The organism is Acidovorax sp. GW835-FHT14B10 (genome assembly GCF_058793725.1).
In genome coordinates this window covers 1-109,238 of record NZ_JBXAGC010000016.1, presented here as the reverse complement: position 1 = coordinate 109,238, position 109,238 = coordinate 1, and the positions used below count along the sequence as shown (strand labels likewise).

Below are 109,238 nucleotides of genomic sequence, written 5' to 3'. Positions count from 1 at the left end.
TTCGTCATACGAGCCGCGCTGATCGCAGTTGAAGCCATGGTCGGCTTCGTACACATGCACCTGCACTTCGGGATGCGCGCCTGCAAAGGCCTGCACGCTGTCCACCGAAATCCAGTGGTCGCGCTGGCCAAAATGCGCCAGCACCGGCACCAGGGGCTGGCGCGCCACTTCGTCGGGCGTGGTCATGCCGCCGCCGTAGTAGCACACCGCCGCGGTCAGGCCCTGGAGGCTGCAGGCCGCGCGCCAGGTCAGCAGGCCGCCCCAGCAAAAGCCCACGATGCCCACCTTGCCGCCACCGTGCTGGGCGGCGTAGTCGATGGCGGCTTGGATGTCAGGCATGACACCGTCGCCAGGCAGCGCATCCACCGCCGTCTTGTAGCCAAAGCCCACGCCCATGTCGGCTTCGCTGTAGCCCAGGTCCACCTGCGGCTGCACGCGCGCAAAGGTGGCGGGTGCCACCGCCAGATAGCCGCGCGCAGCCAGGCGGTCGGTCACTGCCCGGATGTGCGAATTGACCCCGAAGATCTCCTGCAACACCACGATGGCGCCGCGCGGTGCCCCGTCGGGCTGCGCCACCCAGGCGGGCACCACAAAACCATCCTGCGACGTCAGATTGACAAACTGGCCCATGCAATTGCTCCTTGAGAAGAAAAAGGGCTGTGGCACAAAGGCACCACCGCCGCCCACCAAAGCATTCCGGCCCCGTGCCGGGATGCTGTAATGCACTGCATTCTTGCAGGAGACCGGTTTTGGACCAAGTGCAAACCACCGCCTGCACCGACCGCACCACCACCGCTTTGTGCCTTTCAGGAAACCGCCGATGGATCTGAAACCCCTCATCACCTTGCTGGCCATCGTGAACCCACTGGCCATCGTGCCATTTTTCATCCACTACACGCAGGGGTTTTCGAGCGAACAGCGCCGGCGCACCATCCGCACGGCGGCCCTGGCGTCGTTTTGCGTGATTGCCGCCTGCGCCCTGCTGGGCCTGCAGATCCTGGAGTTCTTCAATATCTCGCTGCAGAGCTTTCAGGTGGGCGGCGGCATGCTGCTGCTGATCAGCGCCATGAACATGCTCAACGCCCAGCCGGCAGAGGCCAAGCCCCACACGCATGAACTGGAGGAAGGCGCCGAGAAGGCGGCGGCGGGCAGCAGCATTGCCGTGGTGCCCCTCACCATTCCCCTGCTCACCGGACCTGCCAGCATGTCCACCGTGGTGATCTATGCCGACCGTGCGCAGACCTTCTGGCAGCACGCGGCGCTGGTGGGCTACGGCGTGGTGATCGGGCTGGCCACGGCCCTGTGCTTTTCGCTGGCCGATCCGATTGCCCGCGTGCTGGGCAAGACCGGCATCAACGTGATGACGCGGCTGATGGGCCTGATCCTGGCGGCCCTGGCCGTGGAAGTGATGGCCGACGGCCTGGGCAAGCTGTTCCCCATTCTCGGGGCGCGGTAGCTCAACCAAGCACCGCCCAGGTGTGGCACGCGGTGCCCGCCGCAACGAAGCCATGCCATACCGCATGGGCGTAGCGGATGCGGGCGTCCAGCACAAAAAAGACCACGCCCAGGGTATAGGAGCAGCCCCCGGCCACCAGCCATTGCGCCCCGGCCGCCGACGCACGCTCCAGGATGGGCACTGCCGCCAGCAGCACCAGCCACCCCATGGCGAGATACCCGCCCGTGGACAACCAGGGCGATGACAGCCGGCCCATGGCCTTGAGCGCCGTGCCTGCAGCAGCTACCAGCCACACCAGGGCCAGAATGAAGCGACCCCCAGGTTCCCCCAGATGCCCCGCCGCAAAAGCCGTGTAGCTGCCCGCAATGAACAGGAACACCGCACCGTGGTCCAGCCTCAGGAAAACACGCTTGGCCCGGCCATCCGGCAAGGCGTGGTACACGGTGGACGCCAGGTACAGCCACACCATCGTTGCCACAAAAACGCAGATGCCGGCAAAGCCCTCGGCGCTCAGGCTGCGCCCCCACGACACCAGCCAGCCACCGGCGCCCAGGGCGGCGATCAACGCCACGGCGTGGCTGGCCGCATTGGCGGTTTCCTCGTCCCGGCTTTGCGCACGCCCGGCGCTGCCCGTGAGGAGAGACCGGCCCATCGCCGCGCACCTAGTGCGGCAGCGCGGTCTGCTGGCGATCGCGCCAGGCGTGGTAGCGCGCCCGCTGCAGGGCAAAAAGCTCCACCACGCCCCACGCCATGCCGCAGCCCACCAGGCCGCACAGCATCAGCCAGCGCAAGGCGTCAATCCTGTGCGGGCGATGGGGTGGTGAATTCTTCATAAGAGAAGCAGTCGTTGCCCGGCAAATCCAGCCAACGCCAGCGTTCGTCGAACAGGTCGTCGAAGAGTCTCTGCAATCCGAGCAGTTTCCACAGCATGCGAGGCCTTTGAAAGAGGTGGTTGGCTGTTGCAAGTTACCTGCGCTGTGTGACAGTTTGGCGTCCGTCGGCACATTTGCCACACCCACCCCCTGGATTCACACGGCAGGCCAAGCGAGCGGTATGCTGCGGCGTCTTCCCCCCTGCCACACCGCCCTCCACCACCGTGCCCGAAAACGTTCTGCCCGAACTGCTGGCCCTGGAAAAGATCATCGAGCAGGGCGGCCCCGACCTGCAGGTGCGCGTGGTGCGCGAGGTCAGCGTGGCATCGGGCCAGCGCTTTCCCATCTATTCGATCGGCATTGGCAACACCAGCCCGCACATCCCTGCCGTGGGATTTTTTGGGGGAGTGCATGGCCTGGAACGCATCGGCGCCGAGGTGGTGCTGGCCTATCTGCAGAACATCGCCATGCGGCTGCGCTGGGACACCACGCTGCACCAGCAGCTCGAACAGGTGCGCCTGGTGTTCATGCCCATCGTCAACCCCGGCGGCATGTGGGCGGCCACCCGCGCCAACCCGAACGGGGTGGATCTGATGCGCAATGCGCCGGTGCAGGCCCTGGACCGCGTGCCTTTTCTGATGGGTGGACAGCGGCTGAGCGCCGGCCTGCCCTGGTACCGGGGCCACCCGGGCGCACCCATGGAAGTCGAAAGCCAGGCCTTGTGCGAGGTGGTGGGCGCCGAGCTGCTGCCCCGCCCCTTCAGCCTTGCGCTGGACTGCCATTCGGGCTTCGGGGTGCGCGACCGCCTGTGGTTTCCGTTTGCCCACACCCGCAAGCCCATTGCGCACCTGAACGAACTGCATGCACTGAAGGACATCTTCCTGCAGGCCCACAGCAACCACCAGTACATCATCGAACCCCAGAGCGCGCAGTACCTGGCCCATGGTGACCTGTGGGACTACCTGTACCTGCAGTCCTGCGAGCAAGCGGGGCGCATCTTCCTGCCGCTGACGCTGGAGATGGGCTCGTGGATCTGGATCAAGAAGAACCCGCGCCAGCTGTTCTCCCGCCTGGGCATCTTCAATCCGCTGATCGACCACCGCCAGCAGCGGGTGCTGCGCCGGCATCTGGCGCTGCTCGATTTTCTGTCGCGTGCAGCCTGCAGCCACCAGCGGTGGGTGCCCGGCGCCGAACATTACGCGCAACGCCGCGTCAACGCGCTGGCCGAGTGGTATTGAACATGGACACCTGGGTTCTGCTGCGCGGCCTGACCCGCGAGACCGCCCACTGGGGCCGCTTTGCTGGTGATTTCCAGAGCGCATGGCCCGGGACCCGTGTCGTGTCGATTGACCTGCCGGGCAACGGCCTGTTCCATGCACGGCAAAGCCCGGCCACCGTGCAGGGCATGGTGGCGGCCTGCCGCGCCGAGCTGGCAAGGCAAGGGGTGCACCCGCCGTTGCATCTGTTTGCGATGTCGCTGGGCGCCATGGTGGCCACCGAATGGGCCCGCACGGCGCCGCAAGAAATCAGCGGCTGCGTGCTGGTGAACACCAGCTTTCGCCCGTTCAGCCCCTTTTTTCACCGGCTGCGCCCCCGCAACTATGCGGCGTTGCTGGGACTGGCGCTGCTTCCCCGCTCGGCCGCAGCCATCGAACGCACGGTGTGGCGGCTCACGAGCAACGCGCCCTATCCGCGCAGCGCCGTCATCGGTGACTGGGTGGCCGCCCGCACCCTGCGCCCGGTGTCGGCCGCCAACGCCCTGCGCCAGCTGGTGGCGGCGGCCCGCTACCGTGCGCCCGCCTTGGCGCCCACCCCCCGCATCCTGCTGCTGGCCAGCCAGAACGACCAGCTGGTGGACAGCCGCTGCTCGCAAGCCATTGCCCATGGCTGGCACTGCGCCCTGGCCCTGCATGCCGATGCGGGGCACGATCTGCCGCTGGATGCGCCCCAGTGGGTGATAGAACAGGTGCAGCAATGGCGGGCGGCCACGGCCCCATGACCCGGGCAGGTCGAACGGGAATCGAGACAAAAAGCACGGAGAGCGCCCCTCCATAAAGCGCCAGTAGCCATCAAAACAGCGCAAACCTCAGAAGTACCCGGCCGCACAGCCCAGGCACCCTGCCGCCGCCGTTCAGGCCACGGCTGCGGCCACAGCGGCAGGCGCGGTGCCCTCGTCCGAGCAGCTGGCGCCGCCGCAGCCATGGAGCAAACCATCTGGCAGCGCATCGGGCGCATGCACCACCCCCGTGGTCGCATCAAAGCCCACCCGGCGCAGATGCAGGGCGAGAGCGGCGTCCATGCTCTGCGCATGCTGGGGAAACCACAGCGCCAGCTCGGCCGCCATGGCACGCACCACATGCAGCTCGCCCTTGTCCACCGCACGCGCGGCACCGTCGCGCATGACCTGCAACACCACCTTGTGCTGCATGGCATGGCAGTTGCCCGCGGCAAAGCCGGTGGAAGCCATCCAGGCATCCTCCTGGCCAAAATGCTGCTCGGTGTGCTCCACCAGTGCCTGCCACCTGGCTACCAGGGTGGCGTTGTCGGCGGCTTCCACCGCCGCCAGCAGATCGACAAACTCGCGGTGGGTGTCATCCATGGGCGGCAGGTCCAGCGCCAGCGCCTCCGACCATTGCAGTGCAGCCATCTTTGCTTCCTTGCGTTCAAAAAAGGTGCCAGCTTAGGGGGGCAGGTTGACCGGAGTATTGACGCAAGTCATGTGCGCGGCGCATGGCCGCCCGCATGCAAAAACCCCGCGCAGGGCGGGGCTCGTGGGCATCGCCAGCAGGGGCATCCGCCAGGATGTTCCCTGCTGCCGTTCATTGGCCGTACATGCGCTTGGCCTCGTCCACGCATTTGGACTTCACATCGCCCTGCAGGGTGTCGCAGCGCTCTTTGGCGGCCTTGTAGTTGGCCTCGTTCTTCTCGGCGGCGGCGTCCTTGCGCGCCTCGGCCACGGCAGCACCCTTGGCGGCGGGTGTGTCGGCGGGCTGGGCCCGCGCTTCGCTCACCTTGGCGTTTTCCTTGGCGGTCACATGGGCGGCCTTGGCGTCCTTCATGCAGACGTCCTTGGCGTTGCCGCTGAGGTCGTCGCATTTTTCCTTGGCGACGGCGTAGTCGGCGTCGGCACGGGCCACGCGGGCCTTGTACTCCGCCTTGGCGCTGGGCTTGTACCTGGCATCCAGTTCGGCCATGGCAACGTCTTCGTGGCCCTTGGCTTCCTTGGCACAAATGTCCTTGGCATTGCCCGTCAGGGCATTGCACTTGTCTTTGCTGGCCTTGTATTCGGCCGAGATGGTGTCCTTCGCCGCCTTGTACTCCGGCTGGGTCATTGCGAAGGCGCTCGTGGCCAGCAGGCCGGCGGTGATGGTGGCAATCAGGGTGCGTGCGATTTTCATGGCTTGGTCCTCAGGGTAGTCTGCTGCGCAGTTGCCGCGGCACCTGTGCGCAGACAAAAGTGGTTCAACGGTTTTGGGGGCTGGTGCGCAAGAAGCGTCAGTCCCTGAAGCGGAATTCAGGATGGCGTCCCTGCCATTCCTTGAGCTGCTTTTCCGCCACATCGCGGGCGATGCCATGGCGTTCCTGCAGCTTGCCCAGCAACTGATCGCGACGGCCTGCGATCACATCGAAATCGTCATCGGTGAGCTTGCCCCACTGTTCGACCAGCTGGCCTTTGAACTGCTTCCAGTTGCCTTGAAGGGTGTCTTCGTTTATGGTGCGCTTCCTCGGAAATTTCGCCTCTGCCATCCACACGGAATGCGTGGAACATCTGCGTGATGCGATGGAGTCCACTGTAGAAACGATGCCCGTCGCACCGCGTAGGCCACGCCGCGAAACACGCGTCAGCGCAGGCCTACGGACATGGCAGACAAGGACGCGGGTTGCAGCTTTGCACGGACGGCGCCACACCCCACACAGCGCCGCCCTCTCCCCGGGGGCACACCCGGTTCAGGGGCCGATCAGCGCCCCAGCTGCTCCAGCCACTGCACCAGTTCCTGGGCCAGCTGGTCGGTGGCTTCTACCAGGGCCCGCGTTCCGCCGGCGGCATCCGCGCTGGTGGCCGGTCGCTGCACGATGAACACGCGCTGACCCAGCAGCGTTTCACCAGTCGCAGCGGGCTCTGCCAGCGTGGCACGCAGGCGCACCAGACCGGCGCTTTCGGTGGCGCTGGTGAAGACCTGGCTGAACTCCTCCAGCTCCACCCGCAACACGGTGGGCAGCTTCCCACCGGCGCGCGCCTGGGCCGCACCGCTCTCGGCCGTGAGCACGGCGCGGCGCTGGCCCAGCTGATCGCGCAGGCGCTGCTGCACCAGTTGCGCGGGTGGCTGGCTCCAGCGGGCCTGGCGGTAGGGGCGCAGCTGCCGGGCGTCGGCGTAGGCCAGGCGGTACAGCACGGCGGTGCTGCCTTCGACCAGGCCCGGTGCCTCCAGATCGGCCAGCGCCAGGGGCGGCAGGGGCGCGCGCCGGTCGGCGGGCACGGGTGCCATGGCGCCCGGGCCAAAGTCGTAGTGCACGGGGCGTGACGGCGGTGAAGGCAAGGCCGAGCATCCCGCCAGAAAAGCAGCAGCAAATACGGCTGCAGCGCTTTTTTTACAAGCGCCAGCAGCTATGGTTTTGGTAGTTTTCATGGCGAATTGCATCAGGGTTGGACCACGGGCGCCTCGAAACCGGGCTCGCCCGGGCCGGCGCCGGCTCGGCCGGGGCCGTAAATGAAAACCTGCGGGTTTTCGTTGACTCCCCCGGCCGTGCGCCCCAACTGGCGCGCCGCACGCGAGGTGTCGTCTGCAGCGCGGTTGATGCGCGGCAGGGTGCTGTTGCCAAACTGGTCGGCCACCCGCGCCAGGGCCCGGGTGCCCTGGGTGAGCTGGTCCAGGGCGCCCCCCTCGGCGCTCAGGCGCTTGGTGGTCTGACCGATGTCGGCGGCCAGCGTGGACACCTGGGTGCCGGCCTGCTGCAAGGCCTGCAGGGTCTGGCGTGCGTCGCCCGCCAGCGGCGGCAAGGCCGCCAGGGTGGGGTCCAGGCGTTCTTTCACGGTGGTGTCCAGCCGCTGGCTCAGGGCCGCCACGCTGCTGGCCGCCTGCCCCATGCTGTCGAGCACCGTGCTGAAACGTTTCTGGTTGTCGTCCCCCAGCAGCTGGTTGATGCGGTGCGTGGCTTCCTCCACCTGCCCCAGGATGGCGGGGCCCTGATCGGCCAGGCGCGACAGGGGCGAGCTGCGCAGCGGCAACCGGGGCAGGCCGCTCGGGCCGGGGGGCTCGACCGGCTGCGCCACCCCTTCATCATCGAGCTGCACATGGGCCAGGCCGGTGACCCCCTGGTAGCCCAGCACGGCGAAGGTACTGGGGGTGATGGGCGCCTGGTCGTTGACCGCGATGCGGATCAGCACATTGCCCGGCACCTGCGGATCGAAGCCGATGCGCGTGACCTTGCCGACCGCCACGCCCTTGTAGCGCACGGCGGCCTGGGGCTGCAGGCCGGTGACGCCGTCCTTGCTGGTCAGCTCGAATTGCTGGTAACTGGTGTTGTCGCGGGTGAGCCAGATGGCCAGGCCCGCCAGCATGGCGGCCACCACCAGCACGAAAACTCCGGCGGCGAGGGCGTGGGATTTGTTTTCCATCAGGATTCCTTGGCAGTGACTGCGGTGTGCACAGGCGCCATGGCGCGCTGGCCGCGTTCACCCAGAAAAAAGTGCTCGATGAACGGATGAGGATAGCGCGCCACCTCGGCGGGCGCACCGGTGACGATCACTTTCTTGTCGGCCAGCACGGCCACACGGGTGCTCAGGGCAAACAGCGTATCGAGGTCGTGCGTGACCATCACCACGGTCAGGCACAGCGCCGCGTGCAGCTCGCGCAGCAGGTCCACGAAATCGTCCGAGGCGCTGGGGTCCAGCCCCGCCGTCGGCTCATCGAGCAGCAGCAGCGGGGGGTCCATGATGAGCGCCCGCGCCAGCGCCACGCGCTTGACCATGCCGCCCGACAGATCGGCCGGCATGCGGCTGGCGTGCTCGGGCTTCAGGCCCACCATCTGCAGCTTGACCAGCGCCGCGTCACGCACCACATCCGGCGGCAAGGTGCCCTGTTCGCGCAGCGCAAAGGCCACGTTGTCGAGCACGTTGAATGCCGAAAACAGCGCGCCGTGCTGGAACAGCATGCCCACCCGGCTGGCCGCACCCTCGCGGCCCATTTCCGAGGCCGGCTGGCCCAGCACCGTGACACGCCCGCGCGTGGGCCGGGCCAGGCCCAGCATCTGGCGCAGCAGCACGGTCTTGCCGGTGCCCGAGCCCCCCACCAGGGCCAGGATCTCGCCACGCTGCACCGACAGCTGCAGATCCTGGTGCACGGTGAAGGCCGCGTCACCCTTGCCGAAGACGGTACACAGCCCGGAAATGTCCACCACCGGTTCGGCTGGATGGGGCTGGGGGGATGGCGCCGTCATGGGTCAGATACCGATGTTCTTGAACGCCACCGCAAACAGCGCGTCCACGATGATGACCATGGTGATGGAGGTAACCACCGAGGCCGTGGTGCCCTCGCCCAGGCTCTGCGTGTTGGGCTTGACGCGCAGACCCCAGTGGCAACCGATCAGGGCAATCAGGGCGCCAAACACCACCGACTTGGCCATCGCCAGCCCGAGGTTGCCAATCTTCACCGCCGCCGGCAGCGCCTGGGCAAAGTAGGCCGGCGAAATGCCCATGGCGACATCGGCCGCCAGCATGCCGCCGGCCAGCGCCGCCAGCGTGGTCCAGACGCTGATCAGCGGCATGGCCAGCGCCAGCGCCAGCGTGCGCGGCAACACCAGGCGAAAGCCGTGGGGAATGCCCATCACGCGCATGGCATCGAGTTCTTCGGTCACGCGCATCACACCGATCTGCGCCGTGATGGCAGAACCCGACCGGCCCGCCACCAAAATGGCCGCCAGCATGGGACCGAGCTCGCGGATCAGCGAAATGCCCAGAATATTGACGATGAACGACTCGGCCCCGAACTGGCGCAGCTGCAGGCTCATCAGGTAGGCCAGCACCACGCCAATCAGAAAACCCACCAGCGCCGTGATGGGCAGCGCCGTGGCGCCCATGCGGTACACATGGCCCGACATGTCGCGCCAAGGCCCACGGTGCGGGGCCCGCGCCAGCCGCACCAGGTCGAGCGACAGCTGGCCCACCAGTTGCACCAGGTGCCTGGCGTGGTCCACGCCGTGCAGCACCAGCACACCGAGGTGATCGACCTGCTCGGACAGGCGCCAGGGCTCTGGCGGCGGCGGCGCCACCGTCAGGCCCGCCACGCGTTCGAGCATGGCGCGCTGGAGGTCGCTCAGCAGCACGCGCTCGGGCCACTGCTGGCCCCAGTGGTTCCAGAGCAATTGCGCGCCCACATGGTCCAGCCACTGCAGGCTGAGCAGATCCCAGCCGCCCGCGGGCGCGGCATGCTCGCGCAACTGCGCCGCCAGCGCCCGCCAGCTGGCGCGCTGGCCCAGCTCGGCCGCACCCCAGCGCCCCAGCAGCTGCGCCTGGGGTCCCTGGGGCGATTCGACACGGACGATATGGGGCGAAAGGTCGCTCATGGAGGGGGCGGCATGGGCCGCCATGGTTGAATAAATTCGGGGCGCGGCGCCGGCGGAGCGCGCCAGGACCGGACTGCACACACAAGCACAGCCGTCGGCCCCGTGCATGCAATTATTATCAAATTGACTTCCGGCGCAATATCAACAAGCACCATTAGCTACAAATAGCGTAGCAATCCGCATTTCCCCCCTCGACAGCGGGCCGCCCCACCGCACAATGGCACCCAGCCTCTCAGCCCCTTTTTTCTTCCGCGCGACGCTGCAGCCAGCTTTCATTCCATGAGCGACACCACGTTTGACTACATCATCATCGGCGGCGGAACGGCCGGCGCCCTGCTCTGCAACCGCCTGAGCGCGGACGGCCGCAACCGCGTGCTGCTCATCGAGGCCGGTCGCAAGGACGACTACCACTGGATCCACATCCCCGTGGGCTACCTGTACTGCATCGGCAACCCGCGCACCGACTGGCTCTACCATACCGAGCCCGACGCCGGCCTGAACGGCCGCACCCTGCGCTACCCGCGCGGCAAGACGCTGGGCGGCTGCAGCAGCATCAACGGCATGATCTACATGCGCGGCCAGGCCCGTGACTACGACCACTGGGCCGAACTGACGGGCGACGCGAGCTGGCGCTGGGACAACGCACTGCCCTACTTTCGCCGCCACGAGGACCATTGGCGCCTGGACCAGCCGGATGGTGTGAACGAAAATTTCAAACGCCTGCATGGCAACAAGGCCACGGGCAGCCAGGGCGAGTGGCGCGTGGAAAAGCAGCGCCTGCGCTGGGACGTGCTCGATGCCTTCGCCCAGGCGGCGCAGCAGGCAGGCATTCCGGCCACCGATGATTTCAATGGCGGCACCAACGAAGGCGTGGGCTATTTCGAGGTCAACCAGAAGAATGGCTGGCGCTGGAACACCGCCAAGGCCTTTTTGCGCCCCACCTGCTATGGCCGCCCCAACTTCGAGATGTGGACCGCCGCGCAGGCCTCCAAGCTCCTCATCGAGACGCAGCCCGACGGCAGCCAGCGCTGCACCGGCGTGCAGGTGTGGGACGGCCACGAAATGGTCACGGCCCGCGCCACGCAGGAGGTCATCCTGAGCGCCGGCGCGGTGAATTCCCCCCAGCTGCTGCAGCTGTCGGGCATCGGTCCGGCCGCACTGCTGCGCCAGCATGGCATCGAAGTGGTGCACGACCTGCCCGGCGTGGGCGCCAACCTGCAGGACCATCTGCAGATCCGTGCGGTGTTCAAGGTGCAGGGTGTGCAAACGCTCAACACCATGGCCACCTCGCTGCTGGGCAAAGCCAAGATCGGGCTCGAATATGCACTCAAGCGCAGCGGCCCCATGAGCATGGCACCCTCGCAGCTGGGTGCCTTCACGCGCAGCAGTGCCGACCAGCCCTGGCCCAACATCGAGTACCACGTGCAGCCGCTGTCGCTCGACGCGTTTGGCGAACCGCTGCACAGCTTTCCGGCCTTCACGGCCAGCGTGTGCAACCTCAACCCCACCAGCCGGGGGACGGTGAACATCAAGAGCGCCGACTTCAAGGCCGCCCCGGCCATCGCGCCCAACTACCTGAGCACCGCCGAAGACCGCCAGGTGGCCGCCGACAGCCTGCGCGTCACGCGCCGCATCGTGGCCCAGCCCGCGCTGGCTCCCTACAAGCCGGAAGAGTGGAAACCGGGCGTGCAGTTTGAAAGCGACGAAGACCTGGCCCGTCTGGCCGGAGACATCGCCACCACCATCTTCCACCCCGTGGGCACCACCAAGATGGGGCGCAACGATGACCCGATGGCCGTGCTGGATTCCCAACTGCGCGTGCGCGGCATTGCGGGCCTGCGGGTGGTGGATGCGGGCGCCATGCCCACCATCACCAGCGGCAACACCAACTCGCCCACGCTGATGCTGGCCGAGAAGGCAGCCGAGTGGATCCTGCAGGCGCGCAAGACGGCGTAATCGACCGCCAGCCACCAGTGCATGGACGCCCACATAGACGCGCTCCCTCGGACATTGTTACCAACACGTTCACAAGCCATGCCAGCCGGCGCAGCCCGATTCCGGCCACAACAACGCCGGACGCGCTGCAACGGGGGTGGGAAATCCCCAATGCACCACCGATAGCCAGCCGTTAAAGTCACGCCACTCGAAAGCGCGCTTCGGTGTGCCAAGCGAGGGGCCCGAGGAGACATTTCTACCAATAATCCAATTCCAAGCACCCAACGAGGTGCATGCTTTTTTCAGGCGCTGGTGATCCCAGCGCCTTTTTCTTGCCCGTTTTTCGCGCAAGCCCCCCCGACGATTGCGCCGACTCTTACCAAATTGATAGCAAACAAGGTGCGAAAATCCTGCGATGGAATGGATTTTTATCACCCTGGCCTCGTTGCTCGCAGGCTTTGTGGATGCGATTGTGGGCGGTGGAGGACTGGTGATGGTGCCGGCGCTGTTTGCGGCCTTTCCCAGCGCGCCACCGGCCACGCTGCTGGGCACCAACAAGGCGGCATCGGTATGGGGAACCGCCATGGCCACCTGGCAGTACAGCCGGCGTGTGCAGATCCGCTGGTCGGCCATGCTGCCCGCTGCAGCCGTCGGATTCATGGCGGCGCTCGCCGGCGCCTGGGCGGTCACGGTGATGTCCGCAGACTTCCTGCGCAAGTTGCTGCCACTCGTGCTGCTGGGCGTGCTGGCCTACACACTGGCCAAGAAGGAGCTGGGCCAGCACCACCTGCCCCGCCATGAGGGGCGGGCCGAAGCACTGGTGGCCTGCCTGATCGGCGGGCTCATCGGTTTCTACGACGGATTCTTCGGCCCCGGCACCGGCAGCTTTTTCGTCTTCCTGTTCGTGCGCCTGCTGGGCTACGATTTCCTCAACGCCTCGGCGTCGGCCAAGCTGCTCAATTGCGCCACCAACATTGCGGCCATTGCACTGTTTGCCGCCAAGGGCCATGTGTGGTGGCACTTTGCCGTGACGCTGGCCATTGCCAACGTCGTGGGCAGCCTGCTGGGAACGCACCTGGCGCTCAAGCACGGCACCGGCTTTGTGCGCGGCATTTTCATCGTGGTGGTGGGCACGCTGATCCTCAAGACCGGCTACGACGCCTTCCTGCGCTGAACCGATCCACCGCCAGCCCCACACGCCACCCAGCACGCGATCCAGGGGCTGGCGGAAACAGGCTGTGCCGCATGGACTGCCCTCTATAATCGATTGCGTCAGTTTTATGACGCCCATTACCTTTGGGCGCTATCATTTTCCAGGCTCCGGTTGCGCGACCCGCAAGCCGGATTTTTTGTATCTGTACCACCCCGACAGGATTCTCCATGAAGCTTTTCAAGTTCATCGCCTCCACCCTGGCACTGTGCGCTGTCTTTTCCGTACAGGCCCGCTCCCTCGATGAGATCAAGAAGGGTGGCAAGATCATGGTGGCCACCGAAGGGCAGTTTGCGCCCTTCAATTACTTCAAGGGCACCACGCTGACGGGCTTTGAGGTGGAGGTGGCAGAACTCGCAGCCAAGAAGATGGGCCTGAAGATCGAATGGAAAACCATCGGTTTTGACGCCCTGCTGACCGGCCTGAAGCAGGACCGCTGGGATCTGGTGATCGCATCGCATGGCGTGACCGAAGAGCGCGCCAAGGCCGTCACCTTCACCGCGCCACACTACTGCTCTGGCGGCATGGTGATCGCCATGGACCCCGCGATCCGCAGCGCCAAGGATCTGGGGGGCAAGATCGTCGCCGTGCAGACCGGCACCAGTTACCTGGAAAATGTCCAGAAGGTCACGACCATCAAGGAAATGAAGAACTTCCCCACCGATGTGGATGCGCGCAGCGCACTCACCTCGCGCCGGGTGGACGCCTGGGTGACCGACCGTTTCGTGGCCAAGGAAGTCGTGGCCAAGAACCCCAAGGCAGGCCTGCAACTGGGTGAAATGGTATTCATCGAGCGCATCGCCTCGGCGGTTGCCAAGGGCAACCAGCCCCTGGCGGATGCCTGGTCGAAGGCACTGGCCGAAACCATGGCCGATGGCAGCTACGCCGCCCTGTCGAAAAAGTACTTCAACGAAGACGTACGCTGCAACTGAAAACGGGGGCTTCGGTCCTCTCTGATCCATGCTCATAGCCCTTTGGCCGCGCCACTGGAGCCGCCCGCAGCGTAGCAACGCCACGCTGGTTGCGGCGCTGGTCCTCATGGTGTTCATGCTGGCCCTGCTGGGCCAGATCCTTTCCTTTTTCCCCGAACCCATCGGCTCCAACGCCCAGGCGTTTTCCGATGGTGCGCGCACCACGCTGTGGCTGACGCTGGTCAGCGGCACCGTGGGCCTGGTGCTGGGCACGGCCGCGGCACTGGCACGCACGGCCCGCTGGATCGGTTTGCGCTGGCTGGCGGGTTTTTACATCTGGGCCATTCGCGGAACGCCGCTGCTGGTGCAGATCCTGTTTGTCTACTTCGCGCTGCCGGTGCTGGTGCCGGGGTTGAACCTGCCCGACTTTGCCGCCGCCGTGGTGGCGCTGGGGCTGAACGTGGGCGCCTACAACGCCGAAGCGATCCGCGCGGGTCTGCTGGCCGTGCCCCGGGGCCAGACGGAAGCCGCACGCGCACTGGGCCTCGGGCGTGGCCATGTATTTTTCGATGTGGTGTTTCCGCAGGCCTTCAAAATCTCGCTGCCGCCCCTGGTGAGCAACTTCGTGGCGCTGCTCAAGGACTCCTCGCTGGCGTACGCGATCGGCGTGGTGGAACTGACCAATGTCGGCAACCGCATCCAGTCGGCAACGTTCCAGCCCATTGCCACCTTGACCACCGTGGCCCTGACCTACCTGCTGCTGACCACGCTGGTGACCCAGCTCTCCAACGCCATCGAACACCGCTTCGATGTGGAAGGGCGCATCCAATGAACGCCCCGACGCCCTACATCGTGGCGGAAAACGTCTGCAAGTCTTTTGGCACGAACCAGGTGCTCAAGGACGTATCCACGCATTTCAACACCGGCGAAGTGACCGTCATCATTGGTGCCTCCGGTTCGGGCAAGAGCACCTTGCTGCGCGCCATCAACCGGCTGGAGCCCCACGACAGCGGCACCATCCGCATCGGTGGCGTGTCCGTCACGGACGATCCCCGCACCCTGCAGCAGCAGCGTTGCGAAGTGGGCATGGTGTTTCAGCAGTTCAACCTGTTTGGCCACATGAACGCGCTCGACAACGTGGCATTGGCCCCACGGCGCCTGCGCCATCTTGCAAGGGCCCAGGCCAACGCGCAGGCGATGACCCTGCTGCGCCGCGTTGGCATGCAGGACCATGCCCAAAAGTACCCGTGGCAGCTGTCCGGCGGACAGCAGCAGCGCGTGGCCATCGCCCGCGCATTGGCCATGGCGCCGAAGGTCATGCTCTTTGACGAGCCCACTTCGGCGCTCGACCCCGAAATGGTGCAGGAAGTGCTCGACGTCATGCGCGAACTGGCGCGCGGCGGCATGACCATGATCGTGGTGACCCACGAGATGGGCTTCGCGCGCGAGGTGGCGGACCGTGTGCTGTTCTTCGACAAGGGACGCATTGCGCACGATGCGCCCCCCGCGGAGTTCTTCAACAATCCCGGCAATGACCGTATCCGCGCCTTCATCGGCCGGATGGGTACCTGAATCGCCGGCGCCCCGTCGCGGCCGACCGCAAGGCACCCGGGTCCCGTCCCGTGGCTGCCGCGCGAACCTCGGACCGGCCTTCCCCTTGAACCCCCAGTGCCGCGGTGCGGCAAGCACACGCGCTGAGCACCCGTTTCTTTTGTATGCGCTCTGAACGTTTTGGCCTGCTGGCCCTGCTGGTGGTCACCACCGTGTGGGGAACCACGTTCCCCGCGATGAAGCTGCTGTCGGAGCACCTCGATGCCCTGCAGATCATCTGGTTGCGTTTTGCCCTGGCGCTGCTGGTGCTGGCACCGCTGTGGGTGGGCATGCGGCCCAAGGAACGCCTGTGGGGTTGCGCGCTGGGGCTGTTGCTGTTCCTGGCCTTCTGGCTGCAGATCGAAGGCCTGGCGCGCACCACCAGCAATCGCAACGCCTTCGTCACCGGGCTCAACGTGCTGGTGGTGCCCTTGATCGCCATGGTGGCTCTGGGCCGTCGCCATGGCTGGTGCCTTTGGGCCGCGTGCGCCATGGCGTTCGCAGGCATGGTCTTGATGTTCCATGAGGACGATCCCTGGAATCCGGGCGACTCGCTCACGCTGGCCAGCACGGTGTTCTACGCGGTCTATATCCTGGTGCTGGAAGAGTGCTCGCGCCGCACCGTGGCGCACCCGTTGCGTGCCACACGCATGGCCGCGGCACAGGCGACCGTGATGTGCGCCTGCGCCACCGCGCTGCTGCTGGCCCGCGATGGCAGCATGGACTGGCTGCCATCGCTGGGCAAGCTGCAGACATCGAGCTGGCTGGCGCTCGTGTACCTGGGCTTTGTGGCCAGCGTGGTGGTGGTGACGCTGCAGGCCTGGGGCCAGCAGCGCGTGGATGCCATGCGCAGTGCCATCGTGTTCGGACTGGAGCCGGTTTTCGCCGCTCTGACCGCCTGGGTGCTGCTGGGCGAACGGCTGGGCTGGTCCGGACTGGGCGGCGCGACGCTGATTGTGGCGGCTCTGGTTTTCAGCCAGATGGGGCCACCCCAGCGGATCACGGCACCCTCGGTCGCGTAAAGCCGGTGCACCACGTTTTATTGGAAAAATCAGGCCCAGCGCTTCTGCAGAAATCGCCAACAGCCATGATGTTTGACAAGCCTAAGGCGCTGACAGCGGAATATCGGCCACAGCACGCGGCTTGCCGATAGGTGCCGAGGCCTGTCCCTTCTGCACGGCGGCGATGTCTGCCTCGCTCGGGTACTCCCCCAGCAGCCAGTAGTCGAACACCCGGCGGGCAATGGGCGCAGCGTGCGCGGCGCCAAATCCGGCGTTTTCAACGATCAGGGCCAGCGCAATCCTCGGATCTTTGGCGGGCGCGAACGCCGTGAACAGGGAATGGTCACGCTGGTGCTCCTCCAGCGCCCTGGCGTTGTAGCGCACGTTCTGCCCCAGGCTGACCGCCTGGGCCGTTCCGGTTTTGCCGCCCGAGGTGTAGGGAGCCCCCGCAAACACGCGCGTTCCGGTCCCTCCCGTGTTCACGGCCACCATCGCGTTGCGCACGATGTCCACGTTCCTGGGTTGGTAGCCCAGGTTTTCGCCCGGTGGCTGCACGATCTCCGTCACCGCCCCCGTGACTGCATTCTTCACGGCCTTGGCCATGTGCGGGCGGTAGCGGGTTCCGCCGTTGACCACGGTGGCTTGCGCCTGCGCCAGCTGCAGCATGGTGAAGTTGTTGTAGCCCTGGCCGATGCCCAGCGAGACGGTTTCGCCCGGGAACCAGCGCTTCATCTCGGGGCGTTTGTAGGCGTTGCGTTTCCACTCGGTACTGGGCAGGGTGCCGCGCACTTCGCCGTTGAGGTCAATGCCGGTGGACTGGCCGAAGCTCAAGGGTTTCATGAAATCGTGGATGGTGTCCACGCCCATCTCCACGGCCAGCGAGTAGAAGTAGGTGTTGCTGGAGAACTGGATGGCGCGGTGCATGTCCAGCGCGCCCAGACCCCCTTCGTGGCTGCGGAAGGTGCGGCCACCGAACGTGTAGAAGCCCGGGTCGTTCACGATCATGCTGGCCGAGCGCTTGTTCAGCTCCAGCGCCGCCAGTGCCATGAAGGGTTTGTAGGTCGAACCCGGCGGGTACAGCCCCCGCAGGGCGCGGTTGAGCAGCGGCTTGTCGATGGACTCATTGAGCGCGGTCCAGTTTTCGACATCGATGCCCTCCACGAACAGGTTGGGATCGAACGTGGGCATGCTCACCAGCGCCAGGATCTCGCCGTTGCGCGGGTCGATGGCCACCAGCGCGCCGCGGCGGGACCCATACAACTCTTCCACCAGTTTTTGCAGCTTGACGTCGATCGACAGCATCACGCTGTCGCCGGGCGTGGCCGCACGGCTCGACAGCTTGCGCACGGCACGGCCGCCCGCGGAAGTCTCCATCTGTTCCACGCCCGTGGCCCCATGCAATGCCGCTTCGTAACTCTGCTCGATGCCCAGCTTGCCGATGTACTCGGTGCCACGGTAGTTGGCCTCTTCATCGGAGTCCTGTATCCGGGCTTTCTCCGCCTGGTTGATGCGCCCGATGTAGCCAATCGCATGGCTTGCCACCTCGCCCAGGGGGTAGTTGCGAAAGAGCCGCGCCTTGATGTCCACCCCGGGAAACCGGTAGCGTTGCGCCGCAAAGCGTGCGACTTCCTCGTCCGTCAGGCGGGTGCGGATGGGCAGCGATTCAAAATTGCGCGACTCCTCCATCAAACGCTTGAAGCGGCGGCGATCCCGGGCTTGAATCTCCACCACCTTCGACAATCCATCAATGGTGTCGTCCAGCGACCCCACTCGGGAGGGCGTTATTTCGAGGGTATAGGCCGCATAGTTGGTTGCCAGCACCACACCATTGCGATCCAGGATCAGGCCCCGGTTGGGAACAATCGGAACGATTGCGGTGCGGTTGCTCTCTGCCTGCGCCGCAAGGTCTTCGTGTCGCACCACCTGCAGAAAGAGCAGACGGGCCACGATCAGGCAGAACGCCAGAAAAACCACCGCACCGATCACCATGACCCGTGTACGAAACCGCGATGCGTCGGCCTCGACATTGCGCAGCTCCGTCATGTCCGCCATCCCTGGGTCGCCTGCGAACGGCGCTCGCGCCAGGTGGCACGCAACGCTTCAGCAGGTGAATGGACACGCTTCATCATGCGCAAGAAAGGCCTCATAGCGGCCGGTTCTCATCGCGATCCGGTGGACGGCGCTGCGGTGCCAGCAGCACCCAGCTGGCCGGGAGCCAGAGCAAAGCCTCCAGCACGGGCGCGAGCAGCCCCCAGAAGCCTGGAAAGATACCTCCGCCCGCCATGCGCAGCAACAGCTCCACCGCGTGGGCCAGCACCAACAGCGGCAAGACCTGCAGCGCCTGGGACGGCACACTGAACCACAGCAACCGGCGATGCATCGCCATGGCGCCAAACGCCATCACGGTATAGGCCAGGGCATGCTGCCCCAGCCAGGCTGACTGGTGCACATCCATGCACAGGCCCAGCACGAACGCCACGCCCATGCCGATGCGCTGGGGCTGGTGCACCACCCAGAACGCCAGCAGCAGCATCAGGATATCGGGCGTCCAGACCACGCGCCCGAGCGGCAAAAAATTGATCGCCAGGCCCGCCACCAGACTGGCGGCAATGAAGGCCGGATTGACTGGCAGCAGCAAGGGCTGCCCGCGCGGCATGATCATGGCGCGCGCCCCTGCGACGGGACATTCCTGCAGCACATCACTGGCGATCTCCCTTCTTGCCGGGAGACACCGCAACAGGTTCGTGCCGCTCCGGCATGGGTTCTGCCACCGGCTTGAGCAGCATCACATGGCGGGCTCCCTGCACCCCGGCGATGGGGGCGCAATAAATGCGGGCGAATGCCGAGTCGGCCCGCCGTTCCACGCGCACCACCTTGGCGACGGGCAGCCCCGGTGGATACACCCCATCGACCCCGCTGGTCGTGAGCAGGTCCCCCTCGAGGACGTCGGCGTTCGCCGGCATGAAGCGCAACTCCATGCCACCGGCATGGCCCGCCACCGGGTCCCCGTAGGCAACGCCGCGGGTACCGGTGCGTATATTCAGTACCGCAATGGCCTGATCGCGGTCGATCAGCAATGTGACCTCGCTCACGAACGGATGCACCCGCGTGACCTGGCCCAGCACGCCCTTCTCATCGAGCACCGGAGCACCCAGCTCCACGCCGGCCGTCCGGCCCTGGTCCACCACCACCCGCCGGGTGTAGGGATCTGCCGTGTCGTAGAGCACCTGTGCCGCCTGGGCAGGGGTTTCCAGCCGGGTCCGAAGGTCCAGCAATTGCCGCAGATGCAAGTTTTCCTGCATCAACTGCTCCGACTGGAGCGCGCGCTGCGACATCAGGACCATCTGCTTGCGGGCCGCATCGGCGTCTTCCTGGGCCGTTTTCAGGGACTGGAAATAGCCACTGCCCTGCGCAATGAACTCGACCGGCTGCAGCATCAGCCATTGCACCGGGTAAATGACGGTGGCCACCGCCTGGCGCAAGGCGCCCGTGAGGTGAAAGCGCGCATCCGCCACCATCAAAAACAGCGCCAATGCGCTGTAGAGGGCCAGCTTGGAAAGGGACGATGGCCCTTGCTTGAAAAACGGCGGCGCACTGCGCTCAAGGGTTCCGAGCGACATGGCACATGATCGTAGTCAGGCAGGATGGCACGAGCACGACCACCGGGCCGCGGATGCGTGTCCACAAGGCATGGGGGCGAACGCAATCAGTCATGCAATGGAGAACAGGGTGCGGCCTGCGCCGGCACAGGCAGCCCCGCTTTACTCGCTGGTAAAAATGCTGCCCAGGCGGTCCATGCGCTCCAGCGCAATGCCGCAGCCCCGCACCACGCAGGTCAGCGGGTCTTCGGCCACCAGCACGGGCAGGCCGGTTTCCTCGGCCAGCAGGCGGTCGAGGTCACGCAGCAGCGCGCCGCCGCCGGTGAGCATCATGCCGCGGTCGGCAATGTCGGCACCCAGCTCGGGCGGGGTCTGCTCCAGCGCGTTCTTGACGGCCGAGACGATCTGGTTGAGCGGGTCGGTCAACGCTTCCAGCACTTCGTTGCTGGAGATGGTGAAGCTGCGCGGCACGCCTTCGCTGAGGTTCCGGCCTTTGACCTCCATCTCGCGCACTTCGGAGCCCGGAAAGGCCGAGCCGATGTTCTTCTTGATGGCTTCGGCCGTGGGCTCGCCGATCAGCATGCCGTAGTTGCGGCGGATGTAGCTGATGATGGCCTCGTCGAACTTGTCGCCACCCACACGCACGCTGCCCTTGTAGACCATGCCGCCCAAGGAGATCACGCCGACTTCGGTGGTGCCGCCGCCGATGTCCACCACCATCGAACCACTCGCTTCCGAAACTGGCAGCCCGGCGCCGATGCCGGCGGCCATGGGTTCTTCGATCAGGTAAACAGCGGTGGCGCCCGCGGCCTCCGCCGCATCCTTGATGGCGCGGCGCTCGACCTGGGTGGAGCCACAGGGCACGCAGATGATGATGCGCGGGCTGGGGGTGAACAGCGTGCGCGGGTGCACCATCTTGATGAACTGCTTGATCATCTGCTCGGTGATCACGAAGTCGGCGATCACGCCGTCTTTCATGGGCCGGATGGCCTCGATATTGCCGGGCACCTTGCCCAGCATGGCCTTGGCCTCACGGCCGACAGCCTGAATCACTTTCTTGCCATGGGGCCCACCTTCGTGGCGAATGGCAACGACAGAAGGCTCATCCAGCACAATGCCTTTGTCGCGTGCAAAGATGAGGGTGTTGGCAGTGCCAAGGTCAATGGCAAGGTCGGTGGAGAAATACCGACGGAAAGCTCCGAACATTCAAAAATCCTCTCAGGCACGGCATGCACTTCGGCCTGCCGTCGCGGGGTGTGTCAGGGAGTGGGTGGGGTGGTCAGATTTTGCTTTTTTCGCACAATGACCGTCAGGCAGGGGGTCTTGCGGCAAAGCCGGGATAATACCCCATCCCCTGTGAATAACTTCGTTCGGTTTGACCGACATCACGGCTTTACATCTGGTTTCCCTCCTTTTTCCCGCTATGGCACTAACACCCCAGGACATCGCTCGCATCGCCAATCTGGCGCGGCTGGAATTGACCCCTTCTGAGAGTGAGCGCATGCTGACTCAACTGAATGGCTTCTTTGGCATCGTAGAAAAGATGCGGGCGGTGGACACCTCGGGACTCACCCCCCTGGCGCATCCCGTCGCGGCCATCCAGGACGTGGCCCTGCGGCTGCGCGAGGACGTGGCCAGCGAACCCAACCAGCGCGAAGCCAACCAGCAAAGCGCCCCCGCTGTCGAACGAGGCCTGTTCCTCGTGCCCAAAGTGATCGAGTAAGAGCCCCGCCGCATGACTTCCACCGCATTGCATGACCTGGGCGTGGCCCAGCTGGCCACCGAACTGCGCGAGCGCCGCGTTTCCGCCGTCGAAGCCGCCCAGCATTTCCTGGCCCGCGCCAAGGCGCACCAGAACCTGGGCGCATTTGTGGCCCTGAACGAAGAAGCCACCCTCACCCAGGCCCAGGCCGCCGATGCCCGCATTGCCGCGGGCACGGCGGGCGCGCTGGAAGGCGTGCCGATTGCGCACAAGGACATCTTCGTCACCAAGGGCTTCCCCAGCACCGCCGGCTCCAAGATGCTGGCGGGCTACCAGTCCCCGTTTGACGCCACCGTGGTCACCAAGCTGGCCGATGCGGGCGCGGTGACGCTGGGCAAGCTCAACTGCGACGAGTTCGCCATGGGCTCGGCCAACGAAAACTCGGCCGTGGCCCCCGTGGGCTTCGACGTCCCCGCCCCCGTGCGCAACCCGTGGGACACCCATCGCATTCCTGGCGGCTCCTCGGGCGGCAGTGCCGTGGCCGTGGCCGCGCGCCTGGCCCCAGCCGTGACCGGCACCGACACCGGCGGCTCCATCCGCCAGCCCGCCTCGTTTTGCGGCATCACCGGCATCAAGCCGACCTATGGCCGCGCCAGCCGCTACGGCATGATCGCCTTCGCTTCCAGCCTGGACCAGGCCGGCCCCATGGCCCGCTCGGCCGAGGACTGCGCGCTGCTGCTGTCGGCCATGTGCGGCCCGGACCCGGACCGTGACTCCACCTCGCTGGATGTGCCGGCCGAAAACTTCAGCGCCAAGCTCAACGACAGCATCGAGGGCCTGCGCATCGGCATCCCCGCCGAGTTCTTTGGCGACGGCCTGGCGCCCGATGTGCGCGCTGCCGTCGATGCCGCCTTGAAGGAATACGAAAAGCTCGGCGCCAAGCCCGTGCCCATCAGCCTGCCGCGCACCGAGTTGTCCATTCCGGTGTACTACATCATCGCCCCGGCCGAGGCCAGCTCGAACCTGAGCCGCTTCGATGGCGTGAAGTTCGGGCACCGCGCCAAGAATTACACCGATCTGGTCGACATGTACAAGAAGACCCGCGCCGAAGGCTTTGGCGACGAGGTCAAGCGCCGCATCATGATTGGCACCTATGTGCTCTCGCACGGTTACTACGACGCCTACTACCTGCAGGCGCAGAAGATCCGCCGCATGATCGCCGACGATTTCCAGAACGCATTCAAGCACTGCGACCTGATCGCCGGCCCCGTGGCGCCCACCGTGGCCTGGAAGCTCGGCGAACATGGCAACGACCCGCTGGCCGACTACCTGGCCGACATCTTCACGCTGCCCGCATCGCTGGCGGGCCTGCCCGGTATGAGCGTGCCAGCGGGTTTTGGCGAGGGCGGCATGCCCGTGGGCCTGCAGCTCATTGGCAACTACTTCCAGGAAGCCCGCCTTCTGAACGCTGCGCACCGCCTGCAGCAAGCCACTGACTTCCACCTCCGTCAACCCGGAGGTCTGTGATATGACCAGCAAATTGATCCACGGCTATGAAGTCGTCATCGGCTTCGAGACCCACACCCAGCTCGCCACGCAGAGCAAGATCTTCAGCCGCGCGCCCACCGCCTTTGGCGCCGAGCCCAACACGCAGGCCTGCGCGGTGGACCTGGCCCTGCCCGGCACTTTGCCCGTGATGAACCGTGAAGCGGTGGCCTGCGCTATCAAACTGGGACTGGCACTTGGCTCCCACATTGCGCCCGTGAGCATTTTTGCACGCAAGAACTACTTCTACCCCGATCTGCCCAAGGGCTACCAGATCAGCCAGTTCGAGATCCCGGTCGTGCAAGGCGGCGAGGTCGCGTTCTTCCTGGGCGACGAGAAGAAGACCGTGCGCCTGGTGCGCGCCCACCTGGAAGAAGACGCGGGCAAATCGCTGCATGAGGACTTCATCGGCCAGTCGGGCATCGACCTGAACCGTGCCGGCACTCCGCTGCTGGAGATCGTGACCGAGCCCGACATGCGCTCGTCCGAAGAGGCCGTGGCCTATGCCAAGGAACTGCACAAGATCGTCACCTGGATCGGCATCTGCGACGGCAACATGCAGGAAGGCAGCTTCCGCTGCGACGCCAACGTTTCCGTGCGCAAGCCCGGCGCCGCTTTAGGCACGCGCCGCGAGATCAAGAACCTGAATTCTTTCAAGTTCATGCAACAGGCCATCGACTACGAAATCCGCTGGCAGATCGAGCAGATCGAGGACGGCCACGCCATCCAGCAGGCCACCGTGCTGTTCGACCCCGACACCGGCGAAACCCGCGCCATGCGCACCAAGGAAGACGCGGCGGACTACCGCTACTTTCCTGACCCCGACCTGCCGCCGCTCCACATTTCAGCGCAATGGGTGCAGGAACAGCGTGCACTGATGGCCGAGTTGCCCCGCGCCATGGCTGCGCGCTTCGTGGCGGACCATGGCCTGCCCGAATACGATGCCACCACGCTCACGCAAAGCAAGGCCATGGCCGCCTACTTCGAAGCTGCGGCCACGGCCTGCGGGCAGCCGAAGCTGGCCAGCAACTGGATCATGGGCGAGATGTCGCGCCGCCTGAACGCGGGCGAGATCGGCATCGAGCAGGCACCGGTATCGTCTGCGCAACTGGCTGCACTGATCGCGCGCATTGCCGACGGCACGATTTCCAACAACGCTGCCAGGCAGGTGTTTGATGCGCTGTGGAACGGTGAATCGGCCGACGTGGACGCAGTCATCGAATCCAAGGGCCTCAAGCAGATGAATGACAGTAGCGCACTGGAGAAGATCATCGACGAGGTGATCGTTGCCAACGCCGACAACGTGGCGCAGTTCCGCGCAGGCAAGGACAAGGCCTTCAATGCGCTGGTGGGTCAGATCATGAAGGCCAGCAAGGGCAAGGCCAATCCGACGCAGGTCAACGAGTTGCTGCGCGCACGGCTCGCAGCCTGATTTCACGGGGCACGGCGCACTGGCCTGCCGGTGCCGCCTTCAGCGCTTGGAGGCAGGCAGCAACACGTCGGAGGCTGCGGCTGCAGGCGCTATTTGCGCAGCCCACAGCCTGCGCAGCTGCGCCAGCTCTGCGTCGTAGCGCTGGTGGATGCGGCGTTTTTCCTCTTTCTGGTTGAGCACGAAGCGCCGCTGCTCCTCCATGCCTGCATCGTTTTCGGCAATCTTGCTGCGCAGCGCCATGGGGGCCTTGGCAGGATCCCGCTGGTAAAACTCCATTTCGTTTTCCAGGGCCTTGCGCTGCTGCTGCAGTTCCACCACACGTTTCTCGGCAACGGCGGTGACGTCCTCCAGCAGCTGAATGGCTGAGGCACGTTCCACATCATGGGCCGCCTTGTCCGGGTAGCGGGCGGTGAGAACCCGCTCGCGGCGGCGTTCTTCCTGCTGGCGGGCGCGCTCCTCCGCCTCCTTGCGGCGCTGCACTTCCAGGGCGGCCCGCTCCTTCTCGGTGAGGGAAGGGCCAATCTGGCGCCGCACGGTGCCCATGGGACCCAGTTCACGCTGCTCGCGGTCCAGGCATTCGGCAATGGGACGGTCCGCCGTCAGGCGGCGCCCCTGGCGATCGACACAGGTGTAGATGCTGCCGCCATTGGTCTGCTGCGCCCACGCGCACTGCGCTGCCACGCTGGCCACCACACCTACTCCCATGATCCACGCCAATTTGCTCAACTGAATGACCCTTGGTTGACTCCGTACCGCTGCCGATAGGCCAGCACCCGCTGGTGGTGCGTGCCCATCTCCCCCCCCTCTTTTTCGGAAAGATAGAGCAATAAGTCTGCCAGGGTTGCAATGGCGCACACCTGCATGCCCAACTGGTGGCGCACATACTGCACGGCGCTGTGCTCGACGTCCTGGCCATTCTCGGTGGCTTTTTCCTGGCGGTCCAGTGCAATGGCAACCGCGTGGGGTACTGCGCCAGCGGCGCGGATGATGGCGATGGACTCGCGTGCGGCGGTGCCTGCCGACATCACGTCGTCAATGATCAGCACCCGCCCCTGGAGGGGTGCGCCCACCAGGGTGCCGCCTTCTCCATGGTCCTTGGCTTCCTTGCGGTTGTAGGCGAAGGGCACATTGCGCCCCCTCCGCGCCAACTCCACGGCCACGGTTGCGGCCAGGGGAATGCCCTTGTAGGCTGGACCGAACACCATGTCGAACTCGATCCCGCTGGCCAACAGGGCTTTTGCATAGAATTCCGCAAGGCGGCCCAGCTTGTCCCCGTCGTCGAAAAGGCCGGCGTTGAAGAAGTAGGGACTCAGGCGCCCCGCCTTGGTCTTGAATTCCCCGAACCGCAGCACCCCTGCCTCAACGGCAAAACGGACAAAATCCTGCGCCAGACGACCCTGCTCAGGGGTTGGCGCGCCAACATTCACCATGGAAATTCCTTGTTCAAGTTAACCAGCCTCAATCTCAACGGCATCCGTTCCGCCACCAGCAAGGGCGTGGAACCCTGGATCGCAAGCATGCGGCCGGATTGTATTTGCGTGCAGGAAGTGAAGGCCCAGGCCGCCGATATCGCCACGCGTTTCGAACAGCTTGCCGAGATGAACGGCCATTTCCACTTTGCCCAGAAAAAAGGCTACTCGGGCGTCGGCATCTACACGCGCCATGAGCCCAGCGAGGTCATCGCCGGCTATGGCTCGCCCGAGTTCGATGCCGAGGGCCGCTATATCGAACTGCGCTTTGACACGCCCGCGCGCAAGCTGTCCATCATCAGCGCGTACTTTCCCAGCGGCTCGTCGGGCGAAGAGCGACAGCAGGCCAAATTCCGCTTCCTGGGAGAGTTCCATCCGCATCTGATGGCCGCCAAGGGCCAGCGGGAGTTCATCCTGTGCGGCGACATCAACATCGCGCACCAGCAGATCGATCTGAAAAACTGGCGCGGCAACCAGAAAAACAGCGGCTTCCTGCCCGAAGAACGCGCCTGGATGACAAAACTGTTGCACACAACTGATGCCGGCGGCGGCCTGGTGGACGTTTACCGTCAGTTACAACCCACGGCCACCGACACCGCCTACACCTGGTGGAGCAACCGGGGGCAGGCCTATGCCAACAACGTGGGGTGGCGCCTGGATTACCACCTGGCCACCCCCGCACTGGCGGCTCTCGCACGCACCGAGCACATCTACAAGAACGAAAAATTCTCGGACCATGCGCCCATCACCGTGGATTACGACTTCACGCTCTGACGGCCGCCCTCGCCCCCTCTCCCTGCGGACCACCCATGACCGCAACGCCCGCAGCGATTGTCACCGTGCCCACCCCGTGCTTTACCCCTCCGGATACGGATGCTCTGTGGAAACGGGTCACCACCCCCCATCCGGGGGCTGGAAAGGCGCATCATCATCTGGGTGAAGCCCTTTGGCGACCGGCATCATCAGCGAGCAGACGCTACTGAAAGGCCTGCAGCGTGCACCTGCAGACTCAGCGGGGTTCGCCCACCGGGGCGGGTGCGCACCACAGCCCTGCCGTTGCCGCTCGCGCCACGGCCCAGGAACTGGCCGCCAACCTCCCGTCCACGGCCCCCGACAGCGAGGCCGAGGCGGCCGGCATGCTCACCCTGCGCCAGGACGGCTTCGAAAAGGTGCCGCAGGGCCTGACCGATATGGCCGAAGTGGTGGCGGCCACCAACCTGTAACAGGATCAATGCCTAATTAGCGGCCAGCGCTTATGCAGAAAGCGCTACAAGCTATATATGCAATAGCATACACCTCACACCCGACCCGGGTCGGCGCTACGGGTCCCTGGTGCTGGCCCCGGCAGTTCCGGCAGGTTGCCAGACAAACTGGTAATGCGCCGGCGGCACGCCCGGCCGCACCTTGTGGAACGGCAGGCGGATCGACTGCATGGCCAGCGCCGGCCTGCCCGTGCTCGCGCTGGCCCACCAGCCTGGTTCCAGACGGTCTTCGCGCGAAATCAGCAACCAGCCCTGTCCTGCCGTGCGCGCGCGCGCCAGGTGGCTGGCGACACAGGTGGCGACGTCCTTGCCCGACATGCAGGCATTCACAGGGGCTCGGGGGAATCGGGTGAGCAGCGCGCCCGCCAACATGTGGTCGGCAGCGATGATGGGGCTGACACCGTCGTAGCCCGCCTGCCGCAGCGCGTGGCCCAGTTCCACCACTGGATGGTTGAGTTCGTCCGGGTGGCCGCGCAGGCCGGTGATCCAGGGACGCAGCCCCGCAGCCAACAGAAAGAGGAGCGCGATGCAGACGACGGCAGCGCTGTAGCGGCCAGCACGCGGGTGGTGCTGCAGCTCCGGCCGCGCTGTGAACACCGCCAGCGGTACCATGCACAACAGCGGCAGCACCCAGCGGCCCTTGAAATGGGTCACGCCTGCCGCCAGTACCATGCCCAGCAGGGCCAGCAGGGCCAAAAGGACGTAGCGCACAAAGATCTGCTGCGCCCAGGGCGCGGCGGGCGCCAGCGGCCAGCGCCACCAGGCCGAGCGAAACACCGCCAGCGCGACCAGCACCCACAGCGCCAGCATGCCGGTCAGGTTGCCCAGCAAGGCCAGCAGTCCCTTGCCCAACGCCCGCTCGGGCTGGATTTCCATCTTGGCCAGGGTGCCCGCTGTGGCCTCCTGCAGGTGCGAGGCCAGCCAGACCGCATGCGGCAAGACCACCAGTCCGCCCACGATCAGCACCCACCACCAGCCGCGCGCCAGCAATGCCCCCCTGGCCTGCGGCACCGACAGCGCCGCCACCAGCATGACACCGATGACCAGCGCAAAACTGTATTTCGCCAGCAGGCCCACCCCGCACACCAGCCCCAGCAAGGCAAAGTCCACCGGCCTGGGCCGCTTGACGATGCGCAGCAGCAGCCACCAGGCACCACAGGCCATGGCGGTCACCAAGATGGAGTGCGTCTGGTCGCGGACCGAATCCCAGCCCAGGGCGGGAAACAGCAGCATGCTGGCCGAAGCCCACCACGCGCCGCGCTGACCGAGCAATTCGCGCCCGGCCAGCCACATCAGCGTGTAGGTCAGCGCGAGCAGCATGTGCTTGAGCAGCGACAGCGCCAGCACAGAAGGGCCGAACACCTGGTTGGTCAGCCATTGCAGCCAGGTATAGAGCGGCGGCTGGGCGCCATAGCCCAGGGCCAGCTCCTGCGACCACAGCATCTGTTCGGCCTCGTCCCATTTCAATGCGGGCGACACCGCCACCCGCACCACGACATGCGCCAGTGCAATCGCCAGCAGCCAGGCCAGTGGATGCGCCATCAGGGATCGAAAAGACAACGGGGTGCGGGGCGCTGCAGAAACGTTCATGTTCTCGGGGGCTGGACGTTGCGCCGCCAAGACCGGCTGCCGGCGCGGGTGGCGGCAGTGCAGGGCACAATCGCGGCATTATCCCTCTCCCGCCGCAGTTGCCCATGAATACCGCCCGCACCGTGACACCCGATGTCTCCATCGTGGTGCCGATCTACAACGAGTTCGATAACCTGACCGACCTGGTGGAGCGCATCGCCCAGGCCATGGCGCAGCAGGCGCTCACGTTCGAACTGTTGACGGTGGACGATGGCTCCTCGGACGGCAGCGTGGACAAATTGCGCGAGCTGGCCGCCACGCGCGCCTGGCTGCGGCCCGTTTTTCTGGCCCGCAACTATGGCCAGTCCAGCGCGCTGCAGGCCGGCTTTGACCGCGTGCGCGGCCGCTATGTGGTCACGCTGGACGCCGACCTGCAAAACGAGCCCGACGACATCCCGCTGCTGCTGCAGCGGCTGGAGACCGACCCCCGCGTGGACATGGTGTCCGGCTGGCGCAAGGACCGGCAAGACGCCGAGCTTTCGCGCAAGCTGCCCTCGCGCATCGCCAACTGGCTGATCTCGCGCTCCACCGGCGTGTACCTGCACGACTATGGCTGCGCGCTCAAGGCCTACCGCCGCCCCTTCATCGACCGCATCCGTTTGTACGGGGAACTGCACCGTTTCATCCCGTCGCTGGCCAAGGAAGCCGGTGCGCGCATCACCGAAGTACCGGTGCGCCACCATGCGCGCACCCGCGGCGTGTCCAAGTACGGCATCGACCGCACCTTCCGCGTCATCCTGGACCTGATCCTGATCGTGTTCTTCATGCGCTACCGCCAGCGGCCGCTGCACGCGTTCGGCGGGCTGGGCCTGTGGCTGATCGCGCCGGGTTCGCTGATCCTGCTGTGGCTGCTGGTGGAAAAGCTCATGGGCGAGGCCATCGGCGGCCGGCCGCTGTTGCTGGCCGGCATGATGCTGGTGCTGATGGGCGCGCAGCTGGTCGCCGCCGGGCTGATCGGCGAGATGCTGATGCGCATCTACCACGAGGCCGGCAACAGGCCGCAGTTCCACGCCGAAGAGCATCATTCAGAGACAACTGAAGCGCCCGTACAGCAAGCGCCAGCAGCTACCAAGATAGTCGCTTGAAACCGTCCCGAAAAATCCTGCTGCGCGCCCTTCTGGGGCTGGCGCTGCTGGGCGCGGTGCTGGCGCTGGCCGACCCGCGCCGGGTGCTGGCGAGCCTGGGGCAGGCCCATCCGGGCTGGCTGCTGGCAGGGCTCGCCGCCGCGATCGCCTCCAACCTCGTGTCAGCGTTGCGCTGGCGGGCGCTGGCGCGCTGGCTGGGGGCGGACATGGGCGTGCGCGACGCCGTTCGGTGGTACTTCCAGGCCATCGGCCTCAATGCGCTGCTGCCGGGCGCGGTGGTGGGTGGCGACCTGTACCGCGCCGTGGTGCTGCGCCGCACCGGGCAGGACGCAGGGGCCTCCAGCTGGTCGGTGGTGCTCGATCGCGTGAGCGGCCTGTGGATGCTGTGCGCCATGGGCGGGCTGGGCGCAGCCGCCAGCGCCGATGCGCTGGGCGCGGCACTGGGACTTTCACCCGCACTGCTGCGGGGCGTGGCACTGTGCGGCACGGCGCTCTGGCTGGTGCTGCCCTGGTGCCTGCCGGCACTGCTGCGGCGTGGCGCCAGCTGGAGATGGCTGGCGCCATTGCGGACAGCGGCGGTGCGGCCGGATTTTCAGCGCCAGCTCGGCTGGCAGGCCTTGGCTTCGGGAGCCGTCCAGGGGCTGTCGGCGGCGGCACTGGCGGCGGGGGGGCTGGCGCTTGGCATACAGCTGCCGCCTGCTGCATGGGCCTGGGCCATTGCCCCCGTGTTCCTGATGGCGGCGCTGCCCGTCAGCGTGGGCGGCTGGGGTACCCGCGAGGCGGCGGCGGTCGCCGCGCTGGCGCCGTTTGGTGTTGCGGTGCCTGCCGCCGTGGGCGCCGCGATGCTGTACGGTGTTTATGGCCTGGTGCAAGGTGCGCTGGGGGCGCTGGCGTTCGGCCTGCCGTCGCGCGGCAAGGCGGTTGCAGCGATCGACCCGGCGCAAGACGGCCACGAACACTGAGGTACTGCCACCGCCTCAGCGCCCCAGCGCCTTGGCGCTGACGCCGGCAATGCCCCAGTTTTCCTTGGGAACATCGTGAATCCACACGCGCACGTTGGCCGGCGGCGCACCCACGGCATCGACGAGGGCCTGGGTCACCTTCTCGATGACGGCCTTCTTCTGCTCTTCGGTGCGGCCTTCGATCATGTAAATCTGGGCAAATGGCATGGGGATGTCCTTGGGTTTCTCAAAGCATGGGCGGGATTCAGTGCCGGCGGGCGATCAGTCGAGCTTGATGCCCAGTTTCTGGATCAGGCTGCCCCAGCGCGTGTTTTCAGCGCGAATGAACTCGGCAAACTGCTGCGGCGTGTTGACCTTGATGTCGGCGCCGATGTTCTCGAAAGCCGCCAGGGCGGGCGCGGTGGCTGCGCCGGTTTTCCAGGCATCGGCCAGCTTGTTGACGATGTCGCGCGGCGTGGACGCCGGCGCAATCAGGCCGAACCAGGTCACCACATCGAAGCCGGCAACGCCCTGCTCGGCCACCGTGGGCACGTTGGGCAAGGCACGCGAGCGCTGGGCCGAGGTCACGGCAATCACCTTGAGCTTGCCCGACTTCACGTTGGGCAGGGTGGTGGTCAGCGAGCTCTCGAAGCTCAGGGGAATCGTGCCGGCCAGCAGGTCCTGGGCGATCTGGCTGGTGCCCTTGTAGGGGATGTGGGTGAGTGCGATGCCGGTGGTGGATTGCAGCAGCTCGGCCGCCAGGTGGGTGCTGGTACCGATGCCCGAGGTGCCGTAGCTGAGCTTGCCGGGGTTGGCCTTGGCATAGGCGATCAGCCCCTTGAGGTCATCGAACGGCGCGCTCGGGTGCGCCACGATGGCGCAGGGCGTGAACCCCACCAGCGACACCGGCGCCAGGTCTTTTTCCACGGAGAACGACAGCTTGGGATAGAGCGTGGGCGCAATGGCCAGGCTGCTGATGGCCGACAGGCCGATGGTGTAGCCGTCGCCCGCCGCCTTGGCCACGGCGTCGGTGCCGATGTTGCCGCCGGCCCCGGCCTTGTTCTCCACCACCAACTGCTGGCCCAGCTTGTCGCCCATCACCTTGGCCGCCGTGCGGCCCATGATGTCGGTCGGACCACCCGGCGGGAACGGCACGATCAGCTTGATCGGCTTGGCGGGCCAGGTGTCCTGCGCCCAGCTGGCCAGTGGGAACGCTGCCAGGGATGCCGACAGAGCGGTGCCCATGCCGGTGGCGATGAAATGTCTCCGTTGCATTTTTTCTTCCCTCTTTTGTCACACAAAACGAACCGACACGCTGCCCAGGTTCTGGATGCGCAGCGTGACGTTGTCTCCCGCCTGCACCGCCACGGCCTCGGTGATCCCCCCCGACAGCACCAGGCTGCCGGCCGGCAGCGACTGGCCGCGCCGGCCCAGGTGGTTGACCAGCATGGCCACGGCGGCCGCCGGGTGCCCCAGCACCGCGGCGCCGGCGCCCAGGGCCACGGGCTGGCCGTTCTTTTCGAGCACCACGCCGAGCGTGCGCAAATCCACGCCGCGGGCCGAGGCAATGCGCCCGCCGACCACGAAGCGCGCGGCCGAGGTGTTGTCGGCCACCACGCTCTTGAGGTCGAACTTGAAGTCGCGGTAGCGGCTGTCGATGACTTCGATGCCGGGCAGCACGACATCGCTGGCGGCCAGCACGGCGCCGATGTGGCAGCCGGGGCCCTGGAGTTCGGTGCGGGTGATGAAGCAGATCTCGGGTTCGACCTTGGGGTGGATCAGGTCGCCGACCTGGATCTCTGCGCCTTCGGGCACGACGAACTCGTCCACCAGGAAGCCGAAGACCGGGTCGGTCACGCCCATCTGCTTCATCTTGGCGTGCGAGGTCAGGCCCGCCTTGTAGCCCACCACGCGGGCGCCGCGCGCCAGCTTGCGCGCCAGGATGCGGTCCTGGATGGCGTAGGCGTCGTCCCAGTCCATGTCGGGATGGGACTCGGTGATCTTGAGGGTGTCCTGGGCCTTCAGCTGGCAGTTTTCCAGGTGATCGGCCAGCTGGTCGAGGGTGGATGCGTTCAATGCCATGTTCTTGTCCTTCAAGCTGTCTGCAGGCCGCGCGCCTTGGCGAGGGTGAGCGCGGTGTCTTCGATCATGTCTTCCTGGCCGCCAACCATGCCGCGGCGGCCCATTTCAACGAGGATTTCGCGTGCCGGCACGCCGTACTTCTGGCTGGCGCGCTTGGCGAACAGCAGGAAGGAGCCGTACACGCCGGCATAGCCCAGCGTGAGCGCGTCGCGGTCGATGCGGATGGGGAAGTCCATGATGGGCACCACCAGGTCTTCGGCCACGTCCTGGATCTTGAACACGTCCACGCCGGTCTCGATGCCCATCAGGTCGCACACCGCCACCAGCACTTCCATGGGCGTGTTGCCCGCGCCGGCGCCCAGGCCGGCGGCAGCGGCGTCGATGCGGCTGCAACCCACCTCGATGGCGGCCAGGCTGTTGGCAACGCCCATGGCCAGGTTGTGGTGGCCGTGAAAGCCCAGTTCCGTCTCGGGCTTCAAGGCCTGGCGCACGGCGCCGAGCTTTTCCTTCACGTCGTGCGGCAGCATGTGGCCGGCCGAGTCGGTGATGTAGATGCAGTTGGCGCCGTAGCCCTCCATCAACTTCGCCTGCGTGACCAGGCCTTCGGCACTGTTCATGTGGCTCATCATCAGAAAGCCCACGGTGTCCATGCCCATCTTGCGGGCCAGGGTGATGTGCTGCTCGCTCACGTCGGCCTCGGTGCAGTGCGTGGCCACGCGGATGGTGCTGACGCCCAGTTCGTGCGCCATCTTCAGGTGGTCCACGGTGCCGATGCCGGGAATCAGCAGCGCCGAGACCTTGGCCTGCTTCATCAGGGGCACCACGGCGCCCAGGTATTCCTCGTCGGTGTGGGCGGGAAAGCCGTAGTTGACCGAGCTGCCGCCCAGGCCGTCGCCATGGGTGACCTCGATCAGGGCCATGCCGGCGGCGTCCAGACCGGTGGCGATGGTCTTCATCTGCGTGAGCGTCATCAGGTGGCGCTTGGGGTGCATGCCGTCGCGCAGCGTCATGTCGTGCAGGCGGACTTTCTTGCCTTGGAGGGTGTTGGTCATGTGCGGTTTCTCCTTACGCAGCCAAGGGTTCGAGCGTGAGCGAACCGGACAGGATTTCTTCGGCAAACATCTCCGCCGTGCGGGCGGCGGCAGCGGTCATGATGTCCAGGTTGCCGGCGTACTTGGGCAGGTAGTCGCCCAGGCCCTCGACTTCGAGGAACACGCTCACGCGCTTGCCGTCGAACACCGGACCATTGACCAGGCGGTAGCCGGGCACGTATTTCTGCACTTCCTTGAGCATCGCGTGGATGGACTCGGTGATCCTGGCCTGGTCGGGCTCGTCTTCGGTGAGGCAGTGCACGGTGTCGCGCATGATCAGCGGCGGCTCGGCCGGGTTGATGATGATGATGGCCTTGCCCTTCCTGGCGCCGCCCACCTGCTCGACCGCGCCGGCCGTGGTGCGGGTGAACTCGTCGATGTTCTTGCGCGTGCCGGGGCCTACCGACTTGGACGACACGGTGGCCACGATCTCGCCGTAGGCCACGGGCTGCACACGCGAGACTGCCGCGACCATGGGGATGGTGGCCTGGCCGCCGCAGGTGACCATGTTGACATTCATCTCGGCCTTGCCAACATGCTCCTTCAGGTTCACAGGCGGCACGCAGAACGGGCCGATGGCGGCCGGCGTGAGGTCGATCATCAGCGCGCCCTGGGCGTTGACCTTGCGGCTGTTTTCGGCATGCACATAGGCGCTGGTGGCGTCAAAGACGATCTGCACGCCGTCCTGCCGCATGTGGGGAATCAGGCCGTCCACCCCTTCGGCGGTGGTCTTGATGCCCATCGCGCGGGCGCGCTTCAAGCCGTCGGACTCGGGGTCGATGCCCACCATCCAGACGGGCTCCAGTACCGGACTGCGCTGGAGCTTGGCCAGCAGGTCGGTGCCGATGTTGCCGGGCCCGATCAGGGCGCATTTGATCTTCTTGCTCATGGAAATTCCTTGTGTCAGACGAAGCGGACGGAGCAGCCACCGATGCCGCCCATGGTCACGCGCAGGCTGTCGCCAGCGGTCACCGGCACCATGATGCCGAGCGAACCCGACAGCACGACCTCACCCGCCTCCAGCGCGATGCCGTGCTGGCCCAGCGTGTTGGCCAGCCAGGCGACGGCATTGGCCGGGTGGCCCAGCGCAGCGGCTCCGGCGCCGGTGGCGACGATGTCGCCGTTCTTCTCCAGCACCATGCCGACGGTGGCCAGATCAACATCGCGCGGATCGACCAGGCGGTCACCCAGCACGAACACGCCGCACGAAGCGTTGTCGGCCACGGTGTCCTGGATCTTGATCTTCCAGTCCTGGATGCGCGAGTCGACGATCTCGAAGCAGGCCATCACGCCCTCGGTGGCGGCCAGCACGTCGGCGGCCGTGATGCCGGGGCCCTTCAGCGTCTTTTTCAGCACGAAGGCGATCTCGCCCTCGGCCTTGGGCTGGATCAGCGTGCTGGCGGGGATGGCCTGGCCTTCGTTGTAGACCATGCCGTCGGTGAGCCAGCCAAAGTCGGGCTGGAACACGCCCAGCATGTCCATCACCGCCTGGCTGGTCACGCCGATCTTCTTGCCCACCACGCGCTCGCCGGCGGCCAGGCGGCGCGCCAGCATGCGTTGCTGGATGGCGTAGGCGTCGTTGATGGTGATATCGGCATGGCGCGCGGTCAGCGGCGCCACGGTGCGGCAGCCCTTCAAGGCGTCGTAGAGCTCGTCGCCGAGCTGCTCGATCAGTGGTGCTTGCATGAAGTCCTCGATCTCAAAGGGAATGGGGTTCGTCGGTTGCAGCCTCGGCCAGGAAATCGCCCACCAGGCGGGTAAAGCGCGCGGCGTGTTCGATCTGCGTCCAGTGCCCGCACTGGCCGTACACGTGCAGCTGCGAGCGCGGGATCCAGTTGGACAGCGTCAGCGAGGTGGACAGCGGGATCACCTGGTCGTCGCGCCCATGCACCACCAGGGTCTGGTGCGGCAGGGCGCGGATGTCTTCTTCGCGGCTGGCCATGGCGTCCACCCAGCGCTGGCGGGGCGCGGGGAACATGGCCGAGAACGACTCCTGGAAGCCCGGGCGGATGCTGGCTTCGTAGCGCATGCGGGCGAGGTCGTCGCTCATCAGCCCCTGGTTGAAGGCAAAGTAACCCATGATGGCGCGCATGTTCTGCACCGACGGGGTATAGCCCCACACGGCGTCCAGCCCCTGCGTGATGGGAAAGTGCACGCCCACGCTGCCCATCAGCACCAGGCGGCGCACGCGTTGCGGGTGGCGGATGGCCAGCGCCAGGGCCAGTGCACCGCCAAAGGAGTTGCCGACCAGGTCGGTTTTCTCGATGCCCAGCGCGTCCAGCAGGCCCACGGCCTGGCGTACCCAGCTGTCCATGTCATAGCGCTGGCCTGCCGGGCGGTCGGTGAAGCCGAAGCCGACCATGTCGGGCGCGATCACGCGCGCCTGCTTGGCCAGCTCGGGCATCACCAGGCGCCAGTTGGCCCATGCCGACACGCCGGGGCCGGAGCCGTGGATCATCAGCAGCGGGTGGCCGCTGCCCAGGTCGTGGTAGTTGGTGCGGATGCCCGCTGCTTCGATGCGGTGCCCGATCTCGGGGTGGGAGGCGGTGGCGCTCATCAGAAATATCTCTTTGCTACTTTTATAGGAGCATCTAGCGCTTGCCGAGCAATCTCTAGAAGCCGATTTAACTTAAAACTTCACCATCACGTTGCGCAGATCGGTGTAGAACTCCAGCGAGTGCACACCGCCTTCGCGGCCGATGCCCGACTGCTTGGAGCCGCCGAACGGCGTGCGCAGGTCGCGCAGGAACCAGGCGTTGATCCAGCACAGGCCCACCTCGATCTGCTGCGCCAGGCGGTTGGCGCGCGCAAGGTCCTGCGTGAAGACGGCGGTGGCCAGGCCGTAGCGGTTGGCGTTGACCTTGCCCAGCACTTCTTCTTCGCTGTCGAAGGGACTGATGTGGCAGCAGGGGCCGAAGATTTCTTCGGTCACCACGGTGGCGGTCTCGGGCAGGCCGGTCCAGATGGTGGGCTGGATCCACGAGCCGTTCTTCAGGTCGCCGGGCATGTCGGGGATGCCGCCACCGGTGACGATGGTGGCGCCCTGCTCCTTGGCCGTCTGGTACAGGCCCAGCACCTTGGCCTGGTGCTTCTTGCTGATCAGCGGGCCGATCTTGGTGTCCTTGTCGAAGGGCAGGCCGGGTTTCATGCTCTCGGCGCGGTCCTTCAGTGCGGCCACGACCTTCTCGAAGATCGGGCGCTCCACGTACACGCGCTCGGTGCCCAGGCAAACCTGGCCGGCGTTCTCGAAGCACGAGCGCGTCAGCGTGTCGATGGTGGTCTGGAAGTCGCAGTCGGCAAACACCACGGCGGCGTTCTTGCCGCCCATCTCCAGCGACACCGGGCGCACGCCATTGGCGGCCGCCTTCATGATGATGCTGCCGGTGCGCGTTTCGCCGGTGAAGGTGATGCCGTTGACGTCGGGGTGTTCGGTCAGGAAGGAGCCGGCGGAATTGGCGCCAAAGCCGTGTACCACGTTGTACACGCCCTTGGGCATGCCCACCGCGTTCATCACCTCGCCCAGCAGCGTGGCGGTGGCGGGGGTTTCCTCGCTCGGCTTGACGACCACGGTGTTGCCGCAGGCCAGCGCCGGGCCGACCTTCCAGGTCATCAGCAAGAGCGGCAGGTTCCACGGGCAGACCACGGCGATGACGCCACGCGGCACGCGCACGCCGTAGCTCAGCGCGGTCTTGCCGTCGGGCGTGCGCATGTTGAACGACTCGGTGGCCGTGCTCTTGATGGTGTCGATGAAGATCTGGAAGTTGGCGGCGCCGCGCGGAATGTCCACATGCGAAGCCAGGTGGTGCGGCTTGCCGGTGTCGGCAATCTCGGCCTGCAGGAAGTCGTCGAAGCGGCGGTTGATCTCGATCGCCACGGCGTCCAGCAGCTTGCAGCGCTCGGCGACCGACAGTCGGCCCCAGTCGCCCTTGAGCGCCGCTTTGGCCGCGGCGACAGCGGCATTGACTTCCACCTGGCCGGCTTCGTAAATATCGCCGATGACGCTGCCGTTGACCGGGTTGATGTCCTGGAACGTCTTGCCGCTGGTGTTGCGAACATATTCGCCGTTGATGAAATTCAGAATCTGTTGCATGGTGACTTTCTTATCTCGCAAGCACTGACTGGCTGTAAAGATAGGGTGGGAGGCTCATACTGTCCAATACCAAATTTTCCAAATCTGATACCTTCGAGGTATTAAAAAAAGGAGATGCACAGTGGATTTGCGCCAGATGAAATACTTTCTTGCGCTCGCCCAGGAGCTGCACTTCGGCCGGGCAGCAGCGCGGCTGCACATGGCGCAGCCGCCCCTGACACGGCAGATCCGGGGGTTGGAGGACGAACTGGGAACCCCTTTGTTCCTGCGTACCGCCAAGGGCGTGGAGCTGACCGCCGCCGGCCAGGCACTGCTGGACGAGGTGCCCAACATCCTGTCGCTGACGCAACGCGCGCGCGACCGCACGCAGCAGGCCGGGCAGGGGCTGATCGGCCTGCTCGACGTGGGCATCTTCGGCTCGGGGGTGCTGGACGTGATCCCCCGGCTGCTGGCCACCTTCCACCAGGCACGTCCCGAGGTGCGCATCGAACTGCACAACCTGACCAAGGGCGAACAGTTGCAGGCGCTGCGCGAGCGCCGCATCACCATCGGCTTCAACCGGCTGGTGCCCCCCGAACCCGGCTTGGAGGTACTGAACGTGCTCCAGGAAACACTGGTCGTCGGCCTGCCGGAGACCCATCCCCTGTGCGCACGCCCGGAGATCACGCTGCGCGACCTGGACGGCGAGCCGATGATCGTCTACCCCAACGCCCCCCTGCCCGGGCTGGCCCAGGAGGTGGCCAGCGCCTTCCACCGCGAGGGCATTCGCCTGAACGTGGTGCAGGCGGTGGAAGATGTACTGACCTGCGTGGCCCTGGTGGCGGGCGGTTTTGGCGCCTGCATCACCACCCATTCGGCCACCAGCCTGCGCCTGCCGGGTGTGGTGTACCGGCCGCTGCGCTCGCGCCACCTGCGCGACATCGAGCTCAGCTGCCTGTACCGCACCGACGACATGTCGCCGGTGCTGGCGGCATTTCTGGAGGTGGTGGGTGCGTTTTCCAACGCCCAGAGCAAGAAGGGCCAGGACGCGGGCGGGCGGGATTGACCCTGCCGGGGCCATGGATGGTAGGTCGGCCATGGTCTTCCCGTCACGCCCCGGAAGGCGCAAGCCCCAGCGCCTGCAAGCCGGCGACCGCGATGGCTTCGTCCTGCGCTTCGCTGCCACCCGAGACGCCGATGGCGCCGATGCGCATGCCGCCCTCCACGATGGGCAGTCCGCCCCCAAAGGCGACAAAGCGCGGGCGCAACACCAGCCCCTCCCGCACCGCGGGTGAATGCTGTTGCAGGACCGCATGCCACTGGGAAGTCGGCAGACCAAAGCCCGTGGCGGTGTAGGCCTTGTCGATGGCGATATCGACCGAATGCAGCGGCGCACCGGGCATGCGCACGAACGCCGCCAGAACCCCGGCGGCATCGACCACCGCCACGTTGACCTGCACGTCCAGGGCGGTGGCGGCCTGCACCGCTGCCGCCACGGCGCGCAGGGCCGCAGTGGCATCGATCACGCGCTGCTCCCGGCTGAGAGAGACAACACCGGATCCAATGCTGGGATCTGGCATGGACATGGCGTTCAGAAGGCCTTGACCATCGTCAGCCGCACCAGGTTCCCCTTGGGCTGCGGGCCGGTGCCGGCTTCGGCGCGAAACTCCTTGTAGATCGCGCCCTTGAGGAACACCCCTGCGGACGCAATCGGATACACCAGCTCGGCGCCCAGCGCGTGCCGCGAGGACCGGTCGGCGCTGGCGCCCGGACCGCTGTCGTTGCTGGCCTGCCACTGGCTGTAGCCCACCACCCCCGCCTGCACCGTGCCAAACACCTTGGCCAGCCCCCACTCCACCGTGGCCTGGTTGCCATGGCGAAAGCCACTGTCGTTCTTGCCATGGCGCTCGAAACGCATCAGGGCCGAACCCGAAATCGTCTTGGCGGCATCGAAGTAGTAGGTCGCACCACCGGTCAGCATCGTGCTCTTGAAGCCCTTGCCCGCCGATGCCGGATCGTCGGTGTTGCCCGAATCCAGCCACATGCCGGCGGCAGCCACGGCATCCCACTGCGCGCCGTGCCAGCCCAGCACCAGGGGGCCGACGTAAACGTCGCCCACACCCGAACGGCTGTCCGCGATGCCCGCGGCATTGATGGTGAGCGAGGTGCGCACCAGCGGCACGATGGCCTCGACACCGTAATCGGCGCCCAGCACCTTGTGGCCCGTCATCCAGACAAAGCGATTGGCCAGCGCGGTGACGGTGCCGCTGTTGTGCCCCGGCAGGTCGGTGCTGGAGCCCGGTGCGCGAAAGCTGTTGATGTTGTAGTTCACCACATAGCCCAGGTAATAGAAGCCAGGCGGCGGCACGCTGGCGGCCTGGGCACCTTCCACACCGGGAACGTAATGGCCTTCCGCCTGGGCGGCCAGGGGCGCCAGGCTGCCCAGACCCGCCAGCAGGGCGGTCGCTGCAAATGTTTTCTTCATGGGTTTTCTCGTACAACGAAGCAAAGAGGAAATAACGGAGCCGGGGCGCCGCTTCAGGTGTACACGTCCGTGAAGGACGCCACCAGTTCACCGGTGTGGAAGAAGATCCCGCTGCCCAGCTTGTCTTCGCTCCAGGTGGTCACGGGGCGGTCGGGCTGCGCCAGGTAACCGAGGCCGGCAAAGGTTTCGTTGCGGTTGCCGCTGGGGTCGAAGAAGTAGATGGTCTCGCCGCGCGTGATGCCATGGCGCGTGGGAGCCACGTCGATCTTGACCTTCTTCTTGGCCATGACATCGGCGGCCTTGAGCACGTCATGCCACGAATCCAGGAAGAACGCGATGTGGTGCAGGCCGCTGACCGGGCCGCCCACAAAGGCGATGTCGTGCGGCGTGGTGGTGCGCGCCATCCAGGTGGCGGCCTGCATGTCGCCCTGGGGGCCGACCAGCACCTGCTCGGTCAGGAAGAAGTCCAGGCATTCCTTCATGAAACGCGTGTTGTCCTGCACTTTGTTGATGCCCGCCTCGGGGTTCATCTCGCACATCAGCAGCAGGTGGTCGAGCCAGTGCGCGCCCGCGCCCCGGATGCCGTCGGGCCAGGGATCGGGATTGACGGTGCCCACGTCGGTGCCCACGTATTCCTTCATGGCATACAGGCGCATTTCGTGGCCGCTGGGCAGGTGGAACTGCAGCATGCGGCCGGTGGAGGGCAGCGTGCCTTCCGGCAGCAGCGTGGTCTGGATGCCCCAGGCCTCGATGCGGGCCTGCAGCGCCTCCAGGTCCTCGTCTTTCTCCACCTTGTAGGCGACGTGGTTCAGGCCCGCACGGTCGCTGGGCGTCAGGATGATCGAGTATTTGTCCCACTCGTCCCAGCACTTCAAATAGACGTTGCCGGCGTTGTCCTTCATGACCGTCTTGAGGCCCAGGACCTCTTCGTAGTGCTTGACGGCAGCGGCGATATCCATGACCCGCAGGCTCGCGTGGCCGATTCTCAGTACACCCATTTCATGTCTCCTTTGGTTGGTAAATCTTCATTGGTTCAAGTGGCAGGGCGTTGCGCCACCGAGGTGGTGCTGCCCAGAAAAGGTTTGCGCAATCGGGCGGCCACTTCCAGGCACACCGCCTGGGTGGGCGCCACGCGGCAGGCCAGCGTGTAGCCGTTGGCTTCTTCTTCGGTGCTGACATGCGCCCGGCTGACGGGCCCGAGCGACTGCACCGCCCCTTCCACAATGCGCACCTTGCAGACCCCGCAGCCGCCGTTGACGCAGCCGGCCGGGATGCCCTTGCGGCCCAACCGCAACATGCCGGCCAGCAGGCTTTCGTTGGTGGCACAGTCAAAACAGTCGCCGGTCTGCGACACGCTGACGCGCACTTGCGAACAGGGGTTGGCTCCCATGGCGGCTCCTAGATGGTTTTGAACAAGGGGCTGCGCGCCTGCTGCGCATCGGCGGCCGAGAGGAATTTCTCGGTGTAGATGTCGCGCTCGAACAGGCGCCCCTGCATCAGGGCGCCGATACAGGCTTCGATCATGGGCGGGGGGCCGCACAGGTAGGCCTTGTGGCCGGCGAAGCTGCCACCAAAGTGCGCCTTGGCCGCTTCGTGAACAAAGCCGCGCGCGCCGTTCCAGCCATCGCTCCCGGCGGCGTCCGAAAGTGCCGGCACGTAGGTGAAATGGGGATGGCGCGCTGCGAGGGCGCGGAACTCGGCGTCGTAGTACAGCTCCTGCGCGCTGCGCTGCCCGTACACCAGCGTGATGGGCTGCGTGCAGCCACTGGCCAGCAGCTCCAGAATCATGGCGCGCGGGCTCGACAGGCCCGAACCGCCCGCCATGAACACCATGGGCATGGCGGCCGAACGGCGCACAAAGAAACGGCCGTAGGGCCCGGTCAGTTGCAGCCGGTCGCCTTGTTTCAGCGACTCGTGCAGCCAGGTGGTTCCAGCGCCGCCGGGCACCTGGCGCACGTTCAGCTCGATCTCGCTGCTCTGGCCATCGGCACCGGGCGCATTGGCAATCGAGAAGGCGCGCCCCCCGTCAACGCCCGGAATCTGCACCTGCACATACTGCCCGGCCTGGTAATGGATGGACTGGTCCAGGCGCAGGTGCAGGGCCTTGATGGTCGGTGTGAGCTGCTCGATGCGCGCCACCGTGGCGGTGAAGTCACGCACCGGGATCACCTGGGCATCGGGGTCGTCGTCGAAGTCGGCCTCGATGGTGGCGTCCGACTGCAGCGTGGCACAGCAGGCCAGTGTCTTGCCGTCGTCGCGCTCCATTTCCATCAGGGCGAACGGATTGGCCGCGCCATGGTCCACCTCGCCATCGGTCACCTGCACCTTGCAGGTGCCACACAGTCCGTGGCCGCAGGCGTGCGGAATGTAGATGCCCTGGCGCAGCGCGGCGTCCAGCAAAGTTTGGCCTTCTTCCACCTCGATGGTGGCGCCCAGGGGTTCGAGAGTCAGTTGATAGCTCATGGCATGTCCTGGACGACGGGGCTGCCCGAAAGCGGCACCCGTCGTCTGTGCGGGCTGGTACGGTTAACTGAAAGACCCCTGGATACCCGTCAGCCCCGGCGTGCGAAAGCTGATCATGTCCTTGTGGCCCAGGCCGTTGTCGGCCAGGCTTTTGGCCGGATCGGGCGTCCAGGGCTGGCCCGACTTGAACCACTGCGTGGCGTTCCAGTCGATGCGGGCAAAGTCGGGGTGCACGCCGTACACGCCGGGCAGCACCGCCTGGCCGATCGCCCCAAAGGGCATGTCGGCAGGCAGGGGCAGCGCCACCGGGCAGGGGAACATCAGGTGCTCTTCCCAGCCGATGAAGAGCAGGGGCGCCGGGAAGTTGGTGCGCACGTCCTTGGCGGGAAAGTCGTAGGGCTTGAGGGCGGTAACGCTCATGGCCGGGCTCCTTGGTCTGCGGCGGCCGTTTCGCCGGGCGATGGATCGCCGCGCCAGGCCGCAAAGTTTTTCTGGTCTTCCGAGCCCTCGAAGTCGAAGTTGTCGCGGCCCACGTTCAGACCGTACCAGTCGAGCACGGCCAGCAGCGGATCGAAGCCTTCGGCGGTGGGGTCCACGCCGGGCTTGAAGCAGTGGCCCTGGTAGATCTGCTGCACCGGCAGCCAGGACTGCACGTACTTCTCGGGCTCCTGCTCGAACACGTTCTTGCATCCGTCGCTGCAGAAGTGGTACTTGTCGCCCTGGTATTCGGTCTCGCGGTGGCAGATCTGGGTGGGGTCGCCCGGTTCGGTGAAGAGCAGCGGAATCTGGCAGGTGTTGCACAGCATCGGCAGCGTCTTGCTGTAGATGCGCCGACCAGCCTTTTGCTCTTCGCGCAGGTACTCGAAGCGCGGGCGGTAGTACTTGTCGAAGGTATCGGGGTACTTCTCGCTGAGCCACTGCATCTCGTCTTCCTTGGGAATCCAGGTGTGGAAGGGGGCTGCAGCGCCGTAGTTGTAGAACGTGTTCCAGGCCTGATGGCTGATGTGGTCCTTGCCCTCGCAGGCCTCTTTCCAGCCCTTGGGCTCGCGGATGCCGTAACGTGCCAGGTCGCGGAACAGCGCGCCGCCGTTCTCCTCGACATACATCTCCCAGCTCTCTTTCCAGCTCATCACGCGCTTGGGCAGCATGTAGTCCTGCATCATGGCCACCAGCGTGAGCAGGCGGTAGCCGCGCCAGAACCATTTGTCGATCCAGCGCTGCACGATGGGCACGTTGGCAGGGTCCTGCTCCAGCATGAACTTGATGCACTCGATGCCCAGGGTCATGTGGCGCGACTCGTCGGACTGGGCCGAGAAGCCGAACGTCACCGTGGACATGTCGCCGTTGTGCGCCGCACCCGACATGAAGGGCACGAACAGCAGGTTGGTCAGCACGTACTCGAACGAGAAGCTCACGGCGGTGAGAAACTCGAACGGCCCGCCCGACAGCGCATCCTCGAAGAACGACTTGGGCACCGACAGGTACCACACGCGGTCGAACCATTGCGTTGGCTGGTGCAGGCCGTTGAAGTACTTGTTGTAGTGCGACAGCGCGTGCGTCTCGGTCTGGTAGTGGCGCAACTCGTCAATCGACTGCATCTGCGCCGCCACGCGGGCCCCGGCGCCGGTGAAGTGCCGGCCCACATGTGCAAAGCCGCGGTGCGCGTAGTACTCCAGCGGCGTCACGCCCTGGATGAACAGCTTGAGCGCATTCACGTAGCGTGCATCCGAGATGCCGAGCTGCCCGTTGTTCTGCGCAAAGGCCTCGATCACGGCGTAGAGTTTCTTTTCCTTCTCGCCCTGGTACTTCCAGTAGGCATCCATGGTCAGGCGAAACGGGTCTTCCCACTTGTCCCAGTCGTGGATTTTGATGCCTTCGTACTGGTCGAACGGAAAGACCTTTTCCATTGGCTGGTAGGTGGTGTCCCAGGCCAGTCCGCGCGTCATGGCGGCGTAGCGGTCCTTGAGGCCCAGTTTCTTCTTGATGACAGGTGCGTCCATGGTTTGTCTCCTAGTGGTTTCGTGCAACGGCCCGCAGGCTCAGTGTTCCCAGCTCAGTGAAAACTCGTCGTCGTCTTCGTCGATGTATCCGGACAGCGTCACCAGGTTGACGTGCAGCTGCTGCAGGTTGAAGCGCTGGCCGGTCTGCTCTTCGATGGTTTCGCGGCGGATCACGAGGCGACCGGGCGCGTTGATCTTCACGAGCCCCGGTGGATAGGTGGCGCTGGCCTGGGCGTTGTCCGCCAGGATGGCGTCCACGACCGGGCGGGATTCTTCGTTGTCCTGAAAGGCGATGAAGACGCTGGAGACGACGGGTGCGGCAGGGGTGTTCATGGGGGTGACTTCCTTCACAGGGCCAGGCCCGACTTGCGCGCCCGTGCATCCAGCGCCGTGCGCACGGCGGCCAGGGCCACGCTGCCTTGCGCCCCCAGCGCCATGTCCGCCACCGGTGCCAGCACGGCCTGCGCCAGGTCGGCATAGGTCTTGAACCAGCCGGTGATCAGCGCCCGGTTCTCGTCCGACGCGGCGGCAGCCACCTTGGTGACAGCATCCACCCAGCGCGCGCTCTCGTCATGCCACTCGGGCATGAAGGCCGTCAGCATGGCCACCGCCGTGCCGCCCTGCACTGCCAGGCGGTCGTCCACGAAATGCGTGTAGACCAGCGGGTACAGCAGGCCGTCAAGGACCAGGTCCTGCACCACGAACAGCTCGAACGGGTCGTTGATGACCAGCATGTCCTCCACCAGCCGGCGCAGCGGCTGCCAGCGCGGGTCGTGCAGCCAGTCGTTCTTGCCCGCGTCGAGCGCGCCGGGCTCGCCCAGGGCCAGCCCCAGGCGCGTGAGGTACTGCGCCACGGCCAGTTGGTCCATGGCATGGAACATGGCTGGCGCCGTGAATGCCGTGCCATAGCCGCGCGAGCAGATCGTGCTGTTGTTCATGTTGCCGCCCCAGGCCACATGGCGCAGCGGCATGAGCACTGCGCAGGCGGCGGCGCGCTGCGCGTCGGGAATCTTGTCGATCAGCCCCCGCGACTCCACGAACTGGTAGTTGGCCTCCATCGCCTCCTGCTGGCGCGCACGCGCCATGGTCCAGTTGGCGTAATAGAACTGGCGCGGGTCGCGCAGCGCATCCCAGTCGGCCAGCTTGACGGCCGTGCGTGCGGTGTCGAACAGCTCGAATTCGGGTTCCCAGGTCGGACGGTAATGGAAATGCGCGGTGGGCTGCACGCCCACCGTGGCTTCCAGGTAGCGCGACGCGGGTTTGTCACCCGTGTACGCGGCCACGCGGGCGAAGGTGCTGCGCAAAGGCTGGATTTCGCGCGCCTGCAGGTCAATGTTCATGTGCGGTGTCTCCTCAAACGATGGTGGTGGTGCGGTCGTCGATCGGATCGCCGAGGGGGCGCACCTGTTGCGCCCGACAGAACGCCTCGAACGCGCGCTGCGGCAGCATCAGCTCCACCGCCAGCTCCGGCCAGCCGATCGAAAACTCGAACTCGATAAAACCGTTGTCCCGTCTTTTCAGCACACGGACGAACTTGCGCGACACGTCGCATTGCAGGCTGTCGGTGGCCAGTGGTTCTGGGTTCATTGCGGGCTCCATGTTTTGGCTTTAGCCCGTCAACAGGTGCACGGGCCGTGCCAACTGTCGATAAAACGACTTCAATATCGATAAAACAAGGGTTAGTCCCTACAAAACTCCGTGCCGGGAAGCTGCCGCACACCCCTGGCGGCTGCGCAGCCGCGCCTTGTCCGCAAGATGCCGCGGTGCAGCATGATCAAATGCTCAAATCCACCGAGCAGGAACTGATGAAATGGTGAATTCGACCGGCACTGGGGTCATACCCGATGGCGCTCATCATTCTTTTTATCGATAGTGCGCCCATGCCTGCCTCCGCCCTGCCTCCGCTGCCTCCCGATATCGATCTGCGCCGCCTGGTGCATTTTTCTGCGGGCGACGGCCGCATCTGGCTTTCGGGCCAGCGCATGCTGCTGGTCCATGCGGCCGCACTGGGCGCCCTGCGCCGGGAGCTGATGAACACCCTGGGACCGGCGCAGACCCGCCGCCTGCTGATGCGCGCGGGCTATGCTTCGGGCGAGCGCGACGCGCAGCTTGCGCGCCAGGTGCGCCCCGAGGCATCGCTGTTCGAGATGTTCTCGGTCGGTCCCCAGCTGCACATGCTGGAAGGCGCGGTCCAGGTCACCCCGCAGGTCTTTGAACTCGACCAAGCGGCGGGCCACTTTCGAGGGTTTTTCCGCTGGGACCACAGCTGGGAGGTCGAGAGCCATGTGCGCGACTTCGGCCCCCAGGATGACCCCGTCTGCTGGATGCTGCTGGGCTATGCCTCGGGCTACACCAGCGCATTCTTTCACCGCGCGGCGCTCTTCAAGGAAGTGCAATGCGCGGCCTGTGGACACGGGCACTGCATGATCGAGGGCCGCTTCCAGCACGAGTGGCCCGACGGGGACGCGATAGCACGCGACTACGACGCCGAATCGGTGCTGGTCAAGCTCGACGAACTGCAGTCGCAGGTGCAAACCCTTCGCACCCAGCTGCAACCCGCCGATGAGCTGGGGCCGCTGGTGGGGCGCTCGCACGCATTCGAGCAGACCGTGGCGCTGCTGCGCAAGGCCGCGCAGACGCAGGTCACGGTGCTGCTCACGGGCGAAACCGGTGTGGGCAAGGAGCGCTTTGCCCGCGCGCTGCACGCCATGGGCGCACGGGCCGACAAACCCTTCGTGGCCGTCAACTGCGCGGCGCTGCCCGCCGAGCTGATCGAGAGCGAACTCTTCGGCGCCGAGAAAGGCGCCTACACCGGCGCCGCTGCCACGCGCATCGGCCGCTTCGAGCGCGCGCACGGCGGCACCCTGATGCTCGACGAGCTGGGCGAGCTGCCCCTGCCCGCGCAGGCCAAGTTGCTGCGCGTGCTGCAAAGCGGCGAGATCGAACGCCTGGGCGGTACCCAGGTGCGCAAGGTGGATGTGCGCGTGGTGGCCGCCACCAATGTGGACCTCGAAAAAGCCGTGGCCGAGGGGCGCTTCCGGCGCGACCTGCTGTACCGCCTGAACATCTATCCCATCCGCATTCCCTCGCTGCGCGAACGCACCGACGACATCGAACTGATTGCCATGCACCTGCTGCAAAAGTATGCGGTGCAGCACGGCAAGCGCATGGCGGGCTTCACCGACCGGGCCCTGCTGGCGATGCGCGCCCATGCCTGGCCAGGCAATGTGCGCGAGCTGGAGAACCTGATCGAGCGCGGTGTCATCCTCACCCCGTCGGACGAGAGCGTGGACGCCGATGTGCTGTTTCCGCACATCACGATGCAACCGGGCGCCACCGTCAATGCCGCCGGCACGCTGGAGCGCACCGCCACCCCCACGGCCCAGGCCACGCAGCTCTATGACCAGCTGCAAAGCAGCGGCCTGACCCTGGAGGCCCTGGAAGACACACTGATCCGCGAAGCCGTGGCACGCGCCGGCGGCAATCTCTCGGCCGCCGCGCGCGCGCTGGGCCTGACGCGCCCCCAGTTGAGCTACCGGCTGTCGCGCCTGAACGAACGCGCGCAGACCTGACTCCACCACGGACCACCATGGCCAAACGTCCCTATCTGCACGCGCTGAACACCGACAACGACCTTGCAGGCGCGGGCGACACCATCTCGCGCACCCTGATCGAGCAGACCTATGCCGAATTGCGCGACGACATCATCGAAGGCCGGCTGGAGCCCGGCAGCAAGCTGCCGATCGAGCACCTGCGGGTGCAGTACAACGTGGGCGCCGGCACGCTGCGCGAAGCCATCACCCGGCTGGCCAGCGATGCGCTGGTGACCACGGAGGGGCAGCGTGGCTTTCGCGTGGCCCCGATCACGCTTGAGGAACTGGAAGACATCACCCGCCTGCGGGTGCATGTCGAGATCGATGCGCTGCGCCTGTCGATCCGCAACGGCGGAGCGCACTGGCGGGCCGCGCTGCGCCAGAGCTACGACGCCATCTCGGCACTGGAACAGCCCTTTCAGACGGTGCACCGGCGCCGGTGGGAAATCCTGAACGTGCGTTTTCATGAGGCCCTGCTGGCCGGACAGGAGTCGCCATGGACACGCAAGGTACTGGGCCTGCTGGCGCGCCATGGCGAGCGCTACCGCCGCTACGCCATGGGCCTGCCCGGCTCGGTGCGCGACGTGCACGCCGAGCACACCGAGATCTTCGAGCAGGCCATCGCCGGCCGCGAAGCCCGCGCGGCGCTGGCGCTGGAAGCCCATATCCGCGCCACACCCGACCTGCTGGCGCAGGCGCTGCGCAACGGCCAGCTGACCTTGCCCACAGGGGCCACCCCTGACGCCGCGCCCGCACCGATGGCCGGCTGAACGTTTGCGCTATCGTTCGGGCCTGCCGCCGCGGCACCAGAACGCTCTCCTCCATGCTCCAGTACCTCACCATCCCCGTCACGCCCTTCCAGCAAAACTGCTCCATCGTCTGGTGCAGCGCCACCCGCAAGGCCGCCGTCATCGACCCCGGCGGCGACCTGGACCTGCTGCTGGCCGAGACCCAGCGACTGGGCCTCGCGCTGGAACAGATCTGGCTCACCCACGCCCATATTGACCACGCCGGCGGCACCGGAGAGCTGGCCCAGCGCCTTGCGCTGCCCATCGTGGGGCCGCACCCCGGCGACCAGTTCTGGATTGATGGCCTGCCGCAGCAAAGCGCGATGTTCGGTTTTCCGCCCGCGCAGCACTTCACGCCCACCCGCTGGCTGCACGACGGCGACCAGGTGCAGATCGGCCACGAAACGCTGAACGTGCGCCACTGCCCCGGCCATACACCGGGCCATGTGGTGTTCCATGCGCCGCAGATCGACCGGGCCTTTGTGGGCGACGTGCTGTTTGCCGGCAGCATCGGCCGCACCGACTTCCCCCAGGGCAACCACCAGCAGCTCATCGACAGCATCACGCAGCGCCTGTGGCCCATGGGCGACCAGACGGTGTTCATCCCCGGCCACGGGCCGGAAAGCTCGTTCGGACGGGAGCGGCAGAGCAACCCTTATGTGGGCGGCACGTGAGGAATGACGGAAGAGACTTTTAGCTATTATTTCAATAGCAAACTATCCGCCGCGCCGGGCCGCTTCGTACAGCCCCTGCACCCTGGGCACGTTCTGCTCCAGCTCGCGGATGCGTGCCGGGCCCGAGGGGTGGGTGGACAAAAAGGCCAGGCCGCCCTGCTTGCTGCCGGTGGCGTTGCCCATCTTTTGCCACAGACTCACGGCGGCCGAGGGCTGGTAGCCCGCGCGCGCGGCCAGCTCCAGCCCCACCAGGTCCGCATCGCTCTCGTCAGCGCGGCTGAACTGCAGCGTGAGCAGTTGCCCGCCCAGGCTGGCCGCCGCATTGCCCAGATCGCCCAGGCCCAGGAGTTGCGAGCCCAGGCGCAGTGCCAGGTTGGTGCCCTGCGTCTTGGCGATGCGCTCGCGCGCATGCTCGCGCAGGGCGTGGGCCATTTCGTGGCCCATGACCATCGCGGCCTCGTCGTCGGTGAGCTTGAGCTGGTCGAGGATACCGGTGTAGAAGGCGATCTTGCCGCCGGGCATGCAAAAGGCATTGACCTGCGAACTGCCGATGAGGTTGACCTCCCAGCGCCACTGGCGCGCGCGGTCGTTCCAGGGCGCGGCATGCGGGATCAGCCTTTTGGCAATGGCATGCAGGCGCTGCAGCTGCGGGTGCCCTGCCGGCGCCAGGGCGCGCTGGGCCTTGGCCTGCTGCAGCATCTGCTGGTACTGCTGGGCGGCGGAGTTCTCCAGCGTCTCGGCAGGCACCAGCTTGCGCAGGCTCGACGCCGAGCCCACATCCACCTGCGCCAGCACGGGCGCGGCGGCGCTGGCACCCGCAGCCAGCAGGAAGGCGCGGCGCGCAGACCAGGGTGAAGACGGCGCAACGAAGGGTGGGGGGCAGAGCAGGCACATGCAGGAATAATAGACAAAAACTGCCCGGCCCCATGTCAGATACCTCCCCGACCCCACCCCACCCCCCTGCCGTGCGCACCCCCTGGCTCCAGACCCTGCGCGTATACCTGGAGCCCGCCAGCCTGCGCATGCTGACGCTGGGCTTTTCGGCGGGCCTGCCGCTGCTGCTGGTGCTGGGCACGCTCTCGTTTCGCCTGCGCGAGGCGGGCATTGACCGCAGCACCATCGGGTATCTCAGCTGGGTGGGCCTGGCCTATGGCTTCAAATGGCTGTGGGCGCCGCTGGTGGACCGCATGCCGCTGCCGCTGCTCACGCGCTGGCTGGGGCGGCGGCGCGGCTGGCTGCTGCTGTCGCAGGGCATGGTGGTGGCCGGCCTCGTGGGCATGGCGCTGGCCGACCCGCGCCTGACGCTCGGCCCCATCGTGTGGTGCGCGCTGGCGGTGGCCTTTGGCTCGGCGACGCAGGACATTGCGCTCGATGCCTTTCGCATCGAATCGGCCGACGCCAACCACCAGGCGGCGCTGGCCGCCTCGTACCAGACGGGCTACCGCCTGGCCATGATCTGGGCCGGCGCCGGCGTGCTGTGGATCGCTGCGCGCTCGGAAGTGGCGCCTGCCGTAGGGCAGGTGGTGGGCGAGGCCGTGGCCCAGGGTGCGGCCGCCTACCAGAACGGCGCCTGGCAGGCCGCCTACCTGGCGATGGCCGCATCGATGGCCGTGGGCATCGTCACGGTGCTGTTCTCGCGCGAGCCCGTGCCAGTGGTGTTGCCGCCGGCCAAGAACGCCGCCGAATGGCTCAAGGGCGCCGTGGTCGATCCGTTCGCCGACTTTCTGGGCCGCTATGGCTGGCAGGCCGCGCAGATCCTGGCGTTGATCGCCGTATACCGCATCAGCGACGTGGTCATGGGCATCATGGCCAACCCGTTTTATGTGGACATGGGTTTCACCAAGGACGAAGTGGCCGCCGTCACCAAGGTCTATGGCGTGGTCATGACGCTGGTGGGCGCCTTTGTGGGCGGCGTGCTGTCGATGCGCCTGGGGGTGATGCGCATCCTGATGCTGGGCGCCGTGCTCAGCGCCGGCAGCAACCTGCTGTTTGCCTGGCTGGCGGGGCACGGGCACGACGTGACGGCGCTGATCGCCGTGGTGTCGGCCGACAACCTGGCCAGCGGCATTGCCTCGGCCGCCTTCATTGCCTACCTGTCGAGCCTGACCAATGTGAGCTATTCGGCCACGCAGTACGCGCTGTTCAGCTCGATGATGCTGCTGCTGCCCAAGTTCGTGGCAGGCTTCTCGGGCGACTATGTCAATGCGCATGGCTATGCGCAGTTCTTCACGGCCACGGCCCTGCTGGGGCTGCCGGTGCTGGGGTTGGTGTGGCTGGCGTCAGGGGTCAAAAAACCCGCTAGCGCTTTACCGTAAATCGCTTGTAGCTATTAAATCAATAGTTCCCAAACAGTTATCCGCCTGCACGGTTTACCGGAACTTTACGGGAGCTTCAACGCCGCGCGACGCCTGCGGGCCACCATGGAGCCCTGCCCCCACCGGCTCCACCACCCCACTACACTGCCCCGATGAGCTCGCACCTGCTGATGATCGAAGACGACGCCCGCCTGGCCCAGATGGTGGGCGAATACCTGGGCCAGTCGGGCCTGCATGTCACGCACCGCGCCGACGGCGCCAGCGGCCTGGCGCAGTTGCAGGGCGAAGGCGCGGGCCCCCTGCCCGACCTGGTCATCCTCGACCTGATGCTGCCCGACATGGACGGCCTGGATGTCTGCCGCCGCATCCGCGCGCTGCAGGGGCCCGCCGCCCAGGTGCCGGTGCTCATGCTCACCGCCAAGGGCGACCCCATGGACCGCATCATCGGCCTGGAGCTGGGCGCCGACGACTACCTGCCCAAGCCGTTTGAACCGCGCGAGCTGCTGGCCCGCATCCGCGCCATATTGCGCCGGCGCACCGACGGCGCCAGCGCGCCGGCCGCGCAGACCCTGCGCTTCGGCTCGCTCGAAATCGACCGCGATGCCCGCAGCGTGACGGTGGCAGGTGCAGCGGCCGATCTCACCTCCTACCAGTTCGACCTGCTGGTGGCCCTGGCCGAGCGCGCCGGCCGCGTGCTCACGCGCGACCAGATCATGGAGGCCGTGCGCGGCCGCGAACTGGAGGCGTTTGACCGCTCGATCGACGTGCACATGGGCCGCATCCGCGCGGCCATCGAGGTGGACGCCAAGAACCCGCGCCGCATCCTGACGGTGCGCGGCGTGGGCTACGTATTTGCCAAGCAGCAAGACTGAGATGTCCCCCCTGAGTCGCTTCGCGCCTTCCCCCCAGGGGGACGCCACCGGTGGCCTGGCAAAGCCAGTTCCACGGTGGCACTGGCCTCGGTGGCGCCCCTTGCGCGGGCCGCAGTCCACGGGTGTGGGGCATGGCGGTGTTTGATCTCTTTTCCCGCCGTCTGTACCTGCGCATCTGGCTGGCCGTGGTCGGCGGCGTGGCCGTGCTCACCCTGGCCGTGGGCTGGGCCTGGCGCATTGCCGCCGAGCAGAACGCACTGCCCGTGGCGCCGCCCGCCCGCGAAGTGGTGCTGCGCGACAGCGAGGGCCACACGCTGGTCGCCGGGCTCGCCACGCGCGTGCCCGGGCCGCCGGGCGAGGGGCTGGAGCTGACCATTGACAGCGCCGACGGCAGCACCTACCGCCTGCAGCTGGCGCCGCGCGGCGACCGGGGCAATCACCCCGGGCCCAACCGCCGCGCCGACGCCGCCTTCTGGACCCGGCCACCGTTCGGCTTCCTGTGGATGCTGGGCCTGGTGGGCCTGGCCGTGGCCGTGGGGGTGTTTCCCATCATCCGCCGCCTGCTGCAGCGGCTGGAGACCCTGCAGCGCAGCGTGCAGCGTTTTGGCGAAGGCGACCTGTCGGTGCGTGTGCCCGAGCAGGGGCAGGACGAGGTGGCCCACCTGGCGCGCCAGTTCAATGCCGCCGCCGCCCGCATCGAGGCCCTGGTCAAGACCCACAAGTCGCTGCTGGCCAATGCCTCGCACGAGCTGCGCTCGCCGCTCACGCGCATCCGCATGGGCCTGGAGCTGATGGGCGGGCAGCAGCCCTCACCCGCGTTCCGCGAAGAAATCCTGCGCAACATCGCCGAGCTCGACCAGCTGGTCGATGAAATCCTGCTGTCCAGCCGGCTGGACGCGCGCGAGGCCGATGTGGGCACCGTGGAGCTGGTGGACCTGATCGGACTGGCCGCCGAGGAATGCGCGCGGGTCGATGCCGACCTGGATGTCAGCGCCAGCGCCGATGCGCTGCAAGTGCGCGGCGTGGCCAAGCTGCTGCGCCGCGCGCTGCGCAACCTGCTGGAAAACGCACGCCGCTACAGCCAGGGCACCATCACGGTGGTGGTGCAGCGGCACAACGGCCAGGCGCGCTTCAGCGTGCTCGACCAGGGGCCCGGCGTTCCCCCCGCCTTGCGCGAACGCATCTTCGAGCCCTTCTACCGCCTGCCGGGTGCCAGCGAACGTGCCGGCGGCGTGGGCCTGGGGCTGGCCCTGGTGCGCTCGATTGCCGAGCGGCACAACGGCTCGGTACGGTGCGACGATCGACCCGACGGCGCCAGTGGCGCATGTTTTGTGCTGTCGCTGCCGCTGGCAGCTGCGGCGGCAACGGCACCTGCGCCACGCTGATCAGCGCACCATCCGATGTGGCGGCAGTGGCCAGCGCCAGGCCGACAGTCCATACATCACCGCTCCGACCGCCAGCGCCGCCGCCGCCAGCGCCAGGCCGCGCGCAAAGCCCCGGCCCGGATCACCCTGCGCAATCAGCCAGGCCACCAGGGGCGGCCCGGCGATCTGGCCCAGGCCGTAGACGGCCGTCACCAGGCTGGCAAAACTGTCGGCCGAAGCGGGCCACAGGCGCCGCGCCTCCTGCAGGCCGTAGAAGGTGATGGCCGTGAACGGCAGGCCCACGCACAGGCTGCTGAGCGCAAAGCCGGCGGGCGTGGGCCAGACCAGCCCCAGCGCAATGCCCAGCGCCTGCAGCGCATAGGCGGCCAGCAGCAGCCAGCGCCGGTCCCAGGCCGGGGGCGCCCGCGTGCTCAGCGCCGCGCCGATCGCCACGCCGGCACCGAACACCGGCCAGAAAAGGTCCGGCCAGGGTGCCCCCGGCGGCAGCGCGGCACGCGCGATGACGGGCAGAAAGGTGGCGGTGACGATGTAGCCCAGCCCCGCCAGGCCATAGGCCAGCGCATGCACGGCGCGCGCCACCGCCGTACCGCCGCCCTGCGCCCGCGCCGCAGCCGGCGGCGCCCCCCTTGCAGGGTCCGTGGCCCGGACCTGGGCCGCCCGACCCCGCACCACGGGCCAGACCCCCACACACAACAGCACCGACAACAGGCCGAACACCACCCAGCCCGAAGCCGCCCGCCACTGCCCGGCCACCATGGCGCCGGCCGCCAGCCCCGTGAGCACGATGCCCACGCCCGGCCCGCAGAAGATCAGCCCGCCCATGGCCGGCCGGCCCAGCTCCGCCAGGCGCACCATGCACCAGGCCGCCACGTTGAGCAGCACCACGGCGCTGGCCGCCCCCGCCACCCAACGCAGCGCCGGCCAGCTGGCGGGCATCGGCAGCGCCATGGCCAGTGTGAGCAGCACCGTGACCACCAGCCCCGCGCGCGCCAGCCGCGCCGGGTGCCAGCGGGCGTAGAACCCGGGCGCCAGCCAGGGCAGCGCCATGCAGGCCAGGGCGCCCACCAGGTAACCCACGTAGTTGGCCGTGGCCAGCCAGCTGCCTTCGGCGAGCGTGAGCACGCCATCGTGCAGCATCATGGGCAGCAGTGGTGTGAACGCAAAGCGTCCCACGCCCATGGCCACGGCCAGCGCCAGCATGCCCGCCAGCGCCACCGTGTGGGGTCGGTCGGCCCAGGGCGTTGCAGCGGGTGTGGTGCCGGGGTGGGCGGTGGCCTGTGGTTCCATAGCGTGGTTTCCATGTCTGTTTTCTTTATCCTACGCTCAGCGCCGCACGGTCCCTGCGCGGAGGGTGGCGCATGCGCACACGCCCGCGCATTGGCGCCATGGACCCGATGGACGCCAAGCATTCACCCATGGACAATGCCCGCATGCACACCTTCACCAACTCCCGCTTTTGCACCCGCTTCGGCCTGACCACTCCCGTCGCACTGGCGCCCATGGCGCTGGCCTCGGGCGGAGCCTTGGCGAGCGCCTGCGCCCGCGCCGGGGCGCTGGGGCTGGTCGGCGGCGGCTATGGCGACCTGGCCTGGACACAGCGCGAATACCAGCTGGCGCTGCAAGCTGCGGATACCGGCCGCATTGGCTGCGGCTTCATCACCTGGAAGCTCGACGAAGACGCCTCGGCCCTCGACTGGGTGCTGGACCGGCCGCCCGGCCAGCGCCCCCGGGCGCTGATGCTGTCGTTTGGCGACCCACGCCCCTATGCGCGCCGCATTGCCGACAGCGGCGCCGCGCTCATTTGCCAGGTGCAGCGCATGGACCAGGTCCCGCAGGCCATCGAGGCCGGTGCGCAGGTGATCGTGGCGCAGGGAGCGGAGGCCGGGGGCCACGGCATGAACGCGCTCAATGGCCGCTCCACCATGGCCTTTGTGCCCGAGCTGGCCGACTGGCTGTCCGCCCATTCACCCGCCACCCTGCTGCTGGCCGCCGGTGGCATTGCCGACGGGCGCACGCTCGCGGCAGCCCTGGTGCTGGGCGCCGATGGGGCGCTCGTGGGCTCACGCCTGTGGGCCACGCAGGAAAGCCTCGCCCCGCAAGGCGCCAAGGACATGGCCGTCGCCACCGACGGCGACGGCACGGCGCGCACGGCCATCTTCGACATCCTGCGCCGCAAGAACTGGCCTGCACCCTACGATTTCCGTGCCCTGCGCAACGCGCTGCACCGGCAGTGGGAAGATCGCATCGACGCCCTGCGCGCCGACCCCGGGGCGGCACGGGCCGCCTACGACGAGGGCGTGCGCAGCGGCAACTTTGAGGTCGCGCACGCCACGGCGGGAGAGGCTGTCGGGCTCATCCACGACCTGCCGGCGGCGGGTGCGCTGGTTCAGCGCATGGATGCGCAGGCGCGGGCGCTGCTGGGTTGAGGGCCTGACCTTCAGAACGATCTGGACGCGCTCATCCGGACCGTCCTCCCCGCGGCTGCTCCAGCCAACGGATACAGCCCACGAACGCCACCAAGCTGAAGGTATAGAAAATATTGCCGCTGTTGTGTGCCAAGAAAACCTGCGTCCAGCCAAAGCCGAAGTAGGCGATGGGCAGCAGGGAGGCCGCCACGCGCACAGCCAGCAGCGAGGGCCGCTGCGCTGGCAGCGCCCGGGCCAGCCGGGTGCGAGTCGGCCACATCACGGCCAGCGGAATCGCATAGAAGGCCAGCAGCACGGCCACGCCGATCAGGCCGCGCTTGGCCCACATGTCCAAGATCTCATTGTGCGCATGCCCATACTCCAGGACCGACGGATGCGCCAACCCCGCCGCGACCATCTTCTGCTTTTGCACGACCACGCCGCTCACGCCCCAGCCCGTCAGCGGACGCTGCGCGCCCATGTGCAAGGCCAGGCGCCACTGCTCCAGGCGCTGACCGGCCGAGGTTGTCGCGCCCTGCTGCGGGTGGGTCCAATACAACGGAACCTCCGCCATGGCCTGGTCCACGCGCGCCCCGAACTTGCCCGCTGCGGGAATCACCATGGCCGCAACACACAGGGCGGCACCAACGGCCGTCCACATGGCCCGCCGACCTTGGCCGTGGCGCCACATCAGGCCCAGCACCACCGCCATCAGCAGGGGAGCCACAACCCATGCACCCCGTGATCCGGACAGCAAAGACGCCAGTACCCCGCACCCGCCCAACAGCCACAACAGCAGAAACTGCCTGCGCGGCCAGGCGCCAAACGAAGCCATGGCCCATGTGGCGATCCCAAGGTACATGGCGATTCCGCCATATTGGATGGCATTGGTATGCCCCATGGCCTTGCTCCACCCCAAGACAAGGGATTGATAGGCGGCAATACCTAAAGCCCCCGCAGCACCCAGCGCGCAACCCCACACGGCGCTGCCTGCATGCACGCCGACCTGGTAGGCAACACCGAGGCACAACGCGGCCAGCCAGTACTTGAGCAGATAGTCCGAACCGGTCCACGACCACCAGCCGTCAAACGACAACCCCCAGATCAACCCCATGAGCACCATCACGGCGCACAGGGCTTTCAACTCGGTCGCCCAGGTCTTGTGGCGGCACAACCCCACGCCCGCCAGCGCGAAAATGACACAAGCTGCTGCGCCATAAGAGTACCCGGAAGGCACGGCCAGCGACAATGCAAAAAAAACAAAGCACGAAATGCTCATTCCGCATCCGACGATGCGCTGGTACAGATTGACCGTATCTTTTCTCATCACACCTTTCGTTCCAAAACACTGCGCGCAATGCCGCAAAGCCCGCTTTCCGCACCATGGCACCTTTTCCCATCCTCTACATCAACCTCGACAAAGATGTTGAACGCAGACAGCGCATGCAAGCCCAGTTCAACCACCTCCAGCTGGCTGCCCAGCGGTTGCCAGCCGTCTGGTGGCCAGACCTGGCGCGAGAGGAGCAAAACCAGTACTACAGCGAGACGCTGAACCAGGCGCAATACTTCAAGGCCCTGGCCAATGGCGAGAAGGGCTGTTATTGCAGCCATATCAAGGCTTGGCAGGCGTTGCTGGACAGCGCCGCACCGGCCATGGCAATTTTCGAGGACGACGTCAAGCTGCTGCCGGACATTATCCCGGCCTTGGAAGCCCTGGCCCAACGAACGACTGGCTGGGACATGATCAAACTGTACAGCCGGGATCAGGAAAAAATTTGCAACAAATTCCCTCTGTTCACCACCCATTCCTTGATCACGTACCAGCGCATCCCCAGCTTTGCGGCAGGCTATGTGATCACCCGTGCCGGCGCCCAGAAGTTGCTGGCATCCCGCCTGCCATTCGGTCGCCCGGTGGATGTGGATTTCCGTTTCTGGTTCGAAAACGACCTGCGGGTCGCCGGGGTCTACCCCTCCGTCATGGCGCTGGATGACACCAGTGAAGTCAGCAGCATTTGGGAGCAACGCGACCGGCTCACGCTGTCGCAACGCCGACGCAAGCTGCTGATGAAGCTGCGCCTGACTCTGGGCAACGCCTTGCACCGCTGACACGCGCCAGGACGGGTTACGAATGCCCGCCCTGCGCCAGAAGCGCCTGGTACTGCGCCCACATATGCGAACGGCCATAGGAGGACAACGCCTTGCGCCGCGCGGCCTGTCCCAGTTGGGCCGCCATCTCCGGCTGCCGCAACAATTGCGCGAGAACCTGTCCCAAGGCGCCAGCATCAGACTCGGGCACCAGACGGCCGGTCAGGCCATCGCTGAGCACCTCGCGCGCACCGATCACATCCGATGCCACGCAGGCACAACCGGCGGCCATGCCCTCCACCAAGGCCAGCGGCATGCCTTCCCAGTGCGTGGACAGCACAAAGATCTGGGTTGCCGCCAAGCGCTGCGGCAAATCACCCACATTGCCCAGAAACTGCACCTGGGCCTGCACGCCCAGTGCCTGGGCCAGTTGCCGCGCCTGCTTCAGCAGGCGCTTCTTGCCACCGCCAGCCAGGTACAGCGTGGGCATCAGGCCCCGCTGCTTCAGCCAGGCCAGCGCCCGGATCAGGGTCGCATGGTCCTTCTGGCGCGCGAAACGCGATGCCATCAGGATCGCGGCGTCGCGTTCAGCCCACGGCCGCATCAGGTGTTCTGGAAAGCGCTCCAGCGCGATGCCGTTCGGGATGGCAATGCATTTGTCCGGCGGGAAACCGTGCGCAATCAGACTGCTGCGCACCCCTTCCGAGACGCCAATGCTGGCCTCGGTACACGGAGCCAAGGCCAGGGCCTGGGCCAGACGGCGCGGGGTGTAGCGCTCGCGCGAGTTGTGCTCGACATGAAAGATCCGCGCCACGCCCTCGGCCCGGGCGGCCTGACGGCCCCAGATATGGTCGCTGAAACCGTGCGCAAACAGCACATCGGGGCGCCATGCACGAATGATCTTGCGCAGCTCCCAGACCGTCAGCACATGCAGCCAGTTCGACACGATGCGGACCTCCAGCCCCTGGTCGCGCAGCGCCTGAACCCGGTCCATGTGTGTGGTGCGCTTGCGCCGCAGCACCAGCAGCACTTCGGTGCCCGGGGTCTGCCGGGCGGCCAGGCACAGATCGATGGCCACTTGCGTGGCGCCGGAAAACCCGCCTGTGACGAAATGCAGGATGCGCATGATTCACCCAAGAAAAAAGCACCAAAGCCGGCCTGATCGAGGCCATGCCTGGTGCCATTCGGCCGACAAAGGCCCGATCAATGCCCGCCCGCGAACACCTCGCCGGCCTTCAGCCGGTACACCGTGCCGCAATACGGGCATTTGGCTTCGCCGGCATGGGCCACGTCCAGGTACACCCTGGGGTGGCTGCTCCAGAGTTTCATGTCGGCCTTGGGGTTGGGACAGAACACGCCGCCCTGGGCGTTCAGGTCTTTGGCCAGAAGTTCAATGGCTGCTTGCGACATGGTCAGACCTTGGTGAGCCAGTGGGCATATTGGGGATTGCGGCCATTGACGATGTCAAAGAACGCGCTCTGGATCTTCTCGGTGATGGGGCCGCGGCGGCCCACATAGTCGTCTTTTCCGATCTCGATGCGATCGAGTTCACGGATGGGCGTCACTTCGGCGGCCGTGCCGGTGAAGAAGGCTTCGTCGGCGATATACACCTCGTCGCGCGTGATGCGCTTTTGCACCAGTTCCAGGCCCAGGTCCTTGCAGATGTGCATGACGGTGTCGCGCGTGATGCCCTTGAGCGCACCGGCCGACAGGTCGGGGGTATAGACCACGCCGTCCTTGACGATGAACACGTTCTCGCCCGAACCTTCGGACACAAAACCCGAGGTATCCAGCAGCAGGGCTTCGTCGTAACCATCATCGGTGGCTTCGGTGTTGGCCAGGATGGAATTGGTGTAGTTGCTCACCGCCTTGGCCTGGCTCATGGTGATGTTGACGTGGTGGCGCGAGTAGCTGCTGGTCTTGACGCGGATACCCCGGGCCATGCCGTCTTCACCCAGGTAGGCACCCCAGGCCCAGGCGGCCACCATCAGGTGGATGTCGTTGCCCTTGGGCGAGACGCCCAGCTTCTTGTCGCCGATCCAGGTCAGGGGGCGCAGGTAGCACGACTCCAGCTGGTTCTCACGCACCACGGCGCATTGGGCTGCGTTCACCTGGTCCTGGGTGAAAGGGATCTTCATGCGCAGGATCTTGGCGCTGTTGAACAGGCGCTCGGTATGGTCCTGCAGGCGGAAGATGGCCGTCCCAGCGGCCGTGTTGTAGGCCCGCACGCCTTCGAAGGCGCCGCAGCCGTAATGCAGGGTATGGGTCAGTACATGGATCTTGGCATCGCGCCAGTCGACCATCTGGCCGTCCATCCAGATCTTGCCGTCACGGTCGGCCATCGAGGGAACTACGGGGCTCATGGGTGTCCTTTGGGTTGCTGGGTGTCGCAAAAGAGCCAATTTTACGGGGCGGCAGATCCCGCATCGCCTTCTGGCGCATCCGCAGGCGCCACAGGGCGTTCCAGCGTCCATTTCACCAGCTTGCCACCGTGGAACTCGCAGGTCACATGCGATTGGGTGCCATCGGTCCAGCGGTAGACCTCGGGTTGTTCGTTTTCGGGCGACTGCAGCACCCCCAGCGAACGCGTCATGGCCACCACATGCATCAGGTTCACCCCCACCTGCAGTTTGGCATTGAGCATGACGGCACTGCCGACATATCCGATGGGGCGGTCGGCCGCCTTGCGCATGACATTCATGAGCCGCGTGAAATGCAGCAGGGCCCACATGAGGACACCCCCGCCGACGGCCGCGACGCCCATCCAGCCATAGGACCGAAAGCCCGCCACCACCACAATCACCAGCCCCACGGGCACCAGGATATTTCGAAAATTCATGGCCCCATTGTCTTACGACGCCGCTCGCCCAGCACTGTGGGGAGTGCGTATGCACAGGTCAAGCAATGCCGCGCACCACGTTCATGGCCTCCTCGACCCGCTCCACGGCGTGGATGGTCAGGCCTTCGATCGGTTTCCTGGGGGCATTGGCCTTGGGCACCACCGCCACGCTGAAGCCCAGCTTGGCCGCCTCGCGCAGGCGCTCCTGCCCGCGGGGCGCGGGGCGTACCTCGCCCGCCAGCCCGACCTCGCCAAAGGCGATGAACCCCTGCGGCAAGGCCTTGCCGCGCAGGCTGGAGGTGATGGCCAGCATCACGGCCAGATCGGCGGCGGGCTCGCTGATGCGCACGCCGCCCACGGCGTTCACAAACACATCCTGGTCCATGCAGGCCACACCGGCATGGCGGTGCAGCACGGCCAGCAGCATGGCCAGGCGATCCTTGTCAAGCCCCACGGAAAGGCGCCGCGGACTGGGCCCGCCGCTGTCCACCAGGGCCTGGATCTCGACCAGCAAGGGCCGCGTGCCTTCGAGCGTGACCATCACGCAGCTGCCCGGCACCGGCTCGCTGTGCTGGCTCAGGAAGATGGCACTGGGGTTGCTCACGCCCTTGAGGCCCTTTTCGGTCATGGCGAACACGCCGATTTCGTTGACGGCGCCAAAGCGGTTCTTGATGGCGCGCACCAGGCGGAACTGGCTGTGGGTGTCGCCCTCGAAATACAGCACCGTGTCCACCATGTGCTCCAGCACGCGCGGGCCGGCCAGCGCGCCCTCCTTGGTGACATGGCCCACCAGCACCACCGCCACGCCCGACGCCTTGGCGGCCCGCGTGAGGTGCGCCGCGCACTCGCGCACCTGGGCCACCGAGCCGGGTGCCGAGGTGAGCTGGTCGGAATACACCGTCTGGATCGAGTCGATCACGGCCACGGCCGGCTGCATCGATTCGATGGTGGCCAGGATTTTCTCCAGCTGGATCTCGGCCAGCACATTCACCTGGCTGTGGTCCAGTCCCAGCCGGCGCGAACGCAGCGCCACCTGGGCACCGCTTTCCTCGCCGGTCACATACAGGGTGGGCAGCCCCGTGCGCTGCAGCGCATCCAGCGCCTGCAACAGCAGCGTGGACTTGCCGATGCCCGGGTCGCCCCCGATCAGCACCACGCCACCTTCCACGATGCCCCCGCCCAGCACCCGGTCCAGTTCGTCGATACCGCTGGGCGTGCGCGCGATGTCCGTGGCCTCGATGGCCGCCAGCGGCATGACGGCCTGCGCCTGCGCCAGCCCGGCAAACTGCGCGCCGCTGTAGCGGTTCTTGCCCGGTCCCGCCTCCGCCACCGATTCGATCAGGGTGTTCCAGGCGCCGCAGGATGGGCACTTGCCCAGCCAGCGCGGGCTGGTGCCGCCACATTCGGTGCAGGTGAAAAGGGTTTTGTCTTTGGCCATGGGAGCGGGATCTTGCAAAGCGGCTGGCCACTATAGCGGCCAGCAGCGCGCCAGCGGCCGTTACCGCTCCTTCAGGGGCCAAGAAACCATGCGCCCGCGTCCAAGGACCAAACCCCTTACGATGGCGACTCGGGCCCGCAATACCAGCGCGCATGTCGACGCCCCCGGCGCTCAGCACTGCGGAGCCTGCACCCCGCCACCTTTTCAACCTCCACCATGTCCGCACCCACGCTTTACTTCGCCCCCGGCACCTGCGCCCTGGCCGTTCACATTGCCTTGCACGAGGCGCAGGCAGGCCACGAGCTGGTTCGTCTCGACTTCACCACCCAGCAGCAACGCAGCCCCGAGTACCTGGCCATCAACCCCAAGGGCCGCGTGCCCGCGCTGGTGACCGAGCACGGCGTGCTGACCGAAACCCCGGCCTTGCTGGCCTATGTGGCGCAACGCTTTGCGCAGGCGCAGCTGGCGCCGCTGGACCCGTTTGCCTTCGCGCGCATGCAGGAGTTCAACAACTACCTGGCCTCCACCGTGCATGTGGCCCACGCCCACCGCCCCCGCGCCAGCCGCTGGGCCGATGACGCCCACGCCATCGAGGCCATGCAGCGCAAGGTGCCGCAGAACATGGCGGAGTGCTTTGGCGTGATCGAACACCATTACCTGCAAGGCCCCTGGGTGCTGGGCGAACAATATTCCGTCGCCGACGCCTACCTGTTCACCGTATCCGGCTGGCTGCGCAGCGACGGCGTGGACGTGGCGCAGTTCCCCAAGGTGGCCGACCACCGGCGCCGCATGGCCGAGCGCCCCGCCGTGCAACGCGCGCTGGCATAAACGGCACAAAAAAACCCCGGCCCCGGGCGGGTGGCGGGGCTTTCGGCGTTGCCGGCCCGGTCAGTTGACCTTGAGCGCGCGCCAGTCAATGCGGTTGTCCGCGCGGTGCGGCAGCTCCACCTTCTGCGTGGCGGCCCACGGGATCACCTGGTTGTACAGCGGGATGTGCGAAATGAGCTCGTGGTCCTGCACCAGGGCCTTTTCGATCAGGCCATTGCGTGTGGCCGGATCGGTTTCTTTCTTGATGCGCTCGATCAGCGCATCCTGCTGCGGGTTGCTGAAACGGCCCAGGTTGAAGTTGCCGTCGCCCCCGGCGCCCGGCGAGCGGACCAGCGACTGCAGCGAATAGAACGCATCGAACGTGGGCACGCCCCAGCCCAGCAGGTAGATGCTGGCCTCGTTGCGCTGGATCATGGGGAAATAGGTGGCAAACGGCAGCGAGCGCAGCTTGGCCTTCACGCCGACCTTGGCCCACTGCGCCGTGATGGCCTGGCACAGCTGTTCGTCGTTGATGTAGCGGCCTGCGCTGCAGGCAAAGTCCACCTCGAAACCGTTCGGGTAGCCCGCATCGGCCAACAGCTTCTGCGCTGCCTTGGCATCGAAGGGCCAGCGCACATCGGCCTTGGGCGTCCAGCCGTTGACCTGGTGGGCAATCAACGCGCCCGTGGGCTGGGCCAGGCCACGCAATACCACGCGCTGGATGGCGTTGATGTCGATCGCCTGGTACAGGGCCTTGCGCACACGCACATCCTTGAGCGGGTTCTGGCCCTTGACGTTCGAGCCTGGCAGTTCGCTGCGGAACTGGTCCATGCCCAGAAAGATGGTGCGGTATTCGGCGCCTTCCAGCACCTTCAGGCCCTGCGTCTGGCGCACCCGCGCCAGATCCTGCAGGCTGGGGTCGATGATGAAGTCGATCTCGCCCGACAGCAGCGCCGCCGTGCGCGTGGCATCGGACTTGATGGGGGTGTAGACCACCTCGGTCACGTTGGTGGCGAACTTGCCCTTGCCCCACCAGTGCGGGTTGGGCGCAAGCACCACGCGCTGGTCCGGCGTCCACGATTGGAGCACGAACGGCCCCGTGCCCAGCGCGTTGCGGTGGGCAAAGGTTTCGTCCTTGTTCTTGATGTCCTTGGGCTCAACCGACTTGTTCTTCTCGGCCCAGGCCTTGCTGAGCATGCGCAACTCGGTCAGCTGGTTCACCAGCACCGGGTTGGGCACGTCCGAGAAGATGTCGATGGTGTGGCTGTTGACCTTTTCCACCCGGTCGATGCCCTGGGCATAGACCGCGTAGTTGGAGCTTTTCGACTTGGCGCGCTCGAGCGAGAACTTGGCATCGTCGGCCGTGAACTCGCTGCCGTCGCTGAACTTCACGCCCTTGCGCAGGCTCAGGCGCAGCTGGGTGGGACTCATCGGCTTCCATTCGGTGGCCAGCGCGGGCTCGGGCTTGAAGGTCTTGCTGTTGTATTCGACCAGCGTGTCATACACGGCCGCGTGCAGCGCGTTGTTCACGCCCACGTTCTGGGCATGCACGTCCCACGACGACACATCCACGGCACGCGCCCAGCGGAAGGTCGTGGCCTGCGCGGTCAGGGGCAGGCTGGCAGCCAGCGCGGCGGCAAGGAGCAAGGGTTTGAATTGCATGGGCTTGTGCCTCTCAGAAAACAAAACCCTACTGTGACCCAGGGTGGGCGCCACCGGAACGATTTGGTGGTTGTATCCATGTGCGCCGTGGGGTCGGCACCCTGAAAACCGTCGACAAGGCGCCTGCGCCAGCAGCGCCCAGCCTACTGGCGCCGCAGCGCCTGCCGGATGCGCTCCAGCGCCGGCGAGGGCTGCGCCACGCTGCGATCGAACGGGTGCGCGGTGGCTCCGACGGCTTTCAGGATGCGTTGCACGTAGGCACGCGTCTCCAGGTAGGGCGGCACGCCGCGGTAGCGCTCGACCTTGCCCTCGCCGGCGTTGTAGGCCGCGGCCACCAGCGCCACGTCGCCTTCGAAGTAGGCCAGCAGCCAGCGCAGGTAGATCAGGCCCCCACGGATGTTCTGCGCCGGGTCATACGGGTTCTTGACGTTGAAGCGCTCGCTCGTTGCGGGAATCAGCTGCATCAGGCCCTGCGCGTTTTTGGGCGACAGCGCCTGGGTGTTGAAGTTCGACTCGGCGGCCATGATGGCCAGCGCCAGCTGCGGCTCGACCTGGTATTGCGGCGCCATCCTGAGCACCAGCTCCACGATCTTGCGCGGCGCGACCCGCTGGTAGTTGACGCCAGGCTGGGCCACCTGGACCGGGGCGGGCGGTGGCGGCCGCAGGCATTCGGGCACTTCGTCCGTGGCGCCGCCCACCACCTGCAGCATGCGCGCTGCCACGTCCAGGCCCTGCTCGGCGGCGGCCTGGAAGAAAAAGGCGGCCGCCCCATCGTCGCGCACCACACCGCGCCCGTGGGCGTACATCCATCCGAGGTTGTATTGGGCCAGCATGTCGCCCAACCGCGCGCTCGCGCAATAGAGTGCAACGGCCCGCAACGGGTCGCGCGCCACGCCTTCGCCATGTTCGTAGGCGATGGCCTCCTGGCGCAGGCTGGCCGCCCGGTTGGCGTCGGATTCACCGGCCTGCGCCCGCGCCGCGCCCGCACCCCAGGTGCACAACGACACCACCGCTAGCGGCGCAAGGATCGACAGGCTGGCACGCATGGTTTTCAGTATGCGCGTCGTTGCGCCCTTCGTCACGTCCTGTGCCGACGCAGGACGGCCAATAGCCACCCCCGAGAGGGTGCTGTGGACCGTCAGTCCACCGCTGCGGGCACGCGCGGCGCCAGTGCGCACATCAGCTCGTAGCCCACGGTGCCGGCGGCCTGCGCCACCTCGTCGATGGGCAGGACCGTGCCGTTGCCCGCCCGCCCCCACAGCGTGACTTCGCTGCCAAAACCGGCCTCCACGCCCGCTGCCATGACGGGGTTCAGGTCCACGGTGACCATGTCCATGCTGACGCGGCCGACCAGGCGCGTGCGCACGCCGTTCACCAGCACGGGCGTGCCGGTGTCGCAATGGCGCGGGTAGCCGTCGGCATAGCCGCAGGCCGCCACGCCGATGGTGAGCGGTCCCTCTGCCGTGAAGCGCGAGCCGTAGCCCACGGTATCGCCCGCCTGCAGCTGCTGCGTGCCGATGATGCGGGTGGCCAGCGTCATGGCCGGCTGCAGGTCCCACTGCGCCGCCTGGTGCTCGGGGTGGTCGGGCGCGCTGCCGTACAGCACGATGCCGGCGCGCACCCAATCGCCCCGCACCTGGGCGTCGCTGGCATGGCGCAGCGCGGCGGCGCTGTTGCACAGGCTGCGCTCGCCGGGCAGGTCCTGCGTGGCCGCGTTGAACGCCGCCATCTGGTGCGCAATGCCCCGCGCGCCGTCGGCATCGCTGAAATGGGTCATGAACGAGATCTCGTCCACCTGCGGCAGCGCATTCAGCCGCGCCCAGGCGCTGCGGTAGCGCTGTGGCGTGAAGCCCAGGCGGTTCATGCCCGAGTTCAGCTTGAGGAACACGCGGTGCGGCACCTGCGTCTTGTGGGCGGCCAGCATGTCGATCTGGTCGTCGCAGTGCACCGCATGCCACAGCGACAGGCGCGAGCACAGTTCCAGGTCGCGCGGCTCGAACACGCCCTCCAGCAGCAGGATGGGACCGCGCCAGCCCAGGTGGCGCACACGCTCGGCCTCGGCCAGGTCGAGCAGGGCAAAACCGTCGGCGGCACGCAGACCTTCAAAGGCCCGCTCGATGCCGTGGCCATAGGCATTGGCCTTGACCACGGCCCAGGTTCTGGCGTCGGGCACGGCCTGGCGCACGCGCTCGAGGTTGTGGTGCAGGGCAGCGGTATGGATGGTGGCGTGGATCGGGCGCGGCATGGGAATGGTGGGGGAAACGAGCATGGGATTCTGGCATTGCGGGCCCGGGGGGGCGTGATATAACCGCCAGTCACCTGTATGCGGCCTCCCAATTTAATCGGGCATCAGCCTCACTGATACCCCTCCAGCCATTCGATGAAGCGCGGTTTTTACACCATCATGTCGGCGCAGTTTTTCAGCTCGCTCGCCGACAACGCACTCTTCGTGGCCGCCGTCGAACTCCTGCGCACAGGGGGCGCCCCCGAGTGGCAGCGCGCCGCGCTGGTACCCATGTTTGCCCTGTTCTATGTGGTGCTGGCGCCTTTCGTGGGCGCGTTTGCCGATGCCTTACCCAAGGGCAAGGTGATGTTTGCCAGCAACGCCATCAAGATCGCGGGCTGCCTGATGATGCTGTTCGGCTCGCATCCCCTGATTGCCTATGCCGTGGTGGGGCTGGGCGCCGCGGCCTATTCGCCCGCCAAGTACGGCATCCTCACCGAGCTGCTGCCGGCCTCGCAGCTGGTCAAGGCCAACGGCTGGATCGAGGGGCTGACCATCGCCTCCATCATCCTCGGAGTGCTGCTGGGCGGTCAGCTGGTGGGACAGCAGCTGTCGGTGGCACTGCTGTCCATCGACATCCCCATGCTCGATACCGGCGTCGATACCGCTGCCGAAGCGGCCATTGCCGCACTCATCGTGGTGTATGCCCTGGCTGCCTGGTTCAACACGCGCATCCCGCACACGGGCGTGGAGATGCGCCCGCTGCGCCAGGACCCGCAGCGCGGCCTGATCTCCAGCACCCTGGCCCTGCTGCCCGACTTCTGGGCCTGCAACAGCCGCCTGTGGCGTGACAAGCTGGGGCAGATCTCGCTGTCCACCACCACCCTGTTCTGGGGTGCCGGCGGCAACCTCAAGTTCATCGTGCTGGCCTGGGCCGGCGTGGCCCTGGGCTACAACACCACGCAGGCCTCGGCCCTGACCGGCGTCGTGGCCATCGGCACCGCCGTGGGCGCCGTGGCGGCATCGATGCGCATGCGCCTGGACATGGCCACGCGCGTGATTCCGCTGGGCATCACGATGGGGCTGCTGCTGATCCTGATGGTGTTCATCCGCAACATCTGGGTGGCCATTCCATTCCTGATCCTGCTGGGTGGGCTGGGCGGCTTCCTGGTCGTCCCCATGAACGCCCTGCTGCAGCACCGGGGGCACAACCTCATGGGCGCGGGGCGCTCGATTGCGGTGCAGAACTTCAACGAACAGGCCTGCATCCTCGGCCTGGGCGCTTTCTACAGCCTGTCGCTCAAGCTGGGGCTGTCGGTCTTCGGCGCCATCATCGTGTTTGGCGTGGTGGTGGCGGGCATCATGTGGATCATCCAGCGCTGGCATGCCCGCAACTGCCGCAACCATGGCGAGGAACTGCGCCACCTGCTGCACATCGCGCGGCAGGACACCCACCATTGATGCTATTTATTGAATAGCTATTGGCGCTTGATACATGAGCGCTGCCCGCGCTTTTGATGCCTACCATTTTCCCCGTACTGGCCCTGGTGTTCAACGCCTTTGTGTGGGGCGTCTCATGGTGGCCCTTGCGGCAGCTGCACGCCGCCGGGCTGCACCCGCTGTGGGCCACGGCGCTGATGTATGCGCTGGCCCTGGCCTGCCTGCTGCTAGCCCGGCCGCAGGCGCTGCGCAACGCGCGGCAGCACCCCGCCCTGTGGCTGCTGGCGCTGAGCTCGGGCCTGACCAACGTGGCCTTCAACTGGGCCGTGACGGTGGGCGACGTGGTGCGCGTGGTGCTGCTGTTCTACCTGATGCCCGCCTGGTCGGTGCTGCTGGCCTGGAAGGTGCTGGGCGACCGCCCTACGGGCATGGCGCTGGTGCGGCTGCTGCTGGCCTTTGCGGGCGTGGCCCTGGTGCTGCTACCCGCCGATGCCGCATGGACCCGGCTGGCGGCCCATCTCTCGGGCGCCGACCTGCTGGCGCTGGCAGGCGGCTTCTGCTTTGCCCTCACCAACGTCACGCTGCGGCGCCTGCATGCCGTGCCCGGCGATGCGCGCATGCTGGCCATGTTTGGCGGCGGTGCCCTGCTGGCCTGCGCCAGTGCCGCGCTCGGGCGGGCAGCGGGGGCCGTGCCCGCCCTGCCCGCTCCGGCACTGGCCTGGGTGTTGCTGGCACTCGCGCTGGCTCTGGCCTTTGTGCTGGGCAATTACGCCCTGCAGTACGGCGCCGCCCGGCTGGCCGCGGGCACCACGGCGCTGGTGATGCTGTCAGAGGTGGTGTTTGCCAGCGTGTCGTCGGCCCTGCTGACTTCTGCCACGCTGGCACCGCGCACCCTGCTGGGTGGGGCGCTGATCATGCTGGCGGCGCTGCTGGCGGCATGGCCACCCCGGCGCCAGGCCCGCACCTGACAGCCGGGGCAATACCCGGCGCCAGCCGCTACCATGGGTCGTCTGAAAAGGTTCTTTCCCAAGGAGTTGCCCATGACCAGCCTGTATGACCTGGAAGTTCAGCCCATGAGCGGGCCCGCCGTGCCATTGCGGCAGTGGGAGGGCAAGGTCTTGCTGATCGTCAACACGGCCAGCGCCTGCGGTTTCACCCCGCAGTTCGGCGGACTCGAAGAACTGCACCAGCAGTACGGCGACAAGGGGTTGGTGGTGCTGGGTTTTCCGTGCAACCAGTTCGGCCACCAGGACCCGGGCAGCAACGACGAGATCGCCAGTTTCTGCCAGCGCAACTACGGCGTGCGCTTTCCGATGATGGCCAAGATCGATGTGAACGGCGCCCAGGCCTCGCTGCTGTACCAGTGGCTCACCGCCGAAGCCCCAGGCCTGCTGGGCAGCAAGGCCATCAAGTGGAACTTCACGAAGTTCCTCGTGGGCCGGGATGGCCGCGTGATCCGCCGCTATGCGCCGCAGGATGCGCCCCAAAAGCTGGTGGGCGACATCGAGGCGGCGCTGGCCGCCCAGGGATGACCTGCATCACCCTCGCGAGCCGGGGGTCGTGCGGATCGGGATGGGCCACAAGGCGTCTTTTTTGCAGCCAATAGCCCGGCTATTGGCAAGAAAAGCAACGCAGCGGACCACCCGAAGCCGCGCTATCACCGCCCGCGGGGGGTTACGCAGGCCATCCCCAGAGCGCCGCGATCAGTCTGCCGCTGCGGGCGTGCGCTGGCGGCGCGCGCGCTCCAGCATCTGGCCGGTCTGGCGCGGGTCCATGCCGTACATGTCGGCAAAGGCCTCCAGCGTCTGGCCGCTGGCCTCGAAGGCGCGCAGCAGGGCTTCGTCCTTGGCATTGCGGGCCGCCCATTCGGCGAAGGCTTCTTGCAGGATGGCATTGGCCGCTTCATCGCGGCCGGTGACCAGCTCGGTGTAGGCCTCGCGCGTGAGGCCCGAGGCCTCGAACGCCTGGACCATGCGCCTGCGCAGCTTGGGCAGCATGTCTTCGCCCGCCCGGGCCTTGCGGCGGCGAAACACCTCCAGCAGCGCATGGTGCACATGCTCGGGCGCCATGTCCTCGACGGGCTGGCCCGCCAGGTCGTGGCGCTTTTCACCGGCGGCCACGCTCTGCAGGTAGCGGGTGGAGCGGGTGTGGATGCCCAGCGCCACCTTGAGTGCATCGCGCTCGAACAGTTCGGGGTGGGCTTCGAGCAGATCCTGAAAGATGCCGCGCTTGAGCGGCAGGAACACCGCGCCAAACAGATGGGGATAGAGCCCCGCCAGCTGTTCCAGCGCCGGGTGGGTGCGCGGCGGCGTGCGCGACGGTGCCTGCGGGCCTGCCGGCGCCTGGCCCTGGGCACGGGAGCGATCACGGCCGCTGTTGCGGCCACCACGCCCACCCCGGGGGGGACGATTGCCACGCGGGGCATCCGCCGCCGCAGCGGCCTCGGCAGTGGTTGCCGGAGCGCTGTCGCCAGTCTCGGGCAGCTGCAATGCCTGCGGGGCACTGGCAGCGGCTACCGGGGCGGTGGGCGCCGCTGTGGGTTCTTGTTCTGGCACGTTGTCGGTCATGGCGTAGCGGATCGGAGGGCAACAAAACCCTCGATCATGCCAGCGTTGGCGCCAAGGCCCTTCCGATCCGCACCGCAACAACCCATTCAAGGCAAGGGGATGCGTGCCGCAGGCGGCCCCGAAAGTAGCCCCGATATGGGCCGCATGAGAGCGTGCCGCCGTGCGCAACCAAGGCGCACCCCGGAAAGGATGGCCCTCCCTAACGGTTGCTGTTTCCCGGCGGGTCTCGCCGCGATTGCGACTGGTTGCTGCCACCCACCTGCGATTCGCGGTCGCTGCGGCTTTCGGGCGTGCGCTTGCCCTGGTTGATCTGGGTGGGGTCCTGCTCGCCCACCTTGTTGGTGTCGTTCTCGACCTTGCCCGTATGGGGCGCTTGCTTGTCGCGCGGGTTGTGATGGATCGCCATGAAGATCTCCTGTAGGTGGCCCAAGGCCAAAGCTTCCCCGACCACGCCGCAGACAGTACCGCAAGCGAGGCCGCGTTGCAAACCGCAACGCGCCGCGGGATTGACGCCCGCGGCGGTGCCCCATAAAGTGGGTTCTGTTCCGCGCGTGTTCAATCGTTCTCCTCGGAGGAGACACCATGGCTTCACGGATACCCTGTGGCGGCCGGTTGGCTGGCAGGTTCGTCGATTTCCCACCCGACTTTCGCCCCAGGCCACGGCATGGCAGCCCACAGACCTCGCCGGGCCGGCCCCAGACCGCCGCCAACGACCACCTTCACACGCGACGGTCCCGTGGCTGCTCCCTCCGGCGCACGAACCATCCTGTACGGCACGCAGGAGTGGCTGTCCGCCATCGACAAGATGGCACGGCAGGCCCACGGCGTGCTGCGCCGGGGTGCCCCCTGGCGGATCGTCTGTGCACACGCATGATGGAGCGGTATGGCCTGCCACAGCCCTTGCGGCCGGATCTGCAGGTCAAGCGGTATGCGGACGACCTCACCCTGCGCCATCCAGAAACCCAGCGGACAGAGCAGGCACAGCATGCGGCACTGGATTCGCGCGGGCACACGGTGCTGGTCGTGGATGCCGTTTGGTACACCGGGCATTTACTGCTGAAGGTGGTGGACTCTCTGGCACGCAAGCAACCCGCGGCCATCCGGGCCTGCCTGGTGGACCGGGTCACCGCCCGCCTGCCCCTCCATGCCGATGTGGTGGGTGTCCGCCTGGGCGTTGCCCCGCCGGACATCATCGAGTGCCATGTGCCACCCTACGGGCCCGATTTCCGCATGGAGCCCATGCAGCCCGATCGCCAGCGTTGAACCCGACCAAGGCCAACCCATGTTCAAAGACCGCGACGACGCCGCCCACCAGCTGGCAGACCGCCTGACCGCTTTCAGCGCCCAGCATCCCCTGGTGCTGGCCATTCCGCGGGGCGCCGTGCCCATCGGCAAGATCGTGGCGGCACAGCTCGGTGGCGACTTGGATGTGGTGCTGGTGCGCAAGCTGCGCGCGCCCTTCGAGCCGGAAGTGGCCATCGGCTCGGTGGCGGAAAACGGGTGGACCTACATCGCACCTTACGCAGCCGCGGTCGGCGCCGACCCGGATTACATCGCCGCGGAAAAGCAAAAGCAGATGGCCACGATCCACTCGCGCCGGGTGCGGTACACCCCGATCCGCCCCCCTGTGGACCCGCACGGGCGCGTGGTGATCGTGGTGGACGACGGCCTGGCCACGGGCGCGACCATGATTTCCGCGCTGCACAGCCTGCGCCTGCGCCAGCCCGCGCGGCTGGTCTGCGCCATTCCCGTGGCATCGCCCGAGGCCCTGGAGAAAATCCGCCCCATGGCCGACGACGTGGTGTGCCTGCATGCGCCGGCCCATTTCCAGGCCGTGGGCCAGTTTTACCGCCACTTTCCGCAGGTGGACGACGAGGAAGTGATCGCGCTACTGGGCGCCTGAAGCCGGCACCCCCGGTGCCGGCAAATGCTGCGCGAACCAGTCCGCCGCCAGCTGGGCCACGGTCTCCAGCGCCCCCGGCTCCTCAAAGAGATGGGTGGCATGGGGGACGACCGTCAAGACCGTGGTCCCGGGCATGTGTGCGGCAGCGCGCCGGTTGAGCGCCAGCACCTCTTCATCGCAAGCGCCCACCAACAGCAAGGTCGGACACCGCACCCGTGCTAGATCACGGGCGGGCGCCAGATCCGGGCGGCCACCGCGGGACACCACGGCCCGTATGGCGCCCCCCAGCGCCGCGGCCGCACGCAAGGCCGCAGCGGCACCGGTGCTCGCACCAAAATACCCCATGGGCACCAACGCCATCGCTGGCTGGCGCCTGGCCCAGTCGGTCACATCCAGCAGGCGCTGTGTCAAAAGCGCAATATCAAACCGCGTGGCCTCAGCGCGGTCTTCCTCGGGCGTGAGCAGATCGACCAGCAAGGTGGCCAAGCCCCGTTCCCGCAACACCCGCGCGACATGGTTATTGCGCGGGCTGTGCCGGCTGCTGCCGCTGCCGTGGGCAAAGAGCACGAGACCCTGGCTGTCGGGTGGGCTCTCCCATGCGCCCTCGATAAAACCGCTGTCCACCGGAATGCGAACCAGTTGTTGGGTTGCGGATTGCATGGCATGGCACCTCGCTCAAGGGGGCATCGAACATCGCGCTCCTGCCCGCCCGGTTCACCGTACGGGCGTCGCATCGGCAGCGCCCAGCGCCTCGTCCAGCACTTCCACCCAGTGCCGCACGGGGGTGGACGTGCCGCTTTGCAGGTGCGTGATGCAACCGATGTTGGCCGACAGGATGGCGTCGGGGGCCTGCTCGCCAAAGGCTTCGCCCAGTACACCGAGCTTGCGATCGCGCAGCTGGTACGCAAGGCCCGGGTTGAGCACCGAATACGTGCCCGCCGAGCCGCAGCACAGATGGGATTCGTTGCGCGCCACGCGCAGCTGGAAGCCCAGCTGGTTCAGGTGCGTCTCGACGCCGCCGCGCAGTTGCTGGCCATGCTGCAGCGTGCAGGGCGGGTGGTAGGCAAAAAGTACGTCGGGCGGCTGCACGCGGCCCGCCAGTATTTGCGCCAGCTCGGGCAGCATGGCGGGCAGCAGCTCCGACAGATCCCGCGTGAGGGCGCTGATGCGCGCGGCCTTGGCGGCGTACTGCGGGTCGTCCTTGAGGATGTGACCGTATTCCTTGACGGTGACGCCGCAGCCCGAGGCGTTCATGGCGATGGATTCGACGCCGCCCGCCTCCACCAGCGGCCACCAGGCATCGATGTTGGCGCGCATCTCGGCCTTGCCGCCTTCCTGGTCGTTGAGGTGGAACTTGACCGCGCCGCAGCAGCCGGCCTGGGGCGCGATCACGGCTTGGATGCCCACGGCATCCAGCACGCGGGCGGTAGCGGTATTGATGTTGGGCATCATGGCCGGCTGCACGCAACCGGCCAGCATGAGCACCTTGCGCGCATGTTCGCGGGTGGGCCAGGCCCCAGCCGGCCGCAGCGCGGGCACCTTGGCCTGGAGGGCGGACGGCAGCAGGCCGCGCACCGCCTGGCCCACTTTCATGGCCGGGGCGAACAGGGGCGATGGCAGGCCCTCTTTCAGGGCCCAGCGCAGGGCCTTCTCACCCAGCGGCCGGACCACTTTCTCGTCCACGATCTTGCGCCCGATATCGACCAGATGGCCGTACTGCACACCGCTGGGGCAGGTGCTTTCGCAGTTGCGGCAGGTCAGGCACCGGTCCAGGTGCATCTGCGTCTTGCGCGTGGGGGCCTCGCCTTCGAGCACCTGCTTGATGAGGTAGATGCGGCCGCGCGGGCCGTCGAGCTCGTCGCCCAGCAGCTGGTAGGTGGGGCAGGTGGCCGTGCAGAAACCGCAGTGCACGCATTTGCGCAGGATGGCCTCGGCCTCCAGGCCGTCGGGGCGGGCGCGGTATTCGGGGGCGAGTTGGGTTTGCATGGAGTGCAGCCTGGACGAGTCAACAACAAAGATTCAATGCGCGGCAGGGGGCGCGGCGGGCCCGGCCTTGCGCAGCGGATGGCGCAGGCGCGCGCGGTCGGCCCACAGCGGGGGCAGCGACAGGGCCAGCAGCACCAGCGCCAGCGGCACCACAAAGACAAAGCCCACATGCTTGAAGCCGGCCGCCCCGGCAATGCCGCCGATGAGGAACACCGACGCCAGCCCCGCGAACAGCCGCAGCCGGGCCTGGTTGGCGCGCACCTGGTTTTCGAGCGCGGTGCCGGTACGGTTCCAGTAGAGCATCTTGCCCAGCTCGATGCCCAGGTCGGTCACCACGCCCGTCATGTGGGTGGTGCGGATCTGGGAGGAGGACATCTTGGTCACGGTGGCGTTCTGCAGCCCCATGATGAAGGACAGCAGCAGCACCGTCATGGGCACCGCAAACGGCGTGCGCCAGTCGAGCGTGATGGCGCCCACCAGGCCGAACACGAGCATGAGCAACGCCACCAGCACCAGCGGCAGCGCATAGCTGCTGTGCAATTTGCGCCGCAGCGCCCAGTTCACCATCACCGCCGTGGTGGCCGCTCCGCTGATGAAGGCCAGCAAGGCCCCCAGGGCGCTGAGCACCAGCACCATGTTGCCCAGCACGAGGTTGTCGGCCAGCATCGACAGGAAACCCGTCATGTGCGAGGTGTACAGGTTGACCACCAGAAAACCGCCCGCATTCACCGCCCCGGCATTGAAGGCCAGCAGCAGACCGAGCACGCGGTTGCTGGTGCCCGTGCGGTGGTGGCCGGTGAGGTGGCGCAGGCGGCGCATGTTCAGCCTGCGGCGCCCTGGTGCGGCTTCGCTTGCCCGATGTCGCTGGCCACCACGCGCGCTCCCCTCACCACTGCGGCGCCATGCGACCGGGGTTGAAGAGGCCGGCCGGGTCGAAGCTGTGCTTGAGGCGCGCATGGATCTGTGCCAGCGCCGAAGATTTCAGATCCAATGGGCCTGCAACGCTTGATCCATCTGCGCCATCAGCCATGAATAACGCAGCATTTCCACCCACCGCGCGGGCGGCTTCGCGCAACGCATCGCCCTGTGCCAGCGGCGCCTGCACCCAGCGCAGGGCGCCGTGCCATTCGATCAGCGGCGAGGCCCCCTCGGGCAGCGCCAGCACGGGGGCCGTGGCGGGCAGCGACAGGCGCCACAGCGCCTGCCCGGGCCGGGCCCGGCGGGCGGTGAACCAGGGCAGCGTCTGCTCGCGGCAGGCCCGCCAGTCGGGCGCCACGGTGGCGTTGTCGAGCCGCGTGCCGCCCATGCTGCGGCAGGCCGCATCCACCGCCGCCACCGCGCCACGCAGGCGCACAAACAGCGTGCCCACGCCTGCATCCTCTACCCAGCAGCTGGCGTTGAGCGGCAGGGGCAGGCCGCCCCAGGCGTGCAGCCGGCGCAAGGCATCGGCCTGGCTGCATTCAAAGCGCAGCGTGGCCTCGGCGAGCGCCACGGGCAGCACCTTGAGGCTCACCTCGGTGAGCAGGCCCAGCGTGCCCCAGGCGCCCGCCATGAGGCGCGAGACATCGTAGCCCGCCACGTTCTTCATGACCTGGCCGCCGAACGTGAGCAGCTCGGCGCGGCCGTTGAGCAGCACCACACCCAGCAGGTAGTCGCGCACGGCGCCCACGCTGGCGCGGGCGGGACCACTGAGGCCAGCGGCCACCATGCCGCCCACGGTGGCACCCGGTCCGAAATGGGGTGGCTCGAAGGGCAGGCACTGGCCTTTTTCGGCCAGCACGGCCTCCAGCTCGGACAGCGGCGTGCCCGCGCGCGCCGTGACCACCAGCTCGCTGGGCTCATAGCCCACGATACCGGTGAACGCACGGGTGTCGAGCACGTCGCCGCGCAGCGCAAGGCCATGAAAGTCCTTGGTCCCCCCACCCCGGATGCGCAAGGGGGTTTGCGCGGCGGCGGCGGCGCGGACACGGTCAACGATCTGGCGAAGGGCTGTATCCATGCGGCGATGGTACTGCGCCGCCCTCCAATAGAGTGAAGGTGTCGATTTGATTTTTTTGAACGCCGCACGTGAGCGCAATGGTGCCCACGTTCAGCTAACGGCGTTCAGAGCTGCTGAAACACCAATGCATCCACGGCCGTCACCCCCTGCCCCTCGGGCATGATCAGCAGTGGATTCACCTCGGCTTCCGCGACGCGCAACTCCGGCCGGAGAGCCAGCTGCGACAGCGCGCTCACGGTATGCGCCAGCGCTTCCAGATCGCCCCGCGCCTTGCCGCGCAGGCCCGTCAGCGGCTTCAGGGCATTGACCTCCAGAACCATCTCGCGCGCTGTCTCTACCGTCACCGGCGCCAAACGGATGCTGCGGTCTTTGGCTATCTCCGCCCAAATGCCGCCTGCGGCCAGCATGATGATGGGACCGGCGTCGGCATCTACGCGGTAGCCCACCAGCACCTCGCCCAAGCCTTTCTGCATGGGCTGCACCAGCACCTCGTCACAAATTGCTTTAGGCGCCTTCTCGTCCAGGTTGCTTCGCAACGTGGCCATGGCCACGACCAGCTCCTCATCACTGCCAATGTTCAGCAGCACGCCTCCCACCTCGGTCTTGTGTGGAATGTCGGCCGAGCAGACCTTGGCCACCACAGGGTAGGAAAAGGGCAGCGGGTCAGCCTCGCCGCCAAAGCGGCGCAGCACGACGGGCGCGTGCGGCACGCCCACCGCATCAAGGATGCCGTAGGCCTGGACCTCGCTCAGAGTTCGTGCGGGGCCGGGCGCGGGCAGCCGTGGCTCTTGGCCCTGCTGGCGCCGTGCCAGGACGGCGGCAATGGCATCTCCGCAGGCCTCGGGCGAGCGAAAGCACGGTACGCCCGCCGCAGTGAGCGCGGCCAGCGCCTCGGGTGCATCGGGTACCAGCATGGCCGCGAGCGGCTTGGGCTGCCCTGCGCATTCCACGATAGGCTTGACGGCCAATTGCGGCTGGAAGCGTGCAGACGACCCTACTACGGCCAGCACCAGGTCGAACTCGGGCGCCGCGAGCAGGATTTCCAGCGTGCCTTTCATGGTTTCATACTTCGTACCCGCGAGCGTCATGTCAAGCACGCGGCCAGGCGTGCAGGGCAGGCCAGCCTGTTCCAGGCGCTTGAGCGTTTCTGCGGAAGGCGGCTCCACTACCACGCCCCGGATACCGAGCTGGTCCACCGCCATCGCAGCACCGCCGCCGGTGGTAGTGACCACGCCCACACGCTTGGGGGCACTCTCCAGTGGAATGCGCTTGGCGAGCGGGAAGGTTTCGAGCAGCGCGTCCAGCACGCCCACGCGGGCGATCCCCAGGTCTTTGAAAAAGGCATCGGCGATATCGTCTTCGCCCGCAATGGCGCCGGTGTGGGTGGTGGCCATCTCGGCAGCGGCGGCGCTGCGCCCGAGCTTGTAGGCAATCACCGGCTTGCCCGCCCGGTGCGCCGCGCGCGCGAAGGCGCGCAGTTCGGTGCCGTGGCGCATGCTCTCCAGAAACAGCAGGTAGCCCTCGATCGCAGGGTCATCCAGTGTGGCGGCGCAGATCTCGCCCACGTTCAGATCCACCTCGCTGCCCACCGACACCAGCCCCGCAAAACCCACGCCGCGCGCCTTGCCGCGCGAGACCAGCGCGCCGATCATGCTGCCGCTGTGCGAAGCCACGAACACCTTGCCCGGCGGAATATCGGGCTCGGCAAAGGCCGCGTTGGCCGTAAGCACCAGACCCGTGCGCGGATTGACCACGCCCAGGCTGCTTGGGCCCAGGATGCGGATGCCTGTCTCGCGGGCGATCTTGCGTAGTTCTTCCTCGCGCTGCACACCCTCGGCGCCGGATTCGGAAAAGCCGCTCGCCAGAATGGTGACCACCTTCACGCCCAAGGCCGCGGATTCGCGCACGGCCGGAATCACGGTGTCGGTGGGTGTGAGAACGAAGACGTGGTCGGGCACCTCGGGCAGGCTTTGCAGGCTGGGCCAGGCCTGGAGGCCCTGGATTTCCGAGCGCTTGGGGTTGATGGGGTAGATGCGGCCCGCAAAACCTGAGCGCTTGAGAAACTGCACGGGCCGCCCACCCATTTTGCTGACGTCGTCCGAGGCGCCGTAGAGGGCAATGCTGGCCGGATGGAGCAGCGCCTGTGCCAGCGCTGCCGTAGATTCGTTGTGTAGTGTCATTGCGCGTCAATCCTGATGGTTTTGAACTGCTCGCCCCAATGCCCAACTTCGCGCTGGATGTCATTGCGGAACTCCTCGGGATTGTTGCCAATCACGATGGCGCCCAGGGATTCCAGCTTGGCCCGGATCTCAGGCAGCTGCAGCGCCTCCACGACCGCCGCATGCAGCTTCTTGACGATGGCGGGGGACGTGCCTGCTGGCGCCAGCAAGCCGTTCCACGAATCCGAGACCATCGCCGGGATACCCACCTGCGCGAAGGTGGGCACGTCGGGCAGCCCCGACAGGCGCTGCGGGCCAGCCACCGCCAGGGACTTGACCTTGCCCGCTTGCAGATGCGGCATGGCGCCACTTGCGGACACAAAGGCCATGTCCACATGCCCTGCAATCAAATCCGTCATGACGTTGCTGGCCCCTTTGTAAGGAATGTGCGTGAGCTGAACGCCCGCCAGGCGCTGGAGCAATTCGGTCGCCATGTGTTGCGACCCACCCAGGCCGGTGGTGCCGTAAGTGAGCTTGCCGGGTTCCTTTTTCGCCAGGGCGATGAGATCCTTGACGCTGCCCACACCCAGATCGGGCCGCACTGCCAGCACTCCGGGCGAGGAGGATAGCTTGGCAATGGGCGTGAAGCTCTTGACGGCGTCGAACTTCAGCTTCTTGTAGACGTAGCTGTTCATCGTGACCGGAGCAGCGGCTACCAGCAATGTGTAGCCGTCAGCAGGGGCTGCCGCCACGGCTTCGGAGGCGATGTTGGAGCCTGCGCCGGGGCGGTTATCCACGATAAACGGCTGGCCCAGCCGCGTCTGCAGATGCGTAGCCACCATGCGCGCCACCAGATCGGTGGGGCCACCGGCGGAATAGCCCACGATGACGCGCACAGGCTTGGCGGGGTATGCGGCATCGGCCATGGCGGCACCTGCCATGCCCAAAGTCAGCGCTGCGCATGCAGCCACCGAGAAATTGCGACGATTCATATCTGTCTCCTTGTTTTTGTGCTGTCAGCCTTTGGCTGGCCGCTGTGAGAACGTGCGACCAAACACGCCTTCGGCAATGCGGTTCTTCAGGATTTCGATGGAGCCGCCAGCGATCATCCAGCCGCGCGTGCGCCGCACGCAGTACTCCACCAGCGACTCCTGGCTAAAGCCCATGCCGCCCATCACTTGCAGTGCATCGTTGGACACATCCCAGCCGGCCATGTTGCAAGCCAGCTTGGCCATGGCCGTGCTTTGCGCACTGGGCAGGCCATGCTCGCCTTCCATGGCGGCGCGGTACAGCATCAACTGCGCCTGCTCCAGCTTCATGGCCATGTCGGCAAACTTCCACTGCAGTCCCTGGAACTCGCACAGCTCGCGGCCGAACTGCTGGCGCGTCAGGGCATGTTCGCGGGCCGTGTTGAAGGCGTAGCGGCCCAGGGCCAGCGCGCGCGAGGAGTTGCCCAGGCGCTCCACGTTGAAGCCCGAAATCTGCTTCTTGAAGCCGCCCGGCCCCAGCAGCACGTTGGCAGCCGGGATGCGGCAGTCCTCAAAATACAGCTGGCTCCATTGCTCGCCGTTCATGAAGTTGGAAGGCGTACCCACCTGAAAACCGGGGGTGCCGCGCTCCACCAGCACCGAGCCGATGCCGCCCACGCCGGGGCCAAAGCGCACATAGATCAGAAACAGCTCCGCCTCCGGGCTGTGGGTGGAAAAAATCTTGCTGCCGTTGATGACGTAGTGGTCGCCGTCCTGGCGCGCACTGGTTTTGAGCTCGGTGACGGCAGAGCCCGCGTCGGGCTCGGTCATGCCCAGCGAGATCAGCTTGCGGCCTGCCAGCAGGTCGGGCAGAAAGCGCTCTTTTTGCTCGGGCGTGGCGTATTCGACAAAGGTGCGGATAGGGCCAAAGTTGCCCGCCTGCACGATGTCGGCGCTCTTGGGGCAAGCCAGCGCAATCTGCTCAATGGCCAGCACGGCGTGCATCAGCGTGCCGCCCTGGCCGCCATCGGCCTCGGGGAAGGCAATGCCCAGCAACCCCTGCTCGGCCAACAGCGCAGCTGCGTCCCAGGGATAGTGGGGAGAATGGGCACGCGCCAGCGCGCCGTCCTTGAGTTTGTCCTGGGCAAAACGGGCCACCGAATCGGCAAATGCCTGGTGCTCTTCGCTGAGTTTGAAATCCATGTGCGTTCCTGCGGGGTGTGTCAATACCCAGCCATGGTGCCCAGGCCCCTGCGGTTTGAGAACTTCGTGTTGCGTCACGAGCCCCGACAAATACTCATACCACCGCCACTTCTGCGAAGTTCACAGCAAGGCGCACACGCGCGACGATACGTACCCGTGTAAACACCACCGCTGAAACCCATGACCGCCGCCCAACGCTTTGCCGAATTCGCCTCGTCCCTGAACCAGGCCCCTCTTGCGCCCGAAGTCATCCACCATGCCAAGCGTGCCATCGTGGACTGGTACGCGGCGCTGCTACCCGGCGCCATCGAGCCCCCGCCCACACTGCTGGAGCAGGCCCTGGCCGAAGACATCGACAGGGGGGGCGCCCGGCTGGCCCTGGGCCGCGCGGCCACCGTGCGCACGGCGGCGCTCATCAACGGCACCGCCGCCCACACCGTAGAGGTGGACGACATCTACCGCGAGGCCATCTACCACCCTGGCGCCCCCACCATCGCCGCCGCGCTGGCGCTGGCCCAGGCGCGGCAGGCCACCGGCCTGCAACTGATCTGCGCCGTGGTGGCGGGCTACGAAGTCTCCACCCGTATCGGCGCGGCGCTGGGGCGCACGCACTACCGCTACTGGCACAACACCGGCACCGTGGGCACCTTTGGCGCGGCATCCGCCGCTGCCACGCTGCTGGGGCTGGACGCAACGCGCCACGCGCACGCCCTGTGTACGGGTGCCACCTTTGCGGCAGGGCTGCAGCAGGCATTTCGCATGGATTCCATGTCCAAGCCGCTGCACGCGGGCCACGCCGCCGAAGCCGGGGTGCTGGCCGCCTTGGCCGCCGAACGCGGCGTGACCGGCTCGCTCGACGTACTCGACGGCGATGCGGGCATGGGCCGCGCCATGGGCGATGCGCCCGACTGGAACCTGGCCACCGCCACGCTGGGGCAGGACTTCCACATCACGCGCATGACGTTCAAAAACCACGCTTGCTGCGGCCACACCTTTGCGCCCATCGACGGCGCACTGGTGTTGCAGGCGCGCATGGGCGTTCGCTGGCAAGCGCTGGACGCCGTGGAAGTGGCCACCTACGCCCCGGCGCTGGCGGTGGCGGGCAACTTCACCCCCAGCACGGCGGCCGAGGCGCGTTTTTCCATTCCCTTCGTGGTGGCCACGGCCCTGATTCACGGCAGCGTGCGCCTGTCGGCCTTCACGCCCGAGCGGCTGGCCGATGCGGACATCCGCGCACTCATGGCACGCATCCGGCTCAGTGTCGATCCTGAGCTGGACACCCGCTTCCCGGGCCAGCGGGCCGCGCGCCTGCGCTTGACCACCACCGACGGTCGGCAGGCCGAGTACCTGCAACCCACGCGCAAAGGCGATCCGGAGCAGCCCCTGACGGACGCCGAACTCTCCGACAAATTCATGGAGCTGGCTGCACCCGTGGTGGGCGATGGGCGCGCCCGCACCTTGCTGGGCAACCTCTGGGCACTGGACACGCGCACGCACCTGCTGGACCTCTGACGGCCCATGCGCAGCGCCACGTCCAAACTCCTCACGCTGCTGCTGGCCTGGGCAGCGGCGGACATCTTCCGCCGCCTGCACATTCCTGTTCCGTGGATGCTGGGCCCACTGCTGGCCACGGCGCTGGCCACGCTGGCCGGTCTGCCCACCCGCAGCAGCCTGCGGCTGCGCAACGGCGGCCAGTGGGTGATGGGCGCATCGCTGGGCCTGTACTTCACGCCAGCCATCGTGGCCCAGCTGGGCGCGCTGTGGTGGGCGGTGCTGGCAGCGGTGGCCTGGTCGCTGGCGCTGGGCATGGTGTATGGCTACTGGCTGTACCGCTCTTGCGCAGGTCGGTTGCACGGCGTACACGACGCGGCACTGCGGCCCTCGGCCTACTTCGCGGGCGCCATCGGCGCGGCCTCCGAAATGACACTGCTGGCGGAGAAGGAAGGTGCCCGCACCGACCTCGTGGCCGCATCGCACAGCCTGCGCATGCTGATCGTGGTACTGGTCATGCCCTTCGGCATGCTGCTGGCCAAGTCGTGGTGGAACCTGGAAGTGGTCAGCCTCGCCCCGCTGGCCAGCGCACCCTTCACGCTCACTGGCGCGGCCTGGCTGGCGCTGCTGACGGTGGCCGGGGGCCTGGCGCTGCATGTGCTGCGCCTGCCCAACCCCTGGTTTCTCGGCCCGCTGCTGGTGGCCATCACGCTGGCCGCCACTGAAACGGCACCTGTGGCTGTGCCCACGCTGCTGTCGAACGCGGCGCAGCTGGTCATCGGCGTCAGCCTGGGTGTGCGCTTCAGTCCGCAGTTCCTGCACACCGCGCCGCGCTGGCTGGCGCGCGTGGCGCTGGGCACCGCGGGCCTGATCGCGGCCTGCGCTGCGTTTGGCGTGCTGCTGGCCTGGGCCACGGGGTTGCATCCAGCCACCGCCATCCTGGGCACGGCACCGGGCGGCATGACGGAGATGTCCATCACCGCCAAGGCGCTGCAGTTGGGCGTGCCCGTGGTCACGGCCCTGCAGGTGACACGGTTGGTGGCGGTGCTGGTGCTGGTGCGCCCGGCCTACTGGCTGTGGGCGACGCGCCTGCACGCTGGCATGCACTCGCGGCAGTCATGACCAAAGCTCATTCCTCCACGACAAATTGTCGGTTGTGCCTGTGATGGTGCTATGGAACATTCCCTCCAGGAGACACAAATTTATGCACACCATCGATGGCGACCCATCCGGTAGCGCTGAAGACTGGCTGGCCCACCGTGGCCGCTGGGTCAACGTAACCTTCCTGCTCAAAAAGGGCGAGGAAGAATACCTGGTCACCCTGCAAGGCGGGCGCGTTCAGCGCATCCAGCCCGGTCCGCACGTGATGCCGCGCTGGACATTCGCGTTGGTCGCGGGTGAGGACGCCTGGCAACGCTTCTGGGCGCAGGAGCCGCAACCGCGCTTTCACGACCTGATGGCGATGGTCAAGTTCAAGACGCTGCGGGTCGAAGGCGATCCAACCATCTTCATGAGCAATCTGCTGTACTTCAAGGAGCTGGTCAAGCGGCTCGGAGGGCAATTCCATGCGCGTTGAGAAAGAAGCCGTGACCGGCGGCTACGTGAACTTCGAGATCGCGGGCCGCATGTGCCGTGTGTACTACGAGACGGCCGGCAGCGGTCAACCCCTGCTGTGCCTGCACACGGCGGGCAGCGACACACGCCAGTATCGCGCGCTGCTCAATTCGCCTGAACTGACGGCGAGCCACCAGGTGATCTGCTTCGATATGCCCTGGCACGGCAAATCTTCCCCGCCCGAGGGCTGGGAAACACATGAATACCAGCTGACCAGCGCGCTCTATGTGCAAACCATCCTGGCCTTCATGGATGCGATGCAGGTCGAGCGCCCCATCGCCATGGGTTGCTCGATCGGCGGTCGCGTGGTGCTGCACCTGGCGTTGCAGCAGCCGGAGCGCTTCAAGGCGCTGATCGGCCTGCAATCGGGCGCGCACGTCCACCCCTACTACGACCTGGACTGGTTGCACCGCCCCGACGTGCACGGCGGCGAGGTATGCGCCGGCATTGTCTCCGGCCTGATCGGGCCAGGTGCATCGCAACGCGACCGCTGGGAGACGCTGTGGCACTACATGCAAAGCGGCCCCGGCGTCTTCAAGGGTGACCTGCATTTCTACACGGGTGAGGGCGACCTGCGCGGCCGCGTGCAGCAGATCGACACCGCGCGCTGCCCGCTCTACCTGCTCACGGGCGAGTACGACTATTCATGCACGCCCGAGGACAGCCAGGAGCTGGCGCGCCTGATTCCCGGTGCACAGCTTCAGGTCATGCCTGGCCTGGGTCACTTCCCGATGAGTGAGGCGCCGCAGGAATTCCTGCGCCACCTGCTTCCCGTGCTGCAACGCATTCAAACTTCGTAAGGAACTTCATGAAAGTCGGATTCATCGGCCTCGGTCGCATGGGCTTCGCCCTGGCCTCCCACCTGCTGCGCAAGGGCGTTCATCTCACGGTGCACGACATTCAGAGTGCTCCCGTGGATGCGCTCGTGGCGCAGGGCGCCTTGCGTGCGGCCAGCACCCGGGAGCTCGCGGCCGGCGTGGACGTGGTGTTCACCATGCTGCCCGGCCCCAAGCAATCGCGCGCTGTCATCCTGGGCGAGGGCGGCGTGCTGGACGGTCTGCGCGGTGGCAGCTTCCTGGTGGAGCTGAGCACCATCGACACCGATACAGTGGACGAACTGGCACGTGCATCGCGCGAGCGCGGCGTGCATTTCGCCGACGCTCCCGTGGGCCGCCTGGCCGCCCACGCCGACCGCGGCGAATCGCTGTTCATGCTGGGCGCTGCCGAAGCCGACCGCGCCAGGCTGGAGTCCCTGCTGCTGCAGATGGGCACCACGGTGCTGCACTGCGGCGATCCGGGCAGTGGCACACGCATGAAGCTCATCAACAACCTGATGGTGCTGTGCTACTGCCAGCTCAACTCCGAGGCACTGGTACTGGCCAATGCGCTGGGTCTGGATACGCGCAAGACCTTTGATGTGCTGACGGGCACCACGGCGTCCAACGGGCAGCTCAAGGAGAAGTGGCCCGTGAAGGTGCTGGGCGGCGATCTGACGCCGGGCTTCGATATCGCACTGGGCTTCAAGGACCTCACGCTGGCCTGCCAGGCAGCGCAATCGGCCGGTATCTCGCTGCCCATGGGCAACCTGGCGCGCAGCCTGTTTCAACTTGCACGCCATGCCGGCAAGGATGGGCAGGACACCTCGTGCATGACGGATTTCTGGGCCGAGTCCAACGGGCTGCTGCCGCTACGGATGTAGCGCCCTGCATGCAAAAAAATACCCCAAGCAACCAAAAACTTTACAGGAGACAAGCCATGAAACTCACCTACACAAAGGCAACGCTCGCCGCCGCGCTGCTCACCGCCTCGATGCTCGCGCCCGCGCAGGATAAGAGCGCTCGCATCTCGGACGGCATCGTCAAGATCGGCGTGCTGACCGACATGAACGGCCCTTTCATGGACAACGTGGGCAAGGGTTCCGTCGTCGCCACCGAAATCGCTATCGAGGAATTTGGCGGCAAAGTGCTTGGCTACCCGATCCAGATGGTTACTGCCGACCATCAGAACAAGGCCGACGTGGGCTCCGCCCGTGTGCGTGAATGGTTCGACCGCGACCAGGTGGACGCAGCGACGGAACTGGGCAACAGCGCCGTGGCCTTGGCCGCGATGCGGCTCGCGCAGGAGAAAGGGCGCATGTCCATCGTCACCGGCGCTGGAGCGGTGCGCATCTCCAATGAGGACTGCACGCCCAACAATCTGCACTGGGTGTATGACACCTACTCGCTGGCCAAGGTGGGCACGCAGTCTGTGGTGAAGGGGGGCGCCAAGACCTGGTATTACCTCACAGCGGACTACGCCTTTGGACATTCACTGGAGAACGACGGCAAGCAATTCATCGAAGCCGCCGGCGGCAAGGTACTGGGCTCGTCGCGCTACCCATTTCCTGGCAGTGACTTCGCCTCCTACATACTCAAGGCACAGGGCAGCAAGGCCAACGCGGTGGCCATCGCCACAGCAGGGCTCGACTTGCAGAACGCCATCAAGCAGGGCAAGGAGTTCGGTCTGGCCAGCGGCGGGCAAAAGACCGTGGCCATGCTCATGAGCATCATGGACGTGCACGGCGTGGGTCTGAAGGATGCGGGCGGCATGCTGTTCGCCGAATCGTTCTACTGGGACCTGGACGACGCCTCGCGCGCATTCGCGCGCAAGTTCTTCGAACGCACCAAGCGCATGCCCACCGCACTGCAGGCCGGGCAGTACTCGGCCACGTTGAACTATCTCAAGGCCATCGAAAAGGCCAAGTCCGACAACGTGGCCGACGTGATGAAGGCCATCAAGGGCATGCCTATCCAGGATGCCTTCGCCAAGAACGGCAAGGTGCGTGGCGACGGCAAGATGATCCATGACATGTACCTGGTGCGCGTGAAGACACCGCAGGAATCGAAGGCCGCGTGGGACTACTACACCATGCTGGAAACCGTGCCGGGCGAGCAGGCGTTTCACCCTCTCTCCGATAGCAAGTGCTCCCTGGTCAAGTCGTGATGTCCACGCCATGAACCAAGTCTGCTACCAGGTCCTCGCAGTGAAGTACGCCACGGTGGATCGGGCCCGGGGCAGCAATTTCCTGCACCCTGCCCCCGGTGACCCCGAGGCGCCGATGGCGCTGGACTTCTTTGTCTGGCTGATCCAGGGACCGGGCGGCGCGGTACTGGTGGACACGGGGTTCAGCTCCGCCTCGGCGCTCGCGCGCGGGCGGCGCTACCTGGTCTCGCCGCTGGAATCGCTGCGCCGCCTGGGCCACGCTCCCGAGGGGATCCGCGACGTGGTGCTTACGCACCTGCACTACGACCACGCGGGCAACATCGGCGAGTTCCCAGCCGCCACCGTCTGGGTGCAAGACCGCGAAGTGCGCTACGCAACGGGCGACTGTATGTGCGATCCGAAGCAGAACCACTTCTTCTCGACCGATGACGTGGGCGTTCTCATCAAGCGCCTGTACCAAGGCAATGTGCGGCTGGTTGATGGATTTCACCCACTGCGTGACGGCATCGAGTTGCACCGCGTGGGCGGCCATACCGACGGCCTCCAGGTGGTGCGCGTGCGCACCGCGCGCGGCTGGGTGGTTCTCGCGTCCGATGCTGCGCACTACTACGAAAACTTGACGCGGCAAAACCCTTTCCCTGCCATCTTCAGCCTGGAAGACATGCTCACTGGATATGCACATATCCGTGAACTGGCGGATGGCGAAGACCTCATCGTGCCAGGCCATGACCCCGCAGTCTGCGCACGCTTCAAGAGTGCAGATATCCCCGGCGTCCACGCCTGGCATATCGCCTGACAACTTTTATGAATGAAGACACATTGACATGAATTCAAACCACCAAAGCAAGCGTTCTTTCCTTCTGGGCTGCGTGGCCCTGACCCTCGGCAGTTCGGTCTTCGCCCAAACAGCAGACAGCGACTGGCCCACGCGACCCGTCACCATCGTCGTCGGCTTCAGCGCGGGCGGCCCCACCGACGTGGTGGCGCGCATATTGGCCGACAACCTCTCCACTCAATTCAAGCAGAGCTTCGTAGTGGACAACAAGGCCGGCGCATCCGGCGGCGTGGCAGCCATGCAGGTCAAGCAGGCCGCGCCCGACGGATACACGTTGATGTTCGGCAGCAGCAGCACGCTCTCTATCATTCCCACCCTGCAAAAGACCGGCTACAACCCGCTTCGGGACTTCACCGCCATCGGCCTGGTGGCGAGCTATCCGTACTTCCTGGTGGCTCCCGCTTCGTCGAACATCACCTCCCTGGACGAATTGCTCAAGCAAGGCCGCAACCCCTCATCGCGCCTGAGCTACGGCTCCGCCGGCAACGGCGCGGTCAACCACCTCGCCGCCGAGTGGTTCAAGCACGAGGCGAAGATCAACGCGGTGCACATCCCCTACAAGGGCGACTCCGCCGCGGTCACCGACCTCGTGGCAGGTCGGCTGGATTTTGCCTTCCTCGCGGGCTCCGTGGCGCTGCCACAGACCAAGGCCGGCAAGATGCGGCTGCTGGCTTCTGCGAGCGCCGTACCCGGGCGTGGCGGCGACGGTCTGCCAACGCTGGGCGAGCAGCGCTTCAAGGGCTACGCCGCCGAGCCGTGGAACGGACTGATGGGTCCCAAGGGCATCTCCCAGCCCATCGTCGCCAAGCTCAACGCAGCCGTGAACCAAATCATGAACCGCCCGGACGTGGTGGCCCGCCTGGCAACCATGGAGCAATACCCGCTCACGGGAACGCCCCAACAATTCACCGACCATATCAAGGCGCAGACCGAACGTTGGGCTGCAGTGATCCAGTCGGCCAACATCAAGATGGAAGAATAAGCATGTCGTATTCGCAATGGATTGCTGGCGAGTTCCGCCAGGGCGCATCCACCCAGCGTTTTACCGTCATCAACCCCAGCACTGGCCAGCCGCTGGGCGATTACGCCCACGCGACGCAGGCAGATGTGCAGGCCGCCATCGACGCGGCAAGCCAGGCGCTGCGTACCTGGAGCAAGACCTCGGCCCTGGAGCGATCGACGATGCTGCGCCGCGTAGCCGCACTGATGCGCGAGCGCGGGGAGGCCATCGGCACGCAGATTGCGAGCGAACTGGGCAAACCCCTGGGCGAGGCGCAAAAGGAAGTGGTGACCGCCTCCGAGATGTTCGAGTGGGCGGCCGAGGAGGCGCGGCGCATCTATGGTCGAACCATTCCCGCACGCACCGCGGGCGTCACACAGACCATGGTGCTGGAGCCCATTGGCGTGGTAGCCGCGTTCGCGGGCTGGAACGCGCCCGCCATCACACCGGCGCGCAAGATCAGCGGCGCGCTGGCGGCGGGCTGCGCCATCGTCATCAAACCCTCGGAGGAAACGGCGGGCGTGGCGCTGCACATCGCGCGTGCGGTACAGGATGCGGGCGTGCCCGACGGTGTCGTCAACATGGTGTTTGGCGATCCCGGAGAAATCGCCGACCAGCTCTGCGCCTCGCCGCAGGTGGCCATGGTCACCTTCACGGGAGCCACCTCGGTCGGCAAGCAGATCGGCGCCCTGGCCGCGCGCACGATGAAGCGTGCCACGCTGGAGCTGGGTGGCCATGCGCCAGTGATCGTCTGCGACGATGCCGACGTGGACCGCGTGGTGCGCATGGCCGTGGCCACCAAGTACCGCAATGCGGGCCAGGTCTGTACATCGCCCACGCGCTTTCTGGTGCAGGCGGGCGTGTTTGACGCTTTTTGCACACGCTTCGTGCAGGCCGCACAGGCCGTGAAGGTGGGCGATCCCTTCGATGCGGCCACGCAAATGGGGCCGCTCAAGAACCTGCGCCGCCTGCAAGCCATCGAGCAGCTGGTGCAGGATGCGCGCAAGCGGGGTCTGACCATCGCCACGGGCGGCGAACGCATCGGCACCGAAGGCTTCTTCTACCAGCCCACGGTGATCGTGCGGCCCTCGCTCGATTGCGATGCCGCCAACATCGAGCCCTTCGGACCGGTGGCGCTGATCAGTCCATTCACGGAGTTGGACGAAGCGATTGCCGAGGCCAACCGCCTGCCCTTCGGACTGGCGGCCTATGCGTTCACCAATCACCTGGAGCGCTCACACCGCCTCGCGGGCGAGATTGACAGTGGCGTGGTCTGCATCAACGAGTGGCAGGCCTCACTGCCCGAAACTCCCTTCGGCGGCCACAAGGACAGTGGCCTGGGTTCGGAGGGCGGTATCGAGGGCCTGCAAGAATTCCTGCGCGTCAAGTGCGTGCGCCAGGGGGTGTCGGCATGACCCCGGTGCTGGGCTTCGTCGGAGTGGGCGTGATGGGCGAGGGCATGTGCCGCAACCTGCTGCAGAAATGCGGGTTGCCGGTGCACGTGGCTGACGTGCAGGTCGAGAACGTGGCGCGCCTTGCGGCGCTGGGTGCGGTGGCGTCGAGCGTGCCGAGGCTGCGCGACACGGCGCACACGGTGTTTCTTTCGCTGCCTTCGATCGATCAGGTGGAAGCGGTGTGCTTTGGCGCCGAACCGCTCATTGTTCCAGGCGGAACGGTGAAGACCGTGGTGGACATGAGCACCAGCGACGTGCCGCGCACCCGCGCGCTGGCAGAGCGCCTGGCCGCACACGGCGTGCGGTTTCTCGATGCACCCGTGGCCCGCAGCCGCGAGGCCGCGAACAACGGCACGCTGCTCGTCACCGTGGGCGGACCAGACGACCTGTTTGAGTCCGTGGCGCCATGGCTTCGCTGCATGGGCTCGGACGTGGTGCACTGCGGCAGTGTGGGCGCCGGGCAAGTGGTCAAGATCATGAACAACATGGTGCTGCTGTCCACGGTCAACGCGCTGGCCGAGGCCATGGCCATTGCCGAGGCCGCTGGCGTGGACAAGGCGCTGCTCGCCAGCGTGCTGCGCCTGGGTTCAGCCGATTCGTTCGCGCTTCGGCTCACAGGCGAAAAGCTGGCGAAGGACGAGTTTCCCGAAAAGCTCTTTCCCACGGCCTACGCGCTCAAAGACCTGCGGCTCGCACTGGCCCTGGCGCAGTCCTCAGGCATCACACCGGCAGTGGCCCAGGCCACGGCGGCGTTGCTGGATAAGGCCTGCGCGCGCGGCTATGCGATGAACTACTACCCGGTGATCTATCGTTTGGTGCGTGCTTGAAAAAGCATGGCATCTTGCGCTTACCGGCTATGTTTCTGCATTAAAACTGCCTGAAAACATTGCATGCAAAGCGCAAGCAGATCATGTTTGCATAGTTACCCCGCCTCGCGCATCAGCCAGTCCTTGAACGCCACGATTTTGTCGGAGTGACGCTGCAGCGCCGGGGTGACGATGTATTGTCCCTGGCCTGTGCGCAGCGGGCGTGCAAATGGGCGTACCAGGCGGCCAGCCTGGAAATCGGCGTCCAGCATGTGCTGCTGGCCGATGGCGATGCCCAGGCCGTCCATGGCCGCCTGCCAGGTCAGGATGGAACTGCTGAAGACCATCTTCTCGGCGGTCTCGAACATGCCGGGCATGCCGGCGTATTCGAGCCAGCGCGGCCAGTCGTCCTTGCGGTACCTGGAGACCAGCAGGCGCTTGCCGCGTAAACCCTCGGGCGTGGCCGCTCCCTCGATGAAGCCAGGCACGCAGACCGGCTCCACGATGTCCTCTATCAGCAAGGTGGCTTCGGCGTCGGGCCAGGTGCCGTTGCCTAGCACGATGGCCAAATCGCACTTCTCTGAACCGAAATCCAGCGGCGCGTTGCTGTTGAGGATGGACACCTCCACGTCCGGGTATTGGGCCTTGAAGTGCGGCAGACGCGGGATCAGCCAGCGCGCCGTGAGCGTGGTGTAGGTGCGCAGGCGGATGACGTTGTTGGAATACTTTTGCGTGATGGCAGCCGTAGCGGCAGCAATCTCCTCGAACGCCGGGCCAATGCGACGGGCGTAGGTTTCGCCCACTTCGGTCAGGCGCACGCCCACCCGTTCGCGTGCAAACAACTGCACGCCCAAATACTCCTCTAACACAGCCACCTGGCGACTCACCGCCGACTGGCTCACATTCAGCTCGCTGGCCGCCAGCGTGAGGTTGTTGGTGCGCGCAACAACTTCAAAGACCTTGAGGGGGTTGAGGGGAGGGATTTTCATCAGGAGGTCATTGTCTCTCCTCCACGTCAGGCCGATCAAGCTAGCTGCGGTCAACGTGTTTCCGATGGGAATCTATGCCCCCCACTTTTGCGAGAGTTGATGGCGTGGTGATCCGTCAGTTCCCGGCTGTCGCGTGCCTGAATCGTATGCAGTGCACTTGCTCGCCAATGTCCGGACCATGTACGCGAGCTCATGGTCAATGCCGCATTCATTTCTACCAGTAACGTGAACACGGTCAACGATCTGGCGAAGGGCAAATTACATGGACTGCATGGTAGCGGCACCACCAATGGGCATGCCGGATGGGGCATTTGAATTTTTTGACTAGGGGCTATGCATTCCACAGGTGCGCCGTCCGGTCTGGGCGCAAGCTGTTGCTTCGCCCAGCAAAAAGGCCCGCCGAAAGGGCGGGCCAGGACCTGGAGGTTTCCCCCTCCATCGTTAGGCGCTGCGGCGCCACCAGACACCGCAGCGCGGGGGCGTTCAGCGGTTGTACGCTGTTTCGCCGTGCGAAGTGATGTCCAGCCCTTCGCGCTCGGCTTCTTCGGCGACGCGCAGGCCCACCAGCAGATCGGCGATCTTGTAGGCGATGAACGAGACCACGCCCGACCACACGATGGTCAGCAGCACGCTCTTGGTCTGGATCCACACCTGGGCACCCATGGCGAAGGTGTCGGGGGTGAGACCACCCGTGCCACCCAGGTTCTGCGAGGCAAACACCCCGGTCAGGATGGCACCGAGGATGCCGCCCACGCCATGCACGCCGAACACATCGAACGCATCGTCGGCGCCCAGCATCTTCTTGAGGCCACCCACGCCCCACAGGCAGATGACGCCAGCGATCAGGCCCATCACGATGGAACCCATGGGGCCCACGAAACCGGCAGCCGGCGTGACCGCCACCAGACCGGCCACCGCACCCGAGGCGGCACCCAGCATGGAGGCCTTGCCCTTGTGCAGGGCTTCACCGGCCAGCCAGGACAGCGTGGCAGCGCCCGTGGCCAGGATGGTGTTGATGAAGGCCAGGCCGGCTGCGCCGTTGGCGGCACCGGCCGAGCCGGCGTTGAAGCCGAACCAGCCCACCCACAGCAGCGAGGCACCCACCATGGTCAGCGTCAGGCTGTGCGGGGTCAGTGCTTCCTTGCCGAAACCGATGCGCTTGCCCACCATGTAGGCGCCCACCAGACCGGCAATACCGGCATTGATGTGGACCACGGTGCCGCCAGCAAAGTCGAGCGCGCCGTCCTTGCCCAGCAGGCCGCCGCCCCACACCATGTGGGCCATGGGGATGTAGCTGAAGGTGAACCACAGCACGGCAAAGATCAGCACGGCAGCAAACTTGATGCGCTCGGCAAACGAACCCACGATCAGCGCCACGGTGATGGCGGCAAAGGTGGACTGGAAGGCCACGAACACGTATTCAGGAATCGTCGGCAGCAGCCCCGACAGCGTGTCTGGCGCAATGCCCTTGAGGAAGAGCTTGTCGAAGCCGCCGAAGAACTGGCCCTCACCGGCAAAGGCCAGGCTGTAGCCATAAATGGCCCACAGCACGGTGATCAGCGCAAAGATCACGAACACCTGCACCAGTACCGACAGCATGTTCTTGGAGCGGGCCAGGCCGCCGTAGAACAGGGCCAGGCCCGGAATGACCATCAGGATCACGAGCAGGGTGGAGGTCAGCATCCACGCGGTATCGCCGGAATCGAGCTTGGGCACGGGTGCTGCAGGGGCCGCATCGGCAGTGGCGGCTGCGGGTGCCGCGGCGGCATCGGCCGGCGCAGCCACGGGGGCGGCGGGCGCTGCGGCTTCTGCCGCCGGAGCAGCAGCGGTGGTTTCGCCCGGGGCGGGCGCCTGGGCCAGGGACATCGATCCTGCGCACAGCAGGCCCAGTCCCAGGATGAAGGAAGCAAGCAGTTTTTTCATGGCATGTTCTCTCTGTGGAATGCAGCGGGCCCTGGGGCGCGCTTAAAGGGCTTCCTTGCCGGTTTCACCGGTGCGGATGCGCACCACCTGCTCCAGATGGCTGACGAAAATCTTGCCGTCACCAATCTTGCCGGTGCGCGCTGCGCCTTCGATGGCTTCGATCACGCGGTCCACCAGCTCGTCGGCCACGGCGGCCTCAATCTTGACCTTGGGCAGAAAATCGACCACGTACTCCGCGCCGCGGTACAGCTCGGTATGGCCCTTCTGGCGCCCGAAGCCCTTGACCTCGGTTACCGTGATGCCTTGCACCCCGATGTCGGAAAGGGCTTCGCGCACTTCGTCGAGCTTGAAGGGTTTGATGATGGCTGTCACCATTTTCATTTGGGGTTCCTCCGATGGGGGCGCCTGCGCGCCCACTGTGAATTACAGGGTTTTGGTGAGCGTGGCGATCACGCGGGCTTTGTTGACGGATCCGAAATAGTCTTTCTTATTGGCACCCACGATGGCGGCACCCAGTGTGAGGCCGTTGCCGAAGTCGTAGGCGCCACCGAATTGATAATCCATGTAGTTGGGCACGCCGCTGTCCTGGATGTCACCGGAAAAACGGGTCAAGCCCAGCGCTGCCTTCAGCGTCACCTTGGGCATTACTTCCTGGGCCACCGCGACGTTCAGGTAGCCGGTGTTGCGTCCCCGCAGGCCCGAGCCGGACTTGGCGCCCGCCCAGCCGAAATAGTCCTTGGACACGGTGTGCGAGTACTTGGCCGTGAGCGGGCCATAGGTGGCAGCGCCATAAAGTTCGGTGGTGTTGCCGCTGGTGTTGCCGGGATACAGATAGCTCAGGGCACCCACATCCAGGTCCACCTCGCCGGCCTTGAATTTGTAGCCGCCATACAGGTCGGATTCCAGCGAGTTGCCGGGCAGCCAGTTCACGCTGGAGTTCCAGTTGCCGACATACCAGCCGGTGTCACCAAAGGCATAGTCGAAACCGCCCTGCAACGCGGGCTTGAAGGCGCTGACCTTGCCGGTGTCCTGGTCCTGACCCCGGAACTTGTAGTTGCTGGTCATGCTGACATTGCCGGTGAGCTGGGCACTGGCCAGCAACGGCAGGGCTGCAGCACAGGCAACGGTCAGACGCTTGATGGATGCGCGGATCATGGTTCCTCCGGTGTAATGAAGAGTGGGGACAGTTGTGCAAAGCACGGTCCGTGCCATGTTGCGGATCTCCAGGGCGACAAGGTCCGCACCCACGGCGTGCATTCGCCCTTACATTGGCAGTGGCGCCGCACCGCTGCACCCCCTTGGTGCGCAACGCCGCCAGCAGGCAACAAACGTCCACCCACCGCACCCATCTGGGGAGAAAACCGTTCATGAGTCTTGCATTGGTGCAAAGTCGCGCGCTCCTGGGGCTGGAAGCGCCCTCCGTCACCGTTGAGGTGCATCTGGCCAACGGGCTTCCCAGCTTCACCCTGGTCGGCCTGGCCGATCTGGAGGTGAAGGAAGCGCGCGAGCGGGTGCGCTCGGCACTGCAGAACGCAGGGCTGGAGTTCCCCCACAACAAGCGCATCACGGTCAATCTGGCGCCCGCCGATCTGCCCAAGGATTCGGGTCGGTTCGACCTGCCCATTGCCCTGGGCATCCTGGCCGCCAGCGGGCAGATCGACGCCAACCGCCTGGCCGGCCATGAATTCGCCGGGGAGCTGTCGCTGTCCGGGCAATTGCGCCCCGTGCGCGGCGCACTGGCCACCAGCCTGGCGCTGCGGGCCCACGGCGTGGCGGTGCGCCTGGTGCTGCCGCCCGGCAGTGCCGAAGAGGCCGCCCTGGTGCCCGGCGCACAGGTGGTCCGCGCCCGGCACCTGCTCGATGTCGTGCGGCAATTCCTGCCGGCAGGCAGCCAGGCATCCATGGACGACGCCAGCACCCCGGACGACGGCTGGTGCCTGCTGCAACCCGCGCCGCTGGCCACACAGGTGGCCTATGCCGATCTTTCGGATATCAAGGGCCAGGCGGCATCCAAGCGCGCACTGGAGATCGCGGCCGCTGGCGGGCACAGCCTGCTGATGATGGGGCCGCCCGGATCCGGCAAATCCATGCTGGCCCAGCGCTTTGCCGGGCTGCTGCCGGCCATGACCATGGAAGAAGCCCTGGAGAGCGCCGCCGTGGCCAGCCTGGCCGGGCGCTTCACCCCCGCGCGCTGGGCGCAGCGACCCACCTGCCAGCCGCACCACACGGCATCGGCGGTGGCGCTGGTGGGCGGGGTTTGTGAATTACAATAATTTTTAAGACTCTACAATATTTAATGCGACCACAAAGGCTGTGATGCCCGCCCTTCGGCGAGAACGCCGAGTCCCGGATGATCGACATAGCGCAGGGACCGGATCGCGGTGCGGACACGGCCGCAGCATTCGTTGCAGAACCGACCTGGGCTTGGCCGCTTCAGGCTGATTGCTGCCACTTAGGTTCGACGGCAGAGTCCATGGGCGCCAACGCAAGCGGTCGCTTACCGGTCAGGATCTCAAGCGACCGATCGATTACCTGTACCGGTCGTTCGGCACTGTAGCGAAGTGCAAAGTTCTGGAATGGCCCTTTGCGTCACGGACGAAACGGTGTTCTGGACCATGGGCAGGCCTTCTTCAAGCGCCAGCAGGGAGGGCGAATCACTTCTTTTGGTCCTTCAGTGTCCGTAGCGCAATACCCGCCACCCGGGTTCCCAGTGCTCCTCAAAGTGCGTGATAGACGGGCAATAGTTCACTTTGACCTGATGCTGTTGCAACATTCTGATCATTGCTCTCGCCGCAAATAAAGAAGGAGACAAGGGGTGGCCGTTGGATCGCAATGCCAAGACATCGCGCGCGGTATGTGGATATGCGGCAGTCTTGACCTCGCCATCCGCATCCGGCATTTGTGCAGGTGAGCCTGCCGTGAATCTCGTTGAAGGTGCGTGGATAAGCTTTGAGCGCCGACTGGCGAGCTGCTCAGGCCTGACCTCGATGGAGTCACATTTCATGGCGCCGTGTTCTCGGCGCCAGATACCTGGTCGACAAATGCCAGCAGCGAAGCGGTGGGCTGTTTGTCGCGATGCACGACCAGGTGAGATTGTCGGAGCTGCCGCGGCAAGGTCGTGGCGATGCGGCACAGGCGGCCGGCCTCCAAAGCGTCGCTCACGACCCACGACGAAAGGCAGGCCACGCCCATACCCGCCTCGGCCGCATGTTTGATCGCCTCCGAACTTCCCAGCTCGATGCTTCGACGGTAGGAGCGCAAGTGGGGCAGCAGACTTTGGTCGGTGGCCTCGCGCGTTCCCGAGCCCAACTCACGCACCAGCCAGACCCCTTCACGCAGTGTCCGCATTGGCACCCGCTCGCCGGCCAGGCTCATTCGTGCCCACGCGCTGTCGGGCGATGTAACGACCACCATCTCGTCCTGGTGCCATGGCGTGACGGCCAGCGCCGCTTGGTGGCAAGGCCCTTCGATCAGGCCCACGTCCAGTTCAAACGCAGCGACCGCGTCACAGATGGCCGCCGTGTTTCCGATCACGACCTTTGAGCGCCAGGCACTGGCATGGCCCGGTTGCGCTGCGACAAAACGGGCCAGCAGCCTGGGCAGCACATAGTTGCCGATGGTGGTGCTGGCGCCGATGCGCAGCGACTGGGCCTGGGCGCTGCCATCGCGGGACATCAGCTCGATGCCGGCGGCACCGTCCAGCAGCGCCAGGGCCCGCGGCAGTAACGCACGGCCGTTGTCGTTGAGCAGCAGGCGCTTGCCCGCGCGGTCAAACAGGTGCAGCGACAGCAGCCGCTCAAGTTCATTCACGGCCGAGCTGGTGGCCGACTGCGACAGCGCGATCTCGGCGCTGGCTGCCGTGGTAGTGCCGCTGCGCGCAACCGCCACGAAGATCTGCAGCTGTCGCAGCGTGAGGCGAAGGGTATTCATGGCGGATTCGTCTGCAAAGCGATTGGATGGGTACATCTTAGCGATACAACCCGTTTGACGGGTCATCTATGAAGCCGGAAGCTTCGTCCTCATGAACTTCAACCGGAGGCAAGCAGCATGACCATCAACGTACTTCGTGAGCCACGCACATCGGCCTCTGCATCGGCTTTCGCACGCATGCTCCCCGGCCTGGCCCTGAGCGGCGCCTTGGCTGCCACCGGTATCGCGCTGGGCCGCATCGCCTGGCTGCAGGACCATGGCTTCAGTGCGCTGACGCTGGCCATCGTGCTGGGCATGATCGTGGGCAACACGGTTTACCCGTGGGCCCCGCGCTGGGCGGTAGCCAGCGGCGCCGGCGTCAACTTCTCCAAGCAGAACCTGCTTCGCCTGGGCGTGGTGCTGTACGGCCTGCGGCTCACCGTGCAGGACATTGACCATGTCGGCATAGCTGGTGTCGCCATCGACGCGATGATATTGGGCTCGACCTTCGCACTGGCCTGCCTCATCGGCACGCGCTGGCTGGGCCTGGAGCGCAAGACGGCGATGCTGATCGGCGCTGGCAGTGCCATCTGCGGCGCTGCTGCGGTGATGGCCGCCGAGCCGGTGGTCAAGGCGCGCGCCGAGCAGGTCACGGTGGCGGTGGCCACGGTGGTGGTGTTCGGCACGCTGGCGATCTTCCTGTACCCGGCGCTGTTCGAGCTGAACCGGCACTGGGCGCTGATCCCCGGCGGCGCCAACGGGTTCGGCATCTACGTCGGATCGACCATCCACGAGGTGGCCCAGGTGGTGGCCGCAGCACGTTCGGTGGGCCCGGACGCAGCCAACTCGGCCGTCATCGCGAAGATGGTTCGAGTAATGATGCTGGCGCCGTTCCTGGTGATGCTGTCGGCTTGGCTGGCGCGCGACAGCACCCTGCAAGCCCTGGTGGAGGCAGAGCATGCTCACGCCAAGGGTCAACTCGCTGTGCCCTGGTTCGCCTTCGGCTTCGTCGCGGTTGTGTTGCTCAATTCGCTGCAATGGCTGCCGGCGTCGGTGGTGGCAGTGACGACCGAGATTGACACCGCGCTGCTGGCGATGGCGATGGCTGCGCTCGGCCTAACCACGCACATCGGCGCCATTCGCAAGGCCGGGGCCAAGCCGCTGCTGCTGGCGTTGATCTTGTTCGGCTGGCTCATCGTCGGAGGCGCGCTCATCAACCGCTGGGTGCCGGCCCTGGTGGGCTGAAGCCTCGAATTCACGGCCCAGGGCCCTGACCCTAAATTTCTTTGCACGCTCTGGAATAAACCGCATGCCGGCGCCGTCTGCCCTTGTGTCGGGACCTCTCGGACCCTTCATCCAGCACTCACCGCACTTCACTTCACTTCACTTCAAACCCACCCTTCATCGGAGCCCACAATGTTCAAGACTTTCGCTTTCGCCGCCACCGCCCTGACGCTCGCCGCCGGCAGCGTCTTCGCCGCCCCCAGCGACGACGCCCGCACACACTTCCAGGCCATCGCCTCGGGCGACACCCAGATTGTCATGCGTGCCTATGCCGACCAGGCCCAGCTGAACTGGGTAGGCGGCCCACTCGACGGCACCTATGCCACCACCGATGCCATTCGCGGCACCTGGGAGAAGTTCGGCAAGGCCGTCGGCCCACTGAAGCTCACAGTCGGCCAGATTGAAGAGTCGGCCAACCCCAAGGGCGCCACCGTCTCGGCCAACGTCGTCTTTGAAGGCAAGATGCCCATCAAGGTGCGCTACGTGCTGACGTTCCGCGAAGGGAAGATCGTCAGCGAGACCTGGCAGATCGACCCCAAGCTGGCAGTCGCTGCGGCCTACTGATTGGCCATCATCGCGGCCACTCTCCACCGTACCCCACACGACATCCCCATGAAGCACCTTCCGACTCTGGCCGCTCTGCTGATCACAGCGGCTTCCTTCACGGCACCACTCACCAGCGCCATGGCTGCAGACGCGCCGGCCAAGCTCGCCAACGGCGCGCTGGTCGACGCCAAGGGCATGACGCTCTACACCTTCGACAAGGACGTGGCAGGCAGCGGCAAGAGCACCTGCAACGGCGGCTGCGCCGCGCTGTGGCCGCCCGCGATGGCCGCCGCCAGCGACCAACCGGCCGGTGCATACACGATCGTCATGCGCGACGACGGTGCGCGCCAGTGGGCCTACAAGGGCAAGCCGGTCTACACCTACCAGGCCGACCAGAAGCCCGGCGACCGCGCCGGCGACAACTTCAAAGACGTCTGGCACATCATCAAGGAATGACATTTGCTGTCGACTTCCGTCCAGTCCCTCAGGCCACGACCCCCCGATGCAAGACGACGCAAGCCTGCTGAGCTGGGTGCCGCGCCTGCGCCGCTATTCGCGCGCGCTGGTGAACAACCGTGACGACGCCGACGATCTGGTGCAGGACACGCTGGAGCGGGCCTGGGCCAAGTCGAACCTGTGGGGCGGCGTGGCCGACATGCGCGCCTGGCTCTTCAGCATCATGCACAACCTGCACGTCGATGGCGTGCGCCGTCCCAGGCTGCACACCGTGACCATGGACGACGACACGCCCGAAGTGCCGGTGGCGCCGACACAAACCGACAGGCTGGCTGTACTGGATCTGCAGGCTGCACTGGACTTGCTGCCCGTCGAGCAGAAGGAAGTGCTTCTTCTGGTGACGCTGGAAGACATGGCCTATGCCGATGTGGCGCAGGCCCTGGGTATCCCCATCGGCACCGTGATGTCGCGCCTGTCGCGAGGCCGTGAGCGCCTGCGCGGCCTGATGGAAGGCCGCGCAGAACCGGTGCGGCTGAAAGTCGTCAAATGAATGTATTGCGAAGCAACCCATGAATACCGACCGTCCGCCACCGTCCATTCCCCCGGTCACCGAGGCCGACCTGCATGCGTTCGTTGATGGCCGCCTGCCCGCTGAGCGCCAGGTCGAGATCGCCGCTTATCTGGCCGCACGCCCTGAAGACGCGCAGCGCCTGGAGGCCTACCGGGCGCAGAAGCGCAAACTGCACGCCTTGTTCGATCCCGTGCTGGATGAACAGCCGCCGCAGCGCCTGCTGAAATCGGCGCGCCCGCGCGCCGTGCCGCAGACGCCTTGGTACCTCCAGCGCCTGGCCGCTGGGATCGCCATCGCCGTCATCAGCGGCGCGACTGGCTGGGGCTTGCGGGGCGGCCTGCCCGCGGGGGGCGACGATGCCGGCCGCATGGCCGCCGCGGCACCCGCCGAGCGCGGCCTGACGCTGGCGTCAGCGGGCGGCTTCGCGCAGCGCGCGGCGGTGGCTCACGCGGTATACAGTCCCGACGCGCGCCGCCCGGTCGAGGTGGACGCGGCGCACGAGGACCAGTTGGTGGCATGGCTGTCCAAGCGCATGGGCGCGCCGATGAAGCCGCCGCACCTGCAGGCCCAGGGCTACACGCTGGAAGGCGGGCGCCTGTTGCCGGGTGGCCAGGGGCCGGTTGCGCAGTTCATGTACCGCAACGAGCTCGGCAGCAAGCTGACGCTGTACGTGTCCAACGATGTCGCCGACGTGGGCAGTGCCGCGGGGCCGGACAAGGCACTGCAGGCCGGCGTGAAGAACACAGACACGGCCTTCCGCTTCGCACGCGAAGGTGCGGTCAATGTCTTCTACTGGGTCGACGGTCCCTTCGGCTACGCCCTGTCGTCCGACGCCGACCGCAGCGTGCTGGCGCAGGTGTCGGCCGAGGTCTATCGGCAACTTGGCACCCCGCGCTGAAGGCCAGGGCGGCGTCGGCGCGACGCGCTGTCGGCTCGCGCCAGGGAATGAAACGGCCTGAGCCGCGCTCTTGACCTGAAGCAAGCGCTGGGCAGTGGTTCATCGGCGGCTGCCGGCCCACGACCCAAGCGATCACTCTCCACACCAACTCAGAAAGCAAACATGACCACCCAACGCCGCGACATTCTCAAGTACACCCTGGCCGCCGCGGCAGCCAGCGCGCTGCCCGCAGCACATGCCCAGGCCCCGTCCGGCGCTTCAGCGGGAGCCGCAGCCACCGGCATCGACCCGCGCGACCGCGTCTTCATCACCAATGAAGACTCCAACACGCTGGTCGTCATCGACCCGAAGACGAACACCGTCGAGAGCACGATCAACCTGACCAGCTTCGACGAAGACCCGCGCCCGCCGTTTCGCTACGTCACCGCCGGCGTGGCGCCGACACACGCGGCGATGATCCACAAGCCGCTGTACCACGGCTGCATCGACGCCCACGGCGCGGTGCCGTCGCCCGACGGCCGGCTGCTGGCCACCAGCGGGCGTGGCTCGAGCAACATCTACCTGATTGACGCCGAGCAGCGCCGCGTGATTGGCAACACGCCGAACCCGGCCGCCGGCCCCAGCACCAACCCCGAACGGTTGAGCAGCGGCCTGCTGCTGGGCCGCGAACCGCACGAGCCCACCTTCACCCGCAATGGCCGTGAACTGTGGGTCACGCTGCGCGGCGAAGACCGTATCGCCATCCTCGGCGTTGACCAGGCGGTGCGTCAGTTGAAAGGCGCCGACAGCCCGGGTTCAACCGCCATCCGCCAGTTCCTGCCGACGATCAACGGCCCGGCGCAGGTGTGGTTCAACCGCGAGGGAACACTCGCCTTCGTGGCCAGCCAGAAGGTGTCGCAGATCGACGTGTTCCGCGTCAACCCGGGCGCCGACGGCCACAGCCGGCCGCAGCGCGTGACAACCCTGGACATCAGCGCACAGGACAAGCCCGGCTTCACGCCCTTCATGAAGACCACGCCTGACGGCGCCGAGGTGTGGTTCTCGCACAAGCTGGCCGATGCGCTGTCGTGCCGCTCGACGCAGGGCGGCTTCGACCTGATCGACAGCGTGCCGCTGGGCATGGGCGCGCGGCCCAACCACGTCGAGTTCGTCAGCAATGCGCGCGGCAGCGTGGTCTATGCCAGCCTGGCGCGCATCGACGACGGCGGGCCCGGCGGCGTGGCGTCCAGCCCCATCGCCATCATCGACCGCAGCGCCCCCGGCGGCCAGCGCAAGGTGGTGGGTACCTTCTTCAGCCACGGGCGCGAGTCGCACGGGTTGTGGACCAACCCCGAGAACACGCTGCTGTATGTGGCCCACGAACAGGACGAGCTGCCCGGCACGCCCAACGCGGGCCAGACCGTGTGCAGTGCATTTGATGTGAGCGACCCGCTGCGCCCGACCTTCATTGCGCAGATCCCCCTGGGCAATCTGACGCTGCCCTCTGGCGCGCTGCGCAACAAAAAGAGCATCAACCTCGTCTACGTGCGTGTGGGCGAGAAGGGCCAGACGGCATGAGCGGCGCGCACACCAGCCACGGCGCCAGCGCCGCGCACACCAGCGCATTCCAGCGGGATATGGACGAATCGATGGCCCGCATGATGCAGGCCATGCACAGCCCGGGCTACGCAGGCCAGGCCGACCAGGACTTTCTGGCGATGATGATTCCGCACCACGCCGGCGCTGTGGACATGGCGCGGCTGGTGTTGCAGCATGGGCGCGATCCTGTCACCCGGCAGTTGGCCGAGGAAATCATTGCCGGGCAGACGGTGGAGATCCAGAGCATGCAACGCCGACTGCACACCCTGCAGCAGCGCACAGCCAAAGGTGCGGAAGCGGAATTTCCGTCGCTGGGTGGGACGCGGGGGCCTTGATCGACAGCCCTAGGGAAAGTACCGATGAGCGCCACGGAATGAACCAAGCCACGCAGCGCTCTTGATCACCATGCTGTTCCAGTCTGCCGAGTCCCGCTATAACCAATGGGTGCGTGAGCACTACCGTTTTTTGCTGCGCAGTGCGTGGGCGCTCACTGGTTCGCGCGCCATTGCCGAAGACGTGGTGCAAGACTGTTTTGCCAACGCCTGGAAGCACCGGGAGCAACTGCGCGACGCTGCGCTGGCACGGGCTTGGCTCTTTCAGATCATGCGCCGCGCCGCCTTTCGCCAGGCCGCACCCAGCATGCAGTCGCTGGACGATGAAGAGCAGCCCGAGCAAGCGGCGCCCGACGCGGGGCTGGACGACAAACTCGATGTCGTCAAGGCGCTCGCGCGCCTGGCGCCCATCCACCGCGAGGTGCTGGTGCTGTTTTATTTCGACGACATGCCCACCGCCCAGATGGCCGAGGCGCTGGAGATCGCGCCCGGCACGGTGTTGTCGCGCCTAGCCCGTGCGCGCGACGCTTTGAAGCTGGCCATGGGGGTACCTGCGACACCCAAGGCCGATGTCAACGTTACCCCGTTTCGCAGGACCAAGACATGAGCCCCGATACCGACGCGCCTTTCCTGCCCGACGGCGAATTCGATTTGCGCGCGCGCGCCGAGTTGGCGATCGCCTTCGAGGCCAGCGACGCACCGGCACACCTGTACCGAAAGCCGCAGCCGCTGCTGGCGCGACGCGGCTTGCAGCGTTTTCTGGCGGCGCTTTTGCTGGCCGGTGGCACCAGCGGCGGGGTGCTCGCCGTGCGACCGCCAGCGATGGTGCGCGACGCGATCGACCACGAATACCACGAGCGCAGCTTGCGGGGCAGTTTCATGGAGCAGCGCCAGTTGCTCATGCACCTGGGCATGCGGGACGCCAACGTGGTGCCCGGGTTTCCCCAACTCATGCGGCCATGCGATATCGAAGGTCACCTCGCTTACCACCTCACCACGTTCTTCGAGAAGGGCGGCATGGTGACGGTGTATGCCTTTGACCAGCCTGTGGACCTGCGCGAGGCCAGCGGCTGGTGGAGCAACGTGCACTGGAAGGTGATCCGCTCGCGCGAGGGCAAGCCCTTGTTGCTGGTGGCCCAGAAAAAGAAGGCACTGGCGGTCGCGCAGACGGCACTGCAGGCACCTCCCGTGTCCGGGCCAGGCTGAGGCACCGCGTCCCTGTCAACGAATCAACCGCTCACCCCTTTCACCCCAACCGGCGCACGACGCCCGACCACCGGAGACCCCAGAAATGAACCAACAACCCACCTCGCTCCCCCGGCGCCACCTGCTGGCCGGCAGCGGCGCTGCTTTGGCTGCCGTTGGTCTGGCCAGCTTTGGCCGCACCGCAGCCGCTGCTGGTGAGACCGCGCCCGTCGCCGTGGCCGGTGCTGCCAAGCCTCTGCCAGCGTACGTGGGCTGGAAGGACCCGGCCAGCCTGATCGTGCACAGCAGCACCACCATTGAGACCAAGCGCAGTGTGTTCGGCACCAGCGTAATCACGCCGTCCGAGCAGCTCTACATCCGCAACAATCTGCCCGCGCCCGACGCCTCGATCCTGGGCAACCGCGATGCCTGGGAGATCAACATCGAGGGGGTGAAGAACCCGCGCAAACTCACGCTGGGCGACCTCAAGCGCATGGGCATCGAGACCACGGCGATGGTGTTGCAATGCTCTGGCAACGGACGCGGCTACTTCCCCAACAAGCCCAGTGGAACGCCTTGGCAAGTGGGCGCAGCAGGCTGTGTGGTGTGGAGCGGTGTGCCGGTGCGCTGGGTGGTGGATGCCCTGGGCGGCGTGGAGGCCGGCATGGCCTACCTCACCGGCACAGGCGGCGAAAAACTCCCCGATGGACTGGACCCCAAGAGCGTGATCGTGGAACGCTCGGTGCCTGCTGCCGCACTCGCCGATGCCCTGCTGGCCTGGGAAATGAACGGTGTGCCGATTTCGCTGGCCCACGGCGGCCCACTGCGCTTGATCGTGCCGGGTTACACGGGCGTGAACAACATCAAGTACGTCAAACGCCTGGCCTTCACCGCTCAGGAGACCGACGCACGCATCATGTCGCACGGCTACCGCATTTCACCGCCCGGCGCGAAGGGCGACCCGTCGCAGCCATCGGTGCAGGAAATGACGGTGAAGTCGTGGATCAACGGTCCCGGCACGGACGGCGCCCCGCTTAAAGCGGGTGACACACAGATCCATGGCGTGGCGTTTGGCGGCATGAACGCGGTGGCCAAGGTCGAGGTTTCTCTGGACGGCGGAAAAACCTGGCAGCTCGCGCGCATGGTGGGGCCCGACCTCGGCCGCTTTGCGTGGCGGCAGTTTGTTTTTGCGGCGCGCCTGCCGGCGGGCCAGTTCACCCTGGCGAGCCGAGCCACCGACACCGCAGGCAACGTGCAGCCCGAACAACGCATGGAAAACGCGGGCGGCTACAACAACACCAGCTGGGCCGACCACGCCGTGAAAGTGAGCGTGGCATGAAGCGCACAATCCAAAAACACGCGTTGGTCGCTGCCCTGTGGTCGTTGGCATTCACAGTGCTGCCCGTGCACGCCGCCGACGATGCCGCGCAACTTCAACAAGGCAAGGTGTTGTTCGGCCAAGGCGCGGTGCCTGCCTGCGCCCTGTGCCATGCGCTCAAGGACGCGGGAGCCGAAGGCGCCGTGGGCCCCAGCCTGGACGAGCTCAAGCCCGATGCCAAGCGCGTGGCCACCGCGCTGCGCAACGGCATTGGGCAGATGCCGTCCTACAACGGCAAACTCAGTGATGCGCAAATTGCCGCCCTGGCGGCCTACGTGGCCAAGGCTTCGGGTGGATCAAAGTGATGGCTGGTTGGCCACAGCGCTGCTGCGCCAACTGACAAAAAGGACGGGATCACCTGCAAACAGCGATCCCGACTGAGTGGCTGACCCAGGGCGGGTCAGCCACTCACCATCACTTGCCTGGTTTGATGTCGGGGACCACCATCCAGCCAGCCCCCATCATCACAACCGCCGGGAACTTCTCGCCGGCCTAAGTCTTGCCCAGCATGGCCTTGTGCTCGCGGTAAGCCATCAACGCTGGCGACACGCCCAGGTGATTGATCGCACCATGCTTGATGCTGCTGCAGTCTTGCTCGTCGAGCTTGCAGATCTCTGCACGCTGTTGTCAACTCTCTAGCAATGTCAACTGCGCGCCTGAAACCTGTCTCTGCGCATTACCACGATGCATGAATAGGAGTGATCGCAATCCGGCACGCCAAGGGCATTCACGTTGAAAACTCGAACGGCAGCAACCGCTGCCAAGCGGCACTCTGGTAGGCGGTCCCAAGACTGACTGCAGCCACTCAGGTTTTGCAGACCGATGGCAGCCGCCGCCGGAACCTGACATTCGCCATCCTGCGAGGCGAGCGTCCGCTGCACCTTCAGCACCGGCCATTCAACATCGACGTGCCGCTCAAGGTGCCGAGTTGATCTGCCCCCCCGCCAGCCGGAAGAGGCTGAAGTGAGTGAAGCCCATCGACTACCAGAAGAATGACGGAGATGAGACATGTCTGCGTTCGTGGCGGTTTGTGGTGAACGCGGGGCGCCGCTATGCCGCGAAAAGTCCTGAATCAATGGCCTGTGGCAGAACGCTTAAAGTCTTGACCACCCCGCGGTAAGGTTCACCACCCTGTTTTCAGCTTAAGGCAATGCTGATCAAGGTCCACCGTTGTCGCTTCTCAAACGTTATCCGCAGATGAAGCAGCAGACCCTGGCAATGGCCGCAGATCAAAACAACGGATTCGAGCAGTCGCGCAAGCCCACCCGACGTGAAGAGTTCTTGCGGACCATGGAGACAATAG

The 109,238-nt window shown here is 66.3% G+C and carries 114 protein-coding genes and 2 pseudogenes (1 of these 116 running past the window's edge); 55 read left to right on the top strand and 61 right to left on the bottom strand.

The features are described from left to right. Nucleotides 1-630 carry the 5' portion of a dienelactone hydrolase family protein gene (locus tag AC1Q5S_RS14020; protein WP_303835444.1) on the bottom strand. 60 nt of this gene lie to the left of the window's left edge, so only the first 630 of its 690 coding nucleotides appear in the window; the start codon lies at nt 628-630; its stop codon lies off the left edge, out of view. Nucleotides 631-820: 190 nt separating this feature from the next. Here AC1Q5S_RS14020 and AC1Q5S_RS14015 point away from each other — a divergent pair, with 190 nt between their 5' ends. Further along, nucleotides 821-1,456: a MarC family protein gene (locus tag AC1Q5S_RS14015; protein ID WP_092700181.1), complete on the top strand. Its 636-nt coding sequence runs from the start codon at nt 821-823 to the stop codon at nt 1,454-1,456. 1 nt (nt 1,457) lies between these two features. Here AC1Q5S_RS14015 and trhA read toward each other — a convergent pair whose 3' ends face one another. From trhA to AC1Q5S_RS14000, 3 genes are read right to left on the bottom strand one after another with little or no spacing between them, the layout of a single operon-like run. Beyond that, nucleotides 1,458-2,108: a PAQR family membrane homeostasis protein TrhA gene (gene trhA / locus AC1Q5S_RS14010; protein WP_303835448.1), complete on the bottom strand. Its 651-nt coding sequence runs from the start codon at nt 2,106-2,108 to the stop codon at nt 1,458-1,460. Between the two features lie 10 nt (nt 2,109-2,118). Then, nucleotides 2,119-2,247 (bottom strand): hypothetical protein, encoded by a 129-nt coding sequence (locus AC1Q5S_RS14005; RefSeq protein WP_255346453.1) that lies wholly within the window; start codon nt 2,245-2,247, stop codon nt 2,119-2,121. A 4-nt stretch (nt 2,248-2,251) separates the two neighbouring features. Continuing rightward, entirely contained in the window at nt 2,252-2,386 is a 135-nt protein-coding gene (locus AC1Q5S_RS14000; protein ID WP_255346452.1) for a hypothetical protein, read from the bottom strand. Between the two features lie 166 nt (nt 2,387-2,552). Here AC1Q5S_RS14000 and AC1Q5S_RS13995 point away from each other — a divergent pair, with 166 nt between their 5' ends. Beyond that, a complete protein-coding gene (locus tag AC1Q5S_RS13995) occupies nt 2,553-3,566 on the top strand; it encodes a M14 family zinc carboxypeptidase (RefSeq protein ID WP_303835450.1) in 1,014 nt (337 codons plus the stop codon). A gap of 2 nt (nt 3,567-3,568) precedes the next feature. Beyond that, entirely contained in the window at nt 3,569-4,327 is a 759-nt protein-coding gene (locus AC1Q5S_RS13990) for an alpha/beta fold hydrolase (protein ID WP_303835452.1), read from the top strand. A gap of 132 nt (nt 4,328-4,459) precedes the next feature. Here the strand turns inward: AC1Q5S_RS13990 and AC1Q5S_RS13985 are convergent, their stop codons facing one another. The 7 genes from AC1Q5S_RS13985 to AC1Q5S_RS13955 all read right to left on the bottom strand — a co-directional run bounded on the left by AC1Q5S_RS13985 (nt 4,460) and on the right by AC1Q5S_RS13955 (nt 9,891). Beyond that, nucleotides 4,460-4,975: a hemerythrin domain-containing protein gene (locus tag AC1Q5S_RS13985; protein WP_492239011.1), complete on the bottom strand. Its 516-nt coding sequence runs from the start codon at nt 4,973-4,975 to the stop codon at nt 4,460-4,462. Between the two features lie 172 nt (nt 4,976-5,147). After that, nucleotides 5,148-5,726: a hypothetical protein gene (locus AC1Q5S_RS13980; protein ID WP_303835457.1), complete on the bottom strand. Its 579-nt coding sequence runs from the start codon at nt 5,724-5,726 to the stop codon at nt 5,148-5,150. 97 nt (nt 5,727-5,823) lie between these two features. Further along, nucleotides 5,824-6,042 (bottom strand): CsbD family protein, encoded by a 219-nt coding sequence (locus AC1Q5S_RS13975; protein WP_026434999.1) that lies wholly within the window; start codon nt 6,040-6,042, stop codon nt 5,824-5,826. Between the two features lie 245 nt (nt 6,043-6,287). Then, a complete protein-coding gene (locus AC1Q5S_RS13970) occupies nt 6,288-6,956 on the bottom strand; it encodes an ABC-type transport auxiliary lipoprotein family protein (protein WP_492239010.1) in 669 nt (222 codons plus the stop codon). Between the two features lie 11 nt (nt 6,957-6,967). Continuing rightward, nucleotides 6,968-7,945, bottom strand: coding sequence for an MlaD family protein (locus tag AC1Q5S_RS13965; protein ID WP_492226770.1), 978 nt, complete (start codon nt 7,943-7,945; stop codon nt 6,968-6,970). Beyond that, complete coding sequence (locus AC1Q5S_RS13960) at nt 7,945-8,766, bottom strand: ABC transporter ATP-binding protein (protein ID WP_422205651.1); 822 nt, start codon at nt 8,764-8,766, stop codon at nt 7,945-7,947. Before AC1Q5S_RS13960 ends, AC1Q5S_RS13965 begins: the two co-directional genes overlap by 1 nt. 3 nt (nt 8,767-8,769) lie before the next feature. Next, nucleotides 8,770-9,891, bottom strand: a complete 1,122-nt coding sequence (locus tag AC1Q5S_RS13955; RefSeq protein ID WP_303835465.1) for an MlaE family ABC transporter permease — start codon at nt 9,889-9,891, stop codon at nt 8,770-8,772. 279 nt (nt 9,892-10,170) lie between these two features. On the opposite strand from AC1Q5S_RS13955, the gene AC1Q5S_RS13950 reads away from it, so the two are divergent. The 6 genes from AC1Q5S_RS13950 to AC1Q5S_RS13925 all read left to right on the top strand — a co-directional run bounded on the left by AC1Q5S_RS13950 (nt 10,171) and on the right by AC1Q5S_RS13925 (nt 16,559). After that, on the top strand, nt 10,171-11,847 hold the full coding sequence (locus tag AC1Q5S_RS13950; protein ID WP_303835467.1) for a GMC family oxidoreductase: 1,677 nt from the start codon (nt 10,171-10,173) through the stop codon (nt 11,845-11,847). Between the two features lie 394 nt (nt 11,848-12,241). Then, on the top strand, nt 12,242-13,000 hold the full coding sequence (locus AC1Q5S_RS13945; protein WP_303835469.1) for a sulfite exporter TauE/SafE family protein: 759 nt from the start codon (nt 12,242-12,244) through the stop codon (nt 12,998-13,000). Between the two features lie 206 nt (nt 13,001-13,206). Continuing rightward, nucleotides 13,207-13,968: an ABC transporter substrate-binding protein gene (locus AC1Q5S_RS13940; RefSeq protein ID WP_303835470.1), complete on the top strand. Its 762-nt coding sequence runs from the start codon at nt 13,207-13,209 to the stop codon at nt 13,966-13,968. Nucleotides 13,969-13,996: 28 nt separating this feature from the next. Further along, nucleotides 13,997-14,779: an amino acid ABC transporter permease gene (locus tag AC1Q5S_RS13935; protein WP_303835472.1), complete on the top strand. Its 783-nt coding sequence runs from the start codon at nt 13,997-13,999 to the stop codon at nt 14,777-14,779. After that, nucleotides 14,776-15,519: an amino acid ABC transporter ATP-binding protein gene (locus AC1Q5S_RS13930; RefSeq protein ID WP_303835474.1), complete on the top strand. Its 744-nt coding sequence runs from the start codon at nt 14,776-14,778 to the stop codon at nt 15,517-15,519. Before AC1Q5S_RS13935 ends, AC1Q5S_RS13930 begins: the two co-directional genes overlap by 4 nt. A 143-nt stretch (nt 15,520-15,662) precedes the next feature. Further along, nucleotides 15,663-16,559, top strand: coding sequence for a DMT family transporter (locus AC1Q5S_RS13925; RefSeq protein ID WP_303835476.1), 897 nt, complete (start codon nt 15,663-15,665; stop codon nt 16,557-16,559). Nucleotides 16,560-16,640: 81 nt separating this feature from the next. Here the strand turns inward: AC1Q5S_RS13925 and mrdA are convergent, their stop codons facing one another. The 4 genes from mrdA to AC1Q5S_RS13905 form a co-directional block, all read right to left on the bottom strand. Continuing rightward, nucleotides 16,641-18,581 (bottom strand): penicillin-binding protein 2, encoded by a 1,941-nt coding sequence (mrdA, locus tag AC1Q5S_RS13920; RefSeq protein ID WP_303835478.1) that lies wholly within the window; start codon nt 18,579-18,581, stop codon nt 16,641-16,643. A 100-nt stretch (nt 18,582-18,681) separates the two neighbouring features. Continuing rightward, nucleotides 18,682-19,200, bottom strand: coding sequence for a rod shape-determining protein MreD (gene mreD, locus AC1Q5S_RS13915; RefSeq protein WP_303835480.1), 519 nt, complete (start codon nt 19,198-19,200; stop codon nt 18,682-18,684). Between the two features lie 37 nt (nt 19,201-19,237). Further along, complete coding sequence (gene mreC / locus AC1Q5S_RS13910; protein ID WP_303835481.1) at nt 19,238-20,158, bottom strand: rod shape-determining protein MreC; 921 nt, start codon at nt 20,156-20,158, stop codon at nt 19,238-19,240. Between the two features lie 141 nt (nt 20,159-20,299). Further along, a complete protein-coding gene (locus tag AC1Q5S_RS13905) occupies nt 20,300-21,343 on the bottom strand; it encodes a rod shape-determining protein (protein WP_005798130.1) in 1,044 nt (347 codons plus the stop codon). Between the two features lie 217 nt (nt 21,344-21,560). Here AC1Q5S_RS13905 and gatC point away from each other — a divergent pair, with 217 nt between their 5' ends. Genes gatC through gatB form a run of 3 tightly spaced genes read left to right on the top strand, consistent with a single transcriptional unit; the run spans nt 21,561 to nt 24,816 of the window. Further along, entirely contained in the window at nt 21,561-21,860 is a 300-nt protein-coding gene (gene gatC / locus AC1Q5S_RS13900; protein ID WP_303835508.1) for an Asp-tRNA(Asn)/Glu-tRNA(Gln) amidotransferase subunit GatC, read from the top strand. Nucleotides 21,861-21,872: 12 nt separating this feature from the next. Further along, nucleotides 21,873-23,366 carry an Asp-tRNA(Asn)/Glu-tRNA(Gln) amidotransferase subunit GatA gene (gene gatA, locus AC1Q5S_RS13895; protein WP_303835488.1) on the top strand — a complete coding sequence of 498 codons (1,494 nt, stop codon included), beginning with the start codon at nt 21,873-21,875 and terminating at the stop codon, nt 23,364-23,366. Nucleotide 23,367: 1 nt separating this feature from the next. Then, nucleotides 23,368-24,816 (top strand): Asp-tRNA(Asn)/Glu-tRNA(Gln) amidotransferase subunit GatB, encoded by a 1,449-nt coding sequence (gene gatB / locus AC1Q5S_RS13890; RefSeq protein ID WP_303835490.1) that lies wholly within the window; start codon nt 23,368-23,370, stop codon nt 24,814-24,816. A gap of 39 nt (nt 24,817-24,855) precedes the next feature. On the opposite strand, the gene AC1Q5S_RS13885 is transcribed toward gatB, so the two are convergent. Both AC1Q5S_RS13885 and pyrE read right to left on the bottom strand, forming a co-directional pair. After that, nucleotides 24,856-25,521, bottom strand: a complete 666-nt coding sequence (locus tag AC1Q5S_RS13885; protein WP_422205676.1) for a DUF4124 domain-containing protein — start codon at nt 25,519-25,521, stop codon at nt 24,856-24,858. Nucleotides 25,522-25,538: 17 nt separating this feature from the next. Continuing rightward, nucleotides 25,539-26,246 (bottom strand): orotate phosphoribosyltransferase, encoded by a 708-nt coding sequence (gene pyrE / locus AC1Q5S_RS13880; RefSeq protein ID WP_303835493.1) that lies wholly within the window; start codon nt 26,244-26,246, stop codon nt 25,539-25,541. A 9-nt stretch (nt 26,247-26,255) separates the two neighbouring features. On the opposite strand from pyrE, the gene AC1Q5S_RS13875 reads away from it, so the two are divergent. Continuing rightward, entirely contained in the window at nt 26,256-27,059 is an 804-nt protein-coding gene (locus AC1Q5S_RS13875) for an exodeoxyribonuclease III (RefSeq protein WP_303835494.1), read from the top strand. Between the two features lie 221 nt (nt 27,060-27,280). Then, on the top strand, nt 27,281-27,508 hold the full coding sequence (locus AC1Q5S_RS13870; protein ID WP_303835495.1) for a hypothetical protein: 228 nt from the start codon (nt 27,281-27,283) through the stop codon (nt 27,506-27,508). Nucleotides 27,509-27,604: 96 nt separating this feature from the next. On the opposite strand, the gene AC1Q5S_RS13865 is transcribed toward AC1Q5S_RS13870, so the two are convergent. Continuing rightward, nucleotides 27,605-29,089 carry an ArnT family glycosyltransferase gene (locus AC1Q5S_RS13865; RefSeq protein ID WP_303835497.1) on the bottom strand — a complete coding sequence of 495 codons (1,485 nt, stop codon included), beginning with the start codon at nt 29,087-29,089 and terminating at the stop codon, nt 27,605-27,607. Nucleotides 29,090-29,241: 152 nt separating this feature from the next. Between AC1Q5S_RS13865 and AC1Q5S_RS13860 the strand changes: the two genes are divergently transcribed. Together AC1Q5S_RS13860 and AC1Q5S_RS13855 are read left to right on the top strand one after the other, a co-directional pair. After that, on the top strand, nt 29,242-30,261 hold the full coding sequence (locus AC1Q5S_RS13860) for a glycosyltransferase family 2 protein (protein WP_303835498.1): 1,020 nt from the start codon (nt 29,242-29,244) through the stop codon (nt 30,259-30,261). Then, the gene (locus tag AC1Q5S_RS13855) at nt 30,258-31,223 is read left to right on the top strand and encodes a lysylphosphatidylglycerol synthase transmembrane domain-containing protein (RefSeq protein WP_303835500.1); all 966 of its coding nucleotides are present in this window, start codon (nt 30,258-30,260) and stop codon (nt 31,221-31,223) included. Before AC1Q5S_RS13860 ends, AC1Q5S_RS13855 begins: the two co-directional genes overlap by 4 nt. Nucleotides 31,224-31,238: 15 nt before the next feature. Here AC1Q5S_RS13855 and thmT read toward each other — a convergent pair whose 3' ends face one another. The 8 genes from thmT to AC1Q5S_RS13815 all read right to left on the bottom strand — a co-directional run bounded on the left by thmT (nt 31,239) and on the right by AC1Q5S_RS13815 (nt 38,465). Then, entirely contained in the window at nt 31,239-31,430 is a 192-nt protein-coding gene (gene thmT, locus AC1Q5S_RS13850; RefSeq protein ID WP_026434975.1) for a 2-hydroxymuconate tautomerase, read from the bottom strand. 54 nt (nt 31,431-31,484) lie between these two features. Then, nucleotides 31,485-32,477 (bottom strand): Bug family tripartite tricarboxylate transporter substrate binding protein, encoded by a 993-nt coding sequence (locus AC1Q5S_RS13845; protein ID WP_303835504.1) that lies wholly within the window; start codon nt 32,475-32,477, stop codon nt 31,485-31,487. An 18-nt stretch (nt 32,478-32,495) separates the two neighbouring features. Continuing rightward, nucleotides 32,496-33,284 (bottom strand): 2-oxo-3-hexenedioate decarboxylase, encoded by a 789-nt coding sequence (dmpH, locus tag AC1Q5S_RS13840; protein WP_303835506.1) that lies wholly within the window; start codon nt 33,282-33,284, stop codon nt 32,496-32,498. Between the two features lie 11 nt (nt 33,285-33,295). Next, a complete protein-coding gene (gene dmpG, locus AC1Q5S_RS13835; protein WP_492239009.1) occupies nt 33,296-34,336 on the bottom strand; it encodes a 4-hydroxy-2-oxovalerate aldolase in 1,041 nt (346 codons plus the stop codon). Nucleotides 34,337-34,349: 13 nt separating this feature from the next. Beyond that, a complete protein-coding gene (locus AC1Q5S_RS13830; protein WP_303832943.1) occupies nt 34,350-35,264 on the bottom strand; it encodes an acetaldehyde dehydrogenase (acetylating) in 915 nt (304 codons plus the stop codon). Between the two features lie 14 nt (nt 35,265-35,278). Further along, on the bottom strand, nt 35,279-36,061 hold the full coding sequence (gene dmpE, locus AC1Q5S_RS13825; protein WP_303832942.1) for a 2-oxopent-4-enoate hydratase: 783 nt from the start codon (nt 36,059-36,061) through the stop codon (nt 35,279-35,281). 13 nt (nt 36,062-36,074) lie between these two features. Beyond that, complete coding sequence (locus tag AC1Q5S_RS13820; RefSeq protein ID WP_303832941.1) at nt 36,075-36,932, bottom strand: alpha/beta fold hydrolase; 858 nt, start codon at nt 36,930-36,932, stop codon at nt 36,075-36,077. A 72-nt stretch (nt 36,933-37,004) separates the two neighbouring features. Then, nucleotides 37,005-38,465: a 2-hydroxymuconic semialdehyde dehydrogenase gene (locus tag AC1Q5S_RS13815; RefSeq protein WP_026434968.1), complete on the bottom strand. Its 1,461-nt coding sequence runs from the start codon at nt 38,463-38,465 to the stop codon at nt 37,005-37,007. Nucleotides 38,466-38,586: 121 nt separating this feature from the next. Between AC1Q5S_RS13815 and AC1Q5S_RS13810 the strand changes: the two genes are divergently transcribed. Then, nucleotides 38,587-39,510 carry a LysR family transcriptional regulator gene (locus AC1Q5S_RS13810; protein ID WP_303832940.1) on the top strand — a complete coding sequence of 308 codons (924 nt, stop codon included), beginning with the start codon at nt 38,587-38,589 and terminating at the stop codon, nt 39,508-39,510. Nucleotides 39,511-39,553: 43 nt separating this feature from the next. Here the strand turns inward: AC1Q5S_RS13810 and AC1Q5S_RS13805 are convergent, their stop codons facing one another. From AC1Q5S_RS13805 to AC1Q5S_RS13760, 10 genes are all read right to left on the bottom strand, one after another. Continuing rightward, nucleotides 39,554-40,024 carry a heme-binding protein gene (locus AC1Q5S_RS13805; RefSeq protein ID WP_081679583.1) on the bottom strand — a complete coding sequence of 157 codons (471 nt, stop codon included), beginning with the start codon at nt 40,022-40,024 and terminating at the stop codon, nt 39,554-39,556. Nucleotides 40,025-40,035: 11 nt separating this feature from the next. Then, the gene (locus tag AC1Q5S_RS13800) at nt 40,036-40,929 is read right to left on the bottom strand and encodes a SphA family protein (protein WP_026434965.1); all 894 of its coding nucleotides are present in this window, start codon (nt 40,927-40,929) and stop codon (nt 40,036-40,038) included. 53 nt (nt 40,930-40,982) lie between these two features. After that, nucleotides 40,983-41,927: a catechol 2,3-dioxygenase gene (locus tag AC1Q5S_RS13795; protein ID WP_026434964.1), complete on the bottom strand. Its 945-nt coding sequence runs from the start codon at nt 41,925-41,927 to the stop codon at nt 40,983-40,985. Between the two features lie 35 nt (nt 41,928-41,962). Beyond that, nucleotides 41,963-42,319, bottom strand: coding sequence for a 2Fe-2S iron-sulfur cluster-binding protein (locus AC1Q5S_RS13790; protein WP_034711604.1), 357 nt, complete (start codon nt 42,317-42,319; stop codon nt 41,963-41,965). 8 nt (nt 42,320-42,327) lie between these two features. Further along, complete coding sequence (locus tag AC1Q5S_RS13785; RefSeq protein WP_026434963.1) at nt 42,328-43,392, bottom strand: NADH:ubiquinone reductase (Na(+)-transporting) subunit F; 1,065 nt, start codon at nt 43,390-43,392, stop codon at nt 42,328-42,330. Nucleotides 43,393-43,455: 63 nt separating this feature from the next. Next, entirely contained in the window at nt 43,456-43,812 is a 357-nt protein-coding gene (locus AC1Q5S_RS13780) for a phenol hydroxylase subunit P4 (protein WP_303832934.1), read from the bottom strand. Continuing rightward, nucleotides 43,809-45,392: an aromatic/alkene/methane monooxygenase hydroxylase/oxygenase subunit alpha gene (locus AC1Q5S_RS13775; protein WP_303832932.1), complete on the bottom strand. Its 1,584-nt coding sequence runs from the start codon at nt 45,390-45,392 to the stop codon at nt 43,809-43,811. Before AC1Q5S_RS13775 ends, AC1Q5S_RS13780 begins: the two co-directional genes overlap by 4 nt. 39 nt (nt 45,393-45,431) lie before the next feature. Beyond that, nucleotides 45,432-45,725, bottom strand: a complete 294-nt coding sequence (locus tag AC1Q5S_RS13770; protein ID WP_026434960.1) for an MmoB/DmpM family protein — start codon at nt 45,723-45,725, stop codon at nt 45,432-45,434. Between the two features lie 14 nt (nt 45,726-45,739). Next, the gene (locus AC1Q5S_RS13765; protein ID WP_303832930.1) at nt 45,740-46,732 is read right to left on the bottom strand and encodes a ferritin family protein; all 993 of its coding nucleotides are present in this window, start codon (nt 46,730-46,732) and stop codon (nt 45,740-45,742) included. 13 nt (nt 46,733-46,745) lie between these two features. Further along, entirely contained in the window at nt 46,746-46,979 is a 234-nt protein-coding gene (locus AC1Q5S_RS13760; RefSeq protein WP_369693239.1) for a phenol hydroxylase subunit, read from the bottom strand. Nucleotides 46,980-47,272: 293 nt separating this feature from the next. Here AC1Q5S_RS13760 and AC1Q5S_RS13755 point away from each other — a divergent pair, with 293 nt between their 5' ends. The 3 genes from AC1Q5S_RS13755 to AC1Q5S_RS13745 are packed head-to-tail and all read left to right on the top strand — an operon-like array spanning nt 47,273 to nt 50,447. Further along, nucleotides 47,273-48,964 (top strand): sigma-54-dependent Fis family transcriptional regulator, encoded by a 1,692-nt coding sequence (locus AC1Q5S_RS13755; protein WP_303832926.1) that lies wholly within the window; start codon nt 47,273-47,275, stop codon nt 48,962-48,964. 17 nt (nt 48,965-48,981) lie between these two features. Next, complete coding sequence (locus AC1Q5S_RS13750; protein WP_303832924.1) at nt 48,982-49,755, top strand: GntR family transcriptional regulator; 774 nt, start codon at nt 48,982-48,984, stop codon at nt 49,753-49,755. 53 nt (nt 49,756-49,808) lie between these two features. After that, nucleotides 49,809-50,447 (top strand): MBL fold metallo-hydrolase, encoded by a 639-nt coding sequence (locus tag AC1Q5S_RS13745; RefSeq protein WP_303832921.1) that lies wholly within the window; start codon nt 49,809-49,811, stop codon nt 50,445-50,447. 42 nt (nt 50,448-50,489) lie between these two features. On the opposite strand, the gene AC1Q5S_RS13740 is transcribed toward AC1Q5S_RS13745, so the two are convergent. After that, the gene (locus AC1Q5S_RS13740; RefSeq protein ID WP_303832919.1) at nt 50,490-51,341 is read right to left on the bottom strand and encodes a M48 family metallopeptidase; all 852 of its coding nucleotides are present in this window, start codon (nt 51,339-51,341) and stop codon (nt 50,490-50,492) included. A 32-nt stretch (nt 51,342-51,373) separates the two neighbouring features. Between AC1Q5S_RS13740 and AC1Q5S_RS13735 the strand changes: the two genes are divergently transcribed. The 3 genes from AC1Q5S_RS13735 to AC1Q5S_RS13725 all read left to right on the top strand — a co-directional run bounded on the left by AC1Q5S_RS13735 (nt 51,374) and on the right by AC1Q5S_RS13725 (nt 55,019). After that, complete coding sequence (locus AC1Q5S_RS13735) at nt 51,374-52,762, top strand: AmpG family muropeptide MFS transporter (protein ID WP_026434954.1); 1,389 nt, start codon at nt 51,374-51,376, stop codon at nt 52,760-52,762. Between the two features lie 152 nt (nt 52,763-52,914). After that, a complete protein-coding gene (locus AC1Q5S_RS13730) occupies nt 52,915-53,634 on the top strand; it encodes a response regulator (protein ID WP_026434953.1) in 720 nt (239 codons plus the stop codon). A gap of 131 nt (nt 53,635-53,765) precedes the next feature. Next, complete coding sequence (locus AC1Q5S_RS13725) at nt 53,766-55,019, top strand: ATP-binding protein (protein WP_492239008.1); 1,254 nt, start codon at nt 53,766-53,768, stop codon at nt 55,017-55,019. On the opposite strand, the gene AC1Q5S_RS13720 is transcribed toward AC1Q5S_RS13725, so the two are convergent. After that, nucleotides 55,020-56,306, bottom strand: coding sequence for a YbfB/YjiJ family MFS transporter (locus tag AC1Q5S_RS13720; RefSeq protein WP_303832915.1), 1,287 nt, complete (start codon nt 56,304-56,306; stop codon nt 55,020-55,022). A 71-nt stretch (nt 56,307-56,377) separates the two neighbouring features. On the opposite strand from AC1Q5S_RS13720, the gene AC1Q5S_RS13715 reads away from it, so the two are divergent. Further along, a complete protein-coding gene (locus AC1Q5S_RS13715) occupies nt 56,378-57,445 on the top strand; it encodes an NAD(P)H-dependent flavin oxidoreductase (RefSeq protein ID WP_238323170.1) in 1,068 nt (355 codons plus the stop codon). Nucleotides 57,446-57,476: 31 nt separating this feature from the next. Here the strand turns inward: AC1Q5S_RS13715 and AC1Q5S_RS13710 are convergent, their stop codons facing one another. Next, the gene (locus AC1Q5S_RS13710) at nt 57,477-58,751 is read right to left on the bottom strand and encodes an O-antigen ligase family protein (protein ID WP_034711601.1); all 1,275 of its coding nucleotides are present in this window, start codon (nt 58,749-58,751) and stop codon (nt 57,477-57,479) included. A gap of 56 nt (nt 58,752-58,807) precedes the next feature. Between AC1Q5S_RS13710 and AC1Q5S_RS13705 the strand changes: the two genes are divergently transcribed. Further along, the gene (locus AC1Q5S_RS13705; protein WP_303832911.1) at nt 58,808-59,530 is read left to right on the top strand and encodes a glycosyltransferase family 25 protein; all 723 of its coding nucleotides are present in this window, start codon (nt 58,808-58,810) and stop codon (nt 59,528-59,530) included. Between the two features lie 16 nt (nt 59,531-59,546). Here AC1Q5S_RS13705 and AC1Q5S_RS13700 read toward each other — a convergent pair whose 3' ends face one another. From AC1Q5S_RS13700 to radA, 5 genes are all read right to left on the bottom strand, one after another. Beyond that, nucleotides 59,547-60,635 (bottom strand): glycosyltransferase, encoded by a 1,089-nt coding sequence (locus AC1Q5S_RS13700; protein WP_303832909.1) that lies wholly within the window; start codon nt 60,633-60,635, stop codon nt 59,547-59,549. Between the two features lie 77 nt (nt 60,636-60,712). Then, nucleotides 60,713-60,919: a zinc-finger domain-containing protein gene (locus AC1Q5S_RS13695; protein WP_026434946.1), complete on the bottom strand. Its 207-nt coding sequence runs from the start codon at nt 60,917-60,919 to the stop codon at nt 60,713-60,715. A gap of 2 nt (nt 60,920-60,921) precedes the next feature. After that, nucleotides 60,922-61,872 carry a branched-chain amino acid transaminase gene (locus AC1Q5S_RS13690; protein ID WP_026434945.1) on the bottom strand — a complete coding sequence of 317 codons (951 nt, stop codon included), beginning with the start codon at nt 61,870-61,872 and terminating at the stop codon, nt 60,922-60,924. A gap of 41 nt (nt 61,873-61,913) precedes the next feature. Beyond that, nucleotides 61,914-62,348, bottom strand: a complete 435-nt coding sequence (locus AC1Q5S_RS13685; RefSeq protein ID WP_026434944.1) for a hypothetical protein — start codon at nt 62,346-62,348, stop codon at nt 61,914-61,916. Between the two features lie 58 nt (nt 62,349-62,406). Then, a complete protein-coding gene (gene radA, locus AC1Q5S_RS13680; RefSeq protein ID WP_303832906.1) occupies nt 62,407-63,786 on the bottom strand; it encodes a DNA repair protein RadA in 1,380 nt (459 codons plus the stop codon). 216 nt (nt 63,787-64,002) lie between these two features. Between radA and AC1Q5S_RS13675 the strand changes: the two genes are divergently transcribed. Beyond that, a complete protein-coding gene (locus AC1Q5S_RS13675) occupies nt 64,003-64,614 on the top strand; it encodes a glutathione S-transferase family protein (protein WP_026434942.1) in 612 nt (203 codons plus the stop codon). 60 nt (nt 64,615-64,674) lie between these two features. Here the strand turns inward: AC1Q5S_RS13675 and AC1Q5S_RS13670 are convergent, their stop codons facing one another. The 3 genes from AC1Q5S_RS13670 to alr all read right to left on the bottom strand — a co-directional run bounded on the left by AC1Q5S_RS13670 (nt 64,675) and on the right by alr (nt 68,500). Further along, on the bottom strand, nt 64,675-66,255 hold the full coding sequence (locus AC1Q5S_RS13670; RefSeq protein WP_303832904.1) for an ABC transporter substrate-binding protein: 1,581 nt from the start codon (nt 66,253-66,255) through the stop codon (nt 64,675-64,677). 143 nt (nt 66,256-66,398) lie between these two features. Then, nucleotides 66,399-67,301, bottom strand: coding sequence for a lytic transglycosylase domain-containing protein (locus tag AC1Q5S_RS13665; RefSeq protein WP_303832902.1), 903 nt, complete (start codon nt 67,299-67,301; stop codon nt 66,399-66,401). Between the two features lie 92 nt (nt 67,302-67,393). After that, on the bottom strand, nt 67,394-68,500 hold the full coding sequence (gene alr, locus AC1Q5S_RS13660) for an alanine racemase (protein ID WP_303832945.1): 1,107 nt from the start codon (nt 68,498-68,500) through the stop codon (nt 67,394-67,396). Between the two features lie 135 nt (nt 68,501-68,635). On the opposite strand from alr, the gene lplT reads away from it, so the two are divergent. The 3 genes from lplT to AC1Q5S_RS13645 all read left to right on the top strand — a co-directional run bounded on the left by lplT (nt 68,636) and on the right by AC1Q5S_RS13645 (nt 71,451). Continuing rightward, complete coding sequence (lplT, locus tag AC1Q5S_RS13655) at nt 68,636-69,940, top strand: lysophospholipid transporter LplT (protein WP_303832901.1); 1,305 nt, start codon at nt 68,636-68,638, stop codon at nt 69,938-69,940. Nucleotides 69,941-69,996: 56 nt separating this feature from the next. Then, nucleotides 69,997-70,887, top strand: a complete 891-nt coding sequence (locus AC1Q5S_RS13650) for an EamA family transporter (protein WP_303832899.1) — start codon at nt 69,997-69,999, stop codon at nt 70,885-70,887. A gap of 72 nt (nt 70,888-70,959) precedes the next feature. After that, nucleotides 70,960-71,451: a glutathione peroxidase gene (locus AC1Q5S_RS13645; RefSeq protein ID WP_492239007.1), complete on the top strand. Its 492-nt coding sequence runs from the start codon at nt 70,960-70,962 to the stop codon at nt 71,449-71,451. 171 nt (nt 71,452-71,622) lie between these two features. On the opposite strand, the gene AC1Q5S_RS13640 is transcribed toward AC1Q5S_RS13645, so the two are convergent. Then, nucleotides 71,623-72,486 carry a ProQ/FINO family protein gene (locus AC1Q5S_RS13640; RefSeq protein WP_492239006.1) on the bottom strand — a complete coding sequence of 288 codons (864 nt, stop codon included), beginning with the start codon at nt 72,484-72,486 and terminating at the stop codon, nt 71,623-71,625. A gap of 199 nt (nt 72,487-72,685) precedes the next feature. Next, entirely contained in the window at nt 72,686-72,892 is a 207-nt protein-coding gene (locus AC1Q5S_RS13635) for a hypothetical protein (RefSeq protein WP_303832894.1), read from the bottom strand. A gap of 330 nt (nt 72,893-73,222) precedes the next feature. On the opposite strand from AC1Q5S_RS13635, the gene AC1Q5S_RS13630 reads away from it, so the two are divergent. The 3 genes from AC1Q5S_RS13630 to AC1Q5S_RS13620 are packed head-to-tail and all read left to right on the top strand — an operon-like array spanning nt 73,223 to nt 74,389. After that, nucleotides 73,223-73,360 (top strand): hypothetical protein, encoded by a 138-nt coding sequence (locus AC1Q5S_RS13630; RefSeq protein ID WP_303832892.1) that lies wholly within the window; start codon nt 73,223-73,225, stop codon nt 73,358-73,360. Next, entirely contained in the window at nt 73,357-73,749 is a 393-nt protein-coding gene (locus AC1Q5S_RS13625) for a phosphoribosyltransferase family protein (protein WP_303832890.1), read from the top strand. The genes AC1Q5S_RS13630 and AC1Q5S_RS13625 overlap by 4 nt, the downstream gene beginning before the upstream one ends. Before the next feature lie 19 nt (nt 73,750-73,768). After that, entirely contained in the window at nt 73,769-74,389 is a 621-nt protein-coding gene (locus tag AC1Q5S_RS13620; RefSeq protein ID WP_303832887.1) for a phosphoribosyltransferase, read from the top strand. Here the strand turns inward: AC1Q5S_RS13620 and AC1Q5S_RS13615 are convergent. The 7 genes from AC1Q5S_RS13615 to AC1Q5S_RS13585 all read right to left on the bottom strand — a co-directional run bounded on the left by AC1Q5S_RS13615 (nt 74,375) and on the right by AC1Q5S_RS13585 (nt 82,704). Beyond that, entirely contained in the window at nt 74,375-75,049 is a 675-nt protein-coding gene (locus AC1Q5S_RS13615; RefSeq protein ID WP_303832885.1) for a dienelactone hydrolase family protein, read from the bottom strand. The genes AC1Q5S_RS13620 and AC1Q5S_RS13615 overlap by 15 nt on opposite strands. A 54-nt stretch (nt 75,050-75,103) precedes the next feature. Continuing rightward, nucleotides 75,104-76,375, bottom strand: a complete 1,272-nt coding sequence (glcF, locus tag AC1Q5S_RS13610; protein ID WP_303832883.1) for a glycolate oxidase subunit GlcF — start codon at nt 76,373-76,375, stop codon at nt 75,104-75,106. Nucleotides 76,376-76,408: 33 nt separating this feature from the next. After that, entirely contained in the window at nt 76,409-77,194 is a 786-nt protein-coding gene (locus AC1Q5S_RS13605) for a YoaK family protein (protein WP_303832881.1), read from the bottom strand. Nucleotides 77,195-77,261: 67 nt separating this feature from the next. Continuing rightward, complete coding sequence (gene glcE, locus AC1Q5S_RS13600) at nt 77,262-78,374, bottom strand: glycolate oxidase subunit GlcE (RefSeq protein WP_303832880.1); 1,113 nt, start codon at nt 78,372-78,374, stop codon at nt 77,262-77,264. A gap of 104 nt (nt 78,375-78,478) precedes the next feature. Continuing rightward, entirely contained in the window at nt 78,479-80,554 is a 2,076-nt protein-coding gene (locus AC1Q5S_RS13595; RefSeq protein ID WP_303832879.1) for an acetate--CoA ligase family protein, read from the bottom strand. Continuing rightward, nucleotides 80,551-81,525: a Bug family tripartite tricarboxylate transporter substrate binding protein gene (locus AC1Q5S_RS13590; RefSeq protein WP_303832878.1), complete on the bottom strand. Its 975-nt coding sequence runs from the start codon at nt 81,523-81,525 to the stop codon at nt 80,551-80,553. Before AC1Q5S_RS13590 ends, AC1Q5S_RS13595 begins: the two co-directional genes overlap by 4 nt. Before the next feature lie 24 nt (nt 81,526-81,549). Then, the gene (locus tag AC1Q5S_RS13585) at nt 81,550-82,704 is read right to left on the bottom strand and encodes an acyl-CoA dehydrogenase family protein (RefSeq protein WP_303832877.1); all 1,155 of its coding nucleotides are present in this window, start codon (nt 82,702-82,704) and stop codon (nt 81,550-81,552) included. A gap of 180 nt (nt 82,705-82,884) precedes the next feature. Here AC1Q5S_RS13585 and AC1Q5S_RS13580 point away from each other — a divergent pair, with 180 nt between their 5' ends. The 10 genes from AC1Q5S_RS13580 (at nt 82,885) to AC1Q5S_RS13535 (ending at nt 92,907) form a co-directional block, all read left to right on the top strand. Next, nucleotides 82,885-84,216, top strand: coding sequence for an MmgE/PrpD family protein (locus AC1Q5S_RS13580; protein ID WP_303832876.1), 1,332 nt, complete (start codon nt 82,885-82,887; stop codon nt 84,214-84,216). A gap of 6 nt (nt 84,217-84,222) precedes the next feature. Next, complete coding sequence (locus AC1Q5S_RS13575) at nt 84,223-85,317, top strand: AbrB family transcriptional regulator (RefSeq protein ID WP_303832874.1); 1,095 nt, start codon at nt 84,223-84,225, stop codon at nt 85,315-85,317. An 82-nt stretch (nt 85,318-85,399) separates the two neighbouring features. Next, nucleotides 85,400-85,771 carry a hypothetical protein gene (locus AC1Q5S_RS13570; RefSeq protein WP_303832873.1) on the top strand — a complete coding sequence of 124 codons (372 nt, stop codon included), beginning with the start codon at nt 85,400-85,402 and terminating at the stop codon, nt 85,769-85,771. Next, nucleotides 85,761-86,609, top strand: a complete 849-nt coding sequence (locus tag AC1Q5S_RS13565; protein ID WP_303832872.1) for an alpha/beta fold hydrolase — start codon at nt 85,761-85,763, stop codon at nt 86,607-86,609. Before AC1Q5S_RS13570 ends, AC1Q5S_RS13565 begins: the two co-directional genes overlap by 11 nt. Nucleotides 86,610-86,617: 8 nt before the next feature. After that, nucleotides 86,618-87,508 carry an NAD(P)-dependent oxidoreductase gene (locus AC1Q5S_RS13560; protein ID WP_303832871.1) on the top strand — a complete coding sequence of 297 codons (891 nt, stop codon included), beginning with the start codon at nt 86,618-86,620 and terminating at the stop codon, nt 87,506-87,508. A gap of 56 nt (nt 87,509-87,564) precedes the next feature. Further along, nucleotides 87,565-88,791, top strand: a complete 1,227-nt coding sequence (locus AC1Q5S_RS13555) for an ABC transporter substrate-binding protein (protein WP_303832869.1) — start codon at nt 87,565-87,567, stop codon at nt 88,789-88,791. Between the two features lie 10 nt (nt 88,792-88,801). Further along, nucleotides 88,802-89,587, top strand: a complete 786-nt coding sequence (locus AC1Q5S_RS13550; protein ID WP_303832868.1) for an N-acyl homoserine lactonase family protein — start codon at nt 88,802-88,804, stop codon at nt 89,585-89,587. 28 nt (nt 89,588-89,615) lie between these two features. After that, nucleotides 89,616-90,608: a Bug family tripartite tricarboxylate transporter substrate binding protein gene (locus tag AC1Q5S_RS13545; protein ID WP_303832866.1), complete on the top strand. Its 993-nt coding sequence runs from the start codon at nt 89,616-89,618 to the stop codon at nt 90,606-90,608. A gap of 2 nt (nt 90,609-90,610) precedes the next feature. Beyond that, the gene (locus tag AC1Q5S_RS13540; protein WP_303832864.1) at nt 90,611-92,041 is read left to right on the top strand and encodes an NAD-dependent succinate-semialdehyde dehydrogenase; all 1,431 of its coding nucleotides are present in this window, start codon (nt 90,611-90,613) and stop codon (nt 92,039-92,041) included. Then, nucleotides 92,038-92,907 carry an NAD(P)-dependent oxidoreductase gene (locus AC1Q5S_RS13535; protein WP_303832862.1) on the top strand — a complete coding sequence of 290 codons (870 nt, stop codon included), beginning with the start codon at nt 92,038-92,040 and terminating at the stop codon, nt 92,905-92,907. The genes AC1Q5S_RS13540 and AC1Q5S_RS13535 overlap by 4 nt, the downstream gene beginning before the upstream one ends. Nucleotides 92,908-93,002: 95 nt before the next feature. Here the strand turns inward: AC1Q5S_RS13535 and AC1Q5S_RS13530 are convergent, their stop codons facing one another. The 4 genes from AC1Q5S_RS13530 to AC1Q5S_RS13515 form a co-directional block, all read right to left on the bottom strand. Continuing rightward, entirely contained in the window at nt 93,003-93,875 is an 873-nt protein-coding gene (locus AC1Q5S_RS13530; RefSeq protein ID WP_303832861.1) for a LysR substrate-binding domain-containing protein, read from the bottom strand. Nucleotides 93,876-94,358: 483 nt separating this feature from the next. After that, the gene (gene amt / locus AC1Q5S_RS13525; RefSeq protein ID WP_303832859.1) at nt 94,359-95,798 is read right to left on the bottom strand and encodes an ammonium transporter; all 1,440 of its coding nucleotides are present in this window, start codon (nt 95,796-95,798) and stop codon (nt 94,359-94,361) included. 42 nt (nt 95,799-95,840) lie between these two features. Further along, nucleotides 95,841-96,179, bottom strand: a complete 339-nt coding sequence (gene glnK, locus AC1Q5S_RS13520; RefSeq protein WP_026434926.1) for a P-II family nitrogen regulator — start codon at nt 96,177-96,179, stop codon at nt 95,841-95,843. A 42-nt stretch (nt 96,180-96,221) separates the two neighbouring features. After that, entirely contained in the window at nt 96,222-96,953 is a 732-nt protein-coding gene (locus tag AC1Q5S_RS13515; RefSeq protein ID WP_303832856.1) for a TorF family putative porin, read from the bottom strand. A 212-nt stretch (nt 96,954-97,165) separates the two neighbouring features. On the opposite strand from AC1Q5S_RS13515, the pseudogene AC1Q5S_RS13510 reads away from it, so the two are divergent. Then, nucleotides 97,166-98,053: pseudogene (locus AC1Q5S_RS13510) on the top strand (YifB family Mg chelatase-like AAA ATPase); the annotation flags it as partial. Nucleotides 98,054-98,798: 745 nt separating this feature from the next. Here AC1Q5S_RS13510 and AC1Q5S_RS13505 read toward each other — a convergent pair. Continuing rightward, the gene (locus AC1Q5S_RS13505; protein WP_287878803.1) at nt 98,799-99,728 is read right to left on the bottom strand and encodes a LysR family transcriptional regulator; all 930 of its coding nucleotides are present in this window, start codon (nt 99,726-99,728) and stop codon (nt 98,799-98,801) included. A 117-nt stretch (nt 99,729-99,845) separates the two neighbouring features. Here AC1Q5S_RS13505 and AC1Q5S_RS13500 point away from each other — a divergent pair, with 117 nt between their 5' ends. The 12 genes and pseudogenes from AC1Q5S_RS13500 to AC1Q5S_RS13445 all read left to right on the top strand — a co-directional run. Then, on the top strand, nt 99,846-100,952 hold the full coding sequence (locus AC1Q5S_RS13500; RefSeq protein ID WP_287878804.1) for a YeiH family protein: 1,107 nt from the start codon (nt 99,846-99,848) through the stop codon (nt 100,950-100,952). A 171-nt stretch (nt 100,953-101,123) separates the two neighbouring features. Beyond that, entirely contained in the window at nt 101,124-101,555 is a 432-nt protein-coding gene (locus AC1Q5S_RS13495; protein WP_287878805.1) for a nuclear transport factor 2 family protein, read from the top strand. A gap of 120 nt (nt 101,556-101,675) precedes the next feature. Further along, on the top strand, nt 101,676-101,993 hold the full coding sequence (locus tag AC1Q5S_RS13490; RefSeq protein WP_231624607.1) for a COG4315 family predicted lipoprotein: 318 nt from the start codon (nt 101,676-101,678) through the stop codon (nt 101,991-101,993). Nucleotides 101,994-102,039: 46 nt separating this feature from the next. Next, complete coding sequence (locus tag AC1Q5S_RS13485; RefSeq protein ID WP_008904230.1) at nt 102,040-102,543, top strand: RNA polymerase sigma factor; 504 nt, start codon at nt 102,040-102,042, stop codon at nt 102,541-102,543. Nucleotides 102,544-102,562: 19 nt separating this feature from the next. Continuing rightward, nucleotides 102,563-103,462, top strand: a complete 900-nt coding sequence (locus tag AC1Q5S_RS13480) for an anti-sigma factor family protein (RefSeq protein WP_287878810.1) — start codon at nt 102,563-102,565, stop codon at nt 103,460-103,462. A 162-nt stretch (nt 103,463-103,624) separates the two neighbouring features. Then, the gene (locus AC1Q5S_RS13475; protein WP_161124572.1) at nt 103,625-105,019 is read left to right on the top strand and encodes a YncE family protein; all 1,395 of its coding nucleotides are present in this window, start codon (nt 103,625-103,627) and stop codon (nt 105,017-105,019) included. Further along, entirely contained in the window at nt 105,016-105,375 is a 360-nt protein-coding gene (locus AC1Q5S_RS13470; RefSeq protein WP_008904210.1) for a DUF305 domain-containing protein, read from the top strand. Before AC1Q5S_RS13475 ends, AC1Q5S_RS13470 begins: the two co-directional genes overlap by 4 nt. A 70-nt stretch (nt 105,376-105,445) precedes the next feature. Next, on the top strand, nt 105,446-105,979 hold the full coding sequence (locus AC1Q5S_RS13465; protein ID WP_050813810.1) for an RNA polymerase sigma factor: 534 nt from the start codon (nt 105,446-105,448) through the stop codon (nt 105,977-105,979). Then, nucleotides 105,976-106,578, top strand: coding sequence for a hypothetical protein (locus AC1Q5S_RS13460; protein ID WP_287878818.1), 603 nt, complete (start codon nt 105,976-105,978; stop codon nt 106,576-106,578). Before AC1Q5S_RS13465 ends, AC1Q5S_RS13460 begins: the two co-directional genes overlap by 4 nt. A gap of 85 nt (nt 106,579-106,663) precedes the next feature. Then, nucleotides 106,664-107,896, top strand: a complete 1,233-nt coding sequence (gene sorT / locus AC1Q5S_RS13455) for a SorT family sulfite dehydrogenase catalytic subunit (protein ID WP_062405656.1) — start codon at nt 106,664-106,666, stop codon at nt 107,894-107,896. Next, nucleotides 107,893-108,240, top strand: coding sequence for a SorU family sulfite dehydrogenase c-type cytochrome subunit (gene sorU / locus AC1Q5S_RS13450; protein WP_008904214.1), 348 nt, complete (start codon nt 107,893-107,895; stop codon nt 108,238-108,240). Before sorT ends, sorU begins: the two co-directional genes overlap by 4 nt. 892 nt (nt 108,241-109,132) lie before the next feature. Next, nucleotides 109,133-109,238 (top strand): annotated as a pseudogene (locus AC1Q5S_RS13445) (IS5/IS1182 family transposase); the annotation flags it as partial.

Bases quoted from the DNA above. Each gene is read 5' to 3' on its own strand.
- AC1Q5S_RS14015 (WP_092700181.1), top strand. From the start codon at position 821: ATGGATCTGAAACCCCTCATCACCTTGCTGGCCATCGTGAACCCACTG.
- trhA (WP_303835448.1), bottom strand. From the start codon at position 2,108: ATGGGCCGGTCTCTCCTCACGGGCAGCGCCGGGCGTGCGCAAAGCCGG.
- AC1Q5S_RS14000 (WP_255346452.1), bottom strand. From the start codon at position 2,386: ATGCTGTGGAAACTGCTCGGATTGCAGAGACTCTTCGACGACCTGTTC.
- AC1Q5S_RS13990 (WP_303835452.1), top strand. From the start codon at position 3,569: ATGGACACCTGGGTTCTGCTGCGCGGCCTGACCCGCGAGACCGCCCAC.
- AC1Q5S_RS13985 (WP_492239011.1), bottom strand. From the start codon at position 4,975: ATGGCTGCACTGCAATGGTCGGAGGCGCTGGCGCTGGACCTGCCGCCC.
- AC1Q5S_RS13980 (WP_303835457.1), bottom strand. From the start codon at position 5,726: ATGAAAATCGCACGCACCCTGATTGCCACCATCACCGCCGGCCTGCTG.
- AC1Q5S_RS13970 (WP_492239010.1), bottom strand. From the start codon at position 6,956: ATGAAAACTACCAAAACCATAGCTGCTGGCGCTTGTAAAAAAAGCGCT.
- AC1Q5S_RS13965 (WP_492226770.1), bottom strand. From the start codon at position 7,945: ATGGAAAACAAATCCCACGCCCTCGCCGCCGGAGTTTTCGTGCTGGTG.
- AC1Q5S_RS13960 (WP_422205651.1), bottom strand. From the start codon at position 8,766: ATGACGGCGCCATCCCCCCAGCCCCATCCAGCCGAACCGGTGGTGGAC.
- AC1Q5S_RS13955 (WP_303835465.1), bottom strand. From the start codon at position 9,891: ATGAGCGACCTTTCGCCCCATATCGTCCGTGTCGAATCGCCCCAGGGA.
- AC1Q5S_RS13950 (WP_303835467.1), top strand. From the start codon at position 10,171: ATGAGCGACACCACGTTTGACTACATCATCATCGGCGGCGGAACGGCC.
- AC1Q5S_RS13945 (WP_303835469.1), top strand. From the start codon at position 12,242: ATGGAATGGATTTTTATCACCCTGGCCTCGTTGCTCGCAGGCTTTGTG.
- AC1Q5S_RS13940 (WP_303835470.1), top strand. From the start codon at position 13,207: ATGAAGCTTTTCAAGTTCATCGCCTCCACCCTGGCACTGTGCGCTGTC.
- AC1Q5S_RS13935 (WP_303835472.1), top strand. From the start codon at position 13,997: ATGCTCATAGCCCTTTGGCCGCGCCACTGGAGCCGCCCGCAGCGTAGC.
- AC1Q5S_RS13930 (WP_303835474.1), top strand. From the start codon at position 14,776: ATGAACGCCCCGACGCCCTACATCGTGGCGGAAAACGTCTGCAAGTCT.
- AC1Q5S_RS13925 (WP_303835476.1), top strand. From the start codon at position 15,663: ATGCGCTCTGAACGTTTTGGCCTGCTGGCCCTGCTGGTGGTCACCACC.
- mrdA (WP_303835478.1), bottom strand. From the start codon at position 18,581: ATGACGGAGCTGCGCAATGTCGAGGCCGACGCATCGCGGTTTCGTACA.
- mreD (WP_303835480.1), bottom strand. From the start codon at position 19,200: ATGATCATGCCGCGCGGGCAGCCCTTGCTGCTGCCAGTCAATCCGGCC.
- mreC (WP_303835481.1), bottom strand. From the start codon at position 20,158: ATGTCGCTCGGAACCCTTGAGCGCAGTGCGCCGCCGTTTTTCAAGCAA.
- AC1Q5S_RS13905 (WP_005798130.1), bottom strand. From the start codon at position 21,343: ATGTTCGGAGCTTTCCGTCGGTATTTCTCCACCGACCTTGCCATTGAC.
- gatC (WP_303835508.1), top strand. From the start codon at position 21,561: ATGGCACTAACACCCCAGGACATCGCTCGCATCGCCAATCTGGCGCGG.
- gatA (WP_303835488.1), top strand. From the start codon at position 21,873: ATGACTTCCACCGCATTGCATGACCTGGGCGTGGCCCAGCTGGCCACC.
- gatB (WP_303835490.1), top strand. From the start codon at position 23,368: ATGACCAGCAAATTGATCCACGGCTATGAAGTCGTCATCGGCTTCGAG.
- AC1Q5S_RS13885 (WP_422205676.1), bottom strand. From the start codon at position 25,521: ATGGGAGTAGGTGTGGTGGCCAGCGTGGCAGCGCAGTGCGCGTGGGCG.
- pyrE (WP_303835493.1), bottom strand. From the start codon at position 26,246: ATGGTGAATGTTGGCGCGCCAACCCCTGAGCAGGGTCGTCTGGCGCAG.
- AC1Q5S_RS13865 (WP_303835497.1), bottom strand. From the start codon at position 29,089: ATGGCGCATCCACTGGCCTGGCTGCTGGCGATTGCACTGGCGCATGTC.
- AC1Q5S_RS13860 (WP_303835498.1), top strand. From the start codon at position 29,242: ATGAATACCGCCCGCACCGTGACACCCGATGTCTCCATCGTGGTGCCG.
- thmT (WP_026434975.1), bottom strand. From the start codon at position 31,430: ATGCCATTTGCCCAGATTTACATGATCGAAGGCCGCACCGAAGAGCAG.
- AC1Q5S_RS13845 (WP_303835504.1), bottom strand. From the start codon at position 32,477: ATGCAACGGAGACATTTCATCGCCACCGGCATGGGCACCGCTCTGTCG.
- dmpH (WP_303835506.1), bottom strand. From the start codon at position 33,284: ATGGCATTGAACGCATCCACCCTCGACCAGCTGGCCGATCACCTGGAA.
- dmpG (WP_492239009.1), bottom strand. From the start codon at position 34,336: ATGACCAACACCCTCCAAGGCAAGAAAGTCCGCCTGCACGACATGACG.
- AC1Q5S_RS13830 (WP_303832943.1), bottom strand. From the start codon at position 35,264: ATGAGCAAGAAGATCAAATGCGCCCTGATCGGGCCCGGCAACATCGGC.
- dmpE (WP_303832942.1), bottom strand. From the start codon at position 36,061: ATGCAAGCACCACTGATCGAGCAGCTCGGCGACGAGCTCTACGACGCC.
- AC1Q5S_RS13820 (WP_303832941.1), bottom strand. From the start codon at position 36,932: ATGAGCGCCACCGCCTCCCACCCCGAGATCGGGCACCGCATCGAAGCA.
- AC1Q5S_RS13815 (WP_026434968.1), bottom strand. From the start codon at position 38,465: ATGCAACAGATTCTGAATTTCATCAACGGCGAATATGTTCGCAACACC.
- AC1Q5S_RS13805 (WP_081679583.1), bottom strand. From the start codon at position 40,024: ATGCCAGATCCCAGCATTGGATCCGGTGTTGTCTCTCTCAGCCGGGAG.
- AC1Q5S_RS13800 (WP_026434965.1), bottom strand. From the start codon at position 40,929: ATGAAGAAAACATTTGCAGCGACCGCCCTGCTGGCGGGTCTGGGCAGC.
- AC1Q5S_RS13795 (WP_026434964.1), bottom strand. From the start codon at position 41,927: ATGGGTGTACTGAGAATCGGCCACGCGAGCCTGCGGGTCATGGATATC.
- AC1Q5S_RS13790 (WP_034711604.1), bottom strand. From the start codon at position 42,319: ATGGGAGCCAACCCCTGTTCGCAAGTGCGCGTCAGCGTGTCGCAGACC.
- AC1Q5S_RS13785 (WP_026434963.1), bottom strand. From the start codon at position 43,392: ATGAGCTATCAACTGACTCTCGAACCCCTGGGCGCCACCATCGAGGTG.
- AC1Q5S_RS13780 (WP_303832934.1), bottom strand. From the start codon at position 43,812: ATGAGCGTTACCGCCCTCAAGCCCTACGACTTTCCCGCCAAGGACGTG.
- AC1Q5S_RS13775 (WP_303832932.1), bottom strand. From the start codon at position 45,392: ATGGACGCACCTGTCATCAAGAAGAAACTGGGCCTCAAGGACCGCTAC.
- AC1Q5S_RS13770 (WP_026434960.1), bottom strand. From the start codon at position 45,725: ATGAACACCCCTGCCGCACCCGTCGTCTCCAGCGTCTTCATCGCCTTT.
- AC1Q5S_RS13765 (WP_303832930.1), bottom strand. From the start codon at position 46,732: ATGAACATTGACCTGCAGGCGCGCGAAATCCAGCCTTTGCGCAGCACC.
- AC1Q5S_RS13760 (WP_369693239.1), bottom strand. From the start codon at position 46,979: ATGAACCCAGAACCACTGGCCACCGACAGCCTGCAATGCGACGTGTCG.
- AC1Q5S_RS13755 (WP_303832926.1), top strand. From the start codon at position 47,273: ATGCCTGCCTCCGCCCTGCCTCCGCTGCCTCCCGATATCGATCTGCGC.
- AC1Q5S_RS13750 (WP_303832924.1), top strand. From the start codon at position 48,982: ATGGCCAAACGTCCCTATCTGCACGCGCTGAACACCGACAACGACCTT.
- AC1Q5S_RS13745 (WP_303832921.1), top strand. From the start codon at position 49,809: ATGCTCCAGTACCTCACCATCCCCGTCACGCCCTTCCAGCAAAACTGC.
- AC1Q5S_RS13740 (WP_303832919.1), bottom strand. From the start codon at position 51,341: ATGTGCCTGCTCTGCCCCCCACCCTTCGTTGCGCCGTCTTCACCCTGG.
- AC1Q5S_RS13735 (WP_026434954.1), top strand. From the start codon at position 51,374: ATGTCAGATACCTCCCCGACCCCACCCCACCCCCCTGCCGTGCGCACC.
- AC1Q5S_RS13730 (WP_026434953.1), top strand. From the start codon at position 52,915: ATGAGCTCGCACCTGCTGATGATCGAAGACGACGCCCGCCTGGCCCAG.
- AC1Q5S_RS13725 (WP_492239008.1), top strand. From the start codon at position 53,766: ATGGCGGTGTTTGATCTCTTTTCCCGCCGTCTGTACCTGCGCATCTGG.
- AC1Q5S_RS13720 (WP_303832915.1), bottom strand. From the start codon at position 56,306: ATGGAACCACAGGCCACCGCCCACCCCGGCACCACACCCGCTGCAACG.
- AC1Q5S_RS13715 (WP_238323170.1), top strand. From the start codon at position 56,378: ATGCGCACACGCCCGCGCATTGGCGCCATGGACCCGATGGACGCCAAG.
- AC1Q5S_RS13710 (WP_034711601.1), bottom strand. From the start codon at position 58,751: ATGAGAAAAGATACGGTCAATCTGTACCAGCGCATCGTCGGATGCGGA.
- AC1Q5S_RS13705 (WP_303832911.1), top strand. From the start codon at position 58,808: ATGGCACCTTTTCCCATCCTCTACATCAACCTCGACAAAGATGTTGAA.
- AC1Q5S_RS13700 (WP_303832909.1), bottom strand. From the start codon at position 60,635: ATGCGCATCCTGCATTTCGTCACAGGCGGGTTTTCCGGCGCCACGCAA.
- AC1Q5S_RS13695 (WP_026434946.1), bottom strand. From the start codon at position 60,919: ATGTCGCAAGCAGCCATTGAACTTCTGGCCAAAGACCTGAACGCCCAG.
- AC1Q5S_RS13690 (WP_026434945.1), bottom strand. From the start codon at position 61,872: ATGAGCCCCGTAGTTCCCTCGATGGCCGACCGTGACGGCAAGATCTGG.
- AC1Q5S_RS13685 (WP_026434944.1), bottom strand. From the start codon at position 62,348: ATGAATTTTCGAAATATCCTGGTGCCCGTGGGGCTGGTGATTGTGGTG.
- radA (WP_303832906.1), bottom strand. From the start codon at position 63,786: ATGGCCAAAGACAAAACCCTTTTCACCTGCACCGAATGTGGCGGCACC.
- AC1Q5S_RS13675 (WP_026434942.1), top strand. From the start codon at position 64,003: ATGTCCGCACCCACGCTTTACTTCGCCCCCGGCACCTGCGCCCTGGCC.
- AC1Q5S_RS13670 (WP_303832904.1), bottom strand. From the start codon at position 66,255: ATGCAATTCAAACCCTTGCTCCTTGCCGCCGCGCTGGCTGCCAGCCTG.
- AC1Q5S_RS13665 (WP_303832902.1), bottom strand. From the start codon at position 67,301: ATGCGTGCCAGCCTGTCGATCCTTGCGCCGCTAGCGGTGGTGTCGTTG.
- alr (WP_303832945.1), bottom strand. From the start codon at position 68,500: ATGCCGCGCCCGATCCACGCCACCATCCATACCGCTGCCCTGCACCAC.
- lplT (WP_303832901.1), top strand. From the start codon at position 68,636: ATGAAGCGCGGTTTTTACACCATCATGTCGGCGCAGTTTTTCAGCTCG.
- AC1Q5S_RS13650 (WP_303832899.1), top strand. From the start codon at position 69,997: ATGCCTACCATTTTCCCCGTACTGGCCCTGGTGTTCAACGCCTTTGTG.
- AC1Q5S_RS13645 (WP_492239007.1), top strand. From the start codon at position 70,960: ATGACCAGCCTGTATGACCTGGAAGTTCAGCCCATGAGCGGGCCCGCC.
- AC1Q5S_RS13640 (WP_492239006.1), bottom strand. From the start codon at position 72,486: ATGACCGACAACGTGCCAGAACAAGAACCCACAGCGGCGCCCACCGCC.
- AC1Q5S_RS13635 (WP_303832894.1), bottom strand. From the start codon at position 72,892: ATGGCGATCCATCACAACCCGCGCGACAAGCAAGCGCCCCATACGGGC.
- AC1Q5S_RS13625 (WP_303832890.1), top strand. From the start codon at position 73,357: ATGATGGAGCGGTATGGCCTGCCACAGCCCTTGCGGCCGGATCTGCAG.
- AC1Q5S_RS13620 (WP_303832887.1), top strand. From the start codon at position 73,769: ATGTTCAAAGACCGCGACGACGCCGCCCACCAGCTGGCAGACCGCCTG.
- AC1Q5S_RS13615 (WP_303832885.1), bottom strand. From the start codon at position 75,049: ATGCAATCCGCAACCCAACAACTGGTTCGCATTCCGGTGGACAGCGGT.
- glcF (WP_303832883.1), bottom strand. From the start codon at position 76,375: ATGCAAACCCAACTCGCCCCCGAATACCGCGCCCGCCCCGACGGCCTG.
- AC1Q5S_RS13605 (WP_303832881.1), bottom strand. From the start codon at position 77,194: ATGCGCCGCCTGCGCCACCTCACCGGCCACCACCGCACGGGCACCAGC.
- glcE (WP_303832880.1), bottom strand. From the start codon at position 78,374: ATGGATACAGCCCTTCGCCAGATCGTTGACCGTGTCCGCGCCGCCGCC.
- AC1Q5S_RS13595 (WP_303832879.1), bottom strand. From the start codon at position 80,554: ATGACACTACACAACGAATCTACGGCAGCGCTGGCACAGGCGCTGCTC.
- AC1Q5S_RS13590 (WP_303832878.1), bottom strand. From the start codon at position 81,525: ATGAATCGTCGCAATTTCTCGGTGGCTGCATGCGCAGCGCTGACTTTG.
- AC1Q5S_RS13585 (WP_303832877.1), bottom strand. From the start codon at position 82,704: ATGGATTTCAAACTCAGCGAAGAGCACCAGGCATTTGCCGATTCGGTG.
- AC1Q5S_RS13580 (WP_303832876.1), top strand. From the start codon at position 82,885: ATGACCGCCGCCCAACGCTTTGCCGAATTCGCCTCGTCCCTGAACCAG.
- AC1Q5S_RS13575 (WP_303832874.1), top strand. From the start codon at position 84,223: ATGCGCAGCGCCACGTCCAAACTCCTCACGCTGCTGCTGGCCTGGGCA.
- AC1Q5S_RS13570 (WP_303832873.1), top strand. From the start codon at position 85,400: ATGCACACCATCGATGGCGACCCATCCGGTAGCGCTGAAGACTGGCTG.
- AC1Q5S_RS13565 (WP_303832872.1), top strand. From the start codon at position 85,761: ATGCGCGTTGAGAAAGAAGCCGTGACCGGCGGCTACGTGAACTTCGAG.
- AC1Q5S_RS13560 (WP_303832871.1), top strand. From the start codon at position 86,618: ATGAAAGTCGGATTCATCGGCCTCGGTCGCATGGGCTTCGCCCTGGCC.
- AC1Q5S_RS13555 (WP_303832869.1), top strand. From the start codon at position 87,565: ATGAAACTCACCTACACAAAGGCAACGCTCGCCGCCGCGCTGCTCACC.
- AC1Q5S_RS13550 (WP_303832868.1), top strand. From the start codon at position 88,802: ATGAACCAAGTCTGCTACCAGGTCCTCGCAGTGAAGTACGCCACGGTG.
- AC1Q5S_RS13545 (WP_303832866.1), top strand. From the start codon at position 89,616: ATGAATTCAAACCACCAAAGCAAGCGTTCTTTCCTTCTGGGCTGCGTG.
- AC1Q5S_RS13540 (WP_303832864.1), top strand. From the start codon at position 90,611: ATGTCGTATTCGCAATGGATTGCTGGCGAGTTCCGCCAGGGCGCATCC.
- AC1Q5S_RS13535 (WP_303832862.1), top strand. From the start codon at position 92,038: ATGACCCCGGTGCTGGGCTTCGTCGGAGTGGGCGTGATGGGCGAGGGC.
- AC1Q5S_RS13530 (WP_303832861.1), bottom strand. From the start codon at position 93,875: ATGAAAATCCCTCCCCTCAACCCCCTCAAGGTCTTTGAAGTTGTTGCG.
- amt (WP_303832859.1), bottom strand. From the start codon at position 95,798: ATGAAAAAACTGCTTGCTTCCTTCATCCTGGGACTGGGCCTGCTGTGC.
- glnK (WP_026434926.1), bottom strand. From the start codon at position 96,179: ATGAAAATGGTGACAGCCATCATCAAACCCTTCAAGCTCGACGAAGTG.
- AC1Q5S_RS13515 (WP_303832856.1), bottom strand. From the start codon at position 96,953: ATGATCCGCGCATCCATCAAGCGTCTGACCGTTGCCTGTGCTGCAGCC.
- AC1Q5S_RS13505 (WP_287878803.1), bottom strand. From the start codon at position 99,728: ATGAATACCCTTCGCCTCACGCTGCGACAGCTGCAGATCTTCGTGGCG.
- AC1Q5S_RS13500 (WP_287878804.1), top strand. From the start codon at position 99,846: ATGACCATCAACGTACTTCGTGAGCCACGCACATCGGCCTCTGCATCG.
- AC1Q5S_RS13495 (WP_287878805.1), top strand. From the start codon at position 101,124: ATGTTCAAGACTTTCGCTTTCGCCGCCACCGCCCTGACGCTCGCCGCC.
- AC1Q5S_RS13490 (WP_231624607.1), top strand. From the start codon at position 101,676: ATGGCTGCAGACGCGCCGGCCAAGCTCGCCAACGGCGCGCTGGTCGAC.
- AC1Q5S_RS13485 (WP_008904230.1), top strand. From the start codon at position 102,040: ATGCAAGACGACGCAAGCCTGCTGAGCTGGGTGCCGCGCCTGCGCCGC.
- AC1Q5S_RS13480 (WP_287878810.1), top strand. From the start codon at position 102,563: ATGAATACCGACCGTCCGCCACCGTCCATTCCCCCGGTCACCGAGGCC.
- AC1Q5S_RS13475 (WP_161124572.1), top strand. From the start codon at position 103,625: ATGACCACCCAACGCCGCGACATTCTCAAGTACACCCTGGCCGCCGCG.
- AC1Q5S_RS13470 (WP_008904210.1), top strand. From the start codon at position 105,016: ATGAGCGGCGCGCACACCAGCCACGGCGCCAGCGCCGCGCACACCAGC.
- AC1Q5S_RS13465 (WP_050813810.1), top strand. From the start codon at position 105,446: ATGCTGTTCCAGTCTGCCGAGTCCCGCTATAACCAATGGGTGCGTGAG.
- AC1Q5S_RS13460 (WP_287878818.1), top strand. From the start codon at position 105,976: ATGAGCCCCGATACCGACGCGCCTTTCCTGCCCGACGGCGAATTCGAT.
- sorT (WP_062405656.1), top strand. From the start codon at position 106,664: ATGAACCAACAACCCACCTCGCTCCCCCGGCGCCACCTGCTGGCCGGC.
- sorU (WP_008904214.1), top strand. From the start codon at position 107,893: ATGAAGCGCACAATCCAAAAACACGCGTTGGTCGCTGCCCTGTGGTCG.